The 90056-nt window shown below is 69.5% G+C and carries 78 protein-coding genes (1 of these 78 cut by a window edge); 19 read left to right on the top strand and 59 right to left on the bottom strand.

Features of this window, described 5'->3' with window-relative positions:
- The 7 genes from LPC04_RS25115 to LPC04_RS25145 all read right to left on the bottom strand — a co-directional run.
- Positions 1–718: the 5' portion of a biotin-independent malonate decarboxylase subunit beta gene (locus LPC04_RS25115; RefSeq protein ID WP_275685058.1), read on the bottom strand. 182 nt of this gene lie to the left of the window's left edge; only the first 718 of its 900 coding nucleotides appear in the window; it begins with the start codon at positions 716–718; its stop codon lies off the left edge, out of view.
- Positions 715–1026, bottom strand: a complete 312-nt coding sequence (gene mdcC / locus LPC04_RS25120) for a malonate decarboxylase acyl carrier protein (RefSeq protein WP_275685059.1) — start codon at positions 1024–1026, stop codon at positions 715–717. Before mdcC ends, LPC04_RS25115 begins: the two co-directional genes overlap by 4 nt.
- Before the next feature lie 5 nt (positions 1027–1031).
- On the bottom strand, positions 1032–2705 hold the full coding sequence (gene mdcA, locus LPC04_RS25125) for a malonate decarboxylase subunit alpha (RefSeq protein ID WP_275685060.1): 1674 nt from the start codon (positions 2703–2705) through the stop codon (positions 1032–1034).
- 1 nt (position 2706) lies between these two features.
- Positions 2707–4065, bottom strand: coding sequence for a TRAP transporter large permease (locus LPC04_RS25130; RefSeq protein WP_275685061.1), 1359 nt, complete (start codon positions 4063–4065; stop codon positions 2707–2709).
- A complete protein-coding gene (locus LPC04_RS25135; RefSeq protein WP_275685138.1) occupies positions 4065–4511 on the bottom strand; it encodes a TRAP transporter small permease in 447 nt (148 codons plus the stop codon). Before LPC04_RS25135 ends, LPC04_RS25130 begins: the two co-directional genes overlap by 1 nt.
- A gap of 137 nt (positions 4512–4648) precedes the next feature.
- The gene (gene dctP, locus LPC04_RS25140) at positions 4649–5671 is read right to left on the bottom strand and encodes a TRAP transporter substrate-binding protein DctP (RefSeq protein WP_275685139.1); all 1023 of its coding nucleotides are present in this window, start codon (positions 5669–5671) and stop codon (positions 4649–4651) included.
- A gap of 203 nt (positions 5672–5874) precedes the next feature.
- Positions 5875–8643 (bottom strand): alpha/beta hydrolase domain-containing protein, encoded by a 2769-nt coding sequence (locus tag LPC04_RS25145; protein ID WP_275685062.1) that lies wholly within the window; start codon positions 8641–8643, stop codon positions 5875–5877.
- A 208-nt stretch (positions 8644–8851) separates the two neighbouring features.
- Here LPC04_RS25145 and LPC04_RS25150 point away from each other — a divergent pair, with 208 nt between their 5' ends.
- Positions 8852–9556, top strand: a complete 705-nt coding sequence (locus LPC04_RS25150; protein WP_275685063.1) for a GntR family transcriptional regulator — start codon at positions 8852–8854, stop codon at positions 9554–9556.
- Between the two features lie 22 nt (positions 9557–9578).
- Here the strand turns inward: LPC04_RS25150 and LPC04_RS25155 are convergent, their stop codons facing one another.
- On the bottom strand, positions 9579–11807 hold the full coding sequence (locus LPC04_RS25155) for an alpha/beta hydrolase domain-containing protein (protein ID WP_275685064.1): 2229 nt from the start codon (positions 11805–11807) through the stop codon (positions 9579–9581).
- 378 nt (positions 11808–12185) lie between these two features.
- Between LPC04_RS25155 and LPC04_RS25160 the strand changes: the two genes are divergently transcribed.
- Positions 12186–12539, top strand: coding sequence for a DUF1428 domain-containing protein (locus LPC04_RS25160; protein ID WP_275685065.1), 354 nt, complete (start codon positions 12186–12188; stop codon positions 12537–12539).
- Here LPC04_RS25160 and LPC04_RS25165 read toward each other — a convergent pair.
- Positions 12536–13453, bottom strand: coding sequence for an alpha/beta hydrolase family protein (locus tag LPC04_RS25165; RefSeq protein ID WP_275685066.1), 918 nt, complete (start codon positions 13451–13453; stop codon positions 12536–12538). The two genes, LPC04_RS25160 and LPC04_RS25165, sit on opposite strands and share 4 nt — an antisense overlap.
- Positions 13446–13892, bottom strand: a complete 447-nt coding sequence (locus tag LPC04_RS25170) for a MarR family winged helix-turn-helix transcriptional regulator (RefSeq protein WP_275685067.1) — start codon at positions 13890–13892, stop codon at positions 13446–13448. The genes LPC04_RS25165 and LPC04_RS25170 overlap by 8 nt, the downstream gene beginning before the upstream one ends.
- Before the next feature lie 105 nt (positions 13893–13997).
- Between LPC04_RS25170 and LPC04_RS25175 the strand changes: the two genes are divergently transcribed.
- Positions 13998–14717 (top strand): DUF642 domain-containing protein, encoded by a 720-nt coding sequence (locus tag LPC04_RS25175; protein WP_275685068.1) that lies wholly within the window; start codon positions 13998–14000, stop codon positions 14715–14717.
- A 116-nt stretch (positions 14718–14833) separates the two neighbouring features.
- Positions 14834–16087, top strand: a complete 1254-nt coding sequence (locus LPC04_RS25180; RefSeq protein ID WP_275685069.1) for an MFS transporter — start codon at positions 14834–14836, stop codon at positions 16085–16087.
- On the opposite strand, the gene LPC04_RS25185 is transcribed toward LPC04_RS25180, so the two are convergent.
- Positions 16088–16306 carry a hypothetical protein gene (locus tag LPC04_RS25185; RefSeq protein ID WP_275685070.1) on the bottom strand — a complete coding sequence of 73 codons (219 nt, stop codon included), beginning with the start codon at positions 16304–16306 and terminating at the stop codon, positions 16088–16090.
- 250 nt (positions 16307–16556) lie between these two features.
- Here LPC04_RS25185 and LPC04_RS25190 point away from each other — a divergent pair, with 250 nt between their 5' ends.
- Complete coding sequence (locus LPC04_RS25190) at positions 16557–16730, top strand: hypothetical protein (RefSeq protein WP_275685071.1); 174 nt, start codon at positions 16557–16559, stop codon at positions 16728–16730.
- A gap of 15 nt (positions 16731–16745) precedes the next feature.
- Here the strand turns inward: LPC04_RS25190 and LPC04_RS25195 are convergent, their stop codons facing one another.
- A complete protein-coding gene (locus tag LPC04_RS25195; protein WP_275685072.1) occupies positions 16746–21368 on the bottom strand; it encodes a discoidin domain-containing protein in 4623 nt (1540 codons plus the stop codon).
- A 605-nt stretch (positions 21369–21973) separates the two neighbouring features.
- Here LPC04_RS25195 and LPC04_RS25200 point away from each other — a divergent pair.
- On the top strand, positions 21974–22444 hold the full coding sequence (locus LPC04_RS25200) for a hypothetical protein (RefSeq protein WP_275685073.1): 471 nt from the start codon (positions 21974–21976) through the stop codon (positions 22442–22444).
- 47 nt (positions 22445–22491) lie between these two features.
- A complete protein-coding gene (locus LPC04_RS25205) occupies positions 22492–23109 on the top strand; it encodes a GAF domain-containing protein (protein ID WP_275685074.1) in 618 nt (205 codons plus the stop codon).
- 15 nt (positions 23110–23124) lie between these two features.
- Here LPC04_RS25205 and LPC04_RS25210 read toward each other — a convergent pair whose 3' ends face one another.
- From LPC04_RS25210 to LPC04_RS25295, 18 genes are all read right to left on the bottom strand, one after another.
- Positions 23125–23511: a VOC family protein gene (locus LPC04_RS25210; RefSeq protein ID WP_275685075.1), complete on the bottom strand. Its 387-nt coding sequence runs from the start codon at positions 23509–23511 to the stop codon at positions 23125–23127.
- Positions 23512–23569: 58 nt separating this feature from the next.
- Positions 23570–24196: a DUF3592 domain-containing protein gene (locus tag LPC04_RS25215; protein WP_275685076.1), complete on the bottom strand. Its 627-nt coding sequence runs from the start codon at positions 24194–24196 to the stop codon at positions 23570–23572.
- 106 nt (positions 24197–24302) lie between these two features.
- Positions 24303–25427 (bottom strand): sensor histidine kinase, encoded by a 1125-nt coding sequence (locus tag LPC04_RS25220; protein ID WP_338055479.1) that lies wholly within the window; start codon positions 25425–25427, stop codon positions 24303–24305.
- A gap of 102 nt (positions 25428–25529) precedes the next feature.
- The gene (locus LPC04_RS25225; RefSeq protein ID WP_275685077.1) at positions 25530–25922 is read right to left on the bottom strand and encodes a response regulator; all 393 of its coding nucleotides are present in this window, start codon (positions 25920–25922) and stop codon (positions 25530–25532) included.
- A gap of 223 nt (positions 25923–26145) precedes the next feature.
- Positions 26146–29970 carry an LAGLIDADG family homing endonuclease gene (locus tag LPC04_RS25230; RefSeq protein ID WP_275685078.1) on the bottom strand — a complete coding sequence of 1275 codons (3825 nt, stop codon included), beginning with the start codon at positions 29968–29970 and terminating at the stop codon, positions 26146–26148.
- Between the two features lie 10 nt (positions 29971–29980).
- On the bottom strand, positions 29981–31573 hold the full coding sequence (locus LPC04_RS25235; RefSeq protein WP_275685079.1) for a GGDEF domain-containing protein: 1593 nt from the start codon (positions 31571–31573) through the stop codon (positions 29981–29983).
- 277 nt (positions 31574–31850) lie between these two features.
- Entirely contained in the window at positions 31851–33548 is a 1698-nt protein-coding gene (locus LPC04_RS25240; protein ID WP_275685080.1) for an MFS transporter, read from the bottom strand.
- 225 nt (positions 33549–33773) lie between these two features.
- Positions 33774–34367, bottom strand: a complete 594-nt coding sequence (locus LPC04_RS25245) for a DsbA family protein (RefSeq protein WP_275685081.1) — start codon at positions 34365–34367, stop codon at positions 33774–33776.
- A 10-nt stretch (positions 34368–34377) separates the two neighbouring features.
- Positions 34378–34635, bottom strand: a complete 258-nt coding sequence (locus tag LPC04_RS25250) for a DUF1289 domain-containing protein (RefSeq protein WP_275685082.1) — start codon at positions 34633–34635, stop codon at positions 34378–34380.
- Positions 34635–35129 carry a YbaK/EbsC family protein gene (locus tag LPC04_RS25255; protein WP_275685083.1) on the bottom strand — a complete coding sequence of 165 codons (495 nt, stop codon included), beginning with the start codon at positions 35127–35129 and terminating at the stop codon, positions 34635–34637. The genes LPC04_RS25250 and LPC04_RS25255 overlap by 1 nt, the downstream gene beginning before the upstream one ends.
- Positions 35126–36055 carry a hydroxymethylglutaryl-CoA lyase gene (locus tag LPC04_RS25260; protein WP_275685084.1) on the bottom strand — a complete coding sequence of 310 codons (930 nt, stop codon included), beginning with the start codon at positions 36053–36055 and terminating at the stop codon, positions 35126–35128. Before LPC04_RS25260 ends, LPC04_RS25255 begins: the two co-directional genes overlap by 4 nt.
- Before the next feature lie 6 nt (positions 36056–36061).
- Positions 36062–38083, bottom strand: coding sequence for an acetyl-CoA carboxylase biotin carboxylase subunit (locus tag LPC04_RS25265; RefSeq protein ID WP_275685085.1), 2022 nt, complete (start codon positions 38081–38083; stop codon positions 36062–36064).
- Positions 38076–38204 carry a hypothetical protein gene (locus LPC04_RS25270; protein WP_275685086.1) on the bottom strand — a complete coding sequence of 43 codons (129 nt, stop codon included), beginning with the start codon at positions 38202–38204 and terminating at the stop codon, positions 38076–38078. The genes LPC04_RS25265 and LPC04_RS25270 overlap by 8 nt, the downstream gene beginning before the upstream one ends.
- 30 nt (positions 38205–38234) lie before the next feature.
- The gene (locus tag LPC04_RS25275) at positions 38235–39014 is read right to left on the bottom strand and encodes an enoyl-CoA hydratase/isomerase family protein (RefSeq protein ID WP_275685087.1); all 780 of its coding nucleotides are present in this window, start codon (positions 39012–39014) and stop codon (positions 38235–38237) included.
- Between the two features lie 28 nt (positions 39015–39042).
- Complete coding sequence (locus LPC04_RS25280) at positions 39043–39678, bottom strand: hypothetical protein (RefSeq protein ID WP_275685088.1); 636 nt, start codon at positions 39676–39678, stop codon at positions 39043–39045.
- Between the two features lie 91 nt (positions 39679–39769).
- Positions 39770–40576, bottom strand: coding sequence for a hypothetical protein (locus LPC04_RS25285; RefSeq protein WP_275685089.1), 807 nt, complete (start codon positions 40574–40576; stop codon positions 39770–39772).
- Positions 40573–41073 carry a hypothetical protein gene (locus LPC04_RS25290; RefSeq protein ID WP_275685090.1) on the bottom strand — a complete coding sequence of 167 codons (501 nt, stop codon included), beginning with the start codon at positions 41071–41073 and terminating at the stop codon, positions 40573–40575. Before LPC04_RS25290 ends, LPC04_RS25285 begins: the two co-directional genes overlap by 4 nt.
- A 56-nt stretch (positions 41074–41129) precedes the next feature.
- Positions 41130–42767, bottom strand: a complete 1638-nt coding sequence (locus tag LPC04_RS25295; protein ID WP_275685091.1) for a carboxyl transferase domain-containing protein — start codon at positions 42765–42767, stop codon at positions 41130–41132.
- Positions 42768–42969: 202 nt separating this feature from the next.
- Between LPC04_RS25295 and LPC04_RS25300 the strand changes: the two genes are divergently transcribed.
- Entirely contained in the window at positions 42970–43356 is a 387-nt protein-coding gene (locus LPC04_RS25300; RefSeq protein ID WP_275685092.1) for a VOC family protein, read from the top strand.
- Between the two features lie 3 nt (positions 43357–43359).
- On the opposite strand, the gene LPC04_RS25305 is transcribed toward LPC04_RS25300, so the two are convergent.
- The 3 genes from LPC04_RS25305 to LPC04_RS25315 all read right to left on the bottom strand — a co-directional run bounded on the left by LPC04_RS25305 (position 43360) and on the right by LPC04_RS25315 (position 45176).
- The gene (locus LPC04_RS25305) at positions 43360–44019 is read right to left on the bottom strand and encodes a helix-turn-helix domain-containing protein (protein WP_275685093.1); all 660 of its coding nucleotides are present in this window, start codon (positions 44017–44019) and stop codon (positions 43360–43362) included.
- Positions 44016–44609: a DinB family protein gene (locus tag LPC04_RS25310; protein WP_275685094.1), complete on the bottom strand. Its 594-nt coding sequence runs from the start codon at positions 44607–44609 to the stop codon at positions 44016–44018. The genes LPC04_RS25305 and LPC04_RS25310 overlap by 4 nt, the downstream gene beginning before the upstream one ends.
- 93 nt (positions 44610–44702) lie before the next feature.
- The gene (locus LPC04_RS25315) at positions 44703–45176 is read right to left on the bottom strand and encodes an Lrp/AsnC family transcriptional regulator (RefSeq protein ID WP_275685095.1); all 474 of its coding nucleotides are present in this window, start codon (positions 45174–45176) and stop codon (positions 44703–44705) included.
- A 167-nt stretch (positions 45177–45343) separates the two neighbouring features.
- Here LPC04_RS25315 and LPC04_RS25320 point away from each other — a divergent pair, with 167 nt between their 5' ends.
- Positions 45344–48925: an indolepyruvate ferredoxin oxidoreductase family protein gene (locus LPC04_RS25320; protein WP_275685096.1), complete on the top strand. Its 3582-nt coding sequence runs from the start codon at positions 45344–45346 to the stop codon at positions 48923–48925.
- On the opposite strand, the gene LPC04_RS25325 is transcribed toward LPC04_RS25320, so the two are convergent.
- From LPC04_RS25325 to LPC04_RS25405, 17 genes are all read right to left on the bottom strand, one after another.
- Positions 48912–49352: an energy transducer TonB gene (locus LPC04_RS25325; RefSeq protein ID WP_275685097.1), complete on the bottom strand. Its 441-nt coding sequence runs from the start codon at positions 49350–49352 to the stop codon at positions 48912–48914. The genes LPC04_RS25320 and LPC04_RS25325 overlap by 14 nt on opposite strands.
- A 49-nt stretch (positions 49353–49401) precedes the next feature.
- Positions 49402–50055, bottom strand: coding sequence for a nucleoside/nucleotide kinase family protein (locus LPC04_RS25330; RefSeq protein WP_275685098.1), 654 nt, complete (start codon positions 50053–50055; stop codon positions 49402–49404).
- Between the two features lie 13 nt (positions 50056–50068).
- On the bottom strand, positions 50069–52171 hold the full coding sequence (locus LPC04_RS25335; protein WP_275685099.1) for a M13 family metallopeptidase: 2103 nt from the start codon (positions 52169–52171) through the stop codon (positions 50069–50071).
- A gap of 108 nt (positions 52172–52279) precedes the next feature.
- Positions 52280–54349: a M13 family metallopeptidase gene (locus LPC04_RS25340; RefSeq protein ID WP_338055481.1), complete on the bottom strand. Its 2070-nt coding sequence runs from the start codon at positions 54347–54349 to the stop codon at positions 52280–52282.
- Positions 54350–54446: 97 nt separating this feature from the next.
- A complete protein-coding gene (locus LPC04_RS25345; RefSeq protein WP_275685100.1) occupies positions 54447–56519 on the bottom strand; it encodes a M13 family metallopeptidase in 2073 nt (690 codons plus the stop codon).
- A 262-nt stretch (positions 56520–56781) separates the two neighbouring features.
- Complete coding sequence (locus LPC04_RS25350) at positions 56782–57393, bottom strand: chorismate--pyruvate lyase family protein (RefSeq protein ID WP_275685101.1); 612 nt, start codon at positions 57391–57393, stop codon at positions 56782–56784.
- 11 nt (positions 57394–57404) lie between these two features.
- Complete coding sequence (locus LPC04_RS25355; RefSeq protein WP_275685102.1) at positions 57405–58538, bottom strand: acyl-CoA dehydrogenase family protein; 1134 nt, start codon at positions 58536–58538, stop codon at positions 57405–57407.
- Positions 58539–58574: 36 nt separating this feature from the next.
- Complete coding sequence (locus LPC04_RS25360) at positions 58575–59276, bottom strand: SDR family oxidoreductase (RefSeq protein WP_275685103.1); 702 nt, start codon at positions 59274–59276, stop codon at positions 58575–58577.
- A 23-nt stretch (positions 59277–59299) separates the two neighbouring features.
- A complete protein-coding gene (locus LPC04_RS25365) occupies positions 59300–59821 on the bottom strand; it encodes a hypothetical protein (protein ID WP_275685104.1) in 522 nt (173 codons plus the stop codon).
- Positions 59822–59828: 7 nt separating this feature from the next.
- Positions 59829–60302 (bottom strand): MaoC family dehydratase, encoded by a 474-nt coding sequence (locus LPC04_RS25370; RefSeq protein ID WP_275685105.1) that lies wholly within the window; start codon positions 60300–60302, stop codon positions 59829–59831.
- A gap of 163 nt (positions 60303–60465) precedes the next feature.
- Entirely contained in the window at positions 60466–61644 is a 1179-nt protein-coding gene (locus tag LPC04_RS25375) for an acetyl-CoA C-acyltransferase (RefSeq protein ID WP_275685106.1), read from the bottom strand.
- A gap of 40 nt (positions 61645–61684) precedes the next feature.
- Positions 61685–63484, bottom strand: a complete 1800-nt coding sequence (gene aceK / locus LPC04_RS25380) for a bifunctional isocitrate dehydrogenase kinase/phosphatase (protein WP_275685107.1) — start codon at positions 63482–63484, stop codon at positions 61685–61687.
- A gap of 3 nt (positions 63485–63487) precedes the next feature.
- Complete coding sequence (gene can, locus LPC04_RS25385) at positions 63488–64171, bottom strand: carbonate dehydratase (RefSeq protein WP_275685108.1); 684 nt, start codon at positions 64169–64171, stop codon at positions 63488–63490.
- Between the two features lie 51 nt (positions 64172–64222).
- Positions 64223–64921 (bottom strand): Type 1 glutamine amidotransferase-like domain-containing protein, encoded by a 699-nt coding sequence (locus tag LPC04_RS25390; RefSeq protein ID WP_275685109.1) that lies wholly within the window; start codon positions 64919–64921, stop codon positions 64223–64225.
- Entirely contained in the window at positions 64918–65535 is a 618-nt protein-coding gene (locus tag LPC04_RS25395; protein WP_275685110.1) for a GNAT family N-acetyltransferase, read from the bottom strand. The genes LPC04_RS25390 and LPC04_RS25395 overlap by 4 nt, the downstream gene beginning before the upstream one ends.
- A gap of 7 nt (positions 65536–65542) precedes the next feature.
- Entirely contained in the window at positions 65543–66724 is a 1182-nt protein-coding gene (locus tag LPC04_RS25400) for an isovaleryl-CoA dehydrogenase (RefSeq protein WP_275685111.1), read from the bottom strand.
- Between the two features lie 160 nt (positions 66725–66884).
- Complete coding sequence (locus LPC04_RS25405; RefSeq protein ID WP_275685112.1) at positions 66885–67355, bottom strand: MerR family transcriptional regulator; 471 nt, start codon at positions 67353–67355, stop codon at positions 66885–66887.
- Between the two features lie 49 nt (positions 67356–67404).
- Between LPC04_RS25405 and LPC04_RS25410 the strand changes: the two genes are divergently transcribed.
- On the top strand, positions 67405–68466 hold the full coding sequence (locus LPC04_RS25410; protein ID WP_275685113.1) for an MBL fold metallo-hydrolase: 1062 nt from the start codon (positions 67405–67407) through the stop codon (positions 68464–68466).
- A 247-nt stretch (positions 68467–68713) separates the two neighbouring features.
- On the opposite strand, the gene LPC04_RS25415 is transcribed toward LPC04_RS25410, so the two are convergent.
- Complete coding sequence (locus tag LPC04_RS25415; RefSeq protein WP_275685114.1) at positions 68714–69670, bottom strand: M48 family metallopeptidase; 957 nt, start codon at positions 69668–69670, stop codon at positions 68714–68716.
- Positions 69671–69811: 141 nt separating this feature from the next.
- Between LPC04_RS25415 and LPC04_RS25420 the strand changes: the two genes are divergently transcribed.
- Positions 69812–70453, top strand: coding sequence for a thiol:disulfide interchange protein DsbA/DsbL (locus tag LPC04_RS25420; RefSeq protein WP_275685115.1), 642 nt, complete (start codon positions 69812–69814; stop codon positions 70451–70453).
- 15 nt (positions 70454–70468) lie between these two features.
- Here the strand turns inward: LPC04_RS25420 and LPC04_RS25425 are convergent, their stop codons facing one another.
- The 7 genes from LPC04_RS25425 to LPC04_RS25455 all read right to left on the bottom strand — a co-directional run bounded on the left by LPC04_RS25425 (position 70469) and on the right by LPC04_RS25455 (position 77994).
- A complete protein-coding gene (locus LPC04_RS25425) occupies positions 70469–71233 on the bottom strand; it encodes a lysophospholipid acyltransferase family protein (protein ID WP_275685116.1) in 765 nt (254 codons plus the stop codon).
- Between the two features lie 55 nt (positions 71234–71288).
- Positions 71289–71849 carry a D-glycero-beta-D-manno-heptose 1,7-bisphosphate 7-phosphatase gene (gmhB, locus tag LPC04_RS25430; RefSeq protein WP_338055482.1) on the bottom strand — a complete coding sequence of 187 codons (561 nt, stop codon included), beginning with the start codon at positions 71847–71849 and terminating at the stop codon, positions 71289–71291.
- A gap of 19 nt (positions 71850–71868) precedes the next feature.
- Entirely contained in the window at positions 71869–73980 is a 2112-nt protein-coding gene (glyS, locus tag LPC04_RS25435; RefSeq protein WP_275685118.1) for a glycine--tRNA ligase subunit beta, read from the bottom strand.
- 1 nt (position 73981) lies between these two features.
- Positions 73982–74905 (bottom strand): glycine--tRNA ligase subunit alpha, encoded by a 924-nt coding sequence (gene glyQ, locus LPC04_RS25440; RefSeq protein ID WP_275685119.1) that lies wholly within the window; start codon positions 74903–74905, stop codon positions 73982–73984.
- Positions 74906–75007: 102 nt separating this feature from the next.
- Positions 75008–75511, bottom strand: coding sequence for a hypothetical protein (locus LPC04_RS25445; RefSeq protein ID WP_275685120.1), 504 nt, complete (start codon positions 75509–75511; stop codon positions 75008–75010).
- Between the two features lie 24 nt (positions 75512–75535).
- Positions 75536–77095: an apolipoprotein N-acyltransferase gene (gene lnt / locus LPC04_RS25450; RefSeq protein ID WP_275685121.1), complete on the bottom strand. Its 1560-nt coding sequence runs from the start codon at positions 77093–77095 to the stop codon at positions 75536–75538.
- A complete protein-coding gene (locus LPC04_RS25455) occupies positions 77092–77994 on the bottom strand; it encodes an HlyC/CorC family transporter (RefSeq protein WP_275685122.1) in 903 nt (300 codons plus the stop codon). Before LPC04_RS25455 ends, lnt begins: the two co-directional genes overlap by 4 nt.
- A 157-nt stretch (positions 77995–78151) precedes the next feature.
- Here LPC04_RS25455 and LPC04_RS25460 point away from each other — a divergent pair, with 157 nt between their 5' ends.
- The 4 genes from LPC04_RS25460 (at position 78152) to LPC04_RS25475 (ending at position 82906) form a co-directional block, all read left to right on the top strand.
- Positions 78152–79222: a CobW family GTP-binding protein gene (locus LPC04_RS25460; RefSeq protein WP_275685123.1), complete on the top strand. Its 1071-nt coding sequence runs from the start codon at positions 78152–78154 to the stop codon at positions 79220–79222.
- Between the two features lie 175 nt (positions 79223–79397).
- Entirely contained in the window at positions 79398–80048 is a 651-nt protein-coding gene (gene dksA, locus LPC04_RS25465; protein WP_275685124.1) for an RNA polymerase-binding protein DksA, read from the top strand.
- 54 nt (positions 80049–80102) lie between these two features.
- The gene (locus tag LPC04_RS25470; RefSeq protein ID WP_275685125.1) at positions 80103–82076 is read left to right on the top strand and encodes an STAS domain-containing protein; all 1974 of its coding nucleotides are present in this window, start codon (positions 80103–80105) and stop codon (positions 82074–82076) included.
- Between the two features lie 236 nt (positions 82077–82312).
- A complete protein-coding gene (locus LPC04_RS25475; RefSeq protein ID WP_275685126.1) occupies positions 82313–82906 on the top strand; it encodes an outer membrane protein in 594 nt (197 codons plus the stop codon).
- A gap of 51 nt (positions 82907–82957) precedes the next feature.
- Here the strand turns inward: LPC04_RS25475 and LPC04_RS25480 are convergent, their stop codons facing one another.
- On the bottom strand, positions 82958–83737 hold the full coding sequence (locus tag LPC04_RS25480) for a type III pantothenate kinase (protein ID WP_275685127.1): 780 nt from the start codon (positions 83735–83737) through the stop codon (positions 82958–82960).
- Between the two features lie 189 nt (positions 83738–83926).
- Here LPC04_RS25480 and icmF point away from each other — a divergent pair, with 189 nt between their 5' ends.
- From icmF to LPC04_RS25500, 4 genes are all read left to right on the top strand, one after another.
- A complete protein-coding gene (gene icmF, locus LPC04_RS25485) occupies positions 83927–87217 on the top strand; it encodes a fused isobutyryl-CoA mutase/GTPase IcmF (RefSeq protein ID WP_275685128.1) in 3291 nt (1096 codons plus the stop codon).
- 82 nt (positions 87218–87299) lie between these two features.
- Entirely contained in the window at positions 87300–87983 is a 684-nt protein-coding gene (locus LPC04_RS25490; RefSeq protein WP_275685129.1) for a response regulator transcription factor, read from the top strand.
- A gap of 6 nt (positions 87984–87989) precedes the next feature.
- Positions 87990–89432 carry a sensor histidine kinase gene (locus LPC04_RS25495; RefSeq protein WP_275685130.1) on the top strand — a complete coding sequence of 481 codons (1443 nt, stop codon included), beginning with the start codon at positions 87990–87992 and terminating at the stop codon, positions 89430–89432.
- A 390-nt stretch (positions 89433–89822) separates the two neighbouring features.
- A partial coding sequence (locus LPC04_RS25500; protein ID WP_275685131.1) for a carbohydrate porin occupies positions 89823–90056 on the top strand: 234 nt, incomplete at its 3' end.

Consider the following 90056-nt stretch of genomic DNA (forward strand, 5'->3'; position numbering starts at 1 on the left):
GCGCGGCCAGCGTCATCGGCCGATGCGCGTCGATCGCCGCGATCGCGGCCGCGCGGAACGCCACGGGGTCGTCCTCGACCAGCGCGTCGCAGTCGCCGGTGAGCCAGCGGTGCTTGCCGCCGGTCGTGCGCCACACCAGCCCGCGGTCCCGCGAGTCGAACTCGCCCGCGCCGTTGGACGACTCGATCACCTCGGGGCCCGACATCGCATGCCGCGCGATGTCGCTCATCACGACCGTGTCGGCGCAGCGCGCGACGATGCCCATGCCGCCGAAGCAGCCGTTCGCGCCGCCGATCAGCATCACGGTGGCGATGCCCGCGGCGCGCACGTCGAGCAGCGCGCGCATCACCTCCGAAACCGCGATCAGCCCGGCGTTGGCCTCGTGCAGCCGCACGCCGCCGGACTCCGCCAGCAGCACCACCGCGCCGGGCCTGTCACGCAACGCGCGCCGCAGCAGGCCGACCAGCTTGGCGCCGTGCACCTCGCCGACGCCGCCGCCCATGAACTCGCCCTCCTGCGCGGCGACGAAGATCGCGCGTCCTGCCAACAGGGCGCGGCCGACGGCCACGCCGTCGTCGAACGCCGCCGGCACGCCCAGCTGCGCGAGATGCGGGCTCGTCACGCGCTCGGACGGCGGCAGCCATTCGTGGAAGCTGCCGGCGTCGACGATGGCCGCGAGACGCTCGCGCGCCGACATCTCCGCGAAGCTCTGGCTCATGGCGTCGCTCCCGCGATCGTCGACATCGCCTGGTCCAGCCGCAGGCTCACGACCGCAGGCGTCGCGCCCATGTCGTGGATCGATATCGCGATGCCGGCGATGTCGTGGCGGTCGTGGAAGTCGCGCAAAACGGCCTCCCAGATCGCGCCGAAGCCGCGCGCCGAAGTGTCGACGTCGATACGGCAGCCGGTACCTGGCGCGCACTCCACCAGAACCTCGAGGTTGCCCGATGCGACGACGCCCACCAGCGTCGGCGCGAATGGTGCGCGCGGGCGGCCGCCGTCGAACTCGAAGTGCAGGGACTCCATGCCGGTCACCAATTGCGGAAGCGCCGCGGCGGCTGATAAAGGCCGCCCGAGGCGCGCACCAGGTCGCGCATCGAGCGCGCGGCCAGCAGGTTGCGCGTGGCGTCGCGCGGGTCGATGCCGAGGTCGGCGGGGCGGCGGATGACGCCGCGCGCGCGCAGCTTCTCGACCATCGCGCGGTCGCGCTTCTGGCCCGCGGGCGTGAAGCCGGCGACGCCGCGGATCGCCTGCTCGCGCTCCTCGTCGTCGCGGCACAGCAGCAGGTTGGCGATGCCTTCCTCGGTGAGCACGTGCGTCACGTCGTCGCCGTAGATCATGATCGGCGGCAGCGGCATGCGCGCCTGCTCGGCGAGCTTCCACGCGTCCAGCGTCTCGACGAACGCGGGCTGCATGTGCTCGCGGAAGGTCTCCACCATCTGCACGACCAGCTTCTGCCCGCGCGGCGTGCCGCGCGCGCCGGGCAGGCCGTCGCGCGCCTCGCGGCCGGCCTTCAGCCACGCGTCGCTGGCATGGCGGCGGCCGCGCGCGTCGGCGCCCATGTTGGGCGCGCCGCCGAAGCCGGCGATGCGGCCCAGCGTGGCGGTGGAGCTGTTGCCCATCATGTCCATCTGCAGCGTCGAGCCGATGAACAGGTCGCACGCGTAGTGGCCCGCGGCCTGGCAGAACGCGCGGTTGCTGCGCAGGCTGCCGTCGGGGCCGGTGAAGAACACGTCGGGCCGCGCGCGGATGTAGTCCTCCATGCCCAGCTCGGAGCCGAACGAATGCACCGACTCGACCCAGCCGGCCTCGATCGCCGGGATCAACGCCGGATGCGGATTCAGCGCCCAATGCCGGCAGATCCTCCCTTTGAGCCCGAGGCGCTCGCCGTAGGTCGGCAGCAGCAGCTCGATGGCCGCGGTGTCGAAGCCGATGCCGTGGTTGAGCGACTGCACGCCGTACTCCGCGTAGATGCCCTTGATGGCCATCATCGCCATCAGCACCTGGATCTCGGAGATCTGCGCCGGGTCGCGCGTGAACAGCGGCTCGATGAACGCGGGCTCGGGCGCGCGCACGACGAAGTCGACCCAGTCGCCCGGGATGTCGATCCGGGGCAGCCTGTCGACGATCTCGTCGACCTGCGCGACGACGATGCCGCTCTTGAACGCGGTGGCCTCGACGATCGCCGGCGTGTCCTCGGTGTTGGGCCCGGTGTAGAGGTTGCCCTGCGCATCGGCCGCCTGCGCGGCGATCAGCGACACCTTGGGCGTGAGGTCGATGAAGTAGCGGCCGAACAGCTCGAGGTAGGTGTGGATCGCGCCGATCTGCAGCTTGCCCGCGCCCAGCAGCTGCGCGAGGCGCAGCGACTGCGGGCCGGAGAACGAGAAGTCCAGCTTGCTCGCGATGCCCAGCTCGAAGACGTCGAGATGCTCGGGCAGCGACAGCACCGACTGCACCATGTGCAGGTCGTGCACGCGCTCGGGCGACACCTGCGCCAGCGCGCGCGCGAGGAAGTCGGCCTGCTTCTGGTTGTCGCCCTCGAGGCAGACGCGGTCGCCCGGCTCGATCAGCGCCTCGAGGAGCGCGACGATCGCGTCGGCCTCGACCGCCTTCGCGCGCACGCCGGCGAGCGCCGCGGCGCGCGCGAGGCGTGCCGCGCGATTGGTGCGCTGGCGCGTCCACGGCGAGTCGGCGAGCGTGGTCATGTCAGCCGTGGGCGTTCGGCCCCATCACGAGGTCGGGCAGCGCGGTGGCGATGGTCGGGAACGCAGAGATCACCACCACGGTCAGCAGCATCAGGATGACGAACGGGATGATGCCGCGGATGATGGCGCCCAGCGGGATGTCGGGCGCGATGTTCTTGATCACGAAGATGTTAAGGCCCACCGGCGGATGGATCAGGCCGGTCTCCATCACGATGGTCATGACGATGCCGAACCACACGAGGTCGAAGCCCGCGGCCTTGAGCGGCGGCAGGAAGATCGGCGAGGTCATCAGGATGATCGAGACCGGCGGCAGGAAAAAGCCCATCACGATCACCATGCCCAGGATCGCGGCCAGCAGCACCCACTTCGACAGCGACAGCGCGACGATCCACTGCGCCATCGACTGGCTGATGTGCAGGTAGCTCATCACGTACGAGAACAGCAGCGACATGCCGATGATGAACATCAGCATCGTCGACTCCTTGAGCGTCGCCGACAGGATGGGCGCGATGTCGCGCACGCGCCAGACGCCGTAGATGATCGCGATCAGGACCAGCGCGAGCAGGCTGCCGAGGCCGGCCGTCTCGGAGGGCGTCGCGAAGCCGCCGTACAGCGCGATCATCACGCCGGTCAGCAGGATCAGGAACGGCAGCACGCGCGGCAGGATCTCGAAGCGCTCGCGCATCGTGAAGTGCTCGTCGAGCAGCAGCGGCGACGGCGTGCCGTTCGCTTCGAAATCGCGCTTGGCCGCGCGGTATTCGCGCTGGTAGTTGATCGCCGCCCACAGCGCGAACAGCATGACCAGCAGCACGCCCGGCCCGATGCCCGCGAGGAACAGCCGGCCCAGCGACTGCTCCGCCGCGACGGCGTACAGGATCATCGTCACCGACGGCGGCAGCAGGATGCCGAGCGTGCCGCCGGCCGCGATGATGCCCGCCGCGAAGCCGGGCGAGTAGCCACGCCGGCGCATCTCGGGGATGCCCGCGCTCCCGATCGCCGAGCACGTCGCCGGGCTCGAGCCGGCCATCGCCGCGAACAGCGCGCACGCGAACACGTTGGCGATGCCCAGGCCGCCCGGGATGCGGCCCATCCACACGTGCATCGCCGCATACAGGTCCTGCCCCGCGCGCGTGCGCCCGATCGCCGAGCCCTTCAGGATGAACAGCGGGATCGACAGCAGCGTGATGCTGGACATCTCCTCGTAGACGTTCTGCGTGACGGTGTCGAGCGACGACGCCGGCATGAAGAAGGCCATGAACAGCACGCCCACGCTGCCCAGCGAGAACGCGATGGGCATGCCCGAGAACATGATCAGCAGCGTGACGACGCCGAAGAGGGCGCCGAGCGCGAGCATCGACATCAGCGTTCCCCCAGCTTGTTGGCACTGACCACGACCTGCACCGCCAGCTGAACGCTCAGCAGGATCATGCCGGCCGACATCAGCGAGTACGGGATCCACAGCGGCGGCGCCCACGACGACGAGGTCGTCTGGCCCTCGACCCAGGCCTCGTGCAGCAGGGTGCACGACTTCCACGCGAAGAAGACGCAGAACACCAGGCAGCCGAGGTCGACGAGCAGGATGCGCACGCGGTTGACGCGCTCCGGCAGCAGCGACGACACCGCCTCGATGCCGACGTGGCCGCGGATCGCCTGCACGAACGCGCTGCACAGGAAGGTCGCGCCGACCAGGCAGAACACCGAGGCCTCGTCCTGCCAGTCGGTCGACGCATGCAGGAAGTAGCGCGTGACGACGCTGGACGTCAGGATCAGCGCCGCCGCGAGCAGCGCGATCATGCCCAGCACCATCACGCCGCGGTTGACGACGACCAGCGCTCGCGCCAGCGGCAACAGCCAGCGCGGCGTGGCCGGGTCGATGTGCTGGTGCAGGCCGGTCCCGGCGGGCGCTGCCGCCAGTCCGACGGGAACGGGCGGCAGTTCGAAGCTCACAGCAGCTTCTGTGCCGCGGCCATCAGCGCCTTGCACGTGTCGTTGTGCTCGCTGTAGTCCTTCCACGCCGTGGCCTTGGCGATCGCCTGCCACTTGCCGAGCGTGGCGTTGTCGATGTCGTAGCACTTGGCGCCGGCCTTGGTGTAGACGTCGGCCACGATCTTGTCGTCGGCGCGCGCGGCATCCGTCGCGAACTTCTCCTGCTCGGCGCCGACGGCCATGATGAGGTCCTGGTGCGCCTTGGGCAGCTTGTAGAACACCTCCTTGGAGATCATCAGCGGCTCGAACATGAACCAGTAGGCCTTGTTGCGCGCGGTGGTCAGGTGCTTGGCGATCTCTTCCAGCTTGAACGAGATGAAGCTGGTCGACGACGTCATCGCCGCTTCCATCGCGCCGGTCTGCATCGCGGCGTAGATCTCGTTGGACGGCAGCGAGATGACCGAGGCGCCGGCCTCCTTCAACATCATGTCCATCTCGCGGCTGCCGCCGCGCACCTTCATGCCCTTGGCGTCGGCCGGGGCCACCAGCGGCGCGTTCTTGCTGGCCACGCCGCCGCCCTGCCAGATCCAGCTGACGATCAGCACGCCCTTGTCGTCCAGCGTCTTGGCCAGCAGCTTGCCGACCTCGGCCGTCTTCCACGCCGAGCCGACTTCGTAGCTGGGCACCAGCGCCGGCATCAGGCCGATGTTGGTCTCGGGCACTTCGCCGCCGGCGTACGACAGCGGCACCAGCGACAGGTCCAGCGCGCCCTTGCGCATCGCCGAGAACTGCGAGTTGGTCTTCATCAGCGACGAGCCGGGATAGACCGCCGCCTTCAGCGCGCCGTTGCTGCGCTTCTCGATGTCGGCGGCGAAGCGGCGGCAGAGGCGGTCGCGGAAGTCGCCTTCGGCGATCGTGCCGCTGGGAAACTGGTGCGAGATCTTGAGCGTGCCTTCCTGGGCCAGCGCACGGGCCGCCAGCGGGCTGATCGCCGCCCCGGCCGCCGCTTGCACGATCGCGCGTCGAGTGATTGCCATGATGTCTCCTGTGGATGTCGAGCCCGGACCAGGCATCATGCGCCGTCGCCGAGAACCGTCTTTGAATGCATTACTACCGAGTTTGCATGCAATTCATGACAATCTAATCAGTGAGAACCCGAAAGACAAGGGCGACTCGCGTGGGAGTCGCCCTGGTCGGTCGAGCATCGGGGGCGACGGCGCCGGGGCGCCGATCGCCGTGCGCCTCACGGCGCCGAACGTGCGGCCATCGCGCAGAGCGCGTTGCCGAGCGCCGTGTCCGCGGCCGTCGGCGTGTAGCCGGTGGTCAGGACGTTCGACGCGTTCGCCTGCGCGACCAGCGTCGCCACCGACGAGGCGCGGAGGAAGCGCTGCGCGACCGCCTTGTTGGCCGCCGCCGTCACCTGGCAGACGAAGCCGGCGTGGGTGCCGTAGCGCTCCTCGACCGACGCCCGCGGGTCGCCCGACGCCAGGCGGATCGCCTTGGTCAGCGCGAACGGCCACGACGAGCCGGACAGCGCGCACTGCTGGCCCTTGTAGCTGCCGCCGGCATAGGTGTTCCAGCCACTGTAGGTCGCCAGCGGCGCCGACAGGTTGACCGACGGCACGCCGACGACCTCGTTGCCATCGACGTTGACGCGCGGCACCAGCGTCGGCAGAACGGCCAGCACGGTCGGCGGCTGGATCGTCATGATGCCGGACTGGTTCGCATAGTCGACGCCCGGCCCGAAGTCGTACTTGAGCACCGGCCACAGGTTGTTGCCCGCGTACGGATAGCCCGGGATGTTCGGGAAGCCGACGTTGGACTGGGTCGCCGCGACCAGCTGCCCCTGGCTCAGCTTCGGATAGACGCTGGGCGGCATGGGCGTGCCGCTCATGATCAGCGCGAGGAAGTCATCCTGCAGCGCGGCGTTCTGGTCCGATTCCGGGTTCGGGTTGGCCGGGTAGACGCAGGCACCGGACGGCGCCGGCGACGCGTTGTAGGTGAAGCCGCCGCCGCCGCCGCCGTGCGTGGTGCCGGGGAAGTAGTAGCGATACACGTTCGAGGGCAGCGGGACGTCCCCGACCGCGGTGAAGCCGACGAGGTCGGGCGACATCTTCTCGGCGTACATCTCCAGCGAGCCGAAGGTCTCCATGATCTGCGGGCAGGTGCCGGTCTCGTTGCAGCGATGCAGGATGCCGTTGGCGGGCAGGCCGCGCGCGAGGTTCGGGTAGTCGGCCCACCAGACCGGCGCCTCGGCGCCCATCATGTAGATGTTGGTGATGACGTCCGGCAGCGCGAAGCGCGAGTTCATGAACAGCATGCGGCCGTCGATCTGGCCCCAGGCGCCGTCGACCACCTTCCGGTTCGATTCGTCCTGGTTGAAGCCGTAGAAGATCGAGCCGCGGATGAAGGACGCCGACTGCGACGAGCCGATGCTCACCACCTTGGTCGTCAGGCCCGCGACCGGGTTCGCGGTGCCCGTCGAGTCCGAGGCGCTGTGATGGAAGAACGAGATCGTGTCGCGCGCGGCCGCGTAGCCGATGCCCAGCACCAGCGGATTGACCGCGGTGAACACCATCTCGTAGAGCTTGGTCGGGTCGAAGCCCGTGCGCAGGCAGACCCGCGTCGGATCGGGCGTGCCGGGAAACGGCACCGTGCGGCAGTCGGCCCAGGTCCAGTCGGTGCCGAGCGTGAGCGGCACCTTGGGACCGTCGACGCCCGTGGTCGACTGCCCGGAGACGACGGTCAGCTGCGACAGCGTCGGGTCGGTCAGGCTCAGCGGCTTGTAGGGCACCGGCGTCGTGTAGATGACCATCTGCGCGGTGTTGCCGGTGGCGCTCGCGATGTGGCCGTAGACCTTGCCGGTGATCGCCGAGCCATCCGGATTCGTCGCGACGGGCACGACGATCTGCTGCGTCGAGCCGGTGTAGGGCACGGTCAGCGGCGTGCACGGGTAGGCGGTGGCGCAGTTGGCCTCGATGTCGCCCTGCCAGCCGCTTTGCAGGTAGATCGCTCCGGACACGATGGACGCGCCGGCCGGGATCGCGTTGCCCCCGCGGTTGGACACTTCGTAGATCAGCAGCCCGCTCGCGTTCGCCGCGCTGGTGGGCGCGGTGAGCTGGAAGGTCGACACGTAGGGCACCTTGCCGTCCGCGTTCTTCGGCGCGAGCGCGATGTCCTGGATGATGGCGTTGTGCGCGTCGGCCGGATCGAGCTCGCCGAACACGCGGCCTTTCCACGTCGTGTAGGGCACGGGTGCGCCGCTCACGCTGGCCGTCGAGTCGACGACGATCTGCGTGACCGCCGCCTGGCCGGACACGCTCCACCCCAGCAACGCCGCGGCCGCCGCGCCGAGGTGCAGCACGCGGCCGCCGATGCGGCGGCGCAGGCCGATGGCGAGCGCCAGCAATGCCAGCGCCATCATGCTCCACGAGGACGGCTCGGGCACCGAGGTCGTGACGGCGCTGCAGCCGGACGAGGTCGTGCCCATGCAGGCCATCGAGTCGCCCGCGGCGTCGGTGAACTCGACGAAGAAGGTCTGGTCGAGGCTCGCGTCGGTGAGCGACGGGTCGAAGGTGAAGGTCTCCGTCGCGCCCGGGCCGATGGCGCTGCCCGCCGACGTGTCCGTCAGCCTGTAGCAGAAGCCGGTGCCGATCGAGAAGCCGGTGCCGGTCTGGCAGTTCAACGGGTCGTCGAAGAAGAACGACGTGGCGCTCCAGCCGGCGCGCGTCGTGTTGGCGTAGGTGCCCAGGCCGGACACCACCACTTCGTCGACCGAGTAGCCCGCGCTGGCGTTGGTGAGCGTCAACATGCCGTCGCCTGAGGCCGGCACGGTCTCGGTGAGGGTGAAGTCGGGCACCGCGTGGGCCGGCGTGGCCCAGGCCAGGCCGATCGCCAGGCCGACGCCGGCGAGCCCCTGCAGCACCGAAGAGCGACCTCGGCGCCCGGCGAGCAGTGTGGACGGGGAATGCGGCAGCGGCGCCGCATGGAATGGGCGGAAGGGGTTTCTCACGTTGTCTCCTGATCGGGTTCAGAGCGTCCGCATCAGCAGTCGGAAACCCGATCGCCAGCGCGGTGTTTTTTATTCTTCTTCTTGTGGATGCAAATTGAACTCCCGTGAATTTTTGGAGGTTACGGTGTTATCCCTTAGACATGGTTACTGCACTCAAAAGTGCCAAAAATCAACATTGCGCCGCGTGTAGCGTGCCTAGAATGGACTCATGAACGGCAACCGACTTTCCGAGCGCCTGCGCGAGTCCATCGAGGAGGAAATCGCGACCGGCAAGCTGCTGCCCGGCACCCGGCTGGACGAGGTGGAGCTGGCCACGCGCTTCGGCGTGTCGCGCACGCCCATCCGCGAGGCGCTGCGCCTGCTGCTGGGCGAGGGCCTGGTCGAGACGCGGCCGCAGCGCGGCGCCGTCGTCGCGCAGGCCACGCCGCAGCGACTGATCGAGATGTTCGAGGTCATGGCCGAACTCGAAGGCATGTGCGCGCGCCTGGCCGCGCGTCGCCTGTCCGACGTCGAGATGGCCGCGATCGAGGCCGCGCACGACGCCTGTCGCGGCTCCGCGGCCGCGCGCGACGCCGACGCGTATTTCTATGCCAACGAGCGCTTCCACTACGCCATCTACGCGGCCTCGCACAACACCTTCCTGTTCGAGCAGGCCTCGGCGCTGCAACGCAAGCTGCGGCCGTATCGGCGACTGCAGCTGCGCGTGCGCAATCGTCCGCAGCGTTCGTTCGAGGAGCACCAGGCCATCGTCGATGCGCTGCGCGAGGGCGATGCCGAGAAGGCGGTGCAGGCGATCCGCTCGCACGTGGTCGTGCAGGGCGAACGCTTCGCCGACCTGATCGCGAGCCTGAGCCAGATGACGGCCTCGACCGCTGCCAACGACGCGCCGGCGGAGTCCGCGCCGAGCGCCTGAGCGGCGCCGCGGGCCGCGCGCCTCAGGGCGCCGGGATCAGCGCCGGCGAGATGGCCGCCGCGCCCTTCTTGTAGAGATCGCTCGCGTCCAGCGCCGTCAGGTAGCCGCGCGCGACGAGCGCGTCGGCCGCGGCGCCGAAGCGCGCCTGGTAGTCGGCGCGGCCGTGGTACAGCTGTGCGAGCGTCGCGCGGGTGTCCTTGGGCGAGCGCGTCGCCGGGCTGACCGCGAACGGGATCGCGGCGCCGGCGGTGCTGCAGCTCTCGCCCTTGGCGTGGCCCTGCGCGCGCAGGTTCCAGCCCGTGTAGGTGGCCAGCGGCACCGCGAGCTCGGGCATGCGGATGCCGGCGATCTCGTTGCCGTTGGCGTCGACCTTGGGCACGCGGATCTTGTAGCGGCGCGCCACGTCGACCTGCGGCACGGCGCCGGCGTAGTCGGTCAGCGCGAGCGGGTTGACGCGCGGGCGCTCGGTCACGCTCAAGGCCAGCGGCGTGGCGGCGGCGCCGTTGGGCACGCTCAGGGCGGACAGGTCCGGCATGCCGGTCTTGCTCGAGGCGACGAGCGTGCCCGAGGTCACCGTCGGGTACTGCGATGGCGGCGGCGGCGTGCCCTTGACGATCCAGGCCTCGAGCGCGGGAATCAGCGCGCGCTCCACGGGCGTTTCCGACACCGGGCTGCCCGCGAGCTGGCAACCGGCGCCGACGGCCGGCTGCGTGAGGACGCCGGTCGTGACGCCATAGCCGCCGCCGTGCTGCGTGCCCGAGACGAGGTAGTAGCGGACGTTGTCCGGCAGCGCCGCGTCGTGGCCCGCGCCGTCGGTGACGACCAGCGAGGCGCGGCCGCCCCACCATTCGAAGCTGCCGTCGATCTGCATGATGTTGGGGCAGGTCGCGCTCTCGAGGCAACGCTTCATCAGGCCGTCGGTCGCGCCGCTGACGGGGTCGGTGGCCACGCCGTACGCGAACGGGAACTGGTCGCCCGGCATCCAGTGGTCTTCGTGCTCGCGCGAAAAGCGGCCGCTCTGCGCGAAGCGCGCGTTGGTCCAGGTGCGGCGCGCGCCGGCGATGATGGGCATCAGGCCGTCGAACACCTTGGCGCCGTGGCCGTCCTTGTTGAAGCCCTGGTACAGGAAGTCGCGCAGGAAGCGGCCCGACTGCGAGACGCCCGCGCCGATCACGACGTCGAAATTGGTGGACGGCGCGGCGGCGCAACCCGTGCCGGCGGCGCAGGCCGCAGCCTTCATGTCGGCCAGCGGGTTGGACTGGCCCTGCGCGTCGGCGCTGTCGTTCTTCAGGAAGCTGACGAGGTCGCGCACCGCGGCGAAGCCGATCCCGGCGACGACCGGGTTCTTCGCGCGATAAACGAAGCTGTAGATGGTGCCGCCGTCCGGCGCGACGGACGTGCCGTCCGCCAGCGGCACCGACGCCGGCGGCGTGAAGCGCACGACCACGTTGCCGTGGCCGTTGGAGTCGTAGCTCCAGTTCGTCACCGGCACCGATGGCGCCGCGTAAGTCAGCTTGCCGTCCGCGCCCTTCCAGGACTGGCGCGCCGTGAAGACGACTTCCGAACGGTCCGCGAGCGAGGCCGGCTCGTAGCCGAGATGGAAGGCGCTGAGGCCGCCGTTGGAGTCCGGCACGTATTCCTCGCGGCTCAGCCCGGTGATCGGCGTGCCGTCGCCGTTGGTGGCGACCGGGAACGTCGTGCCGACCGTGCGCATCGCGCCGTTGCTGCTCTGCTCGACGCTGCCCTGCCAGCCGCTCCACACGATCGTGTAGCCGGCGCGCAGCAGCGACGGGAAGCGGGCGTCGGGCGCGGCAGTGCCGACCGGGTCGGCGCCGATGAAGGCGTTGATGGCAGGCTTGCTGCCGCGGTTGACGGCGTCGTAGAACAGCACGCGGCGCGCGGTGCCGGCGGTCTTCGGCCGCAGGATCACGACGTCGGTCGTGTAGTCGACATAGCCGTCGGCATCCTTGGGCACGTTGACGAGGTCGACGATGCCGGCGTTGTCCGCGTGGCTTGGCAGCAGGCGGCCATGCACCACGCCGCTGATGATCGTGTACGGGCCCGCCGCGCCGGCCGGCGTCGCGCCGCCGAAAGCGTCGGCCGTCGACAGCACCTCGAGGCGATCGACGACGCCCGCGGCCCGCGGCGCCTGCGGCAGCTGGGGCATCGGGATCGGCGTCGATTGAGGACTCGGGTTGGCGTTGCAGGCGGCGTACAGCGCTGCGGCCACTCCGAGATGCTTGAGGTTCATCACGGTCGTTTCAGGCAATTCCAGCTGCCGGGTTGGCAGTCGGGAGGCCGAACGACCTCGCGAAGTCTTGAATTCTTCGTGCCCTGCATTCAAAACGGGAAGGAATGAATTCCCATTCGGCGACCTGTCCGCGAAATTGAGGTTCGCAAGCACTCGAAAGCGGCAAGACTTCACGCTCCGAATGCAGGCCGGCCGTCTCGAAGATGGCACGCATCACCGCTTATCGGCGGTCCGGGCGCCGGCGCGAGGGCCGGGTCAAGAACTCCCTACGCGGACGCGCTGTCGCACGGATGTCGATTCCGGCGCGCATCATTCGTCGTACCCTGCAAGCCGGCCGCGAGCCTGTGCCGGCATCCCGTCCGTTCAAAGGAGACTGCAATGACCTACATCGATGGATTCGTGGCCGCCGTCAAGACCGCCGACAAGGAGACCTACCGCGCGCACTGCCAGCTGATGGGCGGCGTGTTCAAGGAATACGGCGCGCTCGCGGTGGTCGACACCTGGGGCGACGACGTGCCCGAGGGCAAGCTCACCTCGTTCACGATGGCCGTCAAGCGCGAGGACGACGAGACCGTCGTCCTCGGCTGGATCAGCTGGCCGTCGAAGGCCCAGCGCGACGAGGCCTGGAAGAAGGTGATGGCCGACCCGCGCATGCAGCCCGGCGCCACGCCCATGCCCTTCGACGGCAAGCGGATGATCTTCGGCGGCTTCGAGATGATCTCGCAGGTCTAGCCGGGCACCGGCACCTCGACGGCCACCTCGCCCACCACCGCGCGCCGCAGCAGCGGCCACAGCGCCTGGTGCGACTGGCGGAACCAGTCGAGGTGGCCGATCGCGCGCAGGCCGTGGTCGCGCGGCCTGACGCGCAGCGTCGCGCGCGGCGACGCGGGCAACGTGCGCAGCAGGTCGCGCACCGTCTCGGGCGTGGCGATGTCGTCGTCCTCCGCGTGCAGCACGACGATGGGCGTGCGCACCTGGGCGTGGAAGTCGGCGGCCAGGCCGGCGCGCACCGCGTTGGTCGCGTAGCCGCCCGCCGCGCACCACTGGCCCCATTGCCGGCCGACCTGCGCCGGCAGGTTCTCGCCGAGGCCCAGCCACGCGGTCGGCGCGTAGCCCTTGAAGAGCGTGCCGATGGGCACCATCAGCCGCAGGCCGAACCGCGCCTTGAGCGCGAACGCGAGCCGCATCCCGCCGAACCAGCCGGTGGACGCGGCCACGCCGACCAGCCGCGCGATGCGCTCGTGGTTGGGCAGCAGCCCGATCATCTGCGCGCCCGCGCTGTGGCCCACCAGCACGACCTGCGCGGCACCCGTGCGTTCCAGCAGCCACTGCAGCGCGGCGACCTGGTCGAGCCGGCCCCAGTCGACCAGGCGGGCGCGGCTGTCGGCCAGCGAGCCTTCCAGCGACAGCCCGATGCCGCGGTAGTCGAACACCAGCACCGGGTGGCCCTGTCCCGCGAGCCAGTCGGCGAAGCGCCAGTAGAACTGCTGGCGCACGCCGGTGGCCGGCGAGATCAACACCGGCGCGGCCGTGGCGTCGCCGCGCGCGGCGAAGAAGTGGCCCTGCAGGCGCTGGCCATCGGCGCAGGCGAGCGTGACGGGGTCGGGCCGCAGCGTCGCGGCGTCGTTCGGTCGCGGGTCAGTCATCGGTGTCTCCCAAGGTCTGCACGTGTTCCAGCCAGCGCGCCACTGTCTGCAGCTCGGACGGCGTGAACTTGTCGAACAAGGCGTCGTTGATGCGGCCCAGCGCCTTCGCCAGCGCCGGCAGCAACACGCGGCCCGCGGGCTGCAGCCACACCTGCTGCGTGCGCGCGTCGACGTCGCTCGCGCGCCGCTCGACCCAGTGCAGCGCCTCCATGCGCTGAACGAGACCCGACATCGCCGACGGCGCCAGGTCGAGGGCCTGCGAGAGCCGGCCCATCGTCGCGCCGTCCTCCTTCGCGAGCACGAACAGCACGCCGCTCTGCGCGGGCGACGGCGCGCCCGTGCCCGCGCGCGCGGCGCGCTCCTGCTCGGCGGCGATGAACTGCTGCAGGCGGCGCTGGGCGCTGTTGAGGAGAAAGATGAGGCGCGGCGGCTTGGACATGGCCTTCACTTTATTTCGCATGCGAAATAAATGCAAGCCGGGCCGAGGCGGGATGTCCGGTTCGCGGGCGAGCTTCCGTCCGATGGATGGAGGAGCAAGGCCCGGATGTCCCGCGCCGCCTTCACCGAGGAGATCGCGATGCACAACTTCACCCACGGCGGATCGCCGCGCACGGCCGTGCGCGCCCTGGCAGCGGCCGCGCTGATGTCGGCGGCGCTGGCGACGGCCGGAGCGGCCACCGGGCCCGACCTGCTGGTCAACGGCAGCTTCGAGGTCGGCGACCAGGGCATGGTCGGCCCCGGAGACCGCGTGTCTCTGGGCTCCGCGGCCATCGCCGGCTGGACCGTCGCCAGCAGCCCGGTCGTCTGGGGCGCGCCAGGCGACGTCGGCGCCGCCTCCGACGGCATCAGCTTCGTCGACCTCGGTGGCGCGGGGCGACCGCAGATCAGCCAATGGGTGACGACCGTCGCCGACCAGGCCTATCGCCTGTCCTTCGACCTCGGAACGCCCTATCGGGAGCCGAACGATCCGGGCGTGAGCGTCGCCGTCGGCGCCGGGCCGGGCCGCTTCGCCGAGTTCCACGCGGTCAACGAGTCGTTCGTGCAGGCGTACCGGCACATCGACTTCGATTTCATCGCGGGTGGCGACCGCACGGACGTCGTCTTCGCCGAGTTCGGCATCGACGAGCACGTCGACCTGGACAACGTCTCGCTGGCGGCCTTCAGCGCCGCCGCCGTCCCGGAACCCGCGTCCTGGGCCCTGCTGGCGGCCGGCCTGCTCGGCATCCGCTTCGCGCGCCGCCGCGGGCGCGTCGCGGGCGCGTGAGCCAGCGGCGGCAGTCCGCCACTCGACGGCCAACGACGCCGGTCCGCCGAACGGTAAGTCCGCAGCAAGCCGATATCGGCGACCATAGCGGGTTGGATCACAAGAAAAGCCCGACCATGCCGCCGCCGACCTCGACCGCACCCGCCGCCCAGTTCTCGCCGTACCAGAAGTTCGTCGTCGGACTGCTCGCGCTGCTGCAGTTCGCCGTCATCCTCGACTTCATGCTGATGTCGCCGCTGGGCGTGTTCATCATGCCGGCGCTGGCGATCTCGACGAAGCAGTTCGGCCTCGCGGTGTCGGCCTACGCGTTCAGCGCCGGCGTCTCCGGATTCATCGCAGCCGGCTTCGCCGACCGCTTCGACCGCAAGAAGATCCTGATGTTCTTCTACACCGGCTTCCTGCTCGGCACGCTGGGATGCGGCCTCGCGCCGACCTACGAGCTGCTGCTGGCGGCGCGCATCGTCACCGGCATCTTCGGCGGCGTGATCGGCTCGGTGGTGCTGGCGATCGCCACCGACCTGTTCGAGATCTCGCTGCGCGGCCGCGTGATGGGCCTGATCCAGACGGCCTTCGCCGCCAGCCAGGTGCTGGGCCTGCCGATGGCGCTGTTCTTCGCCAAGCACTGGGACTGGCACGTGCCCTTCCTCGTGCTGGCCGCGCTCGGACTGGCCGGCCTCGTGGTGATCGGCGCGAAGCTCAAGCCGGTGGACGGCCACCTGGGCAAGCCGCAGGAACACAGCCCGTTCATGCACCTGTGGCACACGATCACCGAGCCGCGCCACCTGCTGGCCTTCCTCGCGGTCACGCTGCTGGCCACGGGCGGCTTCATGCTGATGCCGTTCAGCAGCGCGTTCCTGGTCCACAACATCGGCATCGACGCGGCGCACCTGCCGGCGATCTACTTCTTCACCGGCATCTGCACCATCGTGTTCGGCCCGATGATCGGCAAGGCGGCCGACAGGATCGGCAAGTTCAGGGTGTTCCTGTTCGGCAGCATGCTGTCGATGCTGATGGTGGTGATCTACACGCACCTGGGCGTGACGTCGCTGCCGGTGGTGGTGCTGGTCAACGTGATCATGTTCGTCGGCATCTTCTCGCGCATGATCCCGTTCCAGGCGCTCTCGTCGCAGGTGCCGGAGGCGACCAGGCGCGGCGCGTACAACGCGATCAGCTCGTCGATCCAGCAGGTGTCGGGCGGGCTGGCGTCGCTGCTGGCGGGGCACATCGTCGCGCAAGGCGCGGACGGGCGGATCGAGCACTTCGCGGATGTCGGCTATGTTGTCGTCGCGACCACGCTGATCACGATCGGGCTGGTGTGGCTCATCCAGCGCCAGCTGCAGGAACGCACCGCGGCCACCGCGGCGGCTTGATCAGGCCAGGCAGGCGCGGACGACCGGTGCCGTGAAGTGGCGGCCGATCAGCGTGTGCGCGAACATGTAGTCGCGCCGCGAGCGGTCGCACAACTCGTCGAGGTCGACCTGGCCACGTTCGTCGCAGGGGAAGGTCAGCGGCGCCTGCTCGTCGACCAGCGGGTCGAAGCGCAGTTCGAAGGCGAGGTCGGCGAAACGGGTGGGAGCGTTGGTGGTCATGGTGTGCTCTTGGGAGAGTCCGTTGATCCGCTCAAGCAAGCGGGGGACCCTGTCGGCGGGCATGCCACGGGGGTGTCGGCCGCGTCCGAGCCGCACTTGAGCGCTTTCCCATAGGTGGATCCGCGCAGAAGGCGGGCTCGCGGGCGTCTTTTGTAGGACTGCACGCACGACGCATCGCGATAACGTCTGGCTTCGGCGCTTCGAACCCGACGCGAAGATGCAGCCATCCCACCCGCCAACGTAGAGCACCATGACACCTCCCCTGATCACCTCGACTCCGCAAGACGGCCAACAATCCGCCCCGCCGCTGGACGACGCGTTCCTGTCGCAGTTCGACGACGCCGCGCTCGAGCAGGCGCTCAAGACGGTGCACTGGCACCCGAAGGACGTGGGCCAGTTCCTGCGCGCCGCCGCCGGCCTCTGAGGCCGGCGCGGCCGGTCACTTCCGCTTCGCGGCCCGGCCCGTCGCGGCGGGTTCCATCCGCTTGAGCAACTGCTGCACCGTCTGCGGCGACGCCTGCTGCGTGCCGCTGACGCACAGCGACCAGCCCGGCGAGTTGTCGATGATCTGCGACGACGACACCCCCGCCGACGACACGAAGTACGCCCGCGTCGCATCGCCCGCGACCCCGGTGGACGTCCACGTCGTCCACGGATTCGGGAACGCGCATTGCGCATAGTTGCTGTTGGCGATCGTCAACGCCTCGGTCTGCGTCGGCAGCCGCATCCCCACCGACGTGCAGTACTGCGCCGCGACCGGCTGCGTGAACTGCGCGCCCTGCGTCGGGAACGTGGTGACGTATTGCTGCCAGGTCAGCTTGGTGACGTTGTCGATGACCGTCGGCACGAACGGACCCGAGGGCAGCCCCGCGATCGTCGAGTTCCAGGTGCCCGGCTGCGCCGGCACCGTCGTGTAGCGCTCGCCGCTGCCGCCGCACTGCGGCACGTCGAACACCTGCATCTCGTAGAGCGAATAGCCGAACGTCGTCGCGCGCGCGGTGCCCAGCATGCGCACGTAGCGCGAGTTGGTGGTCGGGAAGTTGACCGTCTCCGTGCCGCCCTTGCCGGCGACGGTCTGGATCGTCGTCCACGCGTTGTTGTCGGGCGAGACCTGGATCTGGTACGCCGACGCGTACGCGTTCTCCCAGGTCAGCACGACGCGGTCGAAGGCCTTGACGGAGCCCATGTCGGCGGCGATCCATGACGGGTCGACGCCTTGCGTGGATTCCCAGCGATTCGCCGTCGAGAGGTCGCCGTCGAACGCGTACTTCGCGAGGTTGCCGCCGTTCTGGCTGCTCGCCGACGGCGTCGCGTTGAGCGCGAGGTCGGGCCCGTTGCCGCCGCTGACGGTGACGACCGCGCCGCTGCTCGGCACCGAGCCGGAGCCGTTGCTCACCGTCACGGTGTAGGTGCCGGCATCGCTGGCCTGCGCAGCGGCGATGGTGAACGTCGACGAGTCCGTGCCGACGTTGGTCGAGCCATTGAGCTGCCACTGGTAGTGCAGCGGGCCGGAACCGGCGGCCACCACCGACAACGTCAACGACTGTCCGGCCGACACCGAGGCCCCCGCCGGCTGCGTGACGATGGCCGGCGCGGTGCCCGCGGTCACCGTCAGCCTGGCCGCGGTCGACGTGACCGTGCCGGCGCTGTTGGTGACGACGACGTCCCAGGTGCTGCCGCTGTCGGCGGTCTGCAGCGTGGGCGTCGTGTACGTCGACGCGGTCGCGCCGGCAATGTTCGCGCCGTTCTTCCGCCATTGGTAGGTCAGCAGCGGCGAGCCGTTGGCGACGACGCTGAACTGCGCGCTGCCGCCCGCGGCCACCGTCTGCGCGGCGGGCGCGGTGGCGATGGTGGGCACGCTGGGCGCGACGACCGTCACGGTGGCGGCGGCCGAAGGCACGCTGGTCGCACCGCTCGTGACGACGACCGACCAGCTGGCGCCGTTGTCGTCCGCGGTCAGCACCGGCGTCGTGTAGGCGAAGCCGGTCGCGCCCGCGATGGCGGTCGCGCCCTTCATCCACTGGAACGTCACCGGCGCGGTGCTCGTCGCCAGCACGCTGAACTGCGCCGACTGTCCCACCGTGACGACCTGGCTGGCCGGCGGCGTGACGATGGCCAGGGCGTTGGGCTGCGCCGCGACGTGGAGCTGCGCGCCGGTGGCCGTCGTACCGCTGGCTGCGACGACGTTGAACGTGGCCGAGCCGCTCTTCAAGCCGTTCGAGCTCGCGGTGACGGTGACCGTGCCCGGCGTGAACTGCGCGCGCACCGCGACCTTCGCGAGCCCGCCCTCGGCCGACAGGTTCGGGTCGCCCGGCGCGTGGTAGCCCTGCGGCAGGAAGTTGCCGGGCACGCCGTTGGCGTCGTCGCGCGGCGTCTGGCCCTGCGTGAACGTGACGTAGCTGTCGGTGCCGCCGCGATAGGTGCCGGGGCCGCTGACCGCGAACGTCAGGATGTTCTTCGCATCGGGGACGCGGTTGCCCGCGGCGTCGACGACGGTCGCGATGACGAAGGCCGCGTCGGTGCCGTTGGCGCTGACCTGGAAGGCCTGGCCGTTCGGGCGCACGATCGCCGGATCCACCGTCAGCACGATGTGGTCGGCCGGGCCGGCGGTGACCTGCGTGTCGGCCACCGCGTTGCCCGCGGCGTCGGTGACCACGCGGCTGCTGGCGTCCAGGCACTGCGCGGTCAGCTTGCCCGCGGCCCAGCTGACGTTCCAGTGCGCCTGGCGCGGCAGCGAGACGGTGTTGGGGCCGGTGTCGTTGCCCGGATCCATGTTCTGCGGATTCGGGATCTGGTCGGCGCCCTGCGGCTGGTCGTTGATCAGCAGGCGCACCGACGGGCAGTTGCTGAACGCGTTGACGGTGACGTTGCCGGTGCGGTTCCAGTGGTACGCGAGATGCACCACCGGCTTGATCTCGAACGGCGTCCACGCGGCCTGGTAGATCCAGTAGATCAGGCGCGGGAAGCGGTTGGCGTCCATCATCGACGCCGCATTGCCGCGCATCATGAAGGGCTGCGTGCCCGTCGTCGCGCCGAGCGCCGGCTGCGTGCCGGTGGCCACGCCGTAGGGCGGGCGATCGGGGCCGTCGACCTGGCTCGTGATCTCGCCGGGCGTATCGGCGAGGTACCAGTGCGCCATGCCGAAGACGTTCTGGCGCAGGCCCTTGGACCAGTTCTTGACCGGGTTCACCGCGAACAGCAGCTCGTAGTCGTAGAGCGCGCGCTGCACGCCGTCGCCCCAGTATTCCGAGCCCCACGCGGGCGAGTTCGGGTACTGGCTCTTGACGCCGATGTCGCAGCCGTCGCCGCTGCAGCCGAGGATGTCGCCGTTGGCCGGGTTGGGCGTGCGGTCGCCCTGCGCGCGCGTGAGCACCGGATCCCAGATCCTCGACAACGCCTTGATGCTCTGCGCGAAGGACGTGTCGGTGCTGCCGTTGTCGGCCTCCCACGCGAGCACCGACGGGTTGTTGCGGTCGTGGACGATCATGTCCCGGTGCGTCTCCTTCTTCAGCTCGATGTCGTCGCCGTTGGCGTTGCAGCCGTTCGGGCGATCGCTGCCGGTGGACTTCGGGCACAGGTTGGCGAAGCCGTTCTCGCCGTCGCCGCTGGGCTGGATCACCATGACGCCGAAGGCATCGGCGGCCGCGAGGAACTCGGGACCCTCGCTGGAATGCCCCGGTCGATAGAGGCTGCCGCCGGCCGCGGCCAGCAGTTCGACATCGCGCCACTTCTGTTCCTCGGGCACGGCGGAGCCGAGCGCGGGGTAGTCGTAGCGGCCCGAGCCGCCCCACAGGTGATGCGGGTGGCCGTTGATGATGGGGAAGTTCTGGTCCCACGTGATCGTGCGGATGCCCAGCGGGGTCGAGGTGGCGTCGACGACCACCCCGTTGACGCTCACCGTGTGGATCACCTTGTACAGATACGGCTTGCCCCAGGTCGAGTTGTTCGGGTACCAGAGCGTCGGGTTGGCGACGGTCAGCGTCTGGTCGAACACCGGCGGCGGCGGCGCGACGGTCGGGTCGGTCTTCGCCGGCGTCGTGGGCAGCGGCGCCGACGCGATCGTCTTCGAATCCTGCGTGCTCGCGACGACGTTGCCCTTGGCGTCGACGATCTGCGTGAGCAGCGTCACGGCCTGGTCGGTGGCGTATTCGTTGCGGACGTTGGTCTGCACGCGGATCGTCGCCGACGTGCTGCTCGCGCTGAGCGTGGACACATACGTGCCCCAGGTATTGAGCGTGGCCCAGGTGTTCTGCGGGATGTAGACGCGATCCTTCAGGTACATCCACACCGGGCGGAACAGCCCGGAGTCGGCCTGGCCGAAGCGGAACGCGCCGGAGAAGTCGGGGTTGTTGAAGAAGCTGTCGCCGCGCGCGACCTTGACGGCCAGCACGTTGTCCGAGCCGTCGGTCTTCACGTAGGGCGTGAGGTCGACGATGAACGGCGTGAAGCCGATCACGTGCGTCGCCTGCGGGTTGAGCAGGCTGTTGCCCGGGATGAAGTTGCCGTTGATGAACACGCGCGCGCCCATCTGCGCGCCCTCGAACTCGACGAACACCTTGCGGTTGGCATACGACGCGTCGAGCGTGAAGTGCTTGCGGTACCAGAGGATGTTGCCGGTAAGCTGGCCCTGGCCGCCGCCCGAGGGCAGGTTCAGGAAGGTGTCGTTGTCGCTGGGCGACTGCGGCACGCCCACGTCGCTCCAGACCTCCTGCGTGTTGGTGCTCGTGTCGTCGTAGGACGGGTTCATCGCCGTCGCGGGATCCTTGTCCTTCAGGTAGCGCCACGGCGTCGCGCCGAGATTGATCGTCACGCGGTTGGACACCGGCACGCTGGCCGTCGTGCCGGTCGAGCCGTCGCCGGTGCCCGTGCCGGGACCCGTTCCTGTTCCCGTGCCCGGGCCCGCGCCGCCGCCGCCCGAGCCCGATCCCGCGCCGCCGCCGTTGTCAGGCGGCGTGCCGCCGTCCGATCCGCTTCCGCCACCGCCGCCACAGGCCGCGAGCGCAAGCGCGAGCGCGAACGCGCCCAGCCATCCAGAGGTTCCGACAAGCGACTTGAGCTTCATGGCGATCACGCGTTGGGCGAGAGGGGCCGCGGCCGTCGGCCGCAGGCGGAGGACGGCTAGTGCGTCCGCTCGGGACACATCGAGTCACGTCTTGGACGATCCGCCGCCACCCGCGCTCGAGGCAGGCGGCCCTCCCCTGGAGAAGAGGTGCGGATCACATCGCAATTAGCAGGTCGCGTGCCAAAGTCGAGCCGGCTTTGGAACCGATCCCAATCGCGCGTCGTTTCTCCTCTGGCGCCGACGTCGACATGAGGTCGGCCTGCAACCCATCCGCACATGCGAATGCATCGGAAAGCCGAAATTTGTCACAGCGCGAACTGCCGCGAAGCGTCGCATCGAGGGGTCGGGTGACAAAACGCGTCGCATTTCAGGATGCAAGGCGCGCCCGTTCGCGGACACGCATTCCCGCGTGCCAAGCGACGGTTCAACGCGAGGTGTGTCGTTTCGCCAGGCCTGACGCCAGGCTGTCGCCCCGGATATCAGCGCCGACACATTGTTTCCCCGGCCCGTTTTCACGGCTTGATCCGGGCGACGCGGCGGACGCGGACTCGTAGCATCGAGGCATCGGTCGATTCACGTCCCCGGCCGACTCCAGGATCCCGCCCATGTCCATCACCTCTCTCAGCTCCACCTCGCCGTCCACGGCCGGCAACTCCGGCCGCGCCGAACTGTCGGAGCGCATCGAGAGCCGGAACGGCGCCAGCTCGACCTTGACCGGCATGGCCGAAGCCGCCGCCGACGGCGTCAGCGCGACGGTGACGTTCAGCGGCAAGGCCCTGCACGCGCTGGAGTCGGCGGCCGAGGCCGTGGCCGGCGGCGCGGAGGATCTCGCGCTCGGCGCGTGGCACGGCATCGAGGCCGCGGCCTCGGCGGTCGAGCATGTCGGCGAAGGCGTGGTCGACGCGGTCGAGGACGGCGTGCATGAGGTCGTCACGGCGACGAAGGCGGCCGCGAGCGAGCTGGGCCACTACGTCGCGGTCGGCGCCCACGCCACCGGCGAGGCCGTCTCCGAGCTCGCCAGCGGAAGCGTGATGGTCGCGTCCGCGGCCGGCAAGACGATTGCCGCGCTGATCTGAGACTTCTGCACGGCCATCCGGCGGGCCGGCTCGGTACAGTGGCGGCCATGGAATATCTGGATCCCTTCGGTGCCGACGAGCTGTCGGTCACCATCTCCGAACTGCTCGTCGCGACCGCCGATTCGAGCGACCCCCTGCTCGACGATTCGGTCTCGCAGCTGCTGCACGCCATGCGCCAGCGCATGGCGATGGACGTCGTCTTCGTCTCCGAATTCATCGACGGCCGGCGCATGTTCCGCTACGTCGACGCGGCGCCGGGCGCGCCCGAGATCATTGCCGGCGACTCGAGCCCGCTCGAGGAATCCGTCTGCCAGCGCGTGGTCGAGGGCCGCGTGCCGGAACTGGTGCGCGACCTCGGCGCCGTGCCCAAGGACCAGCTGCCCGAGATCCCGTTCCGCATCGGCGCGCACCTGAGCACGCCCATCGTGCTGGCCGACCGCAGCGTCTACGGCACGCTGTGCTGTTTCAGCGCGGCCCCGCGTCCGGAGCTCGTGCAGGCCGACATGGACAGGCTGAAGATGTGCGCCACGCTGGTCGCGCGCAAGGTCGCGCTGAACAAGGCCCAGGGCATCAAGGAGCCGCCGCCGGACTGGAAGCTGCAGCCCCAGGCCGAGTACGACCCGGCGGGCTGGAAGAAGGCGTCGCCGAGGTCGGCCGGCCGCTGAGCGAGCGCGCCGGGCTCAGGGCGCGTCGTGGCAGACGGCCTCGATGTTGCGGCCGTCCGGGTCGAGCACGTAGGCGGCGTAGTAGTTGGCGTGATAGCGCGGGCGCAGGCCCGGCGCGCCGTTGTCGCGGCCGCCCGCCGCGACGGCCGCGGCGTGGAAGGCGTCCACCGCCGCGCGCGAAGGGGCGCGAAACGCGAGATGCAGCGGCGGCGTGGGGCGGTCGCCGGTGCCGATCCAGAAGTCGGAGCCGTCCGCATGGCAGAAGCCGGTGGTCGCGCCGCCGCCATCGAAGCCGGCCGGCACCTCGACGACCTTCGAATAGCCCACCGGCGCGAGCGCCTCTCGATAAAAGGCCTGGCTCTTCGCGTAGTCGCCGACGACGACGCCGAGGTGATCGATCATGTGGATTGCACCAAGATGTGAAAGTTTTCTCTTCAGGCAGGGCGCCCGCGACTTCTTCTCAAGAAGCGCCACGGGAATGCGCGCCGGTGTTCGACAGGACGCCGTGCAAGCCTCTTCCCGCACAGAGGCCGCACACGCCGATCAGGGCGACCATCGCCGCGACGCGGAGCCATCCCGCCCAGGCTGACTCTGCCACGCGCAGCGCGGACTGCGAGACCCGCACGGGATCGTAGCGCACGGTTGTCTTCGAATCCACGGGATGGCGCGCCGCCTCGTCCCGGGCTTCATGCTCGGAACTGCATGGCGTGCCGCCGGAAGATGCGTTCTCGCCGATGTAGACGGTTCCAGCGACTTCGTAGCGGTACCGCACGCGGGCCTGGTAGGCGCCCGGGTCTCCGCCACAGCCGTGTTCGATGCTCGTTGCAAGGATGACCGCGCGCGCGTGCTGCCAATTCGCAGTCACGCTCGCCTCGCCGAGGTCGGTCCAGGCGGCCCACGTGCCGCAAAGTGCAAGCGACAAGCCGACCGCGCCGACGCATGCGACGGCGAAAGAACGCGGCTTCGACAGCTGGCCCGAACGCCGCCAGGCTCGCATGCCGGCCTCGCAAATCAGGGCGGCGCCGCGGCGCGAATGGTCGACTGGCGACGCTCCCGGCGCGACCCTGATCTCATCGGCGTGGCGCATGGCGTGTCCTGTGTGTCGAAGCATCCCGGCATAGGGAAGGTTTGGCTCGATGGCCGTCGAAGATCCCCGCAAAGCGTGACTTGGGGCCGGGTTGCATCGCCGATGGTCAGTTCATCCGCAGGCCGGGAAAGGCGCTGGCCGCCGCGGCACTTGCATCACGGGGGATTCGCAGGGTGAAGACGGTGCCGGACTCGGCGTCCGACTCCACGCTTGCCGACCCGCCGTGGGCCAGCGCGATCTCGCGGACGATGTAGAGGCCCAGTCCGAGGTTGTAGCCCGCGTTGTTGGCACCCGCGCCGCGCACCAGGGGCTCGAACAGGCTTTCGCGCGTCGCCTTGGGAATGGGCGGACCGGCGTTGCGCACGCTCACTGCGACTTCGTCAGGCGCCGAGCCGTCGACGCGCGCGCGGATGGCGGCGCCCGATGCGCCGTGCCTCAAGGCGTTGCCCAGCAGGTTCGAGATCGCCTGGGCGACTCTCTGCGCGTCGCACACGCAGGCGAGGTCGCCGACCGCCTCGGTCTCGATGGACCGCCCAGGATGGCTTGCGCGCAGTTCGCCGACGATCCGGCCGCAGACCTGGCCCATGTCGACGCGCGCGGGCGTCACGCGCATGCCCTCGCCCAGGCCGCTGCGCACGTAGTCGAGCAGGTCGTCGAGCAGGCTCTGTATGCGGCGCGCGCCGCGCAGCGTGCGCTCGGCTGCTTCGGGCATCACCTGGCCGGATCTGGCGGCGAGCAGCAGGCTCTGGCCTGACGCCATGATGGTCGACAGTGGCGTGCGCAATTCGTGGCTGAGAACGCCAAGGAAGAGGTTTCGCATTCGCGCGGCCTCGCCGGCGAACTGAAGGATGCTCTCCGCCAACGCCTCGTCCATGGCTTCATTGAAGCGCGTGAGCTCGATGACCTGCTCCCGGCCGAGCGTCGGGCTGCTCTCCATCCAGAGGCGGATCACCGAGGCGCGCAGCGCGCGGTACTCCGCCGCCGTCTGGCTCACGTCGAAGCCCGCCGCCGCCCGCGCCTCGCCGTGGATCTCGGCCGCACTCGCATCCGTCCCGGCGGCACGCGGAGCCCGGCCCATCGACTTCTCCCGCTGCTCGCGCCGGGTCTGCGGCTGGCGCATGTCCGACGCGATGGCCTCGAGGACCTGTCGAGCGTGGTCGCGCAGCGCTTCGACGTCCATCTCGGCCGCGGCCGGCAACTGCTGCATTGCGAAGGCCTCAAACTCGGCCATGATCCTGGCCGCGTCGCGGGTGATGAACTCTGAAAGTCCCATCGGGAGCCTCTTCGGTGAGTCGCGCCGCACCCGAAGGCTGCGGCGGGGTGGTGGCGCGTGTCAATGCGCGGGGGACACCCTGTCCAGGAGGCTGAGCAATCCTTCGAGATCCGCGGGCTTCAGGATCGAGGCCGCGAACCGGGCATCATGCGACGCGGCTTCGCGCAGCCACGCGTTGCCGGTCAAGGCGAGCAGCGCGGGATGGGTGGGCCGTGCTGCCAACTCCAGGCGCTTGGCCGTATCGAAGCCGTCGATGCCCGCCATCTCCATGTCCAGGAGGATGGCGTCCGGCGGCGCGGCGCCCGCTTGCGCGATGGCGTCTTCGGGCCCGTAGGCGCCCACCGCGGTCCAATCGGATCTGAGCGCGATCCACTCGCACAGCGCGTCGACCAGGTCGTGGTCGTCATCGACCACCATGAGGCGACGGTGGGAGCAGTGAGGGTCGATGTTCATGGCTCGTCCAGGCAAGCGGCCATCCCGGTGACGCGAATGCCGTCCACGGCGTCCAGAATGCCTCCCTTGCGGACGCGTGCGGCCGATGCGTCACGCCCGTGCGCTTGCTCAAGCCCGGGCGGCCGCGGCCGCTCGGCCGTGGATCAGTCGAGATCGACGTGGACAGCGTGCGGTTTGCCGATCGTCCGCGCGAGTCGGCAATTGCAGCACCAGGCGCAGGGGATCATCCGCATGCGCCCACGTAGCCGCACGAGGTGCAGAAGTCGCAACCGTCCTTGTGGATCATCGTCGCGTTGCCGCACTCCGGGCACGGCCGGCCGGCCTGCGGCGCGAGCTGGCCGATCGCGCGCGGCGCCGGCGCCTCGAGCAGCCCGGTCGCGCCGAGCGGGAAGCCCTCCTCGTCGAGCACGCCCAGCATCGCATAGCGGTGGATCATCAGGCGCGCGACGTAGGCGATCGTCGACGGCCACACCTGCTGGCGCTTCTGGCCGGGCAGCGGCGCCATGAAATGGCCCAGCGGCTCGCCGACGTTGAGCAGCTTGCGCAGCTTCATGCCGATCCAGGCAGGGTCGATCACGCGCATGTCCAGCGACAGCAGGCGCGCCAGGCCGTCGAGCGCGCGCGGATAGTTTCCGGAGAAACCCACCGCGCACGGGCGCGTCACGCGCGTGGGCGCGGCGCCCTCCGGCGCATTGGCGCCCGCGGCCGAGCGCAGCGTCACTTCCTTCATCGTCAGCGTGAACGCTTCTCCGGTGGCCGGGTTGTCGACGTCGACCGCCCAGGCCAACGTGCCCGCGGTGCCGGTGCGCGGCTCGTCGCGGCTGAACATCGCGTCGAGCATGGGCGTCGGGCCGCCGTCGGCCAGCGCGCCGAGCTGCTCGCAGCGCCAGCGGATCACCGCGGCCGTGGCCGCGACGACGCCCGGGAACAGCCGCCGCTCGCCTGCGGGCGGGAACGGCATGTCGAAGGCGCGCTCCTCCGACACCGTCGCCAGCACGTCGAGCTTCAGCTTGAGCCAGGCGGGATCGTTGACGCGCATGTCCATCGACAGCGTCTTCGCGAGCGCGGCGAGCCCGCGCGGCTGCTCGGCGCCGTTGACCCAGACCTCGAACGGCACGTTCTGCGCGAACAGCCCGAAGCCGGGGCCGGCCTGCGCGGGCATCTCGCCGACGAACAGCGCGAACTCGCCGTGCGGGTGGCGGATCATGTACGTCCACGCCGGGTTGCCGCCGTTCATCTCGGGGCGGCCGGGCCAGCGCAGCGAGCTCATCACCGCTGTCGACGGGCGATCGAGCGTGAGGCGCTGGTCGGCGACGTTGATCGCCGCGTCGGTGCCGGCCACGAGCGGCTGCGGCGTCTCGCGGGTGGCCGCGTTGGGCAGCGGCTCGGGCGCGGCCGGCGTCGCGCTGAGCACCGAGCCCAGCACCGCGTTCGGGCGATACGTGGCCAGGCCCTTCAGGCCCGACTTCCACGCGAAGCGGTACAGGCCCTCGAAGTCCGCGAACGGATAGTCGGCCGGCACGTTGACCGTCTTGCTGATCGCCGTGTCGACGTAGGGCGCGACGACGGCCACCATCGCGGCGTGGCTCTCCGCGCTCATCTCGAGCGCGGTGACGAAGGCGTCGGTGAGCGGCGCGTCGGCGCCCTTCAGGTGGCGATACAGGCGCCAGGCGTGGTCCTCGACCGCATACGACTTCGCGCTGCCGTCGGGCATGCGCTTCTTGCGCGTGTACGACCACGAGAACGGCGGCTCGATGCCGTTGCTCGCGTTGTCGGCGAAGGCCAGGCTGATCGTGCCGGTGGGTGCGATCGACAACAGGTGCGAGTTGCGCAGGCCCTGCGCACGCACCTTGTCCTTCAGGGCCGGCGGCAGGCGCGACGCGAACGTGCCGCGCGACAAATAGAGGTCGGCGTTGAACAGCGGGAACGCGCCGCGTTCGACGGCGAGGTCGGCCGAGGCGTCGTAGGCCGCGTCGCGCATCGTGCGCGCGATGTGCTGCGCGGCGTCGCGCGCGGCCGGCGTGTCGTAGCGCAGGTTGAGCATGGCCAGCGCATCGCCCAGGCCCGTGAAGCCGAGGCCGACGCGGCGCTTCGCGTTCGCCTCCGCCAGTTGCGCGGGCAGCGGCCAGACGGTGATGTCCAGCACGTTGTCGAGCATGCGCGTCGCGGTCTTCACCATGGCGGCGAAGGCCTCGCCGTCGAAGCTCGCGTCGGCTTCGAACGGGCGGCGCACGAACTGCGTCAGGTCGATCGAGCCGAGGCAGCAGCAGCCGTACGGCGGCAGCGGCTGCTCGCCGCAGTTCTTGGCCAGGAAGCCGTTGGCGTCGAAGGCGTGCACGTCCTCGACGGTGACGTCGTAGACCGGCTCCTCGCCCATCGGTACCAGCGACTCGAACGTCGCGGTGAAGCGCCCTCTTGCGGCCAGCGAGCGCGCGCGCGCCACGAGCGCATCCAGGCCCGCCGATGCCGCCTCGCCCACGAGGCCCACGCGCTCCAGGAAGCGCTGCACGTCGCCGTTGGCCACGACGATCTGCGCGGCCTTCGCCTCCTTGACGATCGTGCTGGCGATGCCCAGCCGCAGCAGCATGCGCTGCAGCGTCCCGAGGTCGGCACGGCTGCTGCTCGCGAGGTGGATGCTGGGCACCGAGGCGTCGGCCCAGCCGTCGACGCTGAAGATCGTCTGCAGGATGCCCGCGCTGCACGCGAGCGAATGCGCCTCGATGGCCGGCTGCACCAGCGGCTGCACGAGGCCCAGTTGCCCCGACGAACGCGCGAGCTCGACGATCGCCGTGCCGATGGCGACGCCGTCGGCGTGATCGATGTCGGAGCCCCAGCCGATGGCGCGATGGTCGTTCAGCACGATTGCGTCGCCCGGCCTCAACTGCGACGCCGCGACCCACTCGTCGCGCTGCGCGCCGGCGCGGCGCACCTCGTGATCCGCCGTCAGCTTCAGCGTGTGGCCTTCGCGCGTGCGCAGCAGGTGCACTGGCTTCACGCCGGACTCGAAGAAGCCTTCCGACTCCGTTCGATACGGCTTGCCGTCGACGATCGCCACGAAGGGCTGGCCGATCAGCTGCGCGACCTGGCGCGGGCCCTCGCTGGTCTGCACCCAGGTGTCGGCCGTCACGCACGGGTTCGTCGCCGCGATCGTCTCGCAGTAGCTGAGGTTGTTGTCCTGGTTGATGCGGTCGAGGAACAGCACGCCCGGCTCGGCGTGGTCGTAGGTGCAGCGCATGATCTGCTCCCACAGCGCGCGGGCGCGCGGCCGGCGGTAGACCCACAGGCCGTCCTCGCGCTGCGTCGCGCCCTCGGCGATCTGCTCGTCGCTGGGCCGGGCCTTGTGGACGAGGTCGAACGCCGCGTCGTCGTCGACGGCCTGCATGAACGCGTCGGTCACGCCCACCGAGATGTTGAAGTTGGTGAGGTCGCCCTGGTCCTTGGCGTGGATGAAGGCCTCGACGTCGGGGTGGTCGCAGCGCAGCACCGCCATCTGCGCGCCGCGTCGGCTGCCGGCGGATTCCACCGTCTCGCAGCTGCGGTCGAACACGCGCATGTAGCTGACCGGGCCGGACGCGCGGCTGCGGGTCGAGCCCACCCACGCGCCTTGCGGGCGGATGCGCGAGAAATCGTAGCCGACGCCGCCGCCGCGGCGCATCGTCTCGGCGGCCTCGGTGAGCGCCGTGTAGATGCCGGGCACGCCGTCCTCGGCCTGCGCGATCGAGTCGCCCACTGGCTGCACGAAGCAGTTGATCAAGGTGGCGCTGAGTTCCGTGCCGGCGGCGGAGTTGATGCGGCCCGCGGGCACGAAGCCGCCCTGCAGCGCGTCGAGGAAGCGCGCGGCCCAGGCCTCGCGCTGGTCGGGCGCCTCCACCTGCGCGATCGCCAGAGCGACGCGCGCGCGCACGTCGTGCAGGTCCTTCTCGTCGCCCTTGGCGTATTTCTCGAGCAGCACCTCGACGCTGATGTCCTGCGGCGGCAGGGCGCCCGCGGCCGCCTCGTCCTCGGGCGCAGGCGAGTCGTACAGGCCGCGCTGCAGATCGGTCGTCATGGCGGACTCCTCACCCGTGCCGGGCGTCGGAAATATCGTTGCGGACCGCGTCGCGGCCCGCGGCCTTGGCGGCGTAGAGCGCCTCGTCGGCGCGCTTGAACAGGTGCACCGCGTCGCACGGCGCGCTGGCCTCGGCGATGCCGGCGCTCAGGCGGATCGTGATGTCGGCGGGCAGGTCGGTGACGCGCTCGGCCACCGCCACGCGCAGGCGGTTGCAGACCTGGTGCGCGACGGCCAGCGGCGCCGACAACACCAACGCGAACTCGTCGCCGCCCAGGCGCGCGGGCAGGTCGGTCTGGCGGCACTGCGCCTGCAGCTTCGTCGCGACCCAGCGCAGTGCGGCGTCGCCGGCGAGGTGGCGATAGCGGTCGTTGATGGACTTGAAATGGTCCAGGTCGATCAGCACCAGCGAGACCGGATGCTCGTCGCTGGCGCGCGGCAGCACGCCGCCCAGGAACTCGTCGAAGCGGCGCCGGTTGGCCAGGCCCGTCAGCTGGTCGTGGCGCGCCTCCAGGTGCGCGCGCTCGGCGCGGTCGCGCTCCTCGCTCACCTGGCGCAGCGCGCGCTCGGTGTTGAGCGCGACCACCAGCGCGGAGGCCTGCTGCTCCGCCCGATCGAGCACCAGGCGCGAGCGCATCTCGTGGAACAGCTTGTGCGCGGACAGCGCCTCCTGGAATTCGCCGCGCGCCTCGTGGGCCTGGCACTTCAGGCGATACAGCTCGTGCATGTGCATGTGGCCGCCGCGGCTGTCGGCGGCCACGCGGCCGCGCTCGAGCGCCTGCAGCGCCAGCTGCGGCTCGTTGGCGTGCAGGTGGGCGCGCGCACGGGCGCAGCTGAAGAACACCATCGAGTGCGGCGCCGATGCGTCCATCAGCGACTCGGCCTCGTCGAGCGAGGCATGCGCCGCCGCGAGGTCGCCCAGCACGATGTGCGAGATGGCCAGGTGGTCGAGCGCACTGCTGATCTCGACCCATTTCTTCTCGTCGCGCCAGGCCTGCAGCGTGGGCCCCATCAGCTCGATCGCGCGCTCGGCGCGCGGCCGCCAGGCGGACTCGTCGACGCCGTCGTCGTGCTCCTTCAGCGCCCAGCGACCGAGCGCGAGCGACAAGTTGGAGCGCAGCCGCAGCACGACGGGCTCGGCCTGGAAGCCGCGCGCCGCGCGCAGGCCTTCCTCGAAGATCTGCACGGCCTCGGACAGCCGCCCGATGTCGTTGAGCACGATGCCCAGCGTGTTGGCGATGCGCACCTGCAGGATCGGATCCTCGGCGGCGCGCGCCAGCACGACGGCCTCGCCGGCGACCTCGAGCGCGCGCGACGGCACGCCGCGGCGGATCGCGACCACGCCCAGCGCGTTGAGTGCGAACGCCTGCCCGCGCACCGAGCCGCTGACGCGAAAATGCGCCAGCGCCTCGTTGGCGGCGGCCTCGCCTTCCTCGAATTTCTCGAGCAGCGCATAGGCGCGCGCCAGCGGCGGCAGCGCCCACATGAGGCGGTCGCGGTCGCCTTCGCTGCGCATCCGCTCGACCGCGGCCTGCAGCGCGGGCAATGCCGCCGCGCCGCGTTCCTCCGCCACCTGGTCCAGCGCGCGGAGGTCGTCGTCCAATAGATCCTGTTCTGGCATGCCTACCCCACCACCAGGGCCGTTGCCGGTCGCCCTGCCTACCGGAGGACGCGGGCAAGCGCCGCGCCTCGCGTCCTGCGGGCAGCGCGCCGCGCAAGCGTTGAACCGGTCTGGCGCCGGCTGGGACGACCCATTGTGCACTGGCGCGTCATGTCGTGTTCATGTCGCGTCAAGGCCGCGCAAATTCGCACAAATGTTCGCTCTCACCAAAGAAAATAGGCCCGGCAAGGGCCTATTTCAGTGAGAGTTTCGAAGCCCCTCAGTCGCCGGCGTAGATGTCCGTGTCCTTGGTCTCGCGCACGAAGATCGCGCCGATGACCAGGCTCACCCCGGCCACGATGATCGGGTAGAGCAGCGCGTTGTAGATGTTGCCGGTCTGCACCGAGATGGCGAAGCAGAACGACGGCAGCAGGCCGCCGAACCAGCCGTTGCCGATGTGGTACGGCAGGCTCATCGAGGTGTAGCGGATGCGGGTCGGGAACAGCTCGACCAGCATGGCCGCGATCGGGCCGTAGACCATGGTGACGTAGATCATCAGGATCCACAGCAGGCCCACGATGGTCATCCAGCGGCTGTCGAAGGTCTCGATCGGCTTGGCCTTGCTCGGATAGCCGGCCTCCTTCAGCGCGGCGCCCAGGTCCTTCTTGAACGCGGCGATCGCCTTGGTCGAGGCCTCGTCGAACTTGTAGGCCGGACCCGCGGCCAGCTGCGCGTCGGGCGCCGTGATCGTCTTGTCGCCGACGGTGACCGTGGCGGGCGTGCCGGCCGGCGCGGCTTCGTTGTCGTAGTTGGCCGAGAAGCCCGTGATCAACGCGCGCTTGGCGATGTCGCACGAGCTGCGGAAGTCGGCCTCGCGCGCCACCGGGTTGGCCTGGAACGCGCAGGTGGACGGATCCGCCTTGACCACGATGTGCGTCTTCTCCTGGGCGTCATACAGCTCCGGGTTGCCGGCGCGTGCGAGCCCGTGGAAGATCATCGAGTAGGTCAGGCAGGCCAGCAGCATGCCGCCCAGGATGATCCACTTGCGGCCGATCTTGTCCGACAGCGTGCCGAAGACGACGAAGAACGGCGTGCCCAGCACCAGCGCCGTAGCGATCATCCACTGCGCGGTGGAGGCATCGACCTTGAGCGTCGTGGTCAGGAAGATCAGCGCGTAGAACTGGCCCGAGTACCAGACCACGCCCTGGCCGGCGGTCAGGCCAAACAGCGCGAGCAGCACGAACTTCAGGTTGCCCCAGCGCGTGAACGATTCCGTCAGCGGCGCCTTGGAGGTCTTGCCCTCTTCCTTCATCCGCTTGAACGCCGGCGACTCGTTCATCGACAGGCGGATCCACACGCTGATGATCAGCAGCAGGATCGACAGGATGAACGGCGCGCGCCACCAGCCCCAGACGTCCTCGAAGGCCTCCTTCGTCACCATGCCCTTGATGGCCAGGATGATGACCAGCGACAGGAACAGGCCCAGCGTGGCCGTGGTCTGGATCCACGAGGTGAAGGCGCCGCGCTTGTTCTGCGGCGAATGCTCCGCCACGTAGGTCGCCGCGCCGCCGTACTCGCCACCGAGCGCCAGGCCCTGCAGCACGCGCAGCAGGATCAGCACGATCGGCGCCGCGATGCCGATCTGCGCGTACGTTGGAATCACCCCGATGACGGCGGTCGACAGGCCCATGATCACGATCGTGACCAGGAAGGTGTACTTGCGCCCGATCATGTCGCCGAGGCGGCCGAACACCAGCGCGCCGAACGGCCGCACGAAGAAGCCGGCGGCGAACACGAGGAGCGTGGCGATGTAGCCGGCCGTCGGATCCAGGCCCGAGAAGAAGGCCTTGTTGACGAACGGCGCCAGGGTGCCGTACACGAAGAAGTCGTACCACTCGAACACCGTGCCGAGCGAGGACGCAAAGATGACCATGCGTTCGTCGCCCGTGATGCCCGCGCGCGCGTTGCTGGTTGCCATGGGATGTCTCCTGTTGTCGATGTGCGGTCGCCTTCCTCGACGGGAAGCGCCTGTTGCGCATCGTGAGACTGCCCTCTGACTGAGTTCTGACGCGAGACTTATTCGAAACTTACAACGCGAGGGATAACGCGGACGCCGCGTTTCTCATCGTGGAAAGCGACGGGGTCGCGAGGGTAAACACCGGAGGCGTGGAAACCCCCGCGCGGCGTCCGCTGGAGGGGGCGGTCAGCCGCCCTGCCGCTTGCGCATCGCGTCGGCCAGCATCGCCATCGAGTCGGTGCCCCAGAACAGCTGGCCGTCGTCGAGGCGGAAGCTCGGCACGCCGAACACGCCGGCCGCCGCGGCTTGCGCGGTGCGCGCCTGCAGTTCGGCCTTCACTTCGGGACTGGCCGGATCGCGCACCGGCGCGATGGCCTCGGCGAGGGCCTCGAGCGCCGCGGGATCGTTGGCATCGCCGCCGTCGCGCGCCCAGACGTGGCGGAACGCGAGTTCGACCGCATGGCGGTTCGGCAGCACGTCCGCCGGCGCGCTGGCCACGAGCAGGCGCAGCAACGCGAGCGGGTTGAACGGATGCGGCGTCGGCGGCCGGAACACGATGCCCTCGCGCTCGGCGATCCACGCGCACTGGCGGAACAGCCACGCCTTCTTCGGTGCCACGTCCACCGGCGCGGTGTTGCCCCAGCGCTTCAACAGGCCGGCGAACAGCAGCGGCCGGTATTCGACGTGGTGCGACAGTCCTTCGAGCGCGGACGGCAGGCGCTCGAACGCGAGGTAGGCGTAGGGCGAGATGATGTCGAAGTCGAAGATGACGCGTTGCATGGATCGCTCCTCAGACCGGCGGCTCACGTCCGGGCAGCTGCTGCCAGACCCAGCGCTTGTCGGCATCCGGCAGCGCGCTCCACGCCGCGATCTCGTCGAGCGTGCGGCGGCACCCGTGGCACGCGCTGGTATACGGGTCGATCTTGCAGATGTTGACGCAAGGCGACGGCACCGGCGACGCATTGCCGATCTCCGCCAGGCGCGCGGCGAAATACGCGCTGTCGGGCGCGTGCTCGATGCCGTCCCGGATGACGGGGTCGCGGGCCATCAGGCGGCCGGCGCCTGCACGACGTCGTGCACCGGCGCGCCCGTGAGCTGCTCGAGCTCGGCCGGCGTCATCGGGAACACGCCGTGCGGATGCCCCGCCGCGGCCCACACGCGATCGAAGCGGAACAGCTCGCGGTCGATCAGCGTGACCACCGGCGTCGCGTGCGCGAGCGGCGACACGCCGCCGATCGTGAAGCCGGTCTTCGCCTTGACGAACTCGGCGTCGGCGCGGCCGATGGCGCCGACGATCTGCGCCACTTTCTTCTCGTCGACGCGCCGGTCTCCCGACGCGACCACGAGGATCGCGACCTCGTCGGCCTTGCGGCGGAACACCACGCTCTTGGCGATCTGGCCGACGACGACGCCGAGTGCGTCGGCCGCCTCCTGCGACGTGCGCGCGGCGGTGTCGAGGAACTGCGGCGTGTGCGGATGGCCCAGCCGCTGCAACTCCGCGGACACGCGCTGGAAGCCCTCGGGGCGATCCTCGAGCGTCATGCGCACACCGCCGTCGAATCGGCGCGCTTGGCCAGCAACGCCCGGGCCGCGCGCGAGCCGTTGGTCTTGCCGATCTGCTTGCTGATGAACGCGCCGGCGTCGACGAGCTTGTCGAGGTCGATGCCCGTCCGGATGCCCAGGCCGTGCAGCAGGTAGACGACGTCCTCGGTCGCGACGTTGCCCGTCGCGCCCTTCGCGTAAGGGCAGCCGCCGAGGCCCGACACGCTGGTGTCGAAGGTGTGGATGCCCATCTGCAGGCACTCGTAGATGTTCGAGAGCGCCTGGCCGTAGGTGTCGTGGAAGTGGCCGCTGGTCTCGGCGAGCGGGAAGTGCTCGAGCGCCGCTTCCATCGCGGCGCGCACCTTCAGCGGCGTGCCCACGCCGATGGTGTCGGCCACGCCGACGTGGTCGACGCCGATCGCGCGCATCATCCTCGCGACCATCGCGACGCGAGACGGGGCGATGTCGCCCTCGTACGGACAGCCCACCGCGCACGAGATCGCCGCGCGCACCTTGACGCCGGCCGCCTTGGCCGCGGCCACGACCGGCGCGAAGCGATCGATCGACTCCGCGATCGAGCAGTTGATGTTCTTCTGGCTGAACGCCTCGCTGGCCGCGCCGAACACGACGATCTCGTCCGGCCTCGTCGCGACCGCGGCCTCCCAGCCCTTCAGGTTGGGCGTGAGCACCGAGTAGCGCACGCCCGGCTTGCGCGTGATGCCGGCCATGACCTCGAGCGCATCGGCCATCTGCGGCACCCACTTCGGGCTGACGAAGCTGGTGACCTCGATCTCGCGCAGGCCCGCGTCCTGCAGCAGGCCGACCAGCGCGATCTTGTCGGCGGCGGGGACGTGGTTCTTCTCGTTCTGCAAGCCGTCGCGCGGGCCGACGTCGACGATCTTCACGAACTCAGGCAATGACGACATGTCGATTCACTCCAACGTGAGCAGTTCGCCGCCTTCGCTGACCTGGTCACCCGGCGCGAACAGCAGTTCGGCCACGGTGCCGTCGCGTGGCGCGGCGATCGTGTGCTCCATTTTCATCGCTTCGAGTACCGCCAGCGGCTGTCCGGTCTTGATGGCGTCGCCGCGCTTGACGAGATAGGCGATGACCTTGCCGGGCATCGGCGCCGTGAGCCGGCCGGCTTCCTTGTGGCCTTCGCCCGCGTGCGCGAGCGTGTCGACCACCGTGGCCTGCGCGCTGCCCGCCTGCGAGAACACCGACACCTGCTCGCCGACCTGGTAGACGGTCAGCGCGAGACGGCGCGTGTCGGCCTGGGTGCCGAGGGTCACGTCGTAGCGATCGCCGCCCAGCGCGCGCGATTCGAACGCGAGCTCGACGTCGCCGGCCTTCAGCAGCGCGCCGCCGCCATGCTGCGAGGTCAGCAGAACCTCCAGCGACTCGCCTTGCCACTCGATGTCGAAGCGCTGCACCGACGTGCCGTGCATGCGCCAGCCGTCGCGGCGCGACCACGGATCGCTGCCCACCGACTGCTGCTGCAGCGCCTTCGCGCGCGCGGCCACGCCCGCGGCGACCACTTCCAGCGGCAGGCCGGTCTTGCCGAACAGGTTCTCGCGCTCGCGCTCGATCAGCGCCGTGTCGAGGTTCGCGCCCGCGAACGACGGCGTCTTCGCGACGCGGCGCAGGAAGCTCACGTTGTTGACGACGCCCGCGATGTGCGTGCCGGCCAGCGCGGCGTCGAGCCGCGCCAGCGCCTGTTCGCGATCCTCGCCCCAGACGATCAGCTTGGCGATCATCGAGTCGTAGTACGGCGTGATCGCGTCGCCTTCGTTGACGCCGGTATCGACGCGCACCGGCGCCGGATCGTGGAAGCCCTCGCCGTCCTCGTTGCGGCGAAAGCCCACGTGCGCCGGCCACTTCAGCACCGACAGCGTGCCGGTGGCGGGCAGGAAGTTGGCCTCGGGGCTCTCGGCGCAGATGCGCGCCTCGATCGCGTGGCCGTGGATCTTCAGGTCGGCCTGCGTCGCCGGCAGCGGCTCGCCCGAGGCCACGCGCAGCTGCCACTCGACGAGATCGTGCCCGCTGATGGCCTCCGTCACCGGATGCTCCACCTGCAGCCGCGTGTTCATCTCCATGAAGTAGAAGCGGCCATCCTGCTCGCAGATGAATTCGACGGTGCCGGCGCCGACGTAGTTGACCGCGCGCGCGGCGGCCACGGCGGCCTCGCCCATCTCGCGGCGGCGTTCCTCCGTCATGCCCGGGGCCGGCGCTTCCTCCAGCACCTTCTGGTGGCGGCGCTGCACCGAGCAGTCGCGCTCGAACAGGTAGACGCCGTTGCCGTGCGTGTCGAAGAAGACCTGGATCTCGATGTGGCGCGGGCGTTGCACGTAGCGCTCGATCAGCACCGCGTCGTCGCCGAAGCTGTTGATCGCCTCGCGCTTGCACGACGCCAACGCCGCGTCGAACTCGTCGCCCGCGTTGACGATGCGCATGCCCTTTCCGCCGCCGCCCGCGCTCGCCTTGATCAGCACCGGATAGCCGATGCGGTCGGCCTCGCGCTTGAGCAACGCGGGATCCTGGTCGCTCCCGTGATAGCCAGGCACCAGCCGCACGCCGGCCTTTTCCATCAGCTGCTTGGACTCCGCCTTCAGCCCCATCGCGCGGATCGCCGACGGTGGCGGGCCGATGAACGCGATACCCGCGTCGGCGCAGGCGTGCGCGAAGTCCTCGTTCTCGCTGAGGAAGCCGTAGCCCGGATGGATCGCCTGGGCGCCGGTGGCCTTGGCGGCCTCGATGATGCGTTCCCAGCGCAGGTAGCTGTCGCGCGGCGCGGCCTCGCCGATGCGCACGGCCTCGTCGCAGGCCGACACGTGGCGCGCGTTGGCGTCGGCGTCGGAATAGACGGCGACGCTCTTGACGCCGAGGCGCTTCGCGGTAGCCGCGACGCGGCAGGCGATTTCACCGCGGTTGGCGATCAGGATCTTTTCAAACATGCTTGTTCTCCGCGGTGAAATCGCCTGGGTGCGCTTCGCGCACGACGCGATTTGGCTTCGCCGCGCCAAGCGCTTCGCGCTCGTCGTCGCCGCGGTTGGCGATCAGGATCTTGGTGAACATGGGGTCTCCAGCTTCGAATTCTTCGGACGCTCAGCGCCAGGACGGGTCGCGCTTGTTCAGGAAGGCCTGCACGCCCTCCTTGCCTTCGGCGCTGGCGCGGATGTCGGCGATACGCCTGGCCGTATCGGCACGCAGCGTGTCGTCGATCGCGCGGCCGGCCACGTCCTGCACCAGCTTCTTGCACGCGCGCACGGCCGCCGGGCCGTTGGCCACGAGCCCGGCGACAAGCTCGTCGACCTTGGCGTCCAGCGCATCGGCGGCCACGACCTCGTGCACGAAGCCCAGCGCATGCGCGCGGGCGGCGTCGAAGCGTTCGGCCGTCGTGAAGTAGCGGCGCGAGGCCTGCTCGCCGAGCGCCTTGACGACGTACGGCCCGATCGTCGCGGGCAGCAGCCCCAGCTTGGCCTCGCTGAGGCAGAAGTTGGTGCCTTCGACGGCGACCAGGATGTCGCACACCGCGGCCAGGCCCACGCCGCCGGCGTAGCAGTCGCCGTGGATGCGTCCGATGACCGGCACCGGGCAGGACCAGATCGCGAAGAGCATGTCCGCCAGGCCCTGCGCGTCGGCGCGGTTCTGCTCCCACGTGTAGTCGGCCATCGCGCGCATCCACGACAGGTCCGCGCCGGCGCAGAACGCCTTGCCGTGGCCGCCGAGCACGACCGCGCGCAGCGTGTCGTCCGCCGCGAAGCCTGTGAAGGCGGCGGTGAGTTCCGCGATGACGCCGTCGTTGAACGCGTTGCGCACGTCGGGGCGGTTGAGGAACACGCGCGCGACGGGGCCGTCGCGCGAGATCAGCAGGGTGTCGGTCATCGGCTTCAGGACGGCGCGCGCGGCGACGTCAGTTGGGCGCCGGCGCGGGCGCCGGCGGCAGGGGTTGGAACGTGGGCGCGGGCGGCGGCGGCGCATAGTCGGGCGCCGGCGCGATCGGAATCGGGGCGGGCGGCGGCGAGATCACGGGCACGGCACTGGGCGGGGTCGGCATGGTCGCGAGCTGCGCACGCAACGTGACCGCAGCCTTGAGCGCGCCGACATGGCACTCGAAGTGATCCGGGTCGTCGAACACCGAGCCTTCGTAGTTGGAGATCACGCCGACGATGGCCGTCGCGCGCACGCCGCGCGCGGCGAACGCGAGCTGCGTGACCGCGTCCTCGAACGCGCGGGCGCACAGCTCGTGGTCGCGCGGGCGCACGCGGTCGTCCTCGCCGACGTCGTCCAGCTTGGTCGTTCCCACGCCCTTGACGACGACGTCGCGGCGCACCACGGTGGCGCCGCGGCCGCTGTCGCCACCGAAGCGCATCTCGAGGTTGCCGAGGATGTCGTGCACGCGCGTGATGCGCACCGTGTCGGGCACCGACTCCATCAGGCGGACATTGCGCGCCTGGGCGGACGGCGGCAATGCGGCGAGCGCGGCGGCGGCGAAGGCGGCCGCGACGGCGGTGCGGCGGTGAGACGGTTGGCGTTGAGCGGTGTTCATGGACCTTGCCTTTCTGCAGATTCGGCCACGACGGCAGCCGGACAGCCCGACAGGGCAAACCTCCTGCCGGCACCGTCGGGCACGCCGGCGCTCATTGATGCTCATCCTTGGGCGACACCGCCGCCGCCATGCCGCGCAGCTGCGCCACGCTGGCGATGCGCCGGCTCTCGTCGGCGTTCCAGACCACGTTGTCGTCGACCGCATACAGCCAGCAGCGCTTGCCCAGGCGCGCGCACTCGGCGAAGACCTTGGTCGCGGCTTCGGGATCGTCGGCCCAGAAACGCCAGCTGCCGTCCTCGAGGAAGGCGAACGCGCGCGGCTTGGGCAGCGTCAGGAAGTGCGCGTAGCGGTCCTTGCCGGCGGCGGTGGACGGCACCGCATCGAGGTTCGTGAGTTCGGCATAGCCCGACTTCGCGGGCACCGGCACCGGCAACGCCTGCGGCAGCGCTCGCGCGAGCTGCGCCCGCAGCGCGACGTACGAGCGGAAGCTGCCGGCGTGGCATTCGTAGGTGGCCGCGTCGTCGCGCACCTGGGCCCTGTAGTCCCACACGATGCCCACGGCCGCCGCCGCGTTGCTGCGTTGCGCCGCGGCGACCAGTCGCGCCATCGCGTCCGCGAAGGCCTTCTGGCAGACCGACTCGTCGCTGGGCGGCTGGCTGTCGCGTTGATTGGCGTTCTCGCGCAAGGGCTCCGCGCTGCCGTCGATCTGGACGTCGCGTGCGACGAGTTCGGCGTCCGTCGCCGACGCCGCGCCGAAGCGCAACGGCAGCGCGCCGACGATGCGCTGCGTGGCCGGGTCGGACAGCGCGGCGGCGATCGGCAGGTGCAGCACGGTGTCGCGCGCCGAGGCCGTCGCCGCCACGAGCGCCAGCGCTAAGAAGGAGATCGCCTTGATCATCGGGCCGTCCCCTCCAGCGACTTCACGAGCTGCGCCCGCAGGAAGACGTGGGACCAGGCGACCCCCGCATGGCATTCGAAGGTCTTGCCGTCGTCGATCGCGGTGCTCCCCTTGTAGGCGGACACGACGCCCACGACCGCGCCCGCGTGCGCATCGCGCGCGGCGTCCACGAGCTTGGCCAGCGCGCTCTTGAACGCATGGTTGCAGACCGCCTCGTCGCTGAGCGTCTCGTGCTTGCGCGGATCGTCGCCGGTGGCCGAGCCGCTGCCCTCCACGATGAAGGGCGTCCCGATCAACTCGGGCGCGCCGGCCTGCGGCGCGGTCGCCACGCCCCAGAGAATCGGCAGGTCGCCGACGACCTCGCGTGAATAGCTCTTGTGCAGCGCGGCGGCGACGGGCTGCATGAAGGTTTCGTTGCGCGCCTGCGCGAACGATGCCAGGACAAGGGCGGACAGGCCGACGAGCGTCGCGCGGACGAGGGAAGCAGGCTGGTTCATCGAACGATGCGGGAAGTTGGAGAACAGGCGGCCCGATGGCTCGCCCGGCAGGGACATCACATGCGGAACACGCCGAACTTCATGTCCGGGATCGGCGCGTTGAGGCTGGCCGACAGGCCCAGCGCGAGCACGCGGCGCGTGTCGGCCGGGTCGATCACGCCGTCGTCCCACAGCCGCGCGCTGGCGAAGTACGGGTGGCCCTGCGCCTCGTACTGGTCGCGGATCGGCGCCTTGAAGCTCTCTTCCTCGTCGGCCGACCACTGGCCGCCCTTGGCCTCGATGCCATCGCGACGCACGGTGGCCAGCACGCTGGCGGCCTGCTCGCCGCCCATCACGCTGATGCGCGCGTTGGGCCACATCCACAGGAAGCGCGGGCTGTACGCGCGGCCGCACATGCCGTAGTTGCCGGCGCCGAACGAGCCGCCGATGATCACGGTGAACTTGGGCACATTGGCGCACGCCACGGCCGTCACCATCTTGGCGCCGGCGCGCGCGATGCCCTCGTTCTCGTACTTGCGGCCCACCATGAAGCCGGTGATGTTCTGCAGGAACACCAGCGGCACCTTGCGCTGGCAGCACAGCTCGATGAAGTGCGCGCCCTTGTCGGCGCTCTCGGCGAACAGGATGCCGTTGTTGGCGACGATGCCCACGGGCATGCCCTCGATCCACGCGAAGCCGCACACCAGCGTCGCGCCGTAGCGGGCCTTGAACTCCTCGAACTCGGAGCCGTCGACGATGCGGGCGATCACCTCGCGCACGTCGAACGGCTTGCGCGCGGGCTTGCCTTCGGCGTCCAGCGGGATGATGCCGTGCAGCTCCGACTCCGGCAGCTTGGGCGCCACCGGCTCGCGCAGCGCGACGCCCGCGTCCTTGCGCCAGTTGAGCGTGCCCACGATGCCGCGCGCCAGCGCCAGCGCGTGCATGTCGTTCTCGGCGAGATGGTCGGCCACGCCGGACAGGCGCGTGTGCACGTCGCCGCCGCCCAGGTCTTCCGCGCTGACCACTTCGCCGGTGGCGGCCTTCACCAGCGGCGGGCCGCCCAGGAAGATGGTGCCCTGGTTCTTGACGATGATGGTCTGGTCGCTCATCGCCGGCACGTAGGCGCCGCCGGCGGTGCACGAGCCCATCACCACCGCCAACTGCGGGATGCCCTGCGCGCTGAGGTTGGCCTGGTTGAAGAAGATGCGGCCGAAGTGGTCGCGGTCGGGGAAGACCTCGTCCTGGTTGGGCAGGTTGGCGCCGCCCGAGTCGACCAGGTAGATGCACGGCAGGCGGTTCTGCTGCGCGATCTCCTGCGCGCGCAGGTGCTTCTTGACCGTCAGCGGGTAGTAGGTGCCGCCCTTGACGGTGGCGTCGTTGCACACGATCAGGCACTCGACGCCCGCCACGCGGCCGATGCCCGCGATCATGCCGGCGCCCGGCGCGGCGTCCTGGCCGCCCTTTTCCGGGTACATGCCCAGCGCGGCCAGCGGCGCGATCTCCAGGAACGGCGTGCCCGGGTCGAGCAGGCGCTCGACGCGGTCGCGCGGCAGCAGCTTGCCGCGCGACAGGTGCTTCTTGCGCGCATCCTCGCCGCCGCCCAGCGCGATCTTCGCGAGCTTCGCGTTGAGGTCGTCCACCAGCAGGCGCATCGCCGCGGCGTTGGCCTTGAAGTCTTCCGAGCGGGCGTTCAGTTGGGTAGCGAGGGTGGACATGTGTCGTTCTTGAGGCTTGTCTCGTTGAGGCGCGTTCCCAGGCCGCCGCGCGCGTGGCCTGACACGTTAGCGGAGGATTATCGATTGACGTTTACGTAAACGTCAATTGCGCCGACCCTGGCCGCCGGTCCCTGTCGGAAATCTTCAAGACGGCTGCCGTCCGAATGACCTATCGTGGCCGCGATCGAATCCAGGAGTTCCCATGCAGTTCGGCTACACCATCCTCTACGTCGAAGACGTCCCGGCCACGCTGGCCTTCTACGGCGAGGCCTTCGGCCTGGCCACGCGCTACACGCACGAGAGCGGCTCCTACGGCGAGCTGGAGACCGGCGCCACCGCGCTGGCTTTCGTGTCGCATGCGCTGTTGACCCAGATCGGCAAGACGCCGCAGTCGCCGCATCTCGACAAGCCGACCAGCGAGATCGCGCTGGTCACGGACGACGTGGCCGCCGCGGTCAGGCGCGCCGTCGACGCCGGCGCCAGGCCCGTGCAGCCGCCGACGGACATGCCGTGGGGCCAGACGATCGCCTACGTGGGCGACTGCAACGGGTTCCTGGTCGAGATCTGCACGCCCGTGAAGCACGGATAGGCCTCATGCATAGGCCGGCGCGGCCAGGGTCGCGAGGAAGTCGGGCATCTCGCGCAGGCGCGTCGGCGCGGCGCCGAACCAGCGCCGCAGGTCCCGCGTCATGTGCGCCTGGTCGGCATAGCCGTGCTCCGCCGCCAGGTGCGCGAGCGGCGCCGCGCCCGCCAGCGCCCGTGCGCAGCGGCGCGCCCGCGCGAGGTTGCGCCAGAACAGCGGCCCGCGCTGCGTGCGTTGCGACAGCAGCCGCTCGAGGCTGCGCTCCGAGACACCCAGCCGGCGATGCGCGGTGGCCAGCGCCGGCGCCTCGCGCAGGCAGTCCAGCGCCTCGCGCACCCGCGCGTCGAGCGTGACGACGGCGCCGATCGCGGACGACAGATCGCCATCGTCGCTGCGCTCGCCGCCGCGCAGCAGCGCCACGAGCGCGCCTTCGTCGACCTGCGCGCCCGGCCGCAGCCGCACGCCGACGGCGCGATCGCCCGCGGCGAACCCCGGCGTCTCGGTGGTGCCGGCCAGCGCGCTGACGAAGCTGACGGGCGCGCCCACACGCGGCACGACGACGATCAGGTCGCGGCAGCCGTCCGGCGCCACCCGCACCGTCGTGCGTTCGCGCGCGGCGAAACGCCACAGATCGAGCGCCAGCTCGGGCAATTCGACGGCATCGCTCAACCGAACACCTCGCGCTCCGACCAACCCAGCGCCGACATGTCCTGTACGCGGTACGAGGCATCGCTGGGCATGATGAATTCGTCGAGCTGCGGCGGCTTCACGTGCGTGCCCGACAGCATCGCGTGCACCTGGCCGCGGTGGTGCGTCTGGTGCATGAACAGGTGCGCGAGCACGTAGCCGGCGAGGTCGCGCTGGACCTTGCCCTCGCCGCGGTCCATCGCCACCTCGGCATTGACGCCGGCGTCGTCGAGCTTGTCGCAGAACGCGATCAGCTTCTGGTCGCTGGCGTCCTGCGCGGACACGTACGGCGCGAGCTCGTCGTGCGGCGCGAAGCGGCGGTACTGCGCCTCCATGTCGGGCTCGCCGTGCAGCGCGGCAATGTAGTAGCGGTCGACGGCCAGCAGGTGGTTGAGCGTGCCGATCAGGCTCGGGAAGAAGCTGATGCGCTTCGAATGCAGCTCGGACGTCGACAGGTTGGCCAGCGCGGCCTGCAGCCGGCGGTTGGCGAGGCGGTTGGCGTGCGCCTGCACGCCCAGCACGCGGGCAAGGCTCAGCGCTCGCGGCGCGTCGGGTTCAGTGGTTTCGGGCATGACGATGACCTCCGTATTCGTTTCGATCAGGGTAGCGCCGAACGGAGCAAACGGCGCGCGCGAATCTTGCGGTTTCGGCGCGATTCGCGGGGGTCAGTCCACGGGCAAGGCCGTCTCGTACTTGACCTCGCGCAACACCACGCTGCTGCGCACGTTCGCGACCCCCGGCGTCTTGAACACCTTGTCCTGCAGGAAGCGGTCGTAGGCCTTCATGTCGGGCGCGACGACCTTGATCAGGTAGTCGCCCTCGCCCGTCGTCGAGTGGCATTCCATGATCTCGGGGCTGGACTTGGCCATCGCCTCGAACTGCTCGACCGCCCCCTCGCTGTGGCGCACCAGCGTGACATGCGCGAGCACGCAGATCGACAGCCCGAGCTTCTCGCGATCGAGCAGCGCGACGTAGCCGCGGATCACGCCGCTGGCCTCGAGCTCCTTGACGCGGCGCCACACGGGCGTGGCCGACAGCCCGACGTTGTCGGCGAGCTGCTGCGCGCTCTGGCGGCCGTCGCGCTGCAGGGCGGCGGCGATGCGGCGGGCGACGCGGTCGATGGTGACAGTCAGGGTCATCGCCGCATTTTCCCTCGGAATGGCCGCACGGCGCGACATTCATTTCAAGAATCGCCACCTTGCGAAACGATCATCTCGATATCTCGCCAAACGCCGGCCAATGCGCAAGATTGCTGCGGGCCGCCGGGACTAGCATCGTCGATCCAGCCGCCGCGAGCCTGAAAGCCATGACCTTGCCGTCCTCCGACATCACCACGACGCCCGATCAGGACACCGCGCCGCTGCGCCAGTACGCGCTGACGGACAACCTGGCCGCCGACTCCGGCGCCGTGTTCCTCACGGGCACCCAGGCGCTGGTGCGGCTGCTGCTGATGCAACGCCGGCGCGACCAGGCGGCCGGGCTGAACACCGCGGCCTTCGTCTCCGGCTACCGCGGCAGCCCGCTGGGCATGGTCGACCAGCAGCTGTGGAAGGCCAAGAAGTTCCTGACCGAGCATCAGGTCGAGTTCCTGCCGGCCATCAACGAGGACCTGGCCGCGACGGCCTGTCTCGGCACGCAGCGCGTCGCGCTCGACCCCAAGCGCACCGTCGAGGGCGTGACGGCGATGTGGTACGGCAAGGGCCCCGGCGTCGACCGCTCCGGCGACGCTCTCAAGCACGGCAACGTCTACGGCTCGAGCCCGAAGGGCGGCGTGCTGGTGGTGGCGGGCGACGACCACGGCTGCGTGTCGTCGTCGATGCCGCACCAGAGCGACCTCGCGATGCAGGCGTGGAACATGCCGGTGCTGCACCCGGCCAACGTCGCCGAGTACCTCGAGTTCGGCCTCTATGGCTGGGCGCTGTCGCGCTTCTCGGGCGCGTGGGTCGGCTTCAAGGCGATCTCCGAGGTCGTCGAGTCGGGCATGACGGTCGACCTCGACGCGATCCCGCTGGACTTCCAGCAGCCGGTGGACTTCACGCCCACGCAGGACCTGCACGTGCGCGCGGTCGACCTGCCTTCGCTGGTGCTGGAATCGCGCCTGGCCGAGAAGCTCGCCGCGGTGCGCGCGTTCGCCAAGGTCAACTCGGTCGACAAGCACATCGTCGCGAGCCCGAATGCGACGCTTGGCATCGTGACGGTCGGCAAGGCGCACTACGACTTCCTCGAGGTGCTGCGCCGCCTCGAGCTCGACCCGAACGCGCTGGCCGCGGCCGGCGTGCGCATCTACAAGGTGGGCCTCGTGTTCCCGCTCGAGACGACGCGCATGGCGGAGTTCGCGCAGGGTCTCGAAGAGATCCTCGTCATCGAGGAAAAGGCGCCGGTGGTCGAGCGCCAGCTGAAGGAATTGCTGTACGGCCTGCCCGACCTGCAGCGCCCGCGCATCGCCGGCAAGACGACGCCGGACGGCATGCCGCTGCTGTCGTCGCTGGGCGAGCTGCGGCCGTCGCGCATCATGGAAGTGGTCGCCGGCTGGCTCGCGCGACTGAATCCGGCGCTCGATCGCACGCACCTGGTCACGGACTTCACGATGCCCTGCCTGCTGCACAACGAGGCCGACGCCACGAAGCGCCAGCCCTACTTCTGCTCGGGCTGCCCGCACAACACGTCGACCAAGGTGCCCGAGGGCTCGCGCGCGCTCGCGGGCATCGGCTGCCACTTCATGGCGAGCTGGATGGAGCGCGAGACCAGCGGCCTGATCCAGATGGGCGCAGAGGGCGTCGACTGGGCCGCGCACTCGCGCTTCACGAAGGAGAAGCACGTCTTCCAGAACCTCGGCGACGGCACGTACTACCACTCGGGGTATCTGGCGATCCGCCAGGCGATCGCCGCGAAGGCGACGATCACGTACAAGATCCTCTACAACGACGCGGTCGCGATGACCGGCGGCCAGCCGGTCGACGGCTCGCTGTCGGTGCCCGAGATCGCGCGCCAGGTCGAGGCCGAGGGCGCGAAGCGCGTGGTGATCGTCTCGGACAACATCGCCCCGCACCGCGAGCACGCCAACCTGTTCCCGCAGGGCACGACCTTCCATCCCCGCGAGGAACTCGACGCCGTGCAGCGCGAGCTGCGCGAGATCGAAGGCGTCACGATCCTGATCTACGACCAGACCTGCGCCGCCGAGAAACGCCGCCGCCGCAAGAAGAAGGAGTATCCGGATCCGCCGCAGCGCGTCTTCATCAACGAGGCCGTGTGCGAGGGCTGCGGCGACTGCGGCCAGGCGTCGAACTGCCTCAGCGTCATTCCGGTCGAGACCGACTGGGGCCGCAAGCGCCACATCGAGCAGAGCTCCTGCAACAAGGACTACTCCTGCCTCAACGGCTTCTGCCCCAGCTTCGTCACGGTGACGGGCGCGACGCTGAAGAAGCGCGTCGGCTCGGGCTTCGACGCGACGCGCCTCGCGGCCGAGATCGAGAAGATCGGCCGCCCGCAGGCGTGGAACTGGACGGGCCCGTTCGACATGCTGGTGACGGGCGTCGGCGGCACGGGCGTCGTCACCGTCGGCGCGCTGATCACGATGGCCGCGCATCTCGAGGGCAAGCAGGCCTCGGTGCTGGACTTCATGGGCTTCGCGCAGAAGGGCGGCGCGGTGCTGTCGTTCGTGCGCGTCGCGCCGACCGCCGACCAGCTGAACCAGGTGCGCATCGACACGCAGCAGGCCGACGTGCTGCTGGCCTGCGACATGGTCGTCGGCGCGTCCGACGATGCGCTCGCCACCGTCAAGAACGGCCGCACCGCGATCCTCGCCAACACCCACGAGATCGCCACGGCCGCCTTCGTGCGCAACCCCGACGCGACGATGCACGCGCCCGCGCTGATCGACAAGCTGCGCCACGCCGCCGGCGCCGACCGCGTGCAGCTGGTCGACGCGCAGGCCCTCGCGCAGGAGCTGATGGGCGACACGATGCCGTCCAACATCATCATGCTGGGCGCGTGCTGGCAGCGCGGTCTCGTGCCCGTCTCGCACTCGGCGCTGATGCGCGCGATCGAGCTGAACAACGTGGCCGTCGACAACAACAAGACCGCGTTCGCGATCGGCCGCCTGGCCGTCACCGACCCGACAGCGTTCAAGCGCATCATGGGCGCCGACCAGCCGCCGGTGGACGCCTCGGCCGCGCTGTCGCTGTTCGGCCCCGGCGGCCTGATCGAGCGCCGCGTCGAGTTCCTCACGGCCTACCAGGACGCCGCGCTGGCGGCCCGCTTCCGCTCGCTGGTCGAGGCGGTGCATGCGCGCGAACAGGCGCTCGGCACGGCCGGCGCGCCGCTGACGACGATCGTCGCGCAGCAGTTCTCGCGGCTGCTCGCGATCAAGGACGAATACGAGGTTGCGCGTCTCTACACCGACGGCTCGTTCGCGAAGTCGCTCGCGGAGCAGTTCGATTCGGTGGGCAAGCTGGAATTCCACATGGCCCCGCCGCTGCTCGCGCGCCAGGGCCCGAACGGCCGCCCGAAGAAGATTCGCATCGGCCCGTGGCTGATGCCCGCGCTGCGCATGCTCGCGAAGTTCAAGGGCCTGCGCGGCACGTGGGCGGATCCGTTCGGCCACACCGAGGAACGCAGGCTCGAACGCCAGCTCGCCGACGACTACGAGCAGATGCTGCGGGCCGAGATCCTGCCGATGCTCGACGCCGACAGGCACGCGCTGGCGCAGCAGATCGCCCGCGTGCCCGAACGCATCCGCGGCTACGGCCACGTGAAGCTGGGCAACCTCGCGACGGGACGCGCGCAGTGGCGCGTGCTGCTGGACAAGTGGCACGGCCGCGGCGGCGATGCGGCGAGCAAGCCGGGCGCGAACGAGCGTGGGCGGGTGATTCCGATCAGCGTGGCGTAGCCGAAACCGACGCGGCGCGCGGCTCATCGATCAGCCAGCGGTAGGTCACGTCGACCGTCGCGCCGACCGGCTTGCCGGTCTTGTCGCGTGCCGGCATGAAGGGACAATTGGCGAGCGCCGAGGCGGCCGCCTGGTCGAGCAGTTGATGCTCGGCGGTCGATCCGGCGCTGTGCAGGATCTCCGTGCGTGATACAGCGCCATCGGGCTCCACCGTGATGCGCACGACGGTGTCACCCTCCGCCCTCGCCCGCAGCGCCGCTGCGGGATATTGCGGACGGCATGATTTCGTCTCCGTCCTGGCGTGCCCCGCATCCGCCGCCGAGGAGGTCCGTGCGGCCGCCGGCTTGTCCGCGCAACCGGCACTTGCAAGTTGCAGCGCGATCGCACAGACCGCCAGGCGTCGCACGAGGCCTTTGAAGTTCTTCACGGCGCCCTCTCCCTTTGTCCCGTCGATGCGCAGGTTGGCGCCTCCAGACTTACGCGTCATCCCACCGAAACACGAACGACGCCCGCGCCCGCGAGGCCTCGATCAGCCGCGCGTTCGGCTCGTCGGTGTTCGCGACCCACGCCGCGGCATCTTCAGCAGTTCGACCGAATTGCTCGTGGCGCTTCGTCAGTCGATGCACGCGCACCTCGTCCGGGATGTCGACGTACCAGATCTCGTCCAGCAGTTCCTTCACCTGCGCCCACGGCCCCTCTTCGAGCAGCAGGTAGTTGCCTTCGGTGATGACCAGCTGCGTGCGCGCATGGATGGGGATCGCGTTGGCGATCGGCTCCTCGATCTCGCGCCGGAACTCGGGGGCGTAGACGATCTCGTCGTCGGGCTGGACGAGCAGCCGGCGCAGCAGCGCGACGTAGCCGGCCGAATCGAAGGTGTCGGGCGCGCCCTTGCGGCCGCGCCGCCCGAGGCGCTCGAGTTCGACGTTGGCCAGGTGGAAGCCGTCCATCGGCACCACCTGCGCGACGCTCGCGAACTCGGCCTGCAGCGCCGCCGCGAGCGTCGACTTGCCGGCGCCCGGCGGCCCGACCAGCCCCAGCAGCACGCGGCCGCTGCGCTGGATCAGCTCGCGCGCGCGGACGCGCGCGCTGGCGGGAAGCTCGGGCAACGAGGGGGGTGCGGCATCGCTCATCCCCGCATCGTACTCACCACAGGCGCAGCCGATCCTCCGGCGCCTTCCACATCTTGTCGCCCGGCTTGGTGTGGAACGCGTCGTGATAGGCATCGGCGTTGATCGTGGTGCCGTCCGCGCGGAACTGCGCCGCCGAGTGCGGGTCGGTCGCGATCAGCTCCAGCTCGCGCTCGTCGCGCACCTTGCCGCGCCACACCTGGGCGAAGCCGTAGATGAAGCGCTGCTCGCCGGTGAAGCCGTCGATCACCGGCGACGGCTTGCCGTCCAGCGAGAGCTTCCAGGCCTTGTACGAGATCTGCAGGCCCGAGAGGTCGGCGATGTTCTCGCCCAGCGTCAGCTTGCCGTTCAGGTGCTGGCCCGGGATGGGCTCGTAGGCCGAGTACTGCGCCACCAGGCGGCCGGTGATCTCGTCGAAGGCCTTGCGGTCGTCGTCGGTCCACCAGTTGCGCAGGCGCCCGTCGCCATCGAGCTGGCTGCCCTGGTCGTCGAAGCCGTGGCTGATCTCGTGGCCGATCACCGCGCCGATCGCGCCGTAGTTGACCGCGTCGTCGGCGGCCACGTTGAAGAACGGCGGCTGCAGGATGGCCGCCGGGAACACGATCTCGTTCTTGTTGCCGCTGTAGTACGCGTTGATGGTCTGCGGCGTCATGCCCCATTCGGTGCGGTCGACCTTGCCGCCGATGCGCACGATCTCGCGGTGGTACTCGAAGGCCGCGGCGCGATCGGCGTTGCCGAGCGCATCGCCGGGCTTCATGACAAGCGCCCCGTAGTCGCGCCAGACGTCGGGGTAGCCGATCTTGACGTTGTACTTCGACAGCTTCAGGTGCGCCTCCTTCTTCGTCGCCGGCGACATCCACGTGAGGCCGTCGATCGACGTCGAGTACGCCTTCATCAGGTTGGCCACCAGCGCCTGCATGCGTGCGCGATACGCGGGCGGGAAGTACCTGGCCACGTAGAGCTGGCCGACCGCCTCGCCGAGCGGGCCGGTCACGCCGAGCCCGCCGTTCATCTGCTGGACGGCGTCCTGCCAGCGCGGCTGGCGCTCCTTCACGCCGGCGATCGTGACCTGGTGGAACTGGTAGCTCGCGTCGCGGAAGCCGGCGGGCAGCACGGTGGCGGCGCTGTCGAGGCGGCGCGACTTCATGTACAGCTTCCACGTGTCCAGCGGCTCGGACTTCAGCAGGCCGGCCAGCGCCGTCACGTAGTCCGGCTGGCGCACGACGATGATCTTGCCGGGCGGCAGCTGCGCCTGCGCCTCGAACGTCGGGAAGTCGAAGCCGGGCGCCAGCGCATCGAGCTCGGCGGGCGTCTTGGGGTTGTGGGCCAGCTTCTGGTCGCGCGTCCTGTCGCGCGGCCACTGGGCGGCGGCGATCTTCGTCTCGAGGGCCACCACCCGTGCGGCATGCGCGGGGCCGTCGGCGTCGCCGGACAGCGTGAACAGCCTGGCGAGGTAGTCCGTGTAGGCCGCGCGCGCCTTGGCGAAGCGCTCGTCGGCCTTCAGGTAGTAGTCGCGGTCGGGCAGCCCGAGGCCGCCCTGGCGGAAGCTGGCGATGTAGACGCCGGGATCGTCGACGTCGGGGTTCGCATCGACGCCCAGCGGCGTGCGCACCACGCCCTGCCAGTGGCCCATCAGGCCCACCAGCATGCCGGTGTCCCTGATGCTGTCGACGTCCTTCAGCGACGCCTCGATCGGCGCCAGGCCGGCCTTGTCGATCGCGGCCTCGTCGACGTAGCTGCGGAAGAAATCGTTGATCTTCTGCGCGTCGCTGCCAGCCGCCGGGTGCGTGGCCTGCAGGCCTTCGACCAGGTCGCGCACTTCGTGGTCGGTGCGGTCGCGCAGTGCGTCGAACGTCCCCCAGCGCGACTTGTCGGCCGGGATCTGCGTGTTCTTGACCCAGGTGCCGTTCATCGCGAGGAACAGGTCGTCCTGCGGGCGCACGGACGTGTCCATGCCGGACCTGTCGATGCCCGAGCCCATCGTCTTCGTGGCGGTGGACGTGGTGGTGGTGGTCTCGACCGTCGTGGTGGTCGTGGTCGCCGTCTGCGCGTGCACGGACGCAACGGCCAGCAAGGCGGCGGCCGCGAGCGCGGCACGGCGGAAGTTCGGAGCGGTCATCGAAGGGCCTCGAGTTTCAACAGGGGTGCTGGAAATGGAGAAGGGCCGCGCGGTCGGCGCGGCCCTTCGATGGTCATGCAATGTGCAAGGGGATGGTCCTCGCCGCGTTCACCAGAGGCGGATGCGGTCGGCAGGCGCCTTCCACATCTTGTCGCCCGGCTTGGTGTCGAACGCCTCGTGGAAGCCGTCGCTGTTGATCGAGGCGCCGTCCGCGCGGAACTGCGGGGGCGAGTGCGGGTCGGACGTGACCTGGTGCAGCATCGCCTCGTCGCGCAGCTTCTCGCGCCACGCCTGCGAGAAGCCGTAGTAGAAGCGCTGCTCGCCGGTGAGGCCGTCGATGACGGGCGCGGGCTTGCCGTTCAGGGAGATCTTCCAGGCCTTGTAGGCGATCTGCAGGCCCGACAGGTCGGCGATGTTCTCGCCCATCGTCAGCTTGCCCTTGACATGCACGCCGGGCAGCGGCTCGTACGCGGAGTATTGCGCGTCGAGCTTGCCGGTGATCGCCTCGAAGGCCTTGCGGTCCTCCGGCGTCCACCAGTTGCGCAGCTTGCCGTCGCCGTCGTACTGGCTGCCCTCGTCGTCGAAGCCGTGGCTGATCTCGTGGCCGATCACCGCGCCGATCGCGCCGTAGTTGGTCGCGTCGTCGGCCTTCATGTCGAAGAACGGCGGCTGCAGGATGGCGGCCGGGAACACGATCTCGTTCTTGGTGCCGTCATAGTACGCGTTGACGGTCTGCGGCGTCATGCCCCACTCGGTGCGATCCACCGGCTTGGTGTTGCGGACAACCTGGCGGTGGTACTCGAACGTCGCGGCGCGCACGGTGTTGCCCAGCGCGTCGCCGGCCTTGACGTCGAGCGCCGTGTAGTCGCGCCAGTGGTCGGGGTAGCCGATCTTGATGCCGTACTTGGCGAGCTTGGCGTGCGCCTCGACCTTGGTGGCCGGGCTCATCCACGTCAGGCCGTCGATCGACTGCGCGTAGGCCTTCATCAGGTTGTCGACGAGTTCGACCATGCGCGCCTTGTACGCGGGCGGGAAGTACTCGGAGACATAGACCTGGCCGATCGCCTCGCCCATCGAGTCGTTGAGCGTGCCGACCGCGCGCTCCCAGCGGGCGCGGTCCGTCTTGACGCCGGTCATCGCGACGCCGTGGAACTGGAAGCGCGCGTCGCGCACGTTGGCCGGCAGCTCCAGCGACACCGCGTCGATCAGGTGCACGCGCAGGTAGGCCTTCCAGACATCCAGCGGCTCGGACTTGATCAGCTTGTCCAGCGCCCAGAAATAGCTCGGCTGCGCGACCGAGACGAAGGGCGGATCGCTCAGTTCGCCGGCGGCGAGCCAGGCCTTCCAGTCGACGTCGGGCGCCTTGGCGGCGAGCTGCGCGGTCGTCATCGGGTTGTAGGTCTTGACCGGATCGCGGTTGGCCTCCTTCGTCCATTGCACGCGCGCCAGCCTGGTCTCGAGGTTCATGACCGCGGCGGCCTGGATCGTCGCGTTCTTGCTGCCCTGCGCGGCCAGCAGCGTGCGAATGTAGTCGACGTAGGCCTTGCGCGCCTTGGCGAAGCGCTCGTCCTTCTTCAGGTAGTAGTCGCGATCGCCCAGGCCCAGGCCGCCCTGGGCGGCGCCGGCCGAATAGACGGTCGGATCCCTGGCGTCGGGGCCGACGCCCAGGCCCATCGGCAGGTCGACGAATGGCACCCAGGCGCCCATCAGCGTGACCAGGTCCTTGCGCGTCCTGACGGCGTCGATCTGCGCCAGGTACGGCCACAGCGGCCGCAGGCCGGCCGCGTCGATGGCGGCCGTGTCCATGTAGCTGGTGTAGAAGTCGCCGACCTTGGCGCCGACGGTGCCCATGGGCTGAGGCTTGGCGGCCAGGCCCTCGATGATGGCCTTGACGCGCTCGTTGGACAGGTCGTCGAGCTGCGTGAACGTGCCGTAGTCGGACTTGTCGGCGGGGATCGGCGTGTTCTTCAGCCAGGTGCCGTTCATCGCGAAGAACAGGCTGTCCTGCGGACGCACGCCGGTGTCCATGCCGGCCTTGTCCAGCCCCGAGGACATCGCGGCCGGCGCCGCGTCGACGGGCATCGCCGCGGAGGCCGCGGCATCGGCGGCGGCCGACAGGTCGGCCGCGAAGGCCAGCGACAGGGCGACGACGATCGCCGCGGGACGGAAGGCGTTCAAGGCAGGCTCCTCGATCGAGGTTGTGGGCGGGCCACGCGGCCCGCCATTCGTTGTGTCGACAGCGGACGGACGCTCGCGCGCCCGCCCGCGAAGCGGCTTACCAGAGGCGGAGACGATCCGCCGGAGCCTTCCACATCTTGTCGCCCGGCTTGGTGCCGAAGGCGTCGTGGAAGCCGTCGCTGTTGATGGCCGCGCCGTCGGCACGGAACCGCGCCGGCGAGTGCGGGTCGATCACCACCAGCTGCAGCGTGCGCGCCTCGCGCACCTTCGCGCGCCAGACCTGCGAGAAGCCGTAGTAGAAGCGCTGCTCGCCCGTCAGGCCGTCGATGACGGGCGCCGGCTTGCCGCCGAGAGACATCTTCCACGCCTTGTACGAGATCTGCAGGCCCGACAGGTCGGCGATGTTCTCGCCCATCGTCAGCTTGCCGTTGAGGTGCACGTTGGGCAGCGGCTCGTAGGCCGAGTACTGCGCATCGAGCTTGGACGTGATCGCCTCGAAGGCCTTGCGGTCCTCCGGCGTCCACCAGTTGCGCAGCTTGCCGTCGCCGTCGAACTGGCTGCCCTGGTCGTCGAAGCCGTGGCTGATCTCGTGACCGATGACCGCGCCGATCGCGCCGTAGTTGACCGCGTCGTCGGCCTTCATGTCGAAGAACGGCGGCTGCAGGATGGCGGCCGGGAACACGATCTCGTTCTTCTGCGGGTCGTAGTACGCGTTGACGGTCTGCGGCGTCATGCCCCACTCGGTGCGGTCGACCGCCTTGCCGTTGCGCACGGCCTGGCGGTGGTACTCGAACTCGGCGGCGCGCACGCTGTTGCCGACCGGGTCGCCCGCCTTCACTTCCAGCGCGCCGTAGTCGCGCCAGACGTCCGGGTAGCCGATCTTGACGCCGTACTTGGCCAGCTTGGCATGCGCCTCGACCTTGGTCGTCGCGCTCATCCAGGTGAGGTTGTCGATCGACGTGGAGTAGGTCTTGAGCAGGTTGTCGACCAGCTCCACCATGCGCGCCTTGTAGGCCGGCGGGAAGTACTTGGACACGTAGACCTGGCCGATCGCCTCGCCCATCGCGTTGTTGAGCGTGGCCACGCCGCGCTGCCAGCGCGGCTTGTCCTGCGTCACGCCGGTGATGGCGACGTCATGGAACTGGTAGGCGGCATCGCGGAAGCCGGCCGGCAGCTCGCGCGCGACGCCGTCGAGCATGCGCACGCGCATGTAGGCCTTCCAGACGTCCAGCGGCTCGTCCTTGACCAGCTTGGCCAGCGCCCAGGTGTAGTCGGGCTGCGAGATCGAGACGAACGCCGGGCTGGGCAGGTCGCCGGCCTCGAGGTAGGCCTTCCAGTCGATGTTGGGCGCCTTGGCCGAGAGTTCCTTGAGCGTCAGCGGGTTGTAGGTCTTGACCGGGTCGCGGTTGGCTTCCTGCGACCACTGCACCTTGGCCATCTTCATCTCGAGCGCCATCACGGCGTTGGCGTCGATCACGGCGTTCTTGTCGCCGTCCAGCGCCAGCAAGGTGCGCAGGTAGGTGACGTAGGCGGCGCGCGCCTTGGCGAAGCGCTCGTCCTTCTTCAGGTAGTAGTCGCGATCGCCCAGGCCCAGGCCGCCCTGGAAACTGCCGGCCGAGTAGATGGTCGGATCCTTGGCGTCGGGGCTGACGCCGAGATTCAGCGGCATGTCGGCGAACGACACCCACTTGCCCATCAGCAGCACGAGATCCTTCTTGTTCTTCACGGCGGCCAGCTGCGCGTGGTACGGCGCGAGCGGCTTGACGCCCGCGGCGTCGATGGCCGCGGTGTCCATGTAGCTCTTGTAGAAGTCGCCGAGCTTGGCGTTGATCGTGCCGGCCGGCTGCGGCTGCGTGGCCAGCTCCTCGATGATGTCCTTGACGCGGGTGTCGGACAGCTCACGCAGCTGGTAGAAGGTGCCCCACGACGGCTTGTCGGCCGGGATGTCTGTCTTCTTGACCCAGGTGCCGTTCATCGCGAGGAACAGGTCGTCCTGCGGGCGCACCGCCGGATCCATGCCTGACTTGTCGAGCCCGAGCTCGGTGCCGGGGGTCGGCGACGCGGCGACGGGCGCTGCGGCCGAGGCAGCCGAATCGGCGCCGATGGAGACTTGGCTGGCGAAAGCCAGCGACAGGGCAACCACGAGCGTGGCGGGGCGGAATGGGTTCAAGGCGCGTCCTCGGATGTTGTTGGCGGTGACGGCCCGCACGCTGGGAGGCACCCTTGTGGGGCGCCGGCGCGACGGGCTGGCGGCCACCCGGAAGTGGCTGGCGCATGGCCGGCTGCGGGGCAGCGCGGACAGCAGCGAAAGAGTGTAGCGACGTGGATCGCCTCACCGTGCCAATGGTTCCCCTGACGCCGACGCGGCGCCCGGGCTTTGCGACGAACTGCATCGGCGCGGCATCGAAATACGAGCCGCCCGCGCGCAGGCCTCAGGGTTGACCCGAGGTTTCGTGCCGCGCGGGCGCGCGCCACGGCACCGCGCGGGCGCGCTGCGGCGCGTCGAAGGCGGCGATCGCCGGCGCGAAGCATTCGGTGACCAGCAGCGGCGCGCCGCGGCGCGTGAACACCGAGCAGCGCGCCCAGACCTCGCGCCGCCCCCAGTCGGCGCCGGTGGCCTCGCGCCAGCGTCGGTGCACCGTCGCGGCGATGCCCGAGCCGGGTGCGAAGCGCGCGAACTCGAAGCCGGAGCGCTGCGGCGCCGGCAATCCGAACAGCAGGTCGGCCAGCGCGCGATTGCCCAGCCCGCGGATCGCCTTCCAGGTGCCGCGCGCATGCACGGCCTGCAGCACCGAGCGGGCATAGACCACCGGCACGCCGTCGGCCAGCAGGATCACCTCGCGCCCGTGCGCGGTCGCGCCTGCGGGACAGCCGATGCGCTCGGCCTCGGCGGGCTGCAGCCGCACCGGGCCTTGCCGCAGCACGCGCACCGTCAGCCTGCCGCTGACCGACGCGATGCGCGCGCTCAGCGAGCCGTCGATCTGCAGCCACGCGCCCATCCGTCGCGAAGCGGGCATCGGGTGGATGCCCTGCTTCGACACCATCACCGGTTTCATCAGAGTGCGAGCGCCCTGCCGATCAGGATCTTCTGCACCTCGGACGTGCCTTCGTAGATCTGGCAGACGCGCACGTCGCGGTAGATGCGCTCGACCGGGAAGTCGGTCGTGTAGCCGTAGCCGCCAAACACCTGGATCGCCGCGGAGCACACGCGCTCGGCCATCTCGCTGGCGAACAGCTTGGCCATCGCGGCCTCCTTCAGGCAGGGCTGGCCGGCGTCCTTCAGGCTCGCCGCGTGATGGATCAGCTGGCGCGCGGCCTCGATCTGCGTGGCCATGTCGGCGAGCTTGAACTGGATCGCCTGGTGCTCGAAGATCGGCTTGGCGAACGCCACGCGATCCTTCGCGTAGGCCACCGCCGCCTCGAACGCCGCGCGCGCCATGCCCACCGACTGCGACGCGATGCCGATGCGTCCACCCTCGAGGCCGGACAGCGCGATCTTCAGGCCCTGGCCCTCCTCGCCGATCAGGTTCGCGGCCGGGATGCGGCAGTTCTCGAACAGGATCTGCGCGGTGTCGCTCGCGTGCTGGCCCATCTTCTCCTCGATGCGCGCGACGACGTAGCCCGGCGTGTTCGTCGGCACGAGGAAGGCACTGATGCCCTTCTTGCCAGCCTCCTTGTCGGTGACCGCCATCACGATCGCGAGATCGCCGTTCTTGCCGCTGGTGATGAACTGCTTGACGCCGTTGAGCACGTATTCATCGCCCTGCTTCACGGCCGTCGTCCGCAGCCCGCCGGCCTCCGAGCCGACGTGCGGCTCGGTCAGGCAGAAGGCGCCCAGCAGCTCGCCGCGCGCGAGCGGCTTCAGGTAGCGTTCCTTCTGCGCGTCGTTGGCGAACGCCATCATGATCGTGTTCACCGGGCAGTTGGTGACGCTGATGATGGTGGACGTCGCGCCGTCGCCCGCGGCGATCTCCTCGAGGATCAGCGAGACCGACAGGTAGTCCAGCCCGGCGCCGTCCCACTCGGTGGGCACCGCGATGCCGTAGCAGCCGAGCTCGGCCAGTCCCTTCAGCTCCTCGCGCGGGAAGTGGCACTCGCGATCCCAGGCGGCGGCCTTGGGGGCGACGCGGTCGCGCACGAACGCGCGGACGGCGTCCTGCACGGCGCGGTGGTCTTCGGAGAGGTACATGGTTGTCTCTTGAAATCGTTGTCGTCGTGGATTGTCCTACCAGGCGAGCGGCGCGCCGTCGTAGTTCAGGAAGCTACCGCTGCGCGACGCGTCGAGCGCGGCGATCGCGCGGCGCATGCCGGCGACGGACTCCTCCGGCGCGAGGTCGGCACCGGCGCCGCCCATGTCGGTGCGCACCCAGCCCGGATGGAACGCGACGCACACCGCACGGCCGGCGAGCGCGATCGATGCGTCCTTCAGCACCGAGTTGACCGCGGCCTTGGACGCGCGATACGTCCAGCCCGAGGTGCCATTGCGCAGGCCGATCGAGCCCATGCGCGACGAGATCACGCCGATGCGCGCGCCAGGCTGGCCGGCGACCGGCGGCGCGAGCGCATCGGCCACCGACGGCAGCACGCGCATCGCGCCGAGCACGTTGGTGTGCATGACGGCGTCGAAGTCGTCGACCGACGGCGGCTCCATGCCCGCGCTGCGTGGGCCGTAGACGCCGGAGACGTAGAACACGGTGTCGAAGCTCTCGCCGTCGATCTGCCACGCGAGGCCGGAGGCACTCGCGGCGTCGGCGACGTCCAGCTTCAGCGGCTTGGCCCCCAGCGCGGCGATCGCCGCCAGGCCATCGTCGGCACGCGCCGTCGCGGTCACGCGTGCGCCGTCGGCGCGGTACTGGCGCACGAACTCGAGGCCGAGGCCGCGCGAGGCGCCGACGATCAGGACATTGCGGGCAATCGGGGAAGACATGGCCGTCGCTTTCTTCGAGGAGTTCAGCGCAACGCGCGGTGCTGGCGCCACAGCGCCCGCGCGCCGACGGCCAGCAGCATCAGCAACATCAACGCATAGAGCACGAACTTGACCTGGGTGATGCCGCTGGCCCATTGCACGAGCTCGGGCGAGAGGTCGTCGCGCGTGACGAGGATCCTGAACTGCAGCACATTCTCGGCGGTGTCGGCGATCGCCGCCAGCCAGGGCCACATCGTGGCGCGCGCGGCGTCCAGCCGGAGCATCACGGCCGCGACGAGGCCGCACAGCAGCCACGGGAAGACGGCGTCGACCGCGCGGTAGCATTCGTAGTCGAACAGGCCCGCCGCGCCGAGCTGGCGGAACGCGGCCAGGACACCCGACAGGGTATAGCCCGCGGGCCGCTCGTCGAACGGCGCCGCGCCGGTCAGCGCGAGGAAGTGCGCGCCGGCCGCGGGACTCCACGGCAGCTGGAACAGCGCGATGCACACGAAGGTCGCGATCGCGATCCCCGCCAGCACGCGCGGACGCAGCAGCCAGCGGTTCATGTCACCATCACGAGGCGCGGCGCACCAGCACCGTGCCGCGCGCGATCACCGCCAGTGCATGGCCGACGGTGGCCTTGCCCTCGAGCTGCGCGATCACGCCGTCGAGGCTGGCGTTCCATTCGGTGCTGGAGACGACCCAGCGCATCGAGACGTCGGAGCCGGCGAAGATCGGCTCGCGATAGGCGAAGTTGAAGTGCAGGCACAGCATCGAGCGCGCGATGCCGTCCTCGCGCGAGAAGTACGACGCGGCCAGGCCGCTCATCAGCGCGGACGTGTGCTGGCCGCTGGCGATCACGTCGGCGAGGCCCGCGCGGCGGGCCGCTTCGCGGTCGTGGTGCACGGGGTTGAGGTCCAGCGTGAGCGTGGCGAAGCGCGAGATCTCGTCGCGCGTGTAGTGCGCGACGTGCTCGATGCGTTCGCCGACCTGCACGAGGGCGGCGATGGCGGCCTCGTCGGCGATGAGCGTGGAGGAATCGGTCATGGAGTTCCGGGTGAGCTTGGGTCGGATGCGGATGGCGCGGGATCGCCTCGCCTGAGGCGGTCGGCGCAATCAAAGGCACGCAGTGTGCCGGGTCCGCATCCGGCCGGGGGTATTGGCCGCAGCCGTTACCCGCCGTTTCAAGCTCGCGTGGATCTTCGCGCGATTACAGCAGCTCGACCGCCAGCGCCGTCGCCTCGCCGCCGCCGATGCACAGCGCCGCGACGCCGCGCTTCTTGCCAAGCTTGCGCAGCGCGCCCAGCAGCGTCACGACGATGCGCGCGCCCGACGCGCCGATCGGGTGGCCCAGCGCGCAGGCGCCGCCGTGCACGTTGACGATGTCGTGCGACAGGTCGAACTCCTTCATCGCGGCCATCGTCACGGCGGCGAAGGCCTCGTTGACTTCCCACAGGTCGACCGACGACGCCGCCCAGCCGGTCTTCTTCAGCACCTTCTCGATGGCGCCGGCCGGCGCAGTGGAGAACCACTCGGGGGCCTGCGCGTGCACCGCGTGGCCGGCGATGCGCGCCACGGGCTTCAGGCCCAGCCTGGCGGCTTCCGACTCGCGCATCATCACCAGCGCGGCGGCGCCGTCGGAGATGCTGGACGCGTTGGCGGCCGTGATCGTGCCGTCCTTCTTGAACGCCGGCTTCAGCGTCGGGATCTTGTCGAGCTTGGCCTTGAACGGCTGCTCGTCGAACTTGACGACCGTGTCGCCGGCCTTGCCCTGCAGCGTGACCGGCGCCATTTCCCAGTCGAACGCGCCGCTCTCGTTGGCCTGCTTGGCGCGCCTGGTGGAGGCGATCGCGAACTCGTCCTGCGCCTCGCGCGTGAAGCCGTACTTGGCGACGCACTGTTCGGCGAACACGCCCATCGCGCGGCCGCGGTCGTAGGCGTCTTCCAGGCCGTCGAGGGCCATGTGGTCGAACATCTGCGCGGCGCCGTAGCGCACGCCCTTGCGCGCGAACATCAGGTGGGGCGCGTTGGTCATGCTCTCCATGCCGCCGGCCACCATCACGTTGGCGCTGCCGGCCAGCAGCATGTCGTGCGCGAACATCATCGCGCGCATGCCGGAGCCACACATCTTGCTGAGCGTGACGGCGCCCGCCGAATCGGGCAGGCCGGCACGGCGCACGGCCTGGCGCGCCGGGGCCTGGCCCTGGCCGGCCATCAGGCAGTTGCCGATCAGCGCCTCGTCGACGGCGTCGCCGGGCACGCCGGCGCGCTCGACGGCCGCCTTGATGGCGACGGCGCCGAGCTCCCAAGCCGGCAGCGCGGCGAAGTCGCCCAGCATGCCGCCGATGGGCGTGCGGGCGGCGGAAACGATGACGATGGAATCGGACATGGAAGGCTCCTTGGGTCGGGCGGGAAAAGAGAGGGGACGTTCAAACTGGCAACGGCTGCCTGGCCGTCGCTTCGGAATCGGGATGGGCGGCGCGCTGCGCGCTGAAGCGTCGCGACGGGTCGTACGGAAAGACGTCGTGCACGTAGCCGGCGACGATGCGATCCTTCTGCCGTTGCCAGTAGCCGGCGTCGAGCAGGTCGGCGTGATGCGCCATGAACGCCTGGCGCACCACGGGGTTGCCGAGCAGGAACGGCTCGAAGGTCTCGGGGAACACGTCGCGCGGGCGCACCGTGTACCAGACCTCGCCCGACATCTCCTCTTCCTCGTTGCGCGGTGCGGGCACGCGGCGGAAGTTGCAGTCGGTGAGGTATTCGATCTCGTCGTAGTCGTAGAACACGACCTTGCCGTGGCGCGTCACGCCGAAGTTCTTCCACAGCATGTCGCCGGGGAAGATGTTGGCCGCGACGAGATCCTTGATCGCGTTGCCGTACTCGACGACCGCCTGCTCGATCTGGCGCGGGCTCGCGTCCTGCAGGTAGATGTTGAGCGGGATCATGCGGCGCTCGATGTAGGCGTGGCGGATCACCAGCGTCTGGCCGTCGTCCTCGAGCAGGCTGGGGCAGAAGCGCTTCAGCTCGGCGATCAGCTCGTCGTCGAAGCGATGGCGCGGCAGCGCGACGTTGGAGAACTCCAGCGTGTCGGCCATGCGGCCCACGCGGTCGTGCTGCTTGACCAGCAGGTACTTGGCCATCACCTGCTCGCGCGTGGTGTCCTTGGGTGCCGGATAGAAGTCCTTGATGATCTTGAAGACCACCGGGAACGACGGCAGGTCGAACACCAGCATCACCATGCCCTTGATGCCGGGCGCGATGCGGAACTTGTCGCTCGAATGGCGCAGGTGCGTGAGCAGGTCGCGGTAGAACAGCGCCTTGCCGTGCTTCTGCAGGCCGACCTGGCTATACAGCTCGGCGCGCGTCTTGCGCGGCATCAGCGTGCGCAGGAAGTGCACGGTGGCGCTCGGCACGCCCATGTCGACCATGAAGTAGGCGCGCGCGAAGCTGAAGAGCAGCAACAGGTCTTCCTCGCCGATCAGCGCGGCGTCGATCGCCAGCAGCCCGTCGTCGCCGTGCAGGATCGGCAGCGCGAACGGCAGCTCGCCGAAGCCATTGACGATCTTGCCCACCACGTACGCGCCCTTGTTGCGATAGAACAGCGACGACAGCACCTGCACCTGGAAGTTGGCGCGCAGGCGCGCGTCGCCGAGCGAATGCAGCAGCGCCTGCACGACATCGTCGACGTCGCGCGCGAGATCCTGGAACTCGACCTCGAGCTGGAAGTTCGTGATGACGCGCATGCAGGTCTCGTGCAGCGTCTCGCGCGTCGGGTAGTACGCGCGGTAGGTCGGCATCGCGGCCGGCTCGTCGTTCTCGATGTAGTCGGTGGAGACGGCCGGGCGCACGAAGATGAAGTCGTTGCGGAAGTCGCGGCGATCCAGGATCTTGGTCGTCACCGAGTTGAAGAAGGTCTCGGCAAGCTCGGGCTGGCGATGGTTCGTCAGCAGGCCGATGGTGTGCAGCTTGACCTGGTGCCACGTCTCGCGCGGCAGCTCGGAGGCCTTGAATTGCGCGTGCAGGCGCTCCACCGCCTCGTCGACGCGCAGGTCGTAGAACGCGATCCGATCGCGCTGCGCATCGAGCTGCCCCTGCCAGTCGGCCTTCTCGAAGCGCGCCTTCGCGCCGCGGGCCGCGGCGCTGAACAGCCGGTAGTGACGATCGAAGCCCTCGACGATCGCCTGCGCGATCGCAAACGCGTTCGGGTCATCCAGCTGGTGCGGGAACATGACTCAGACGACGGGCAGGTGGCGAAGCTTCAACGCGAGCAGCGCGCGCTGGTACGCCGGCGCCACATCGTCGGTGGAGTTGACGGTGAAGCTGAGATCCTTCAGCAGCCCGTTGTGCAGGCCGTAGACCCAGCCGTGCACGGACACCGTCTGCCCGCGCACCCAGGCGTCCTCGACGACGGTGGACAGGCACACGTTGCGCGCCTGCTCCAGCACATTGAGTTCGACGAGCGCGTCGACCCGGCGCTCCTCGGGCAGCGACATCAGGAAGTCGAGGTGCAGGTTGCGCACGTCCTGCACGTGGCGCAGCCAGTTGTCGACCACGCCGACGCGCGTGTTGTTGAGCGCGGCCGTGACGCCGCCGCACTTCGAATGCCCGACCACCATGACGTGCCGGACCTTCAGCGCATCGACCGCGAACTGGATCACCGACAGCGCGTTGAGATCCGAATGCGCGACGACGTTGGCGACGTTGCGGTGCACGAAGACGTCGCCCGGCAGCAGGCCGACGAGCTCGTTGGCGGGCACGCGGCTGTCGGCGCAGCCGATCCACAGGTACTGCGGCGTCTGCTGCGTCAGCAGGCTCGTGAAGAAGCCCGGGCTGCGCTTCTCCATGCCTTCGGCCCAGCGCACGTTCTTCTCGAACAGGCTGGCAAGGTCGTTGTCGCTGGCGGTGTCGTCGGACATGGTTCTTTCGGGTCGTGAAGCGGGGGCAGTCAGTTTACGGAGCGCGGCGTTTCATCGCGAGGACAAGTCGAGCGAAGGGACTTCGCGGGCTTCTTCACCCGGCAAGCGCAGGTTCGCGGTGACGCCGGGCTTGTCGGCGACGAACTCGGGCTGGGCGTCGGGCCGCACGATCATCATCCCGCCCTCGCGCACGCCGTACGCGGGCGGGTTCGAGACGCCGGCGAGCAGCGGCTGGCGCCAGGGTTCGCTGTCGAGATGCGGGCAGAACGTGCCCTGGAGCCAGCCGAGGCCGGCGCGCACGCCGCCGCCGGGCACGCTGTCGGTCACGTAGTGCTCGAACCAGCAGTTGGCGCCCGCGCTGACGCCGGCCAGCACCGTGCCGGCCTGCCACGCGCCATGCAGCGCGCGGTCGAAGCCGAACTCGCGCCAGACCGCGATCATCGCGGGCGTGTTGCCGCCGCCGACGTAGATCAGGTCGGCGGCCATCGCCTCGGCGACGTAGTCGCGCTTCATCTCGTAGGGGAAGAACGGCAGCAGGTGCAGTTCGCAACCCAGTGGCGCGAACACCTTGAACGCGCGCAGCTGGCGGCTCTCCGCGTCGCCGTGGGCCAGGCCGAGGTACAGCACGCGCGGGCGCGGCCCCTTGGGCGCGCGGATCAGCGTCAGCAGATGCCGCTCCTGCAGGCCGCGGAAGTCCTCGGTGAGGAAGCCCCCGCCGCCGATGCAGGCGATCGCGCCGGCCGAGCTCATGCGCGCTCCATCGCCGTGGCCGCGGTGGCGGCGAGCACGGCGCCGATGTCGGCGTCGCGGCGCGCGATCTCGGTGCGATAGGTCGCCCACACCACGCGGTCGATCACCGCGCCATCCTTGATCGCACTCTGCTTCAGGAGGCCTTCGCGCACGTAGCCGCACTTGCGCACGACTGCCTGCGAGCCGTCGTTCGACGCGAAGATCGGGGCGTGGATGCGCGTCAGCTCCGGGACGGCCGCGAAGGCCCAGTCGGTGACCTGGCGCACCGCGTCGCTCGTGATGCCCCGGCGCCAGTACGCGCGGCCGAGCCAGTAGCCGATCTCGGCGTTGCAGCGCATCCAGCCGCTGGCCTGGTGCAGGCCGATGCAGCCGACGACGGCGCCGTCGGCGACGATGCCCCACACCCAGCCGAACGCGCCCGAGTGCGACTCGTGCGTCGCCCAGGCGTCGGCCGCGGCCAGCGTGCAGGGCTGCGGGAAGGCGTCGAACAGGTTGCGTGCGACCTCCCGGTCGTTCGCGTGCGTGACGAGCGCGGGCGCGTCCTCCGGCGCCAGCGCGCGCAGCAGGCAGCGCTCGCCCTGCAGGATCGGAAGCGGCACGGCCAACGCGCTCATCGCATCCTCACATCGTCTCGGCGAACAGCTCGCGCCCGATCAGCATGCGGCGGATCTCGCTGGTGCCGGCGCCGATCTCGTACAACTTCGCATCGCGCCAGAGCCGGCCCAGCGGGTACTCGTTGATGTAGCCGTTGCCGCCGAAGATCTGCACGCCCTCGCCAGCCATCCACGTCGCCTTCTCGGCGCACCACAGGATGACCGAGGCGCAGTCCTTGCGCACCTGGCGCACGTGTTCGGAGCCCAGCGCGTCCAGGTTCTTGCCCACCGTGTAGCAGAACGCGCGGCCGGCCTGCAGCACCGTGTACATGTCGGCGACCTTGCCCTGGATCAGCTGGAACTCGCCGATGGACTGGCCGAACTGCTTGCGGTCGTGGATGTACGGGACGACGTTGTCCATCACCGACTGCATGATGCCGATCGGGCCGGCGGCCAGCACGGCGCGCTCGTAGTCGAGGCCCGACATCAGCACCTTGGCGCCGCCGTTGAGGTTGCCGAGGATGTTCTCGGCCGGCACCTCGACGTCCTGGAACACGAGCTCGCCCGTGTGGCTGCCGCGCATGCCCAGCTTGTCGAGCTTCTGCGCGATCGAGAAGCCCTTCATGCCCTTCTCGATCAGGAAGGCCGTGACGCCGCGCGCGCCCAGCTCCGGCTCGGTCTTGGCGTAGACGACCAGCGTGTCGGCGTCGGGGCCGTTGGTGATCCACATCTTGTTGCCGTTGAGCAGGTAGACGCCGCCCTTGTCCTCGGCCTTCAGCTTCATGCTGATGACGTCGGAGCCCGCGCCCGGCTCGCTCATCGCGAGCGCGCCGACGTGCTCGCCGGAGATCAGCTTGGGCAGGTACTTCTTCTTCTGCGCCTCGCTGCCGTTGCGCTTGATCTGGTTGACGCACAGGTTGGAGTGCGCGCCGTAGCTCAGGCCCACTGACGCGCTGGCGCGGCTGATCTCCTCCATCGCGATCATGTGCGCGAGGTAGCCCATGTTGGCGCCGCCGTATTCCTCGGCGACGGTGATGCCCAGCACGCCCAGCTCGCCCATCTTGCGCCAGAGGTCCATCGGGAACTGGTCGCTGCGGTCGATCTCGGCCGCGCGCGGCGCGATCTCGGCCTGGGCGAACGCGTGAACGGCGTCGCGCAGCGCGTCGATGTCTTCACCGAGCATGAAATTCAGGCCGGGCAGGTTGCTCATCTCTCGTCTCCTGGGCTGGCGCGCTGCATCGGCTGCGCCGTGGAACAGTGGGAATGCCGCCGACCGAAGCCGGGCCTTGCGACCCGGTCCGGCATCGGTCGGGGCGATTTTAGTTGACGTTTACGTAAACGTAAATCAAACCCGGGTTTGCCGGGCGCGTTCAGGCGCGGATCGCGCGCTTGGGCGACGCCGGCGCCGCCGCGTTCGCGGCCTCGAGCAGCCGCTTGCAGCGGTCCTCGTGCTGGTCGATCTCCTCCAGCGTCACGCGGATGTCCTCCAGCTGCAGCTCGATCTGCTTGCGGTGCGATCGCAGCACCGAGAGGAACGCCTCCAGCTGCGGCGCGGTGTCCGACGGCGAGTCGTACATGTCGACCAGCTGCTTGATCTCCTGCAGGCTCAGGCCCAGCCGCTTGCCGCGCAGCGTCAGCTTCAGGCGCGTGCGTTCGCGCTGCGAATAGACGCGGTTGCGGCCGGCGCGCTGCGGCTCGAGCAGGCCGACGTCCTCGTAGAAGCGGATCGCCCGCGGCGTGACGTCGAACTCGGCGGCCAGTTCGGTGATGGTGAAGCCCTTGGGCGCCGCCGGCGCTTTCGGCGCCTTGTTCCTGCCTGCAGTGCTGGGAGAAGAGCTCATGGGTAGACTGACGTTAACGTAAACGGAAGTCTAGTCCACCGGAGCCCGCATGGCCAACGCCGACGAATCGAAGCTCGAGTACCCGCTGGGCGAGACGCTGCCCGCCATCGGCGCGGTGATCGAGGTCGCGCCGGGCGTGCGCTGGCTGCGCATGCCGCTGCCGTTCGCGCTGGACCACATCAACCTGTGGCTGCTGCGCGACCGCACGGAGGACGGCCGCGACGGCTGGGCCATCGTCGACTGCGGCGTCGCCAACGACACGACGCGTGCCGCCTGGGAGCAGGTCTTCACGCACCACCTCGACGGCCTGCCGGTGCTGCGCGTCATCGTCACGCACATGCACCCCGACCACATCGGCAACGCGCACTGGCTCACCGAGCGCTGGGGCTGCCGCCTGTGGATCAGCGCCACCGACTTCAACGCCGCCCGCCTGGCGAGCCAGTCCACCACCGGCTTCGGCGGCGACGACGCGGCCGCCTTCTTCGGCCAGCACGGCCTGGTCGACCCCGAGGCCCTCGCCAAGGTGCGCGGCCGCGGCGGCTACTACGCGTCGATGGTGCCGCAGGTGCCACGCCAGTACCGCCGCATGATGGACGGCCAGGCGATCCGCATCGGCGACCACGACTGGCACTGCCACGCCGGCTACGGCCACGCGCCGGAGCACATCTCGCTGCATTGCCCGGACCTGAGCGTGCTGATCTCGGGCGACATGGTGCTGCCACGCATATCGACCAACATCAGCGTGATCGACCTCGAACCCGAGGCCGATCCGCTGCCGCTGTTCCTCGCGTCGATCGCGCGCATGCGCGCGTTGCCCGACGACACACTGGTGCTGCCCGCGCACGGCCGCCCGTTCCGCGGCCTGCACGAGCGCGTGCGCCAGCTGTTCGAGCACCACGACCGCCATTTCGACGACGTGGTGGCCGCGTGCCGCGACAAGCCGTGCAGCGCCGCCGACCTGCTGCCCGTGCTGTTCCGCCGCAAGCTCGACCTGCACCAGACGACGTTCGCGATGGGCGAGGCGATCGCGCACCTGCATGCCTTGGCAGGTATGGGACGGCTGGGCGGCCATCTGGACGACGACGGCATCCGCCGCTTTTCGGCAATCTGAATCACATCGATTGCCCATCAAAAAGCGACACGAAAAAAACAAAGCCGATCGCGATTAGACGATCGGCCCTGCTGCCGGTCATGTCCGGCCTTCGCTCCCTGGATGCTCCCTGTCCCTGTTGGGTGATGACAGCATGCAGGTCTTACTTTGCCCGGTGACTTCCCCCTCGCCATCCCCCTTTTGGGGGGAGCCGGGTGAAGATTTATTCACGGCCAGGGGGACGCCGCGTCGAAACCCTGCGGGGTGTTCAGCCCAATACGGGGACGGGTACGTCCTTCAGCGTGTTGCGCAACTTCTGGTAATCGGGAACCACCGAGCGCACGACGTCCCAGAACGCCGCGCTGTGGTTCATCTCGCGAAGATGCGCGAGTTCATGCGCGACGACGTAGTCGATCACCTGCAAGCCGAAGTGCACCAGGCGCCAGTTGAGGCGGATCGAGCCGTCGGCCGACGCCGAGCCCCAGCGCGTCTGCGCCGAGCTGAGCGACAGCCGCGTCATGCGCACGCCCAGCGTGTCGGCGAAGTGCCGGCAGCGGTCGGTGAAGATGCGCAGCGCCTGGCGCTGCAGCCAGCTCTGCACGCTGTCGCGGATCTGCTCGGGCTCGGCCGTCTGCGGCAGGCCGACGTGCAGCACGAGGCGCGGCACGCCGGGCAGCGCCTGGGCGTCGGCGTCGAGCACGGCGCCGGCCACGCGCGGATCGAGCACGATGATCACCGTCTCGCCGAGGAAGGGCAGGCTCGTGCCGTCGCGCCACTCGATGCGCGCGGCCTCGACGCGGCGCGCACGATCGCGCTGCTCCTGCAGCTTGCGCACGATCCAGCCCGCCTTGGCCTGCACCGCCGAATCGATGTTCTGCAGCGAGACCCAGCGCGGCGCGTTGACCTGCAGGCCCTCGGCGCTGACGACGAAGCCGATGCTGCTGCGGCGCACGCGGCGCAGCGCATACCCCACGCAGTGTTCGCCGAGCTGGATCTCGCGCTCGGCTTGCGGATGCCTGAAGTGCAGCGGCGACGGCTCGGTTCGTCGTGCGGGCGGCGGTGCGTCGGGTTCGAAGGCGTCAGGCAAGGTTCGGGCGACGGGTTCGTGCGGCGCGGCGGCGCGCGGCACGAGGGGCAGCGGCGTCGACGGCGCCTCGTTCGGCGGCGGGGCGTCGAAGAGCGAGAGCTGCGGGGAAGCGTCGTCGGCCGGGCCGGGTCGGGGCATGGACGCCAATTCTATCCGGGCTTGCCCGACGGAACCTTCCGCGTGCAGCCGTACCGAAGACTGGCGACAATGCTCGCATCGTCGTGCCGGCCCTGCCTGGGCAGCGCGCATTTCTCCAGACCGACGCCCGAAAGGATTCGCTTGCAACGCCGCCACTTCTCCGCACTCGCCGCCGCCTCGCTCGGCCTGGGCCTGGCCCGCACCGCCGCCGCCCAGGGCGCGCCCGTGGCCGGCCAGGACTACCAGAGCGTCGCCTCGCCCGCGCCCGTCGCGGCGCCGCCCGGCACCGTCGACGTCGTCGAGTTCTTCAGCTACGCCTGCCCGCACTGCTTCGAGTTCGAACCGACGCTCGAGGCCTGGCTGAAGACCAAGCCGGCCGGCGTGCACTTCCACCGCTACCCGGTGCGCTTCCTGGTGAACTACATCAACTTCCAGCCGATGTACTTCACGCTGGAGCAGATGGACCTGGTCGACGCCATGCAGCAGAAGGTGTTCAACGCCTTCCACCTGGAGCACCAGCGCCTGGACAAGCCCGACGACATCGCCGCCTTCATGACCAAGAACGGCGTCGACGCGAAGCGCTTCATGTCCATCTTCAACTCGTTCGCCACGCACGCCAAGGTGCAGCAGGCCAACCAGCTGATGGACACCTACGGCGTCAACGGCGTGCCCACGATCGTCGTCGGCGGCACGTACCAGACCTCGCCGACGCTGGCCAAGGGCGCGGAGCACACGACGGCCGTCGTGGAGTACCTCGTCGCGAAGATGCGCGGCGGCCACTGAGGCCGCCTCGATCGATCAGGCCTGCGGCTGCACGTAGGCCTCGGGATCTAGCCGGCGCATCTCCGCCTCGATCCAGTCCTCGATCTCGCGCATCATCTCCTCGGGCTCGCGGCCGACGGGCGAGATCGGCTTGCCGATCGAGATCGTGACGACGCCCGGCTTCAGCCAGAAGCTCTTGCGCGGCCAGCAGCGCGCCGAGTCGACGGCGATCGGCACCACCGGCACGCCGTTGGCGATCGCCAGGCGCGTCGCGCCCGACTTGTAGGTGCCCTTGGATCCGCGCGCGCTGCGCGTGCCCTCGGGAAACATGATCACCCACTTGCCCAGGCCGCTGAGGCGCTTGCCCTGCGCCGCGACCTTGTTCCACGCCTCGGCGCGCTTGCTGCGGTCGATGTGGATCATGTCCATGCGCGCCATCGCCCAGCCGAAGAACGGCACGTACAGCAGTTCCTTCTTGAAGACGTAGGCCAGCGGGTGGGGCATCACGACCGGGAACGCGAAGGTCTCCCACGTCGACTGGTGCTTGGACGCGAGGATGACCGCGCCCTTCGCGTCCTGCGCCGACGGCACGTTCTCCAGGCCGATCACGCGCTTTCGCACGCCGCAGATCCAGCCGGAGCCGTGGTGGGCCAGCGCCACCCAGTTGATGCACCACGTGTAGATCTGGTCGGCCGTGAGGAACGGCGCGCAGATGCAGACCGTCGCGCCCCACGGGATGACGGTGATCGCCATGTACAGGAAGAACAGGATCGAACGGACGACGGAGAGAGCCTTGGTCATGCCTTTGGTTTTCTTCTTGGGGTGAGTGTCGCGTGCGACGCCGCGGCGCCGGAGGTCAGCTTCCGATCACGTGCTCGGCGAAGGCCGCCATGTCCTGGTGCACCGTCGTGCCGGGCACGGCGTCCAGCCATTGCGCGATGGTGGCCTCGTCGGCCACCGCCGCGCGGCCGCTGCGCACCAGGTGCGGCTGGCAGCCGGCGGCGCGCGCGGCCTCGAGGTCGCGCAGCGTGTCGCACACCATCGGCACCGCGGCCAGTTCGACGCCGTAGCGCTCGCCGATGTCGTGCATCAGGCCCGGCGCCGGCTTGCGGCACTCGCACTGCTCGGTGGCCGCGTGCGGGCAGAAGAACACGGCGTCGATGCGCCCGCCCTTCTCCGACAGCAGCCGCATCATGTGCGAGTGCACCGCGTTGACGGAGGTCATGTCGATCATGCCGCGCCCGATGCCCGACTGGTTGGTCGCCACCACCACGTGCCAGCCGGCGTGGTTCAGCCGCGCGACGGCCTCCAGCGCGCCGGGGATCGGCTGCCATTCCTCCGGCGCCTTCACATGGTCGCTGCGGAAGACGTTGAGGATGCCGTCGCGACCGGTGATCACGAGCTTGGGGGTTTGCATGGGCATCCTCCGTTGAAGTTCAGGCCGAGAGCCGCGACAAGTCCGCGACCCGGTTCATCACGCCGTGCAGCGTCGCGAGCAGGCCGAGGCGATTCGCGCGCACCTTCGGGTCTTCCGCGTTGACCATCACGTCGTCGAAGAACTTGTCGACCGGCGTGCGCAGCGCGGCCAGCGCCTTGAGGCTGCTGGTGTAGTCGCCGGCCTCGAACAGCACGTCGGCCGAACGGCGCACGGTGCCGACGTCCTGCCACAGCGCGCGCTCGGCGTCTTCCGCGAACAGCGCCGGATCGGCCTTGGCCTCCACCGGATCGGTGCTCTTCTTCAGGATGTTGGCGATGCGCTTGTTGGCGGCGGCGAGCGCCGCGGCCTCGGGCAGCGCGGCGAACGCGCGCACGGCCTCGAGGCGGCGCGGGATGTCGGCCAGGCGCTGCACGCCGAGCGCCAGCACGGCGTCGACCTCGTGCGCCGAGTAGCCCTGCTCGCGCAGGCTGCCGGCCAGGCGTTCGACGACGAACGTCGACACCGCGGCGCGCGGGTCGGTGATCAATTCGCCGAACGCGGGAACCGCCAGCGCCAGCAGCGTGTCGAGATCCAGCGGCAACGCCGCCTCGACCAGCATGCGGATCACGCCGAGGGCGTGACGGCGCAACGCGAACGGATCCTTGTCGCCGGTGGGCACTTGGCCGATGCCGAACAGGCCGACCAGCGTCTCGAGCTTGTCGGCCAGCGCGACGACCAGGCCGGCGCGGTTGCGCGGCAGCGCGTCGCCGGCGAAGCGCGGCTTGTAGTGATCCTCGATGGCGTCGGCGACGATGTCGCCCAGCCCGTCGTGGCGCGCGTAGTAGCCGCCCATGATGCCCTGCAGCTCGGGAAACTCGCCGACCATGTCGGTGACGAGATCGGCCTTGGCCAGGCGCGCGGCCATGTCGGCCTGGTCGACGAGGCCGGTGTCCCCGAGCTCGGCGGCGATCGCCCGCGCGATCTCGCGCACGCGCGTCACGCGCGCGCCCTGGCTGCCCAGCTTGCCGTGGTAGACGACCTTGTCGAGACCCGGCACGCGCTCGGCCAGCGACTTCCTGCGATCCTGGTCGAAGAAGAACTTGGCGTCGGCCAGTCGCGGGCGCACGACGCGCTCGTTGCCCTGGATCACGGCGCTCGCGTCTTCGGGTCGGATGTTGCTGACGACCAGGAACTTGTTCGTGAGCCTGCCGGCCGCGTCCAGCAGCGGGAAGTACTTCTGGTTGGCCTTCATCGTCAGGATCAGGCATTCCTGCGGCACGGCGAGGAAGTCCTGCTCGAACTGGCAGGTCAGCACGTTGGGACGCTCGACCAGGCCGCAGACCTCGTCCAGCAGCGCGTCGTCCTGGATCGGCGCCAGGCCCTGCTTCGCAGCGGCCTCGGCGAGCTGGCGCACGATCTCGGCGCGGCGCTCCGCGAAGCCGGCGATGACCGAACCTTCGTCGCGCAGCTGCGCGGCGTGGCTGTCGGCATCGCGGATCGTGATCGTGGCGGACTTCGCCTCGAAGCGATGGCCCTGCGTGACGCGGTCGGCCGACAGGCCCAGCGCGCCGACCGGCACGACGTCGGCACCGTGCAGCGCCACGAGGCGATGCGCAGGTCGCACGAACTTGACGTCGCTCCAGCCGTCGGCGAGCTGGTAGCTCATCACCTTGGGGATCGGCAGCTTGGCGAGCGTCTCGTCGATGGCCTTCTGCAGGCCTTCGGCCAGCGTGGCGCCCGGCACGACCTGGTCGACGAACAGGCTCTCCGCCTTGCCGTCGGGCTGGCGCTTGAGCGACGGCACGGCCTCGGGGCCGAAGCCCAGCGACGCGAGCTTCTTCAGCAGCGCGGGCGACGCGTTGCCCTCCTTGTCGAAGGCGACGGCCGCGGGCATCAGCTTCTGCTGCAGCGCGCGGTCGGCGGCCTTGGCCGCGACGCCTTCGACGTGCACGCCGAGCCGGCGTGGCGACGCGAACGACTTCACGACGGCATTCGCGCCGACCAGGCCGGCGCCGTGCAGGCTCGCCACGAGCGTCGCGGAAAACGCCTCGCCCAGCTTCTTCAGCGCCTTCGGCGGCAGTTCCTCGCAGACCAGTTCGACGAGGAGGTTCTTGGTGTCTTGCGCACTCATGTCAGGCAGCCTGCTTTTTCTTGTCGATCTGCGCGATCACTTCGTCGGCCCACGCCTTGGGCGCCATCGGGAAGCCGAGGCGCGCGCGGCTCTCGAGGTAGCTCTGCGCGACGGCGCGCGCCAGATTGCGGATGCGGCCGATGTAGGCCGCGCGCTCGGTGACGCTGATCGCACCGCGCGCATCCAGCAGGTTGAACGTGTGGCCGGCCTTGAGCAGTTGCTCGTAGGCGGGCAGCGCGAGCTGGTGGTCCATCAGGTGCTTGGACATCTTCTCGTACTCGCCGAAGGCGTGCAGCAGGAACGTGACGTCCGAATGCTCGAAGTTGTAGGTGCTCTGTTCCACCTCGTTCTGGTGGAACACGTCGCGGTAGGTCACGCCCGGCGTCCACTCGAGGTCGAACAGGCTCTCCTTGCCCTGGATGTACATCGCCAGGCGCTCGAGGCCGTAGGTGATCTCGCCGGTGATGGGCTTGCAGTCGATGCCGCCCACCTGCTGGAAGTAGGTGAACTGCGTGACTTCCATGCCGTTGAGCCAGACCTCCCAGCCCAGGCCCCAGCAGCCGAGCGTCGGGTTCTCCCAGTCGTCCTCGACGAAGCGGACGTCGTTCTTCTTCAGGTCGAAGCCGAGCGCCTCGAGCGAGCCGAGGTAGAGCTCGAGGATGTTGTCCGGCGCGGGCTTGAGCACCACCTGGTACTGGTAGTAGTGCTGCAGGCGGTTCGGGTTCTCGCCGTAGCGGCCGTCCTTGGGGCGGCGGCTGGGCTGCACGTAGGCGGCCTTCCAGGGCTCGGGGCCGAGGGCGCGCAGGAAGGTCGCGGTGTGGCTGGTACCCGCGCCGACTTCCATGTCGTAGGGCTGCAGCAGGGCACAGCCCTGCTTGTCCCAGTAGTCCTGCAGGCGAAGAATGATTTGCTGGAAGGTCAGCATGGTGGATTCGGTGGGGCCGGGACGGCCGGAGACTGGGCCGCGCGCGATGAGCCGGCGCACGGTCGAACGGATGATTTTACGTGTGGCGGCGCCGCCTCCCGGCTAGATCCATTCGTCGGGGCAGCCCGGGTCCGGCGGATAGGCGCCATCAAGCACCTTTCCGGTGACCGCGTCGAACGACAGCTCGAACACCGTGCAGCGCTGGATCGTCTCGAAGCGGTACAGCCAGGTGTTGCCGCCGGGGCGCGGCAGCAGGTAGTGCGACTTGAAGCTGGGCGGCCCGATCTGGCGCAGCACGTCGTCCATGGACTGCCCGGGCCGGATCGCGTCGAAGTGACGCTCGTCGAGCACGTTCTCCCAGTGCGCGACGCGGCCGTCGGCATCGAGGTCGATCATGAACGTGTGCTTGCCGAACGGCATGTGGTTGTACTCGAGCCGCACGTGGCCGTCGGGCATCGTGTACACGCCCGTGGGCGGCCCCATGATGCGTTCGACTTCCGCGCGCGGCACCCCCGGCGGCACCCCGCTCGGCGAGTACGGCGCGATCGCGCAGCCCGCGAGCAGGCCGGCGATGGCCAGGGTGGAAAGAATGCGAGGACGTGGCATCCCGCAAGAATGCCAGATCGAGCCTCAGCGAAGCCGGGGCACCAGCAGCGCGACCAGGATCAGCGCCAGCCCCAGGCCCCACAGCGGCCAGAGCCGCCATTGCGCGAGCCAGATGCCGTAGGGCGTGTCGCCGATGCGGCCCTCGACCTCGGCGTCGAGCTCGCCTTCCACGTCGGGCGGCAGGCGGGCGGTGACGCGGCCCTGCCAGTCGATGACGGCGGTGGCGCCGGTGTTGGTCGCGCGCACCTGGCCGCGCTGGAACTCGAGCGCGCGCATGCGCGAGAACTGCAGGTGCTGGTCCTGGATCATGCGCTTGCCGAACCAGGCGAGGTTGGTCGAGTTGGCCATCAGCGTCGCGGCGTTGAGGCCGACCATCGAGGTCGCGAAGTCCTCGCCGAACAGATCCTCGTAGCAGATCAGCGGCCGCACGCGCTGCGCGCCGACCGTGAACGACGCGGTGTCGACGCCCGCGGCCTGGTCGCCGATGGGAATCTGCAGCATCGCGACGAACCAGTGGAAGCCCGGCGGCACGTACTCGCCGAACGGCAGCAGGTGGCGCTTGCCGTAGCGGAAGAACGTGCCGCTGCTCATGTGGTGCGTGGCATCGAGGCCGACCAGGGAATTGGTGTAGCCGTGCTCGTCGTCGCCGGTGAACACGCCCACCAGCGCCGCCTTGCCCGGCTTGTTGAACGGATGCTCGTAGGCCAGCCAGGTCTCGGGCGGGATCTGCACCGGCAGGACGGGCAGCGACGACTCCGGCGTCACCACCAGCTGCCCCGGCGCCGCGTTCAGCCTGGCGACGTGCCAGGCCAGCGCCTGGTCGATGTGGGACTGCTCGAACTTGTCGTTCTGCGCGACGTTCGGCTGCAGCAGCGAGACGCTGAGCATGCCGGTCGAACGCGTGAACCCCTGCGGCAGCGCCGCGCCCACGGCCAGCAGCAGCAAGGGCAGCACGAGCGGGCTCAGCGTGACCAGCGGCGGCCGCACCTGCTGGCCGCGCAGCGTCAACGCGACGAGGGCGGTCGCGGCCGAGATGCCCGCGGCGAGCGCGCCGATGCCGTAGACGCCGACATACGGCGCCCAGCTCGCGAGCGGGCCGGAGGTGTGCGCGTAGCCGCCCGCGATCCACGGAAAGCCGGTGAGGAACTTGCCGCGCGCCAGCTCGGCCAGCAGCCACACGCCCGAGAACAGCAGCGCGTCGATCCATGGCCGGTTGCGCCGCAGCGTCGCCCAGGCCCAGCCGGCGATCGCGTAGTAGAGCGACAGCAACGCCGCCAGCACGGCCACCGCCAGCACCGACAGCCATGCCGGCAGCAGGCCGTAGACATGCAGGCTGATGTAGAGCCACCAGAAGCCGACGCCCATCCAGCCGAAGCCGAAGGCCCACGCGCGGGCGGCGGCCGCACGGGGCCGCGCGTCGGCCAGCAGCGCCACCAGCGCGCCGGTGGACAGCAGCTGCAGCCACCAGAACTCGGTCGGCGCGAACGAGGCGGCCTGCGCGACGCCGGCCAGCAGTGCCAGCAGGAAGGCGATCCAGCCGCTCGCTGCGGAGACGCGCGATCGATGACGCGGCGCGCGACTCACCCGCCGAGCTCGTCGGAGGTCGGCAGGACGCTGTCGGGCGCCGGACGCGTCACCTTGAACCAGCGCACGGCGCCGCCGCGCGTCAGCATCACGGCGAACTGCAGGCCGCCCAGGCGCATCACCTCGCCGCGCCGCGGCACGTGGCCCAGCTCGTGCGAGACGATGCCGCCGATGGTGTCGAAGGCGTCCTCCGGCAGCGCGACGCCGAAGGCGTTGTTGACCTCGGCGATCGACGCGTTGCCCGCCACGCGCATGCTGCCGTCGGCCAGCGCGTAGACGCCGGTCTCGGCGTCGGCGTCGTCGAACTCGTCCTCGATCTCGCCGACGATCTCTTCCAGCACGTCCTCGATCGTGATCAGGCCGGCGGTGTTGCCGAACTCGTCGATCACGATGGCCAGGTGGTTGCGGTTGCTGCGGAACTCGCGCAGCAGCTCGTTCAGGTTCTTGGACTCGGGCACGAACACGGCCGGGCGCAGCAGCGTGCGCAGGTTCAGCTCGGGCGCACGCTGCAGCTTGAGCAGGTCCTTGGCCATCAGCGTGCCGATGATGTTCTCGCGCTGGCCTTCGTAGACCGGGAAGCGCGAGTGGCCGGTGCCGATGACGGCGGCCAGCAGCTCGTCGTACGGGGCGTCGATGGCCAGCAGGTCCATGCGCGGCGCCGCCACCATCACGTCGCCGGCGGTCATGTCGGCCATGCGCAGCACGCCTTCGAGCATCGCGCGCGATTCCGGCTCGATCAGCGCACGCTGTTCGGCGTCGGCGAGGGTTTCGATGAGTTCGGCGCGCGAATCTGGCCCGGGAGACAGGAACTCGACCAGGCGTTCGAACAGGCTGGGCTTGTCGACCTCGGCAGGCGCTCGCTGGGAGCGCCCGGGTCGACCAGTCTGGGGATCAGACACTATGGCGGTGTCGGGAGTGGAAGAACCGCGAGAATAACTGATTCACCGGAAATTCTCTTGACAGCCGAGCAGGCTTGAAGGAGAGTCCGCCGCCCCCACCTGCCCCTGCCGGCGCTCCGTGCGCGCGCCGCCGCTTCGCAACGAATCCCGAGAAACCATGGCCGACAAGCTCATCCCCGCCACCATCCTGACCGGCTTCCTCGGCTCGGGCAAGACCACGCTGCTCAAGCGCGTCCTCACCGAGATGCACGGCCAGAAGATCGCCGTCATCGAGAACGAGTTCGGCGAGGAGAACATCGACAACGAGATCCTGGTCTCGGACACCACCGAGCAGATCATGCAGCTGTCCAACGGCTGCGTGTGCTGCACGATCCGCGAGGATCTCCGCGCCACGCTGTCGCTGCTGGCCGAGCGCCGCCGCAAGGGCGAGCTGAACTTCGAGCGCGTCGTCATCGAGACGACCGGCCTGGCCGATCCGGGCCCGGTCGCCCAGACCTTCTTCATGGACGACGAGATCGCCGAGAGCTACCTGCTCGACTCGGTGCTGACGCTGGTCGACGCCAAGCACGCCAACGAACAGCTGGACAACCGCCAGGAAGCGCGCCTGCAGATCGGCTTCGCCGATCAGATCTTCATCAGCAAGACCGACCTGGTGGACGAGGCGTCGGTCGAGGCGCTGCAGCACCGCATCCGCCACATGAACCCGCGGGCGCAGCAGCAGAAGGTGCACTTCGGCGAGGTGCCGCTGTCCAAGGTGTTCGACCTCAAGGGCTTCAACCTGAACACCACGCTGGAGATCGACCCCGATTTCCTCACCGTGCAGGGCCATGACCACGATCACGACCACCACCATGGCCACGATCACGGCCACGAAGGCCACGACCACGGGCCGGGCGAGGCCTGCGACCACCCGCACCACCATGCGCACGACGACGATGTGAAGTCGTTCGCCTTCAAGTCGGACAAGCCGTTCAGCCCGACCAAGCTGGAGGACTTCCTGGGCGCCATCGTGCAGGTCTACGGCCCCAAGATGCTGCGCTACAAGGGCGTGCTGTGGATGAAGGGCAGCGACAAGAAGGTGATCTTCCAGGGCGTGCACCAGATGATGGGCTCGGATCTGGGCCCGAAGTGGGCGCCGGGCGAGAAGAAATCGAGCAAGCTCGTCTTCATCGGCATCGACCTGCCCAAGGAAATCCTGCTCCAGGGCCTCGAAGGCTGCCTGGTTTAGGCACCTTTCTTGCCATTGCCGCGACATCCGGGCGAAAAGCTTGCCCGGGTCGCGGCACATCGTGGCTACAATCGGCCCGCCTTTTTGCAAGGTCAGCCCCGCGTTAGAACAACTACCCACTGTTGCTCGCTGCGGGTATAACAGCCTTCCGAGCGACCTCGCGAGGAGACCGACCGTGACCAAGACCCCGGCCAAGACGCTGGCATCCAGCACCGCCACGGCAGACGGCGCGGACACCGCCGCGACCAAGTCGCGCGCGAAGTCCGCCACCAAGGTTTCCTCCCCCGCGGACGGCGCAGCCGCCGCGACTCCTCTCAAGAAGCCTTCAGCAAAGGCCGAAACCGAACCGATGAACGCCGCAAAATCCTCTGCTACCGACACGAAGCTGGCGTCTGCCTGGAAGACCAAGGCGGGCAAGGACCTGACCGAACCCGAGCTGCTGGCCATGCCTGACAGCGAATACATGGGCGAGAAGCAGCTCGAATTCTTCCGCGCCAAGCTCCAGGCCCTGAAGGACGACCTGCTGTCGAACGCCGGCGAGACCACCGAGCACCTGCGCGAGGACACGTCCATCGTTCCCGATCCGGCCGACCGCGCCACCATCGAGGAAGAACACGCCCTCGAACTGCGCACCCGCGACCGCGAGCGCAAGCTGCTGAAGAAGATCTCGCAGTCGATCGGCCGCATCGACGCCGGCGACTACGGCTACTGCGATGAGACCGGCGAGCCGATCGGCCTGGGCCGCCTGCTCGCGCGTCCCACCGCCACGCTGTCGCTCGAGGCGCAGCAGCGCCGCGAGATGAAGCAGAAGATGTTCGGGGACTGAGAGCCTCCATTGAGCCCTTTGCCCATGCAACCGCACGCATGATCCTGCCTCGCGATGTCCGATAAAGACGAAGGCGGTGGCCTGTTTCGCCGCATGGCGCGCAAGGTAGCGGCGCCAGCGAGGGAACTCGTCGGCATGACCACGCCGCGCGAGACCGAGATCAAGGCCACCGAGTTCGACAAGGCCGAGATGAAGGCCATGATCGAGCGCAAGCGCCGCAACGACTACGTGCGCAAGCGCGAGCTCGACACGCTGCGCCGCATCCGGCGCGAAGGCCTGTCGGGCGACCAGGCGCAGGCGTTGACGATGCAGTCCTCGCGCATGGACGAGAGCGTCGAGGCGCGCTCCACGCAGTCGTCGGTGCAGAGCGTGGGCATCAAGGCCAAGATCGACGCGATCGAGCGCCAGATGGTGGGCGCGAGCTCGCAGGTGTCGGCCGGCGGCCCCGCCGCCAAGCCGCCGCCGCGCACCGCGCCGACGCTGCCGCCCGGCCCGCCGCCGCCCATCCTGACGACGACGATCTTCGATCCGGAAGAGAGCGCGCCCACGCTGCGCGTGCCGCTGAACGCCGAGGACGACCACGAGACCGTGGCGCGCCTGGACGGCGGCCCGCTGCAGTTCGACGCCTCCCTGGAGCTGCCGCCCGAGTACCCGGACACCACGGCGCCGACGCAGAGCTTCGCCAACACGCTGCCCTACGACGGCGCGGATCCGTTCGCGCCGCCGCGGCCGCTGCCCAGCGCGCCCCCGTCGCCGCTGCATGCGCCGCTCGAATTCACGCCCACGCCGATGCCGCCGACCGCGCCCGTCTCGTCGCGCGTGCCGCTGTCGTCGACCAGCACCAACCCGTACGCCGCCGGCGCGCCGGCGCCGCGCTCGGCGCCCAACGTGCAGAGCACGATCGACCTCGGCGGCGGCGAGCGCGTCGAGATCAGCGAGGTCGTGCACGACGAGGCGCTGGACGAGGCCGTGATCGCGTTCGCGGGCGGCGACTTCGCCGGCTGCGAGAAGGCGCTGCAGGCGCTGATCGGCCCGCGCGGCGAGCGGCGCGACCACGACGAGACCTGGCTGGTGCTGTTCGACCTTTATCGGGCGATCGGCCAGCAGGCCAAGTTCGAGACGGTCACGATGGAATACGTCGAGCGCTTCCACCGCTCGGCGCCGCAATGGTTCTCGCTGCCCAAGCAGCTCGCCGACGCCACCAAGAAGCCGGAGTCGGGCAAGACCATGAGCGGCGGCATCGGCTGGGTGTGCCCGCCCAACCTCGACACCGAGGCCGTCGCGCGGCTCGACGCGCTGTCGATGCAGCTGCCGTCGCCCTGGGTGATGGACTGGACGGCGCTGGTCTCGATGGACGTCGAAGCCGCGAGCCGCCTGCAGAAGCTGTTCGTGGGCTGGTCCGGCCAGCCGCTGTCGATGAACTGGATCGCCGGCGACAAGCTGTTTTCGGTGCTGCAAGAGATCGCCCCCACCGGCGCGCGCGATGCGGATCCCGTCTACTGGATGCTGCGCCTGGAGGCGCTGCGGCTGGCGCATCGGCCCGACCAGTTCGACGAGGTCGCGATCGACTACTGCGTCACCTTCGAGGTCTCGCCGCCGAGCTGGGAGAACGCGCGCTGCAAGGCGCAGCTGATCGGCTCCACGCAGAACACGCAGACGCTGTCGCTGTCGGTGGTGGGCGAGGCCACGACCAGCTTCATGGACACCTCGATGATCGCCGAGGACGAGGCCGCGCCCGCCCCGGTGCAGATCACGTCCGTCGAGCTGGCGGGCCAGCTCTCGGGCGACCTGGCCGAGCTGCTGGGGCGGCTGACGGCGCAAGTGGGCGATTCGCGCGTCATCCGCATCTCGTGCGCGCTGCTGATGCGCGTCGACTTCGTGGCCGCCGGCGACCTGCTCAACTGGGTCGCGCAGCGCCACGCGGAAGGCCGCGAGATCGTGTTCCACGAGACCCATCGCCTGGTCGCGCTGATGTTCGGCGCGATGGGCATCAACGAGACGGCCCGGGTGCAGCTGCGACACGCCTGAGCTTTGTCAGTGCTCACACTCCGGAAGAAGGCGCCATAACGCAAGTTGGGCGCCTTTTGTTTTGACCCAGCAAGAGACCCCGCGGCGCAAAAGTTCCCAGAAATCGAGGTAAAGCCGCCTTTACCACAGATTCACCGTTTTGTGTTGCTCCTGACCGACTTTTTCAGCTTTCCGCGAAAACCCGCGGATAGGATTTCCTCATCGCTCTTCGGAGTACTTTTTGATGAGGATTTGAAGTGAACAAGACCTTGATTGCCGGCGCTGTCGCCCTGTTCTCCCTGGCCAGCGGCTCGGCCTTCGCCCAGTCCTATGTGGGCGGCAACATCGGCGCGAGCCACGCCGACCACGGCTGCGGCGCCGCCGCGGCCTCGGGCACGATCACCGGCTGCGACAAGAACGACTTCGCCTGGAAGCTCTACGGCGGCTACCAGCTGCCCGGCACCCCGTGGGCGGCCGAACTGACCTACTTCGACCTGGGCAAGTTCAAGGGAACGGGCACCGGCGTCAGCGCCGACGCCAAGGATTCCTACTGGGGCCTGGGCGGCGCCTACCGCCCATCCTTCGGCAGCGGCTGGGGCGGCGTGGCGCGCGTCGGCGCGGCCTACGGCACCAGCAAGGTGGACTACAACCTCGGCGACACGCTGCTGGGCGACCACTCGAAGAACGGCTGGCATCCGTACTACGGCCTGGGCGTGAACTACGAGATCGCCAAGAACATCAAGATCGAGGCCGATTGGGACAACACGAAGATCACCTCGCAGGTGCCGACCTTCGGCTCGTCCACCAACACGGTCAACAGCTACACGATCGGCGCGTCGTTCGGCTTCTGAGTCCGCGCCGCTCCTGATCCGGTTCGCCGGATCCTTCGCAGCCCGCCCTGCTCAAGCAGCGCGGGCTGCTTCCATTCCGACCAGGCCTTCGAACAGGAGGCTGTCGACGATCTCGAACTCGACATCGAGCGCGGGCGCCAGCTTCACCGCGGCGCCGCCGGCGATCAGCACCTTGGGCACCTGGCCGGAGCGCGCCGCCAGCCGCTTGTGCTGGCGCTCGACCGCGCCGGCGATCGCGAACACGCCGCCCGACATCAGCGCGTCGCTTGTGTTGGTCGGGAACTCCGTCGTCTCGCCGGTGGGCACCTTCAGGCCGGCGGTGCCCATCTCGAGTGCGCGCAGCATCAGGCCGAAGCCCGGCAGGATCAGGCCGCCGAGGAAGTGGCCATCGGCGTCGAGCGCGTCGACGGTGACCGCCGTCCCCACCATCACCACCAGCGCCGGCCGCGGCGCGTGCCCGGCCGCGGCGGCCTCGGCCAGCACGCGGGCGCGCGCGCCCACCAGCGCGACCCAGCGGTCGGCGCCCAGACGCGAGGGATGGTCGTAGCCATTGACGACGCCGGCCTCGGCGGCGCGGGACACCACCCAGCGCGGCGGGACGTCCCACATGTCCATCTGCTCCTCGACCCGGCGCCGCACCGCCTCGCCGGCCACCACGCAGCCCAGCATGCGGTCGGGCGGCGGCAGCGTCGCCCATTCGGTCTCCGCCAGTTCGTCGATGGTCTCGAGGAAGACGGCCCCGTGGCGCACGGGCGGCTGGCCGGGGCAGGGTTGCGCGAACAGGGCCCACTTGAGGCGCGTGTTGCCGATGTCGATGGCGAGGAAGCTCACGGCGCGAGCGTATCAGTCCGGCCGCGCAGAGCGACCCGGTCGCCGATAGTGGAAACCCAAAGGTGTGTCGGGAAGGTCACACTCGGAGGCCGCGCGGCCTCGCCGGGCTTGCCAAATTGACGTTTACGTAAACGTCAATTGATCCGATACTTCGATCCTTGCCGTGAAACCGTCCGACGACTCATTGCCATGACCGACCTCTCCGCTGAATTCAAGGCCCTCGCCAACTACCGGCCCACCCACAAGGTGCGCTTCGTCACCGCCGCGAGCCTGTTCGACGGCCACGACGCCGCGATCAACATCATGCGACGCATCCTGCAGGGCATGGGCGCCGAGGTGGTGCACCTGGGGCACAACCGGTCGGTCGACGAGGTCGTCACGGCCGCGCTGCAGGAAGACGCGCAGGGCATCGCCGTCAGCAGCTACCAGGGCGGCCACAACGAGTACTTCAGCTACATGGTCGACCTGCTGAAGCAGCGCGGCGGCGAGCACATCCAGGTGTTCGGCGGCGGCGGCGGCGTGATCGTGCCGGCCGAGATCCGCGCGCTGGCCGACAAGGGCGTGCGCATCTTCAGCCCAGAGGACGGCCAGCGCATGGGCCTGCAGGGGATGATCGGCGAGATGGTGATGAACTGCGACAGGGACCTGTCGTCGTACGCGCCGGCCGACCTGTCCGAGGTCGCGGGCCACACCGAGGCCGCCTGGCGCAAGCTGGCGCAGCTGATCACGGCGCTGGAGAACCACGGGCTGTCGGAAGAGCGCGTCGCGGCCGTGCACGCGGCCGCGCGCGACATCAAGACGCCGGTCATCGGCATCACCGGCACCGGCGGCGCGGGCAAGTCCTCGCTGACCGACGAGCTGATCCGCCGCATCCGCCTCGACCAGCGCGACAAGCTGCGCATCGCCGTGATCTCGATCGACCCGTCGCGCCGCAAGAGCGGCGGCGCGCTGCTGGGCGACCGCATCCGCATGAACGCCATCAACCCGTGGGCCGGCTCCGGCGCGCGCGTGTACATGCGCTCGCTGGCCACGCGCGACGCGGGCAGCGAGGTCAGCCAGGCGCTGCCGGACGTCCTCGCCGCGACCAAGCTGGCCGGCTTCGACCTGATCATCGTCGAGACCTCCGGCATCGGCCAGGGCGACGCCGCCATCGTGCCGCTCGTCGACGTGCCGATGTACGTGATGACGCCCGAGTTCGGCGCCGCCAGCCAGCTCGAGAAGATCGACATGCTGGACTTCGCCGAGTTCGTCGCCATCAACAAGTTCGACCGCAAGGGCGCCGCCGACGCGCTGCGCGACGTGGCCAAGCAGGTGCAGCGCAACCGCGAGGCGTTCACCGTCATGCCGGACAAGATGCCCGTCTTCGGCACCATGGCCAGCCGCTTCAACGACGACGGCGTCACCGCGCTGTACCAGGCCATGAAGCCGCGCCTGGCCGAGCTGGGCCTGCCGCTGGACGAAGGCACGCTGCCGACCACGGACACGCGCTTCTCCACGCACCAGGTGCCCATCGTGCCGGCCGCGCGCACGCGCTACCTGGCCGAGATCTCCGACACCGTGCGCGGCTACAAGAAGCTCGCCCGCGCGCAGGCGACGCTCGCGCGCGAGGTGCAGCAGCTGCGCGGCACCGCACGCATGCTCAAGGAGGCCAACGCCGACAAGGTCAACGCGCACGACGCGGTCACCGACCTGGCCGAACAGCGCGAAGGCCGCCTGAATCCGGACGCGAAGAAGCTGCTCGCGATGTGGCCCGACATGCAGAAGGCCTACGCGGGCGACGAGTACGTCGTCAAGATCCGCGACAAGGAGATCCGTACCAACCTCGTCCACACCACGCTGTCGGGCACCAAGATCCGCAAGGTCGTGCTGCCGCGCTTCGAGGACCACGGCGAGATCCTGAAATGGCTGATGCTGGACAACGTGCCGGGCAGCTATCCGTACACGGCGGGCGTGTTCGCGTTCAAGCGCGAAGGCGAGGATCCGACGCGCATGTTCGCGGGCGAGGGCGACGCGTTCCGCACCAACCGCCGCTTCAAGCTCGTGTCCGAAGGCATGCCGGCCAAGCGGCTGTCGACGGCGTTCGACTCGGTCACGCTGTACGGCGCCGACCCCGCGCCGCGGCCGGACATCTACGGCAAGGTCGGCAACTCCGGCGTCTCGATCGCCACGCTCGAGGACATGAAGGTGCTGTACTCGGGCTTCGACCTGTGCAGCCCGACGACGTCGGTGTCGATGACGATCAACGGCCCGGCGCCGACGATCCTGGCGATGTTCATGAACACCGCGATCGACCAGAACCTCGGCAAGTTCAAGGCCGACAACGGCCGCGAGCCGACGGCCGACGAGGCCGCCAAGATCAAGGACTGGGTGCTCGCCAACGTGCGCGGCACCGTGCAGGCGGACATCCTGAAGGAAGACCAGGGCCAGAACACCTGCATCTTCTCGACCGAGTTCTCGCTGAAGGTGATGGGCGACGTCGCCGAGTACTTCGTGCACCACAACGTGCGCAACTTCTATTCGGTCTCGATCAGCGGGTATCACATCGCCGAGGCCGGCGCGAACCCGATCTCGCAGCTCGCGTTCACGCTGTCGAACGGCTTCACGTTCGTCGAGGCGTACCTCGCGCGAGGCATGCACATCGACGACTTCGCGCCCAACCTGTCGTTCTTCTTCTCGAACGGCATGGACCCGGAATACACGGTGCTGGGCCGCGTGGCGCGGCGCATCTGGGCGGTGGCGATGCGCGACAAGTACGGCGCCAACGAGCGCTCGCAGAAGCTGAAGTACCACGTGCAGACGTCGGGTCGCTCGCTGCACGCGCAGGAGATCCAATTCAACGACATCCGCACCACGCTGCAGGCGCTGATCGCGATCTACGACAACTGCAACTCGCTGCACACCAACGCGTTTGACGAGGCCATCACGACGCCGACCGCCGAGTCCGTGCGGCGCGCGATGGCGATCCAGCTGATCATCAACCGCGAGTGGGGGCTGGCCAAGAACGAGAACCCGAACCAGGGCGCGTTCATCATCGAGGAGCTCACCGAACTCGTGGAAGAACTGGTGCTGCAGGAATTCGAGAAGATCGCCGAACGCGGCGGCGTGCTCGGCGCGATGGAGACCGGCTACCAGCGCGGCAAGATCCAGGAAGAGTCGATGCACTACGAAATGCTCAAGCACACGGGCGAGTACCCGATCGTGGGCGTCAACACCTTCCGCAACCCGAACGAGGCGCCGCTCGAGTCGATCGAACTGGCGCGTTCCACCGACGACGAGAAGCAGAGCCAGCTCGCCCGCCTCGCCGAATTCCATGCCGTCCACGCCGCAGAGGCGCCGGCGATGCTCGCGAAGTTGCAGTCGGCGGTGATCGCCAACACGAACGTGTTCGACGTGTTGATGGAAGCGGTGCGCGTCTGCTCGCTGGGGCAGATCACCAGCGCGCTGTTCGAGGTCGGCGGCCAGTACCGTCGCAGCATGTGAACGTTGCGCGCGCACCAAACGTGCGCGCATTCAGCGTATTCATGAAGGATTCGTTGGCGGCGGCCGGGTTAAGCTTCCGCCCATGAACCTCCTGCTCGCCGAAGACGACGCGATCCTGGCCGATGCGCTCACGGAGCAGCTGCGCCATGCCGGCTTCGAGACCGAGCATGCGCCCAACGGCGCCGTCGCCGAGTTCCTGCTGCTGAAGCAGTCGTGGGACCTGTGCATCCTCGACCTCGGGCTGCCGATGGTCGACGGCCTCACCGTGCTGCAGCGCGTGCGCCAACGCAAGCCCGAGCTGCCCGTGCTGGTGCTGACGGCACTCGACGACCTGCCGAGCCGCGTCGCCGGCCTCAACGCCGGTGCCGACGACTACCTCACCAAGCCGTTCGACTTCCCCGAGCTCGAGGCGCGGCTGCGCGCGCTGCTGCGCCGCAGCCAGTCCTCGCCGGTGGCCAACGCGTCGATGGCGATGGGCGCGCTCGTCTTCGAGCGCGACTCGCGCCGCGCCAGCATCGACGGCGCGCCCCTGGAGCTCAGCCCGCGCGAGTGGACGCTGCTGGACCTGCTGCTGACGCGCCGCGACCGCGTGGTCACGAAGGAAGAAGTGGCGCTGGCCTGGGACAGCGAGCGCGCCGAGCCCGGCGGCAACAACTCGATCGAGGTCTACATCCACCGCGTGCGCCGCAAGCTCGAGGGCTCGGGCCTGAGCATCCGCACCGTGCGCGGCCTGGGTTACCTGCTCGAAGCGTTGCGCCCTGCCTAGACTGGCATGAGGGCGATCCCCGGCTCGTTGATGCTGCGGCTGACGCGGCTGGTCGTCGGCGACCAGTCGCTGCACAAGCAGCTGCTGCTGTGGCTGGTGCTGCCGCAGCTCGTGCTGTGGATGGCGGCGGCCTTCGTCACCTACAACGTGGCCGCGCGCTACGCCAATCGCGCGATCGACGCGAGCCTGCTGCAGGCCACGCGGGCACTGGCGCGCCAGGTCAAGCCGATCGGCAACGGGCTGTTCATCGACTTCCCGCGCGCCGCGCAGGACATCATCGAGGCCGACCCCGACGATCGCGTCTACTACATGGTCAGCACGCCGCCGGGCCAGTTCATCCTGGGCAGCAAGAAGCTGCCGCCGCCGGCGCTGATCGGGCCGCCGCGGCTGGGCGAGCCGTATTTCTACGACGGGCTGATCGACGACCGCATGCCGATCCGCGTCGCCGCGCTGTACGTGGCCTACGGCGACAGCAAGACACGCCAGCTGATGCTGGTGCAGATCGCCCGCGGCCGCGCCCGCCGCGACGAACTGGCCCGCAGCATCCTGGGCGACACCGTGCTGCCGCTGTCCGGCCTGATCCTGCTGATGACGATGATCGTGTGGGCCGGCATCCGCGCAGGGCTGGCGCCGCTCGCGCGCATGCGGGCGCTGGTCGAGGATCGCGCGCCGAACGACCTGGCGCCGCTGCGCATCGACGACTCGCCGCAGGAACTGCGCTCGCTGTCGCGCGCGTTGAACGACCTGCTGGCGGCCGTGCACGAGAGCGTGGCCGCGCAGCGCCGCTTCGTCAACGACGCCGCGCACCAGTTGCGCACGCCGCTGGCCGGGCTCAAGAGCCAGACGGAGCTGGCACTCGGCGAGAACGTCGATCCCGCGCAGCAGCAGCGCCTGGAGCGCGTGCACGAGAGCGCGGTGCGCAGCGCCCACCTCGTCAACCAGCTGCTGAGCCTGGCGCGCGCCGAGCCCGAATCGGCGCTCGCGCAGCATTCGTCGCGCGTCGACCTGCGCGAGCTCGCGCGCGAGGTCACCGCCGAATGGGTGCCGAAGGCGCTGCAGGCCGCGATCGACCTGGGCCTCGACGAGGCCGGCGACGACGCGCCGCCCGTCACCGTGCAGGGACACCCGCTGCTGATCCGCGAGGCCTTGCAGAACCTGATCGACAACGCGATCCGCTATGCGGGCGCGTCCAGCGAGGTGACCGTGGGCGTGCGGCGCGAGGGCTCGTACGGCATCGTGCAGGTGACCGATACGGGACCGGGTATCCCGCCGGACCTGCATCGGGCCGTCTTCGAGCGCTTCGTCCGCGCCACGCACGAGGGCTCGGGCTGCGGGCTCGGGCTGGCGATCGTCAAGAGCATCGCCGAGCGCCACGCGGGCCAGGTCACGCTGTCCGGGATGACCCCGCACGGCCTGCAGGTGCGCATCGCGCTGCCGCTCGCGCGCTGACGCTTTCGTCCGGCCGCCGCCGCAGGGCCCAACCTTTTACGCCTGTTCGCCGCCGCCGTCGCGCGCCGTAGCGTTCGTTTACGGCTCTGTTTGGCCTTTGGGCAACACCTGTGCGTTCAGCTGGCGTCAATCTAGGGGGTCAGCATGCGAACCCGCGCGACCGCCGTTACGTTCGGGTTTCCGCTTGATTGGCCCTTTCCTGGTGCTCTTGTGCACTGCAGCGTGCCCTCCAGCTCAACTGTTGCACCAAGTTGACACTCTGCTCGGCCTAAGAGAAAACCCTCATTAATTTAGTATTAATGGCTAATTAAGCTTCTTAACGTTGGCCGGCGACCCCTTGCGGCTAGCGAAACTACAACGCGCTCGGTGAGCGCAAAGCAGGAGACACACATGCAAGACACCCGAGCCTCGCGCCCGGCACCCCGCCTCGTTGCCGTTGCCGCGTTCGCCCTGTGCGCCGCCAACGCCGCCCACGCGGTCGACTGGACCGGCTACATGCGCGGCGGCCCCGCTGCCACCAGCGTCTCTGGCAAGTCGCGCCAGTGCTACGGCATCGGCGAGTTCAAGTACCGCCTCGGCAACGAGTGCGACTTCTACGGCGAGTTCCAGCTCGCCCAGGCCATG

The organism is Scleromatobacter humisilvae (assembly GCF_023231945.1).
Taxonomy (GTDB): domain Bacteria; phylum Pseudomonadota; class Gammaproteobacteria; order Burkholderiales; family Burkholderiaceae_C; genus Scleromatobacter; species Scleromatobacter humisilvae.

What these genes read in the sequence shown, in the direction of transcription:
- LPC04_RS25245 (WP_275685081.1), bottom strand. Translation starts at nt 34,367, where the DNA reads ATGCAACGCGTCATCTTCGACTTCGACATCATCTCGCCCTACGCCTAC.
- LPC04_RS25375 (WP_275685106.1), bottom strand. Translation starts at nt 61,644, where the DNA reads ATGTCCGATTCCATCGTCATCGTTTCCGCCGCCCGCACGCCCATCGGC.
- LPC04_RS25495 (WP_275685130.1), top strand. Translation starts at nt 87,990, where the DNA reads ATGAGGGCGATCCCCGGCTCGTTGATGCTGCGGCTGACGCGGCTGGTC.
- mdcC (WP_275685059.1), bottom strand. Translation starts at nt 1,026, where the DNA reads ATGGAGTCCCTGCACTTCGAGTTCGACGGCGGCCGCCCGCGCGCACCA.
- LPC04_RS25310 (WP_275685094.1), bottom strand. Translation starts at nt 44,609, where the DNA reads ATGCCCGAAACCACTGAACCCGACGCGCCGCGAGCGCTGAGCCTTGCC.
- LPC04_RS25200 (WP_275685073.1), top strand. Translation starts at nt 21,974, where the DNA reads ATGTCCATCACCTCTCTCAGCTCCACCTCGCCGTCCACGGCCGGCAAC.
- LPC04_RS25460 (WP_275685123.1), top strand. Translation starts at nt 78,152, where the DNA reads ATGGCCGACAAGCTCATCCCCGCCACCATCCTGACCGGCTTCCTCGGC.
- LPC04_RS25410 (WP_275685113.1), top strand. Translation starts at nt 67,405, where the DNA reads ATGGCCAACGCCGACGAATCGAAGCTCGAGTACCCGCTGGGCGAGACG.
- LPC04_RS25135 (WP_275685138.1), bottom strand. Translation starts at nt 4,511, where the DNA reads ATGGTGCTGGGCATGATCGCGCTGCTCGCGGCGGCGCTGATCCTGACG.
- LPC04_RS25295 (WP_275685091.1), bottom strand. Translation starts at nt 42,767, where the DNA reads ATGTCCACCCTCGCTACCCAACTGAACGCCCGCTCGGAAGACTTCAAG.
- LPC04_RS25155 (WP_275685064.1), bottom strand. Translation starts at nt 11,807, where the DNA reads ATGAACCTCAAGCATCTCGGAGTGGCCGCAGCGCTGTACGCCGCCTGC.
- LPC04_RS25170 (WP_275685067.1), bottom strand. Translation starts at nt 13,892, where the DNA reads ATGTCCAAGCCGCCGCGCCTCATCTTTCTCCTCAACAGCGCCCAGCGC.
- LPC04_RS25205 (WP_275685074.1), top strand. Translation starts at nt 22,492, where the DNA reads ATGGAATATCTGGATCCCTTCGGTGCCGACGAGCTGTCGGTCACCATC.
- LPC04_RS25470 (WP_275685125.1), top strand. Translation starts at nt 80,103, where the DNA reads ATGTCCGATAAAGACGAAGGCGGTGGCCTGTTTCGCCGCATGGCGCGC.
- LPC04_RS25355 (WP_275685102.1), bottom strand. Translation starts at nt 58,538, where the DNA reads ATGTACCTCTCCGAAGACCACCGCGCCGTGCAGGACGCCGTCCGCGCG.
- glyQ (WP_275685119.1), bottom strand. Translation starts at nt 74,905, where the DNA reads ATGCTGACCTTCCAGCAAATCATTCTTCGCCTGCAGGACTACTGGGAC.
- LPC04_RS25190 (WP_275685071.1), top strand. Translation starts at nt 16,557, where the DNA reads ATGACACCTCCCCTGATCACCTCGACTCCGCAAGACGGCCAACAATCC.
- LPC04_RS25275 (WP_275685087.1), bottom strand. Translation starts at nt 39,014, where the DNA reads ATGACCGACACCCTGCTGATCTCGCGCGACGGCCCCGTCGCGCGCGTG.
- LPC04_RS25395 (WP_275685110.1), bottom strand. Translation starts at nt 65,535, where the DNA reads ATGAGCGCGTTGGCCGTGCCGCTTCCGATCCTGCAGGGCGAGCGCTGC.
- LPC04_RS25255 (WP_275685083.1), bottom strand. Translation starts at nt 35,129, where the DNA reads ATGACGCTCGAGGATCGCCCCGAGGGCTTCCAGCGCGTGTCCGCGGAG.
- LPC04_RS25185 (WP_275685070.1), bottom strand. Translation starts at nt 16,306, where the DNA reads ATGACCACCAACGCTCCCACCCGTTTCGCCGACCTCGCCTTCGAACTG.
- LPC04_RS25240 (WP_275685080.1), bottom strand. Translation starts at nt 33,548, where the DNA reads ATGGCAACCAGCAACGCGCGCGCGGGCATCACGGGCGACGAACGCATG.
- LPC04_RS25220 (WP_338055479.1), bottom strand. Translation starts at nt 25,427, where the DNA reads ATGGCCGAGTTTGAGGCCTTCGCAATGCAGCAGTTGCCGGCCGCGGCC.
- LPC04_RS25365 (WP_275685104.1), bottom strand. Translation starts at nt 59,821, where the DNA reads ATGAACCGCTGGCTGCTGCGTCCGCGCGTGCTGGCGGGGATCGCGATC.
- LPC04_RS25250 (WP_275685082.1), bottom strand. Translation starts at nt 34,635, where the DNA reads ATGGCCCGCGACCCCGTCATCCGGGACGGCATCGAGCACGCGCCCGAC.
- LPC04_RS25350 (WP_275685101.1), bottom strand. Translation starts at nt 57,393, where the DNA reads ATGGTGTCGAAGCAGGGCATCCACCCGATGCCCGCTTCGCGACGGATG.
- gmhB (WP_338055482.1), bottom strand. Translation starts at nt 71,849, where the DNA reads ATGCAAACCCCCAAGCTCGTGATCACCGGTCGCGACGGCATCCTCAAC.
- LPC04_RS25175 (WP_275685068.1), top strand. Translation starts at nt 13,998, where the DNA reads ATGTCCCGCGCCGCCTTCACCGAGGAGATCGCGATGCACAACTTCACC.
- LPC04_RS25415 (WP_275685114.1), bottom strand. Translation starts at nt 69,670, where the DNA reads ATGCCCCGACCCGGCCCGGCCGACGACGCTTCCCCGCAGCTCTCGCTC.
- LPC04_RS25445 (WP_275685120.1), bottom strand. Translation starts at nt 75,511, where the DNA reads ATGCCACGTCCTCGCATTCTTTCCACCCTGGCCATCGCCGGCCTGCTC.
- glyS (WP_275685118.1), bottom strand. Translation starts at nt 73,980, where the DNA reads ATGAGTGCGCAAGACACCAAGAACCTCCTCGTCGAACTGGTCTGCGAG.
- LPC04_RS25265 (WP_275685085.1), bottom strand. Translation starts at nt 38,083, where the DNA reads ATGTTTGAAAAGATCCTGATCGCCAACCGCGGTGAAATCGCCTGCCGC.
- LPC04_RS25225 (WP_275685077.1), bottom strand. Translation starts at nt 25,922, where the DNA reads ATGAACATCGACCCTCACTGCTCCCACCGTCGCCTCATGGTGGTCGAT.
- LPC04_RS25330 (WP_275685098.1), bottom strand. Translation starts at nt 50,055, where the DNA reads ATGAGCGATGCCGCACCCCCCTCGTTGCCCGAGCTTCCCGCCAGCGCG.
- LPC04_RS25335 (WP_275685099.1), bottom strand. Translation starts at nt 52,171, where the DNA reads ATGACCGCTCCGAACTTCCGCCGTGCCGCGCTCGCGGCCGCCGCCTTG.
- LPC04_RS25390 (WP_275685109.1), bottom strand. Translation starts at nt 64,921, where the DNA reads ATGAGCTCGGCCGGCGCGATCGCCTGCATCGGCGGCGGGGGCTTCCTC.
- LPC04_RS25130 (WP_275685061.1), bottom strand. Translation starts at nt 4,065, where the DNA reads ATGTCGATGCTCGCGCTCGGCGCCCTCTTCGGCGTCGTCACGCTGCTG.
- LPC04_RS25210 (WP_275685075.1), bottom strand. Translation starts at nt 23,511, where the DNA reads ATGATCGATCACCTCGGCGTCGTCGTCGGCGACTACGCGAAGAGCCAG.
- icmF (WP_275685128.1), top strand. Translation starts at nt 83,927, where the DNA reads ATGACCGACCTCTCCGCTGAATTCAAGGCCCTCGCCAACTACCGGCCC.
- LPC04_RS25260 (WP_275685084.1), bottom strand. Translation starts at nt 36,055, where the DNA reads ATGTCGTCATTGCCTGAGTTCGTGAAGATCGTCGACGTCGGCCCGCGC.
- LPC04_RS25270 (WP_275685086.1), bottom strand. Translation starts at nt 38,204, where the DNA reads ATGTTCACCAAGATCCTGATCGCCAACCGCGGCGACGACGAGCGCGAA.
- mdcA (WP_275685060.1), bottom strand. Translation starts at nt 2,705, where the DNA reads ATGACCACGCTCGCCGACTCGCCGTGGACGCGCCAGCGCACCAATCGC.
- LPC04_RS25405 (WP_275685112.1), bottom strand. Translation starts at nt 67,355, where the DNA reads ATGAGCTCTTCTCCCAGCACTGCAGGCAGGAACAAGGCGCCGAAAGCG.
- LPC04_RS25490 (WP_275685129.1), top strand. Translation starts at nt 87,300, where the DNA reads ATGAACCTCCTGCTCGCCGAAGACGACGCGATCCTGGCCGATGCGCTC.
- LPC04_RS25230 (WP_275685078.1), bottom strand. Translation starts at nt 29,970, where the DNA reads ATGACGACCGATCTGCAGCGCGGCCTGTACGACTCGCCTGCGCCCGAG.
- LPC04_RS25300 (WP_275685092.1), top strand. Translation starts at nt 42,970, where the DNA reads ATGCAGTTCGGCTACACCATCCTCTACGTCGAAGACGTCCCGGCCACG.
- LPC04_RS25315 (WP_275685095.1), bottom strand. Translation starts at nt 45,176, where the DNA reads ATGACCCTGACTGTCACCATCGACCGCGTCGCCCGCCGCATCGCCGCC.
- LPC04_RS25195 (WP_275685072.1), bottom strand. Translation starts at nt 21,368, where the DNA reads ATGAAGCTCAAGTCGCTTGTCGGAACCTCTGGATGGCTGGGCGCGTTC.
- LPC04_RS25215 (WP_275685076.1), bottom strand. Translation starts at nt 24,196, where the DNA reads ATGCGCCACGCCGATGAGATCAGGGTCGCGCCGGGAGCGTCGCCAGTC.
- LPC04_RS25320 (WP_275685096.1), top strand. Translation starts at nt 45,344, where the DNA reads ATGACCTTGCCGTCCTCCGACATCACCACGACGCCCGATCAGGACACC.
- LPC04_RS25370 (WP_275685105.1), bottom strand. Translation starts at nt 60,302, where the DNA reads ATGACCGATTCCTCCACGCTCATCGCCGACGAGGCCGCCATCGCCGCC.
- LPC04_RS25150 (WP_275685063.1), top strand. Translation starts at nt 8,852, where the DNA reads ATGAACGGCAACCGACTTTCCGAGCGCCTGCGCGAGTCCATCGAGGAG.
- LPC04_RS25165 (WP_275685066.1), bottom strand. Translation starts at nt 13,453, where the DNA reads ATGACTGACCCGCGACCGAACGACGCCGCGACGCTGCGGCCCGACCCC.
- aceK (WP_275685107.1), bottom strand. Translation starts at nt 63,484, where the DNA reads ATGTTCCCGCACCAGCTGGATGACCCGAACGCGTTTGCGATCGCGCAG.
- LPC04_RS25280 (WP_275685088.1), bottom strand. Translation starts at nt 39,678, where the DNA reads ATGAACACCGCTCAACGCCAACCGTCTCACCGCCGCACCGCCGTCGCG.
- LPC04_RS25425 (WP_275685116.1), bottom strand. Translation starts at nt 71,233, where the DNA reads ATGACCAAGGCTCTCTCCGTCGTCCGTTCGATCCTGTTCTTCCTGTAC.
- LPC04_RS25180 (WP_275685069.1), top strand. Translation starts at nt 14,834, where the DNA reads ATGCCGCCGCCGACCTCGACCGCACCCGCCGCCCAGTTCTCGCCGTAC.
- LPC04_RS25400 (WP_275685111.1), bottom strand. Translation starts at nt 66,724, where the DNA reads ATGAGCAACCTGCCCGGCCTGAATTTCATGCTCGGTGAAGACATCGAC.
- can (WP_275685108.1), bottom strand. Translation starts at nt 64,171, where the DNA reads ATGTCCGACGACACCGCCAGCGACAACGACCTTGCCAGCCTGTTCGAG.
- LPC04_RS25285 (WP_275685089.1), bottom strand. Translation starts at nt 40,576, where the DNA reads ATGATCAAGGCGATCTCCTTCTTAGCGCTGGCGCTCGTGGCGGCGACG.
- LPC04_RS25360 (WP_275685103.1), bottom strand. Translation starts at nt 59,276, where the DNA reads ATGTCTTCCCCGATTGCCCGCAATGTCCTGATCGTCGGCGCCTCGCGC.
- LPC04_RS25160 (WP_275685065.1), top strand. Translation starts at nt 12,186, where the DNA reads ATGACCTACATCGATGGATTCGTGGCCGCCGTCAAGACCGCCGACAAG.
- LPC04_RS25290 (WP_275685090.1), bottom strand. Translation starts at nt 41,073, where the DNA reads ATGAACCAGCCTGCTTCCCTCGTCCGCGCGACGCTCGTCGGCCTGTCC.